This is a genomic window from Mycobacterium pinniadriaticum (genome assembly GCF_026242045.1).
Lineage (GTDB): Bacteria > Actinomycetota > Actinomycetes > Mycobacteriales > Mycobacteriaceae > Mycobacterium > Mycobacterium pinniadriaticum.
This window is the reverse complement of sequence record NZ_JAPJDO010000013.1, coordinates 57,672-147,621: the sequence shown is the minus strand read 5'-3', so window position 1 is coordinate 147,621 and position 89,950 is coordinate 57,672. Positions and strand designations below refer to the sequence as shown.

Sequence of the window (89,950 nt, the reverse complement as noted above, 5' to 3'; positions counted from 1 at the left end):
CACCTCCGCGGGTCGGCCCTTGGCTTTCGCAACCTCACCAACTACATCGCCCGATCACTACTGGAAACCGGCGGATTCAAACCCCAACTACACCGTCAATCATGAAGAGCCAGTTATCTGGCCGCCGCGGGCTGGGATGTCATCGGCGGTGTGCGCAGCGCGGCCGATGCCGAGGCGTTGTCGGCCCTGCCGAGGGTCAGTGCGGTCCTGCTCGACGTCACCGACGACGCCCAGGTCGCCGCGTTGGCCGACGCGTTGCCGGCTCGGCTCGACGCGTTGGTGAACAACGCCGGAATCGCCGTGAGCGGCCCGCTGGAAGCGTTGACCCCGAACGAGATTCGACACCAACTCGACGTCAACGTGATCGGCCCACTCACCGTCACGCAGGCGGTACTTCCGCTGCTGCGGGAATCCCGGGGGCGGATCGTGTTCATTTCGAGTGTCAACGGGAAGCTCTCGGCCCCCCTGATGGGCGCATACAGCGCGTCGAAGTTCGCACTCGAGGCGGCTGCGGACGCGCTGCGCGTCGAGCTGCGGCCGTGGCACATCGGCGTGAGTGTGGTCGAGCCCGCCCAAACCGACACCGACCTGTGGCGTGAGGCCGACCAAAGTATCGCCGACATGGAAGCCGCGATGGCGCCCCGACACCGTGCTCTCTACAGCAAACACGTTGCGGGATTGCGGAAGTCGATCCCGATGTCGCAGCGCCTGGCCGTGGATCCGGCGAAGGTCGCCAGGGTGGTGCATGAGGCGCTCACCGCGCGCCGCGCCCGTGCTCGTTATCCGGTCGGGGTGGCGACCGCGGTGCAGATGGCCTTGATGACCAAGGTGCCCACTTGCGTGCGCGACGTGGTATTGCGCCGGGTGCTCGGCCAGCCCTGACAGGGTTGGGCATGGCCCAATTCGTCAAACGAAACAGCGCCGCGCCGGCCGGCTTCTTTGCCTGCGAGGCAGCCGGTTTGGCGTGGTTGTCAAGCGCGCCGGGCGGTGTTCCGTGTGCACAGGTGGTGGACTACGACGACAGCAGCCTGACCCTGCAGCGGCTGCAGCCGACGGCGCCCAGTGCCGGCGTCGCCCGTTCGTTCGGGAGCCGGCTCGCACGCACCCACGATGCTGGTGCGCCGGGATTCGGTGCGCCACCGGACGGTTGGCTCGGGCCCGGGTTCTTCGGCCCCTGCACCATCCGCTACCGATGGCGTTGACGGCGTACCGAGGAGCTGGGGACCCCCTACGCCGATGAGCGACTGGCGCCCATGCTGGAGGGGGCGACCTGTGGAGTGGGAACGTGATGTGGACCGAAGCCGGTGCGGTGCTGATCGATCCCGCCGCACACGGCGGTCACCGCGAGACAGACCCCGCCATGCTCGCGCTGTTCGGCTGCCCGCACCTCGAAGTCGTCTGTGACGGATACCAGAGTGTTGCATCCGCTTCGTCCCCGGTGGCGCGAGCGCATCCCGCCGCATCAGGTGTACCCGTTGCTGGCCCATGTGGCGTTGTTCGGGTCGGGATACACCGCCGCGACCGTGCGCGCCGCGCGGGCGGCATTGGCGCTCAGCTGAATCCAAGCCAGGCGGGCAGGGCGCGCTCATGGGAGTCGCACAACACCTGCATCGTGTCGCACGAGCCTCTCGGCACACCGGCGCCGGCCCACATACCGCCGGTGTCGCGGCGCAGCACGATCGCCGAGGAGCCGCCGCCGTCGAGCAGGATTGCGGTGTCGCTGCCCAATCCGCGGAAGAGATCCTGGATCTGGTCCGGCGTATAGCTGCCGCCCTGGAAGATGTACATCTCGTCCTTGTCCCTGGCGTAGGCCAGCGCGGTGCGGGCGGCGCTGGGGCCGGGATCGTTCATCTGGCCGGTGTCCCCCGGTGCCAGCAGCTTGAGACCGCTGACCGCGGCAAACCGGGTGCCCTTGTCGAGCAACCCCTGGATCACCGGCGTCGCCGCGTCGTAGTCGTCGGGAGCCTTGGGGGTCACCAGGAACGGTGCGCCCGCGACGGGAAGAATCATCGTCGTCAGCGCGGTCCATACCTCGTCGCCGCCGGACAGTGCCTGCTTGCCCGCATAGGCGATGGTCCCGGTCACGGCGGCGTTGGCCCGACCCTGGCCTCTGGTGTTGTCGACGTACGCGCCCAGTGGCGAGCTGCACCCGGTCGACTTCCACGAGCCCGCCTGCTGCCCACGGACATCGAAGAAGTTGGCGTTGATGGCGATGGTCGGCTGTCCGAGCGCCTGCCAGGCCTGCAACGGGGTGTAGGTTTCCGACGCCTGCACCAGCCCTTCGCGGGTACGGGTGCCCGGCGTCCGTTCACAGCGGGCCTGGTAGCCGGTGTGGCTGTCGACCAGCAGGCGGGGTGTGAGCCGTTGAGAGGCGGCTTTGATGATCATCAGGTGGCCGCCGTTGGTCCGCTCGTACCAGTTGCCGTCGGCGCCCCGCATCGGCGCGGGGTAGCCTCCGCCGAAGTTGTAGACGAGGTAGCTGCCTCGCGTGGTCGCGATGGCCTGTGCCAGTTGCTCGCGGCCGTCAGCCGAGGCAGGCGGTATGCCGATGGTGGCCGCGAGCGTCAGGCAACTCACCGCGGCCATGGCGGCCGCAGCGAGGCTGCGCAACGTTGCGGCGACGGTTGGCACAGTTGCCCTTTCGTGACGGCGGGTGCACTACGGCACGTACCACAATATTCTCAGCAACCACACAGTCAACTTTGGTCACAATCGGGCCGCAGTTCGGCACCGGCCGCGTCACGACCTGCCCCGATGATGGGCCGAGGCGACAATTTGTCGGCTCCAGGACGGTTGTCCGCGCTGCGGGCGGGGAATCACTTCTTGGCACGGTGCCCGCCAGGGCCCGGCGGAACACGAGGAGCAGCAATGATCGGAACGATTATCGGAGCCATAGTCGTCGGACTGATCGTCGGCGCGCTGGCGCGGCTGGTGATGCCCGGCAAGCAGAACATCGGCGTCATCATGACGGTCCTGCTCGGCGCGGTGGGTTCGTTCCTGGGGGCGTGGATCACCTACCAGGTCGGATATTCCAACTCCAACGGCGGATTTGCGATCATCCCGTTCTTGGTCGGCATCGTCATCGCGGTGGTGCTGATCGCGATCTATCTGGGAATCACCGGACGGAGCAACCGAGTACACCACTAGGGGTCAGCGGCCCGGCGGCGCGACCCGGTACACCGCGCCGGCGTAATCGTCGGTGACGTAGACCGCGCCGTCCGGGCCGACCACAGCTGCCACCGGACGTCCCCAGCGCGTGCCGTCGACCTCCTGGAAGCCTCCGACCAGAGTCTGTTGCGGACCCAAAGTGCCGTCGTGCCAACCGAAGAACGAAACCTCGGGCGCCCGTGGCGGGGTACGGTTCCATGATCCGTGCACTCCCACCAGCGCACCCGACACGAATGGTTCGGGCAACTGACCGTCGATGAAACTCAAGCCCAGTGGCGCCGAATGCGCGCCGAGTGTCTGCTCCACCGGCGGCAGGCGGGCACAGTCCAGATGGCTGCCGTCAGCATTGGTCTGCACATCACGTACGAATGCCGGTGGACCATCGATGTCGGGATTGCAATAAGGCCAGCCCAATTCGCGTCCCTGCGTCAGCCGGGCGACCGACTCCGGCGGATGGTCATTGACATAGCCGGTCACCTTCCCGTAGGAGGGACCGGGTCGCGGATCGGCGATCTGATCGCGGTTGTTCACCGCGGTCCACACCGATCCGTCGGGGGCGATCGCCAGGCCGGTGCCGTTGCGTACACCGGTGGCGAAGACGGCAGGTGGACCACCGCTGGGAGGTATTCGCATGATCGTCGCGCGCGGGGGATCGGCCGTGCGGTCATCGGCGGTGATGTTCCCGGTGGAGCCGATCGAGAAGTACACCGCGCCGTCCCGGCCGATGGCCACACTCTTGAGGGCGTGGGCGTACGCCCCGCCGAGTTCCGGGCTGCGGGCATCGGGCAGGCCGCCTGCGACCACGCGCCGGGCGCCGACCCGGCCGCCGCCGTAGTCGAACGCGGCCACCTCGTCGCTTTCGGCCACGAACAGCGTTCCGTCGTCGAAGGCCAGGCCGTGGGGTTGATCCAGCCCGTCGAGCAGCACCGAGCTCTGCGCATGCGGTTGCGCGGAGGTCAGCCGGAGGATCTGGCCGGTCGCGGGTACCGAGACCAGCAGCGCGCCATCGGGTGTCCAGGTCGCCAGCCTGGCCTTGGGCACTCGGGCCCAGACCGACGCGGTCCAGCCCGGTGGCACCAGAACTCGGCGAGGTGTGTCGAATGGAGCGGCGTCCAGCCCGGTGGGGACGGTCACCACGACGGGCGCCAGCCCCGTCGGAGCACTGGCCGGCGGGGCCGGCGGAGTGGGGTGTCCGCAGGCCGCGGTCAGCAGCGCCGCGGCGACGCTAGCCCGCCAGCCCGGCATGCATCTCCCAGACGAGGATCTCCGCGGGGCTGGTGGCGGTCACCCGCTGGCCGCCCGCGGCGGTGAAGCGCACCGCATCGCCCTCGATCAGTTCTCCGGCGCCCTCCAGCCGCACCTGCCCACGTGGGACGAACAGGTGCAGGTAGGGGGCGTCCGGCAATTCGACGGTGTCACCGGGCTGCAACCGCGCACCGTGCAGGGCCGCGTAGCGGTTGCGGATCGCGATCGCCGTCTGGTCCCTGTGTTCGGGCATGCCCGAGGCGATCGTCACCAGGCCGCCGCGCAGCAACTCGTCGTCGATCTCCAATTGTTGGTAGCCCGGATCGATCCCCGACTCGTCCGGCACTACCCACATCTGAACGAAATGCACTGTTTCGCTGTGTGTTTCGTCTCCGGTGAGCGTCCAGGAGTCGTTCTTCTCCGAATGGAGGATGCCCCGGCCCGCTGACATCCGTTGGGCCAGGCCGGGATAGATCACACCCGAGTGTCCGGTGGAGTCCTGGTGCACCAGGGATCCCTGCAGTACCCAGGTGACGATCTCCATGTCGCGGTGTGGATGGGTGTCAAAACCCTTGCCGGGCTTGACGGTATCGTCGTTGTTCACCAACAGCAGACCGTGGTGTGTGTTCAGCGGATCGTAGTGGTGCCCGAACGAGAACGAGTGCTTGGAGTCCAGCCAATCGATCCTCGTCGCGGCGCGGTCGGCAGCACGTCTGACGTCGACGGTTGCGGCCATGTCATCACCCCTTTGGGTCCCTGCCAGCCTAGGTGGCGGGCTGCCTAGCGACAACATAGATGACGTGTCATGTATTCCGGTATGCTGACCCCATGGCGGGGCGCTGGCTGACCGATGACCAACAGCGGATCTGGCGCACCTATCTGGCGCTGGTCAGCCACCTGCAGACCGCGATGAATCGCCAGCTTCAAGCGCGGTGTGGGTTGTCACTGGCCGACTACGAGGTGTTGGTCGCGCTCTCGGAGCACGGGCCGACGCGGGTGCTCGAACTGGCCACGATGCTGGGTTGGGAGCAAAGCCGGCTGTCCCACCAGCTCAGTCGGATGCGGGCCCGCGACCTGATCGAACGGCGCGACAGCGCGCTCGACCGGCGGGGCGCGACCGTCGAGCTCACCGCCGCCGGCAGCGACGCGCTGAGTGCCGCCGCGCCCGACCATGCCGCGCTGGTCAGGGCGGTGTTGTTCGACGGGATGACGCCGGCGCAGATCCGCGGCTTCGATGAGGTCATCAGCACGGCGCTCGACCGGCTCGACTGATCCGTGCGCGCTAAAGCACCTCGGGCAGGCCGAATTTTGCGAACAGGCTGGTGTCGAGGAAGGCCACCACGTGCGAGATGCCGTCCGGGCCGAGGTCGAGCACGTGCAGCTGGAAGGGCACATGCCGGCCACCGGCGTCGGGCAGGCGCATGTACATCGCCGCGGCCGGCTGCCCGTTGGCGATCAGCGGCAGCAGCCGCATGTCGCCGGCGGCTTCGGCCGGGCAATTGTGGTGAATGAGGGCCCCGATGGCCGGGCCGCCCCGATACCACCCGTCGAACGGTGGCATCTCCCACACGGCTTCGGCGGTGAACATGTCCACCAGCCGCTCGATGTCGTAGTCCTCGAACGCCGAGATGTAGCGGGCCAGTTGTTCGCGGGCTTCGGCTGACTCCGGCGCGGAGAGCTGATCATCCTGGCTCGGCCCGACGGCATCGAGCTGCGCGCGGGCCCGTTGCAGCAGGCTGTTGACCGCGGCGACCGAGGTGCCGATGGCCCCGGCCACCTCGGCGGCCCGCCACTGCAGCACGTCGCGCAGCACCAGAACCGCTCGCTGCCGCGGCGAAAGATGCTGCAGTGCCGCGACGAAAGCCAACCGGACCGACTCCCGGGAGCCGACGATCACCGAGGGATCAGCCGGATCGTCGTGCAGCGTCTCGGGCAATGGCTCCAGCCACGGCACCTCCGCGCGTTCGATGAGCTCGTCGGTGGGTTGAGAACTCGGTGCGCCCAGCCCCGTCGGCAAGGGGCGACGTTGCCTGCCCTCCAGCGCGGTCAGGCAGGTGTTGGTGGCGATGCGATGCAACCAGGTGCGCACCGATGACTTGCCCTCGAAGCGGTCGTAGGATTTCCACGCCCTCAAGAAGGTCTCCTGCACCAGGTCCTCGGCGTCGTGCAACGACCCGGTCATCCGATAGCAGTGCGCGAGCAGTTCGCGCCGGTACGGCTCGGCTTGCGCCAGGAAGTCGCCCCGATCCGGGTCGGGTCCGCTATCGAGACTATGTGCGAGCACGCTCACACCGACCGAGCTTACGCACGGGCACCGACAGCCTTTCCTGATCGTCGAGATCGACACCATGGCTGTCGATCGGGGCCGGACCACGACCCTGGTGCCGGTCTCGGCGAGGGTCATGCTCTCGCTGTGCCCCGTTGCGGGGCTCCTCCTCGCGTTCCGCGCATCGTCGCCCCGCTACGCTGCCCTGATGGTCACGACGCGCACCGAGCACACGTTCGACGGGGTCGGCGGTGTCCGCATTGTCTACGACGTGTGGACACCGGACACGGATCCGCGTGGCGTCGTCGTGCTCGCCCACGGCCTCGGTGAACACGCCCGCCGCTACGACCACGTGGCGGAGCGCTTCGGCAAGGCCGGGCTCATCACCTACGCCCTCGACCATCGTGGGCACGGCCGCTCCGGCGGTAAGCGAGTCCGCGTCAAGTCCATGGACGAGTACACCGGGGATTTCGACACCCTCGTCAAGATCGCCGCCGCCGACCACCCGGGCCTGCCTCGAATCGTGCTCGGGCACAGCATGGGCGGCGGGATCGTCTTCGCTTACGGAGTCGACCAGCCCGGCGACTTCGACCTGATGGTGCTCTCCGGTCCGGCCGTCGCCGCCCAGGACGGGGTGTCCCGCGGCAAGCTGCTGCTCGGCAAGGCGGTCGGCTCGCTGCTGCCGGACCTGCCGGTCGAGGAACTCGACGCCAACGCCATCTCCCGCGACCCCGAGGTGGTGGCCGCCTACCACGCCGATCCGCTGGTGCATCACGGCAAGATCCCCGCGGGTATCGCCAAGGCCCTGGTGACGGTCGGCGAGACCATGCCGCAAAAGGCGCGCCGGCTCAGCGCGCCGCTGCTGGTGGTGCACGGCGCCGAGGACGCGTTGGTCCCGGCCGGCGGCAGTGAACTGCTCGTCGATTGTGTCGGCTCGGCCGACGTGCACCTCAAGGTCTATCCGGAGCTCTACCACGAGGTGTTCAACGAGCCCGAGCGCGACCGCGTGCTCGATGACGTCACCGCCTGGATCGAGGCCCGGCTGTGAGGTTGCGCCGTCGCGTCGCCCTGGTCGCGATGGCGTTGCTGCTCGTGGCCGGCTGCTCGTCGCACGGCGAATCGTCCAACGCCTGGGTCGAGGACGAGGTGACGTTCGTCGCCGACGGGCTGACCGTGCACGGCACCTACCGTCACCAGCACGGCGATCAGCGAGAGCCGGCGGCGCTGTTGATCTCGGAGAGCGGGCGCACCGACCGCAACGGCGACAACAACGTCGCCGGGCCGATCGGCAATATGCGTCAGCTCGCCGAGTACCTGTCCGATCACGGGGTGGCCTCACTGCGCTACGACAAGGTCGGGACCGGCCAGACCGGTCTCGGCCCGTACGCCGACCACCCGGCGGATGTGGGGAGCGCGGTCTACACCGCCGGGGCGAAGTCCGCGGTGCGGTTCCTGGCGGAGCAGCCCCGGACGGACTCCGACCATATTTCGGTCTACGCCCTCGGTGAGGGCACGATCCACGCGATGGCGCTGGCCGACGACACGTCTACCGACGCCCCCAGGATTCATTCGCTGGGTCTGTTGCAGCCGCTGGCGGGCCGCTACCTCGACCTCATCACCGATCGGGTCCGAACCGACATGGCCGCCGCGGTGAAGGGCGGGCAGAAGACCCAGCAGCAGGCCGACCAGGTGATCGGCGAGTGGAACGCCGCCGTCGAGCAGGCTCGTACCAAGGGAACGGTGCCGGCCAAGCTGCCCGAGAGCCTGAGCGCAATCCTCAACCCCGGCAACGTCAAGGCCGTCGTCGAAGCCGACGCCATCGACCCGCTCGAGCTGGCCGCCCGTATCCCCGCCGGCACACCGGTGTTGGTGACGTGCTCGGATTCCGACGGGCAAGCCAACTGCGCGAATATGAAGCCATTCACCGACGCGCTGGCCCACACCTCGTTGACATTGGTCACGCTCAAGGGGGTCAACCATGTGTTGCGCGACGACCCGACGGATAACGTCGGCAATTACGCCAAGCCCGGCCCGTTGTCGCCGCAGCTGACCGCCGCGCTCGATACGTTCGTCGGCCAATAGCGGTCGCGGTCGTGCCGGTGCACCGATGTCACCGGCCTGAGCTAGGTTGCCAATCGTGACCGACGACAAGATGCTGGCGCGGATCGCGGCGCTGCTGCGCCAGGCCGAAGGCACCGACAACGTCCACGAGGCGGAAGCATTCATGGCCGCCGCCCAGCGGCTGGCCACCACGACCTCGATCGATCTGGCCGTCGCGCGTGCTCACTCGGCGACAAGGACCGCCGCGCAGGTGCCGACCCAGCGGACCATCACCATCGGGGAGCCCGGCGCCCGCGGGCTGCGCACCTACGTGCAGCTGTTCGCGGGCATCGCCGCGGCCAACGACGTGCAGTGTGATGTCGCGTCGAACTCGACCTTCGTCTACGCCTACGGGTTCACCGAGGACATCGACGCCAGTCATGCCCTGTACGCCAGCCTTGTCGTTCAAATGGTGCGGGCCTGCGACGCGTATCTGGCCACCGGAGCGCACCGGCCCACGCCGACGATCACAGCGCGGCTCAACTTCCAGCTGGCTTTCGGCGCTCGTGTCGCCCAGCGCCTCGCCCGGGCGCGCGACGAGGCCCGGCAGGAAGCCACCCGGGATCGCAAGAAGGCCCCCGGGACCGCGGTTGCCCTGCGCAACAAGGAACTTGAACTGCGCGACCACTATCGCCAGAATTCCAAGGCACGCGGTACCTGGCAGGCCAGCCGGGCCTCGGCGGGGTATTCTTCGGCCGCCCGGCGTGCGGGGGACCGGGCCGGTCGGCAGGCGCGGCTGGGTTCCAGCCCCGAGCTGCCGGGGTCGCGGACCCGGCTGCCGAGGTGACGCAGCGCGATAGCCAACGCTCCCGCGTCTACGCTGCCGAGGAGTTCGTTCGGACGCTGTTCGACCGTGCTGCCCAACACAGTTCACGCGCCATCGAGTTCTTCGGTGCTCAGTTGACGCTGCCCCCGGAGGGCCGCTTCGGGTCGACGGAGTCGGTACAACGTTATGTCGATGAAGTCCTGGCGCTACCCGCGGTGGCCGCGCGCTGGCCGGCGCCTGGTCCGCTGACGGTGCGGCCCCGCAGAGCCGCCGGCGCCGCTCATTACGAAAACTGCGACGGCACAGGCATCATCGCCGTTCCTGACCGGGATTCAGCCGACTGGGCCATGCGGGAGCTCGTTGTGCTTCACGAGATCGCTCATCATCTGACTCCCACCGGCCCGGCCCACGGACCCGATTTCGTTGCGACCTTCTGCGACTTGACGGCAATGGCGATGGGGCCCGAGGCCGGCTATGTGCTTCGCGTCGTGTACACCAAGCAGGGTGTGCGGTAGCTGCCATTGCCGGCCGTTGCCGGGCCATCAAGCGAAAGATCGATCCCGACAACCTGTTCCGGGTCCACCACGGGGTCGGCAGTGAATAGCCTCAGCCGTAGAGGGCTGCGGCGAGTCCGACCAACCCCTCGGAAAACGCACCATCGTCGAGGATAATGAAGCGATGCGCCGTGAAGTGACGACCATTGCGGATCTCCGCACGATCGTCGGCGAACCCGACACCTACGTCACGAACAAGGTGAAGGACCGGCTCTCGCCCGTGCAATGCGATTGGTTGGCCCATTCACCGCTGGGGTTCGTCGCCACGACGGACGGACACGGTCGCGTGGACGTTTCTCCGAAAGGTGACCCACCCGGATTCGTGCACGTCATCGACGACCGGACCATCGCGATCCCGGATCGCACCGGGAACAAGCGTGTCGACGGATACCTCAACGTCCTGCAAAACCCCCAGGTCGGGACCTTGTTTCTGATCCCGGGGCGCGGTGACACCCTTCGGATCAACGGACGAGCGCGCATCCTGGCCGACGCCGAGTACTTCGACGCGATGACCGTGCAGGGTAAGCGGCCGCTGCTGGCGATGGAGATCGGTATCGAGGAGGTGTTCTTCCACTGCGCCAAGGCGTTCCTGCGGTCTGATGCCTGGAAGCCCGAGACGTGGGATCCGACCGCGTTACCCAGCGTGGCCCAGCTGGCCAAGTCGTTGCGGTGGGACTGGACCGATGCCCAGCTCGAAGAGCGCTACAACGAAGACACCATGCGAGGTTCGCTCTACTAGCCGGCCGGCGCGACCCCGACCGGCAGCGCGTTGAGCACCGCGGTGCCCGACAACGGATCCAGCAGGGTGCCGTCGTTGAGGTTGTTGACGTTCACCCCCGGCTCTCGCGCCGCGACCCGCATCCGGGTGCCCGGCTCGGTGTGACCCCACCCGTGTGGCAGTGACACCACGCCCGGGCGGATCGCGTCGGTGATCTCCACGGGCACTTCGAGTTTGCCTCCGGGTCCGGTGACCACCGCGACGTCGCCGAGTCCCAGACGTGCGGCGTCGTCGGGGTGGATCTGCAGCGTGCAGCGGTTGGTTCCGCCGGACAGCGCCGGCAGGTTGTGCATCCAGCTGTTGTTCGAGCGCAGGTGGCGGCGGCCGATCAGCAGGAATCCCGGTTCCGGGGTCAGTGACGCCAGCAGTCTCGGGATGTCGGCGAGGATCGGGTCGGGGTCCAATTCGACAGTCCCCGAGGGTGTTCGGAGAACCTCGGGAATACGGGGGACGAGTGCTCCGAGGTCCACCCCATGGGGGGCGTCCTTGACCCGCTGCAGGGTCAGGCCGTCCGGGTTGGTGCCGAAGCCGTCACCGAACGGCCCGAGCCGCAGCATCATGTCCAGCCGACGTTCGTAGCCCCGGCCGTCGGGCAGCATGGCGGTCAGCTCTTCGACCGCGCGGCCGGCGACTGGCGAGTGCTCGTCGGCGACCTCCTTGCCCAGTGTGGACCCGATCACCTGGTCGTCCACCAGTTTCGGGTCGGCGTCGGGGCCCATCCCGAGCACGATCAGAGCCAGTCGGGACAGGATCTCGCACTCGTCTGGCCGCCCGTCCGGCAGCGGCAGCACCGGCGGGGAGAACCTGGCGTTGTTGCGCACTACCGCGCCGCTGAGGGCGATGTCGAAATGTGCTGCGCGAGAGGGTGGGGGCGGGGGCAGGATCACATCGGCATGGCGGGTGGTCTCGTTGAGGTAGGGGTCCACCGAGACCATGAACGCGACACTGGCGAGGGCATCGGCCAGGCGGGCGCCGTCCGGCGCCGACAACACCGGATTACCGGCGATGGTGATCATGGCGCGGATCTGACCCTCGCCGGGGGTTTCGATCTCCTCGGCCAACGCGACCGCGGGCAGCTCGGACAACACCTCGCGGTGACCGGAGACCCGGCTGCGCCAGCGGCCCGTCGCGAAACCCCGGCCGGGTCGGGCCGGGCGGGGGGCCGCGGCGATCGGTGAACTGGCGAACATGGCCCCGCCGGCTCGGTCCAGATTGCCGGTCAGGATGTTCACCACATCCACCAGCCAGCTGGTGATGGTGCCGAACTCGACGGTCGACGTGCCGATGCGGCCGTAGACCGCCGCGCTCGGTGCGGCGGCGATTTCGCGTGCCAGGGTGCGGATTTCCTCGGCGTCCACCCCGCAGTACCGGGCGACCGCGTCCGGCGGGAAGTCCAGCGCCGCCGCCCGCACCCGATCCAGCCCCGACACGTGGTCGGACAACCGGCCCAGGTCGACCAGATCCTCGTCGAAAAGGACATGCACGATGGCGAACAACAGCGCGGCATCCGAACCCGGGCGGACGGCCAGATGGCGGTCGGCCCGTTCGGCGGTCCGGGTGCGGCTGGGGTCGATCACCACCAGCTTGCCGCCACGGCGGCGCAGCGCTTTGAGTTTGCCCGGGAAATCGGCGGCGGTCGCCAGAGAGCCGTTGGACACCAACGGATTTCCACCGATCACGACGAGGTAGTCGGTGCGGTCGAGGTCGGGGATGGTGAAGGCCAGCGGATTGCCGTACAGGTAGCCGCAGGACACGTGTTTGGGCATCTGATCCAGGGTGCTCGCGGAATACACCTGGCGGGTGCCCAGCGACTTGATGACCACCGGCCCGTAGAGCGCTCCGGCGATGGTGTGCGCGTTGGGGTTACCGAGGTATACCGCCACCGACGGGCTACCGGTGTCGGCGATGACGCGCTGCAGACCCTCGGCGGCCGCGGCGAAGGCCTCCGGCCAGGTGGCTTCGACCAGTTCGCCGTCGCGGCGTACCAGGGGGTGTTGCAGCCGGTCGGGATCGTTGTCCAGTTCGGCGAAGCTGGCGCCCTTGGGACAGATGAAGCCGTGACTGAAGACGTCGTCACGATCGCCGCGGGCCGACACCACCCGGTCGTCGTCATCGATGGTGAGGACCAGCCCGCAGGTGGCCTCGCACAGCGGACAGATACGCAAAGCGGTGCGGCTCATGTCTGCCACTGTGCTCCGCGGGCCGACCCGCTGGCAAGGTCAGCCTGACCAGACCGGCGAGTCCAACGCCGACCGCAGCGCGGTGACGATGCGGTCGGCGTGTTCACGGAAACGGTCGGTCGGTGCGGGCACCGAGATGGCGACGATGTTGCCGCCGGCGGCCCGCCCCGCGATCCCGGCTGCCGAGATGCCATCGGTGTGTTCATCCCGGTCGAACGCGACCCGATCGGTCCGGACCTGGCTGATCTCGGCACGCACCCGGTCGGCCGCGGCCGGGTCGAGGCAGGCCAGCGCCGAATCGACGCCCGCATCGTCGAACAACGCCAGCGCGGCCTTTCCGTTGGCGGTGTCGTACAGGGTGAAGCGTCCCCCGATGGCTGAGACCGCGCGCAGCCGATGCGGTGATTCGATCTGATCGATGAACAACATCTGACCGCCGCGGTACACCGAGAGGTCCGCGGTCTCGCCGGTGGCCTCGGCCACCCGTTCCAGGGTCGGCCGGAACGCCGAGGTGATCTGGGCGGCGTTGGCGTTGGCCAAGCCGAGCAGCCGCTCGCCCAAGACGATTCGACCGTCGTCGTCCACCGTGGCGAATCCCACCTCGACTAGACCGACCAGCAGCCGCCGCGTCGTCGACTTGGCCAAACCCAGCCGGCCGTGCAGGTCGACCAGCCGTAGTCGGCCGGGAGCGGTAGCGATTTCGTCGAGCGCGGCCGCCGCGCGGCGCAGGACCTGAATGCCGTCGTCACGAGCGCTCGGTGCGCGACCCTCGCCGACAACGGAAATTTTCGGATCTGCCATCTCGTCGTCCCTTCCCTCCGCGTACCCACCCAGCGTAGTGTGCCGCATTACGGACCATTGAGATCCGCAATACGAATTAGAGGAGGCTTTTGTGGGGTCACTTCCTGAGGGCCGGCATTTCTTCCGCGGCGACGACGGATATGGGGATGCGCGCCGCGCGACGGTGTGGAACCAGCGTGTGCCCGACCGCTATCCGGATGTCATCGTCCAGGCGGTCGACAGCGACGACGTCGTCGCCGCCGTGCGCTACGCCAAGACCAACAACAAGCAGGTCAGCATCAAATCCGGCGGGCACAGCTGGGCCGCGAGCCACCTGCGCGACGGCGCAGTGCTGCTCGACATGAGCCGGGTCGATCAGACCAGCATCGACGCCGAGGCGATGACGGCGGTGGCCGGGCCCGGCAAGGGCGGCAGTGTGTTGGCCGCCGAGCTCGACGCGGCGGGATTGTTCTTCCCCGCCGGACACTGCAAGGGGGTGTGCATCGGCGGCTATCTGCTGCAGGGCGGCTACGGCTGGAACAGCCGGGTCGTCGGTCCGGCCTGCGAGAGCGTGATCGGGCTGGACGTGGTGACCGCCGACGGCGAAAAGATCTACATCGACGCCGACAACCACCCCGACCTGTACTGGGCCGCCCGCGGCGCCGGACCGGGCTTCTTCGCGGTGGTCACCGGGTTCCACCTCAAGCTCTACAAGAAGCCGGCCGTGCTGGGCAGCAGCTTCTACGCATATCCGATCGAGCTCGCCGACGAGGTCTTCACCTGGGCGCGTGGAATTTCCGCGGAGGTCGACCGCCGGGTCGAGTTGCAGATCGTTGCCACCAGCAGCGTGCCGAACGCGGGCATCGACCGGCCCGCCATCGTGATGGCCTCACCGGTGTTCGCCGACACCGAGGCCGAGGCGAAGGAGGCGTTCGGCATCCTCGACCGATGCCCGGTCGTCGACAAGGCGCTGGCCGCGTTTCCGTATGCACCGATGGGCCTGCCCGATTGGTACACCGCGGTGATGAGCAACTACCTCGCCGACCACCGATACTCCGCGGACAACATGTGGACCAACGCCTCGGCCGCCGAACTGATGCCGGGCATCCACCGCATCCTGAATACCTTGCCGCCGCATCCGTCGCACTTCCTGTGGCTGAACTGGGGTCCATCGCCGCAGCGCCAGGACATGGCCTACAGCCTGGAAAGCGAGATCTACCTCGCGCTGTATGCCGGCTGGATGGATCCCGCCGACGACGACAAGTACGGCGACTGGCCGCGCTCCAACATGGCCGCGATGGCGCCGCTGGCCACCGGAATTCAACTGGCGGATGAGAATCTGGGCGCCCGGCCGGCGAAGTTCGCCACCGATGACGCCATGGCCAAACTCGACCGGGTGCGAGCCGCCTACGACCCCGACGGGCGGTTCCACAGCTGGATGGGCCGACTCTGATGGCCGACACCTATCTGGGCTACCGCCCCGGCGACGGCGATACCGCGTGGGGCAAGTACTTCAACCCGCAGATGGCCGAGTTACCCCGGCATGCCGTCGTGGCGCTCGAGCACGGGCCCCAAGCCGATCAGACCATGCTCGGATTCGATGCTGCGGCAACCCTTGTCGACGACGGGTACCAGCAGACCGAGAACGGCTACGGCACCCTTCGCGGCGGCGGGTTCCACGTCGCGATCCGCACCGACATGCCCGATGTCACACCGGCGATGTGGGACTGGTGGTTCGGCTGGCACGGCAGCGACTCGACGCGGTACAAGCTATGGCATCCGCGTGCGCATGCCTCGGCGCACTGGGGCGACGGCGAGGTGGGCTCCGGTTACGTGGGGCGGACCTCGATCATCGAGGAGTACCTGGGCTCGGCATACGCCAAGGCGGCCATCCAATTCCTCGAACCGTCCGCCCTGGGCATCGACGTGGCCGCGCTCGGCGCCGACGTCGCGGTCTGCGCCCGGCTGGGATCCAGCGAGGTGCCGGTGGACATCGGCTGGTTCATCCACCACGTCCGGGCCACCCCCGGCGGCGCCGAGATGCGGTCTCGGTTCTGGATGGGCGGGCCGTACATCGGAGTGCGCCGCGGCAACCGGCTCGCGGATTCGGTGATCCGTCCGATCGCCGCGCATCAGCTCCCGGAGCCGCGGGACCTGCTGGTGCATTGCGCGCAGGAGATGAACCACCTGGCCGCGATCCTGCCGGCAATCCATGGCGAGTTCGCTGCCTCCTGATCGACCAGGGTGCCGCGCACGGACATTGCCAATTCCCCGCCGCCGCGCAACAGAGGGGTTATGTTCCTGAGAGCAGCCTGAGAATTCGGCCGAAGGGGCGGGGAAATGGTAGCTGTGGCACTGTTGAGCAGGATCCGGCGCGGATCGAAGGTCGGGACCAGGAAGGCCGCGCTCGTCGGCGCGGCCGCGGCGACGGCGGTGGCCATGGCGATGGGTACCGCGGCGACACCGGTGGCGCCCGCGGCAAACGCGTTGACCCTGGACACGACGACCACCGGACCGTTGCTGTGGGCTGTCTCCGCGCTCGGGGTCGACAGCATCACCATCCCCAACGTGCCGGTGGTGGGATCGATCACGCTCAACCTGGGCTGGACCAATTCCGAGCCGGCCAACCTCAACGACGTGATCAATGCAGCCACCTTCGGCCCGTTCGTCCTGGGGACCGCGAGCCGGCCCAACGTCCTGGCCAGCAACGCCACCGGGCCGCTGCTGTTCGCCTCGGGAACGGCCGTCCCGAACGCGATCGCCACCTACCAGGCGCTGTTGTCGAGCGCCGGCGGTGACACCCTGCCCGGATTCAGCCCGCTGGTCGCGGCGGGCAAGGTCAGCTCGATCACCGGCCAGCCCTGCTCATCGGGCATCACCTGTGTGCAGGGCACCAATGCCACCAACCTGGCGATCGGGCTGCTGCGCAACCCGGAAACGCCCAACGGGGGTCTCTACGCGCGCTTCGCGCCGATCCTGAATCTGTTCGGCATCGACCCGGTCAGCCCGGACGCCGGTTCCGCGTCGAGCACCGGTATCAGATTCAGCGCGGCGTTCGTCAATGCCGCGCTCGGATACGACATGCTGTCGGATTTTCCGGAAACGTTGAATCCGTTCTCACTGGCCAACTCGGTGCTGGCGACGGTGCTGCCGACGTATCTGGCCGGCGGCGTCCAGATGCAGGGCACCGACCTCAACACGATCGAAAACAACCTGATCGCGCTGGCGACCCTGGGGACGGTCAGTACCACCTACAGCACGCTGGTCCCCAACGACCTGCCTCTGCTGGAGCCGCTGCGCCTGCCGTCGCGAATCCTCAACGCCGCCTTCGGTGCTCTAGGGGTTCCGATCAAGCTCGGCACCCCGCTGGCCGACGCCCTGCAGCCGGCGTTGGAGATCCTGGTCAACACCGGGTACACCGACGTCCAGACACCGAGCGAGGGCGGTACCTACAACCGGACGTATGACCAATCGGGGCAGTACGTTCCGTACCTGTCGCAGGCGACGCTCACCCCGCAGGAGTGGGCTGCGGTTCCCGGTGACGTGGTCAAGGCGCTGTTCACCGGCGTCAAAGACGTGCTGACCGGGCAGCCCACCACAGCGTCCGACTCGGAGGAATCGCCTGCCGCACAGACGGTATCGGTCGCCGCCACCCCCAGGACAACGAAGACGGCCGCCAGCGCCAATTCGGCCAAGCCTGCCAAGAAGTCCCGCTCGGCTGCGAGCAGCCACAAGTCGGGTCACAAGGCCTCGGCGCACAAGGGCGTGGGCGGATCGAAGCGGGCCGCCAGCTGAGCCCGCGCTGGCCGCTGAATGTCCGCGAGTTCGAGCGGACGGCTCTCCGGCGACCACGATGTCTGTCGGAAACGCGATATCAGTGGTGATATCACGTTTCCGGCACACCACATCATCCGGACGGAGCCGCCGAGCATGTGACCACCACTCGATATGTGACGGGCCGGCCGCCCTGGTGCACAACGATCTCACCGGCATCTTTGGACCCAAGTCGGCGGGTCAATCGAAGACTTCGAGTGTTCCAATCCTGGACGGCGGCGCGCAGTGCCTGGCCGGGGTGCCGGAGAGTCAGGTAACTCAGCACCGTCGCTCCGAATGCAGCGCCGTGACCCTGCCCGACGAGTGCGGGATCCATGCCCATGCCGACATCGAGAATTCCCGGCTCCTCGGTCATTCCTGGGACACGCGCTGCGATCCCGGTGCAGCAGAATCCGATTAGCGTCTGATCAGAGGTCACCGAGTGGTAAGACGCCAAGCGATCGAGGAGCGGCTGCGCAGAGTCGAGGTCGTATACCGCCCACGCACCGTCGTAATGCCAGGTTGCTATCAGCCCGGCCTGGGCAACCGTCATCGCACGAACGTGCAAGACCTAACCGCAGACCGCCCCGTTGGCGGCCGAGCCGACCAGCTTGCGGTACTTGGCCAGCACGCCGGTGGTGTACTTGGGTGCCGGCGGGGCGAAGCCCTTCCTGCGGGCCTCGAATTCGTCGGCGTCGACCAGTACGTCGAGGGTGCCTTGGCCGACGTCGAGGCGGATCCGGTCACCGTCGCGCAGGAAGGCGATGGGCCCGGCGTCGACGGCTTCCGGCGCGATGTGACCCACGCACAGGCCGGTGGTGCCGCCGGAGAATCGGCCGTCAGTCATCAGCAGGACATCCTTACCCAGCCCGGCGCCCTTGATCGCGCCGGTGATCGCCAGCATCTCGCGCATACCGGGACCCCCCTTGGGACCCTCGTAGCGGATGACGACGACGTCGCCGGCCACGATGGTGCCGTCCTCGAGTGCGTCCATCGCGGCGCGCTCACCGTCGAAAACTCGTGCGGTGCCTTCGAACACGTCAGAGTCGAAGCCCGCCGACTTGACCACCGCGCCTTCGGGAGCCAACGAGCCGTGCAGGATCGTGATGCCGCCGGTCGGGTGGATCGGATTGCTGAGCGCGCGCAGCACCTTGCCGTCCGGGTCCGGGGGCGCGATGTGGGCGAGGTTGGCCGCCATGGTCTGTCCGGTGACCGTCATGACGTCACCGTGCAACAGCCCGGCATCCAGGAGCGCCTTCATGATCACCGGCACGCCACCGATGCGGTCGACGTCGAACATGACGTGCTTGCCGAACGGCTTGACGTCGGCCAGGTGCGGCACCTTGGCGCCGATCCGGGTGAAGTCCGCCAGGTCCAACGTGACGCCCGCCTCGTGTGCGATCGCCATCAGGTGCAGCACCGCGTTGGTGGATCCGCCGAACGCCATCACCACCGCGATCGCGTTCTCGAACGCTTCCTTGGTCAGGATGTCGCGAGCGGTGATGCCCCGGCGCAGCAACTCCACGACGGCTTCGCCACTACGCCGGGCGTAGCCGTCCCGGCGGCGGTCGGTGGCCGGCGGAGCGGCACTGCCCGGCAGCGACATGCCCAGCGCTTCGGCGGCGCTGGCCATGGTGTTGGCGGTGAACATGCCGCCGCAGGCGCCCTCGCCCGGACAGATCGCCCGCTCGATGGTGTCGACATCATCGCGCGACATCAGCCCGCGGGCGCACGCGCCGACCGCCTCGAAGGCGTCGATGATCGTGACGTCCATCTCGGTGCCGTCGGACAACTTCGCCCGGCCCGGCAGGATCGAGCCTGCGTAGAGGAAGACCGCGGCGAGATCGAGTCGCGCGGCCGCCATCAGCATGCCCGGTAGCGATTTGTCGCAGCCGGCCAGCAGCACCGAACCGTCGAGGCGCTCGGCCATCATGACGGTCTCCACGCTGTCGGCGATGACCTCACGCGACACCAGCGAGAAGTGCATGCCCTCGTGACCCATCGAGATGCCGTCGGAGACCGAGATCGTGCCGAATTCCATCGGATAACCGCCGGCGGCGTACACGCCGTCCTTGGCGGCCTTCGCCAGCCGGTCCAGCGAGAGGTTGCACGGGGTGATCTCGTTCCACGACGACGCCACCCCGATCTGCGGTTTGGCGAAGTCCTCGTCACCCATGCCTACCGCGCGGAGCATCCCGCGGGCGGCGGCCTTCTCCAGACCGTCGGTGACGTCACGACTGCGGGGCTTGAGATCGGGCGTTTGGCTCACCGGTCAAGTATGCCGTCGTCGCGGGTGGTCACCAAATTACTTTTAATACCCCCAAGGGGTATTACGGTACGGTGTGCTGATGATGTCCACCAGCCGCCGCATCGTCGCGGCCGCCACCGCCCTGGCCGCTATCGCCGCCGGGTCCGCCTGCAGCACGCCCGAGGACCACTCTCCGCCCGCCACTTCGACCACCGCCAGCGAGACGGTGGCCGCGCACAACGCGGACGACATCATGTTCGCGCAGATGATGATCCCGCATCACCAGCAGGCGGTGGAGTTGTCGGCACTGGCACCTGCGCGCACCACCAATCGGGAGCTGCTCACCCTGGCGTCCAACATCTCGGCCCAACAGCAGCCCGAGATCAACGCGATGAAGGCGCTGCTGCTGCAATGGGACGTCGACCCCAACGCCATGCCCGACCACGGCGGACACGGCGGACACGGCGGCGCGATGCAAGGAATGATCGACGACGCGACGATGGCCAAACTCGAGTCGCTCGAGGGTCCCGCGTTCGACACACTGTGGCTTCAAGCGATGATCAGCCATCACCAAGGGGCCGTCGAGATGGCCAAGGCCGAGATCGCCAACGGGCGGAGCGCCGACATGACCGCGATGGCCAAGAGCATGGTGACCGCGCAGGAGGCCGAGATCAATCAGATGAAGCAGATGCTTGGAGGGTAAATGACCGGCGCACATGGGTATTCGGCGCGCAAGGAGAACTATGCCAAGCGCCTACGCCGGATCGAGGGTCAGGTCCGCGGTATCGCCAAGATGATCGACGAGGACAAGTACTGCATCGACATCCTCACCCAGATCAGTGCGGTCAACAGCGCGCTGCAGTCGGTGGCGCTGGGTCTGCTCGAAGAGCATCTCAACCACTGCGTCACGCACGCGGTCGCCGAGGGCGGCGAGGAGGCCGACAAGAAGCTGGCCGAGGCGTCGGCGGCGATCGCCCGGTTGGTTCGCTCCTGACGCTGACCGTCTGAAGGTCGGCCCGTGCAACACCGGGCAACGTCAAGCCGATTGTGCGCGGCAGCCGATACCGTGATGGCGTGCCCTCAGTGCCGAATCGCACCGGCCCATGGACACCGAGGGTAGCGACGGCGCTGGCCGTCCTGGCGGCCGCGGCGTTCGTCTATGTCACCGCGGAGATCATGCCGGTCGGGGCGCTGCCGGCCATCTCCCGCGACCTGCATGTCAGCGAGGCTGTGGTCGGCACTCTGCTGGCCAGCTACGCGTTGGTGGCGGCGGTGGCCACGATGCCGCTGGTGCGCTGGACGGCGACCTGGCCGCGGCGCCGTACCCTGCTGTGGACGCTGGCCTGCCTGTCGGTGTCGCAGCTGATCTCGGCGCTGGCCCCGACGTTCGAGGTGCTGGCGGTCGGCCGGATCCTGTGTGCGCTGACCCATGGGCTGATGTGGTCGGTGATCGCCCCGATCGGGGCGCGCCTGGTGCCACCCAGTCACGCCGGCCGAGCCACCATGGCCGTCTATGTCGGCACCGGGCTGGCCCTGGTGGTGGGCAGTCCGCTGACGGCGGCGTTGAGCCAATTGTGGGGCTGGCGGTTGGCGGTCGGGGCCATCACCGTCGCCTCGCTGGTGGTGCTGGTGGCCGCGCGGATCGCGCTGCCCGTGATGGCGGTGACCGGCGCGGTCGCCGGCGTGCGGCCGCGCCGGGGTGGCCACCACCGCAACCGGCCGTTGGTGGTGATGTGCGTGTTGACGCTGGTCGGAGTCACCGCGCACTTCATCTCCTACACGTTCATCGTGGTGATCATCCGCGATGTGGTCGGTGTGCGTGGCGCCAATCAGGCCTGGCTGCTTGCCGCGTATGGCGTTGCCGGCCTGACCGGGATGGCCTTGTTGGCCCGGCCGGGGGACCGTTACCCGAAGGCCGCCGTGGTGGGTTGTCTGGCGGGCTCGTCGCTGGCCTTCGCGGTGTTGGCAACGCTCGGTTTCGCCGACTGGCACGTGTTCGCCGCGGCGTTGTGCGGCACGGCGGCGATCGTGCTGTGGGGAGCGACGGCCAATGCGATGCCGCCGATGTTGCAGGCCGCAGCCATGCGGCACTCGCCGGAGGATCCTGACGGGGCCTCTGGTCTGTATGTGGCCACCTTCCAGGTCGGCATCATGGCGGGATCGCTGGGCGGCGGTTTGTTGTATCAGCATGCCGGGGTGGCGGCGATGATCACCGCCTCGGCGGTGTTGATGCTGGGCGCGCTCGTGTGCGTCGTGTTCAGCCGGGGCCTGTTCGCGATGCACCCGGCTACCAGCGAAAAGTAACGTCTGTCACCGCCCGCCCGACTATCTGCACAGGTCAGGGCGGTGACACCGGCCCCGGTCGGATTCGCTGGCGAATCAATTTCGGAAGGGTACCCAGGGTGGGTGTGCCTACACTGGGTTCGAGTCGGTATCGAGGGAGTTTTGGTTATGGCGCTGCGGGTGAAGGGGGCGATCGCCGCCACGTTGTGCCTTGTCGGGGTGGCCGCCGGAATCAGTCTCGGCAGCGGTTCTGCGCTGGCCGATCCGGAGCAATCGCCGGTGGATCCCGCGATCGTCGACGTGCCACCGGTGGAGGTGCCGCCACCTCCGCCCGACCCGTTCCTTGCGCCTGCCGACCCGGCCGCCCCTCCGCCGGGCGATCCGGCGATCGCCCCGCTTCCGCCGCCACCTGATCCGTTTGCCCCGCCGTCGGCGGATCCGCTGGCCGCTGCGCCGGCGACCACCGCCGCGGCCGGCACGGTCAAGGGACAGAACCCGCTGCCCTACACCGGTGATCCGGTATTCGCTCCGCCGTCGTTCAACCCGGTCAACGGTGCGCTGGTCGGTGTGGCCAAGCCGATCATCATCAACTTCGCCCGCCCGATCGCCAACCGGCCGCTGGCCGAATCGGCGATTCACATCTCCTCCGTCCCGCCGGTTCCCGGCGCGTTCTACTGGACGACCGATACCCAGGTGCGCTGGCGGCCTTACAGCTTCTGGCCCTCGGGGACCGTGGTGAACATCGACGCCAGCGGCGTCAAGTCCAACTTCCGCGTCGGTGACTCTCTGGTGGCCACCGTGGACGACAAGACCCATCAGATGACGATCACCCGAAACGGCAAGGTGGAGAAGACCTTCCCGGTCTCGATGGGCAAGCCCGACGGCAAGCACGAAACCAAGAACGGTACCTACTACGTGCTCGAGAAGTTCCCGGACATCATCATGGATTCATCGACCTACGGGGTGCCGGTGAATTCCGCCGAGGGTTACAAGTTGAAGGTGCAGTGGGCGGTGCGCATCGACAACAGCGGAGCCTTCGTGCACAGCGCGCCGTGGTCGGTGGCCGATCAGGGCAAGCGCAACGTCAGTCACGGGTGCATCAACCTCAGCCCGGCCAACGCCAAGTGGTTCTACGACAACTTCGGCAGTGGTGACCCGATCGTGGTGAAGAACTCGGTGGGGACGTACAACAACCCCGACGGTGCTGACGACTGGCAGTGGCAGCTCGCCTGACCAGGCGCGAATCTTCAAAGGTCAGGCACAGCAACGGCACCGCCACTCGAAACTTTTGCTCGATGGCTACAGTCTCGGCGAAGTCAGTTCCAGATCCGCACGCGCCGATCGGGTTCCAGGTACAGCTCGTCGTCGACGCTGACCTCGAACGCATCGTAGAAGGCGTCCATATTGCGGATCACGCCGTTGCAGCGGAACTCCGGCGGCGAGTGCGGGTCGGTCGCCAGCCGCCGAATGGCCTCGGCCTCGCGGGATTTGGTGCGCCATACCTGAGCCCACCCGAAGAAGACACGCTGCGGGCCGGTCAGGCCGTCGAGCACCGGAGCGGGCCTGCCGGCCAGGGACAGTTCGTAGGCCAGCAGCGCGATGGACAGCCCGCCCAGGTCGCCGATGTTCTCCCCGACGGTGAACGCGCCGTTGACGTGGTGCGACGGCTCGAGTCCGCGCGGCACAAAGGCGTCGTACTGCTCGATGAGCGCCTTGGTGCGCGCGCCGAATTCGGTGCGGTCCTCGTCGGTCCACCAGTCGACGAGGTTGCCGTCGCCGTCGTACTTGGCGCCCTGGTCGTCGAATCCGTGGCCGATCTCATGGCCGATCACCGCCCCGATACCGCCATAGTTCGCCGCATCGTCGGCCTCGGCGTCGAAGAACGGCGGCTGCAGGATCGCGGCGGGGAACACGATCTCGTTCATGCCCGGGTTGTAGTAGGCGTTCACCGTCTGCGGTGTCATGAACCACTCGTCACGGTCGACCGGCCCGCCGAGCTTGGCCAGCTCCCGGTCGTGAGACACCTCGGCGCCACGAATAATGTTGCCGTACAGATCGTTACGATCGACATTCAGCGTCGAGTAGTCTCGCCACTTGGCCGGGTAACCGATCTTCGCGGTGAACTTGTCCAGCTTGACCAGGGCGCGCTCGCGGGTGGCCGGTGTCATCCACTCCAGGTCGTTGATGCTGACCCGGTAGGCCTCGCGCAGGTTGTCGACGAGAACGTCCATGCGGGCCTTGGCGTCCGGTGGGAAGTGCCGCTCGACGTACAGCCGCCCGACCGCGTCACCCATCAGGCTTTCCACCAGCGACACCGCCCGCTTCCAGCGGTCGCGGATCTGCTCGGTGCCCGACAGGGTGCGGCCATAGAAGTCGAAATTCGCTTCGACCACTGCGTCGGTCAGGTAGGCGGCCCTGGCGTTGATCAGCCGCCAGCGTGCCCAGTCCTTCCAGTCGGCGAAGTTGTGGCTCGACCACAGCTCGGCGAAGGCTATGAGGTAATCGGGCTGGCGCACCACCAGTTCGGCCACCGAGCCCGGCGTGGTACCCAGGGCCCCGACCCAGCCGGCCCAGTCGAAGCCGGGCGCCTCGGCAGGAAGATCGGCGAACGTGCGCAGGTTGTACGTCAGGTCGGCGTCGCGGCGTTTCACGACATCCCAGTGCGCGGCGGCCAACTTGGCCTCCAGTGCCACGATCCGGGCGGCCCGCTCGGCATATTCGTCGGCGGTGCCGCCCAGGACGAGGGCGAACATCGCGCCGATGTGTGCGGGGTAAGCGGCCAGGATGGCGGCGTGCTGCTCGTCGCGATAGTACGACTCGTCGGGCAGGCCCAGACCCGACTGCGTGACGTGGACGAGATAGCGCGACGAGTTCTTGGAGTCGGTGTCGATGTAGAGCCCGACGCCGCCGCCCATGCCGGTGCGCTGCAGCGCGCCGAGGACCGTGGCCAGCGCGCCCGGGTCGGCCGCGGCGTCGATCCGGGCCAGCTCGTCGAGCAGCGGTTGAACACCGCGACGCTCGACAGCGGCCTCATCCAGGAAGCTGGCGTACAGGTCGCCGATCCGCTGCTCATCGGTATTCGGCTCGCTCCCCGACCTCGAGGCTTCGATGATCAGCTCCCGCACCTGCTCCTCGGCCCGGTCGTACAAGGTGCGAAAGGCCCCGTCGGTGGCCCGGTCACCGGGGATGGCGTATTCGGTCAGCCAGCGTCCGTTGACATGGCCGAACAGGTCGTCTTGCGGGCGGACCTCGGCCTCGACATGGGACAGGTCGATACCGGAGCGCAGTGTTTCAAGCGTCACCCAACCATCCTTACCAGAGGTCAGAGGCCGACGTCTGGCCCGCAGGGCCACCCGGTAACCTCGCCACATGCCCGAGGCCGAGCAGACACCGCAGTCTGGCCAGGACCAGGACGAGGCTCCCAACCGGGTGTTCTCCGGCTACGGTGTCGCCTCGGCCGTCCTCGGGCTGGTGTCCGTGGTCGCGATCGTGCTGGGCACGTTGATCTGGTCGGCACACCGCAACGCGACCGACGAACGTGCCTATCAGACCCGCGTGATGGCTGCGGCCGCCGAGTGGACCGGGGTGCTGATCAACATGAACGTCGACAACGTCGACGCCAGCCTGCAGAAGCTGCATGACGGCACCGTCGGGCAGCTCAACGCCGACTTCGAGGCCGCCATCACGCCCTATCGCGAAGTGGTCCGGACGCTGAAGGCCCGCACCACCGGACAGATCGAATCAGTGTCCTTCGAAGCGGTTCACCATGACCTTGATGTGCAACCGGGCCAGCGCCCGCCGGCCCCGGCAACCCTGCCGCCGGAACTGGCGCAACGCACCGACACCGTGCTGGTCATCGCCACCTCGGTCAGCGAGAACGCCGCCGACAAACCCGCGACTGTGCATTGGAACCTGCGCCTCGGCGTCTCAGATGTGGACGGCAGGCTGATGATCTCGCGGCTGGAGTCGCTGCGATGAGAAACTCAGCGCGCGTGCTGGCATTCGACATCGCCGCGCCGCTGGCCGCTGTCGGCGCACTGCTCGCGGTGGGCGTGGTGCTGAGCTGGCCGCTGTGGTGGGTGTCGGTGTGCTCGATGCTGTGCCTGCTCATCGTCGAGGGTGTCATCGTCAACTTCGTTCTCTACCGGCGGGATTCGGTGACCATGGGCACGGACGACGACGGCGCGGTGCTGCGCCTGGCGGCCGTCGCGCTGGCCACCGCGGCACTGGTGGGTGCGGTCGTCGTGGGCTACACCCGGTGGACGCTGCCTGACCAGGACTTCACCCGCGACTCCGCGGAGGTGGTTCGGATCGCCACCGATGTCGCCCAAGCCACCGCAACCTTCACCCCGGCCGATCCCATGTCGTCGATTGACCGGGCCGCCTCTTTCATGGCGCCCGATCGGGCGGGCGCATTCAAGGGTGAATTCGGCAAGGCCACAGCTGATTTGGCCAAGAAGAACATTTCCGCCTCGGCGCAGACCATCTCAGCCGGCCTCGAGGCGTTGGGGCCCGCTGCGGCCAGTGTCGCGGTGGTGATGCGGGGAACCCAGAGCCAACCCGGTCAGCAGCCGAGTACCGCGGTGCTGGCCCTGCGGGTGGGGCTGGTCAAGCAGGATGGCCGGTGGCAGGTTCTCGACATCACACCGATCAACGCCCGATGAGCCGGGCGTAGTCGACCTTCAGGCAGCGGTCCATCACCACGCGCATGCCGGCGTCCTGCGCCCGCTTGCCGATCTCCTCGTCCCACAAACCCTGTTGCAGCCAAAGGTATTTCGGGTGCGGGTTCAGTGCGAGCGTGTCGGTGAGCACTGCGTCGAGCTCGCCGTGCCGGCGGAACACGTCGACCATGTCCGGTACGACCGGGAGGTCGGCCAGCGACGGGTAGACCGGTGTACCGTCGATGTCGTCGATGTTCGGGTTCACCGGGTAGAGCTCGTAGTGACTGAACCTGGCCAGATACCGATATACGTCATTGCTGGGCCGGGCGGGGTTGTCCGAGGCGCCCACCACCGCGACAGTGCGGGTGTCCCGCAGAATCTGTTCGAGCTCAGCAGGATTCGTGGAGAGCACGCGCTGCTATTCGGCACCGGACACGCGCTGTGCGCGCATCTTGGCGAACCGGTCAGAGAGCCGGCGCATCCGGATCATCAACGAGGCCGGCGGGCTGATCGTCCCGTCGAGGTAGCCGGCCAGATCCTCCTGAGTCACGCCGATACGCGAGGCGAACTCCTGAATAGCCAGCCCGGAACGATCGAGAAGGAGTCGCACATGGCGGGCCGCCTCGGCGCGCTCGTTGGCCTCCAGGTGCCCCCGCGCGCGGATCAAGACCTCCGACAGTGCTTTGGAGATGCCGTAGGGTTGCGAGTTCTCCAGCACTTCCTCGACTTGTCTGGCGGTGCGGCCGTAGGGATCGCGTTTGATGGCCACCACGATGCTCTGCCAGATGGTGATGTCCCCGGTTTCGAGCGCGTCCCGTATCGAGGCCGTCGGCCAGAACTCGACAGGCCGCCGGTCGGCGAAAGACTGCGCGGCCGGCGTCGGCACGGCGTCGCGATCCGCAGCCACCGTCACCTCGCCTCCTCAAGGATCGCCACCGCCACCGAAAGGCAACGCTGCCTGATCCGCTCCCATTCGGCCGCTCCCTCCGGCCCCGCCCATCGGTCGTCGTCGTCGACGTCGGACGGGTTGGGATCGGCGAGCCGCCGCACCAACTGGGTTGTCACCCATTGTCGCGTAGATTGTCCAGAACAGTAATACCGGTCCATCCCTGCGAGTACCACCGCGGCGGCTCCGGTATCCATCACACCGATCAGGTCCGCGAATTCGGCGAAATCGCCCCGGCTGTTGCGACAGATGATCAAGTAGGCCTGCATCCGAAGCGTTTCGGCGCACGTCGGGATCTGGAGCCGGTCACCCGTCGGCAACTGGACGTTGGTGGTCTCCACCGGGCTCAGCCGCTCGACGCCTCCGTACCGGGTATCGGCCCCGGTTTCCAGGGCGTCGAGTGCGATGGCGAGACGACCACGCCACATCGTGACCGGGTGGACGGGCCGTGCCGTAGCCAGCCTGGCGCTGCGGTAACCCCGGATCAGTTTCACGGTCGCGGTGGTGCTGACGCCGACCTTGACGGGCCGGTCCGCGGTGGCGTCGTCGCTGCCCTTCACCTTGCCGGCCAGCTCGTGGCATCCGCTGAACGCCAGCGGGTCAGCCACGCTGACCGCGTCCGGCGCCAGGTTCTTCAGCCGGGCCGCGCCCTTGACGACCATTCGCAGATCCGCGGCCGGCGGCACCAGCGCGGAGATGTCGTCGGGGATGACGACGAGGTCGCCGAGGTCGACCTTGGGCAGGGGTTTCTCGAAGTCGACCGACGGCAGGATGCGGGCCAGCCACGAGGGTAGCCACCAGTTCCACTGGTCGAACATCGCCATCAGCGCCGGTACCAGAACAAGCCGAACCACGGTGGCGTCGACGGCGATCGCCACCGCGCAGGCCACGCCCAGCTCGGCGACCAACGGCATACCGGCGAACGCGAACCCGGTGAACACCGCGATCATGATCAGCGCGGCGCTGGTGATGGTGCGGGCGCTGGTGGACACCCCGTAGGCGACCGCATCGCGGGTGTCACCGGCCTGCAGGTAGCGCTCCCGGATCCGGGTGAGCAGGAAGATCTCGTAGTCCATCGACAGGCCGAACGTCATCGCCAGCACCAGCGGCGGAATCGTGCTGTCGATCGACGTGATGCGCTCGAAGCCGAGCCCTTCCAGCCAGCCCCACTGGAAGACCATCACCAGACTGCCGTAGGCGGCCGCGACGGACAACACCGTCATCAATACACCCTTGAACGCCAAGAACACCGATCGCACCGAGATCAGGAGCATCACGAACGCGATCAGCGCGACGAACAAGAACACCCACGGCTGAGTCTGCGACACCCGGTCGTCGAAATCCTTGATCAAGGCGGTGGGGCCACCGACGTCGATCTGCACACCAGACGCCGCCGGAAGCGCACGCAGGTGACTGCGCATCCAGTCGATGGAATTGCGGGCGGCGAGGTCTTCGGGGTCCACCGACAGCACTGCCGAGAACAGGGCGCTGTCGTTGTTGTCGGCGAACACCGGTGTCGAAACCGAGACGATATCGGGCGCCTTCGCCAGCTCGCTGCTGATCGCCTCGAGCGCGGGGGCGTTCTTGGGATCGGATGCCCCGCCGTCTGGGAAGGTGACCAGCACCCGCACCGGGCCCAGCGCGCCGGGGCCGAGTGCCTCGGCCGCCGCGGCCACCCCGCCGCGGATCTCGTGGGCGGACTTGAACTGGCGCTGCATGCTGTTGCCCAGCACCATCGAGAATGCCGGCGCGGCCATCAGCAGCAAGACCAACGTGGCGGCCAGGGCCGACAGCCACGGCCGGCGCATGACCTCGCCGACCCATCGGGTCCAGAACCGCGACTGGGTGGCTTCCCCGCGCCGGGACCACTGCAGCAGCGGCGAACGTTTGGCCACCGACCGTCCGAAGGTGGCCAGCACGGCAGGGGTCAGCGTGGTTGAGGTCAGCACCGCGATGGCCACCGCCAGGATCGCGCCGGTGGCCATCGAGCGCAGGACGGGTGTGTTGATCAGGTAGATGCCCGTCAGCGAGGCGATCACGGTCAGACCTGACAACAGCACTGCCAGGCCCGAGGTGGCCATCGCCGCGTCGGCTGCCTGCTGCGGGTCGCGGCCGGCGCGCAGTTCCTCGCGGAAGCGCATCAGGATGAACAGTGAGTAGTCGACGGCCAGTGCGATGCCGAACATCGACACCGTCGACGTGACGAACACCGACATGGTCGTGACGGTGGACAACAGATAGACGACGCCCATCGTCACCACCACCGTGCACAGTCCCAGCAGCAGGGGGACAGCGGCAGCTGCCAGCGAGCCGAACACCGCGAGCAGGACGATCAGGACGATGGGGAGGTTCCAGCGCTCGGCTTCGGCGATGTCGTGCTTGGTGGTGGTCTGGGCGGCCGCGCCGAGGGCGCCTTGCCCGATGACATACAGCCGCACCCGGCCATCCTGGGTCTGGCCAGGCTGATCACCTTCAACGCCGACCTTCTGGCGCAATTGACGCGCGATGTCGACGGCGCCGGTGTTGTTGAAGTCCAGCCGCAGCGACACCACGTAGGGCTTGTCCGGAGCGGGTGCGGGCTGGGCCGGGTTCGGCATCACGACGACGCTGGGAGTCTGTTTGGCGATTTCTTCCAACTTGGCGACGGCGGCGTTCATGTCGTCGTAGCTGGCATCGGCGCGGGGGGCGGCCACCAGGGCCAGGGGAGAGGCGCCCTGCTCGGGGAAGTGGTCCTCCAGGTGGTACTGCACGTGCAGCGATTGCGAGCCCGCCACGTCGAATCCGCCACCGGTGAGGTGGTTGGACTGGGTGAGGGCCAGATAGACGGCTGGCACCAATGCCAGCAACCAGCACGAGAAAACCAGCCAGCGGAATCTGCGCAGGTTGCTGGACAGACGCATCATGAACTGCTGGATGTCGATCTCCCCGCATTCTCCCCGGATTGCGTGGCAGTGAGCGTACCGCAGATAGCTGTGCGTTGACCTGTCGCGATCGGCGGCTTAGCTGGATTGAGACCTGCTGCTCGGGTCCTCGTTACCGACGCCGAAGTGGAGCCTCGCCGCCCCCGATGGCAGGATGTGCGTTGGTCACGTACCGGGTCGGGGAACTTAGCCGGGTCGTAGCAATGCTGCGGTGCGGCTCGTTGTCAGCGAACCCGAGGAGTCCCCCATGTCTGCGTCCACCGTCTCGATGATCGCGGTCGCGCGCCGCGGCCTGACCGCTGTGCTGGCCGCCACGGCGGCCGGGGGTGCGGCCGCCCTCCTGCTGGCGCCGTCATCGGCAACCGCCGCACCGGACCCGTGCGCGGCCAGCCAGATCGCCAAGACGGTCGGCACAGTTGCTACCAACACCGGGAACTATCTGGACACCCACCCACAGACCAACCAGGCGTTGACGACGATCTCCCAGCAGCAGGCGGGCCCGCAGACCCTGGTGGCACTGAAGAGTTATTTCGACGCCAATCCCGACGCCGCCAAGGACCTGCAGAACATCCAGCAGCCGCTGCAGGGCGTGTCCACCCGGTGCAAGCTGCCGGTGAGCCTGCCGCAGCTGCTGGGTCTGCTGCAATCGGCTCAGGCGGGCGGGCTGCCCGGGACGGGGCCCGGTGCGCTCGCCGGGGCCACACCGGCCCAGAACGTCGCCGGCAGTCAGATCCCGCTGGGCCGTGGACCGCTGCCGGGGCCGGCGACCTACAGTGCCGGTGATCAGCGCGTCACCACCACCCCGGGTGCCTGACCAGCTGCTTAGGAACATTTCCACTATTGGTTACGCTCAAGGCGCGAAAGTCGGCAGCAATTCTGCTTAGCTTTCTTGTGTCAGTAGCGGTTACTGGCACGGCTTCTCCCAACTCTTAAGGAGTCCGAGCATGTTGGTTAAGGCCCGTCTGGCCCGTCGCGCGGTCGTCGGAGTGATCGGCACGGGCGCTGTCGCCGGCGCAATCCTGGTTGGCACGGCACCGTCGGCGCTCGCCGACCCGCCGCCGAACTGCACCGCCGCCGACCTTGCCGGGGTGGCTGCAGGTGTGTCCGCCGCGACGTCGGCGTACCTGTTCACCCATCCTGATGTCAACGCCTTCTTCACCGGTCTGGAGGGTGCGCCGCGCGACACCATCCGGTCTGAGGTGAAGCAGTACCTGGACTACAACCCCTCGGTGAAGGCCGACCTGACCGGCATCCGCCAGCCGCTGGTCGACCTGAAGAACCGCTGCGGCAGCGCCCCAGATGTTCCTGATTCCTAATCCGCGGTGCGGGTAGGACAGCAGCCCGCGCAGGAAGGCGCTGGCCGCACCGTCCTGATGGTCGACGATGACCCGGACGTCCGGACTTCGGTCGCACGCGGCTTGCGGCATTCGGGGTTCGACGTCCGGGTCGCGGCGACCGGCAAGGAAGCACTGCGGCTGTTGGCGAATGAGAATCACGACGCGTTGGTGCTCGACGTCCAGATGCCCGAGCTCGACGGTGTAGCGGTGGTTACGGCCCTGCGCGCGCTGGGCAACGACATTCCCATCTGTGTGCTCTCGGCGCGGGATACCGTCAACGACCGCATCGCCGGCCTGGAGGCCGGTGCCGACGATTATCTGACCAAGCCCTTCGACCTGGGCGAGTTGGTGGCTCGGCTGCACGCGCTGCTGCGGCGGGCGGCGAACTCGCAGGAGGGCTCCGACGCGGTCACCATCGGACCGCTCACGATCGACACCGCGCGGCGGCTGGTGTTCGTCAACGGCGACCGGGTGGAGCTGACCAAGCGTGAGTTCGACCTGCTGGCCGTGCTGGCCGAGAACTCGGGCGTGGTGCTGTCCCGGCAGCGGCTGCTGGAATTGGTGTGGGGCTACGACTTTGACGTCGACACCAATGTCGCCGACGTGTTCATCAGCTATCTACGCCGAAAGCTGGAACGCGAGGGTGTGCCGCGCGTGATCCACACCGTGCGCGGAATCGGCTACGTGCTTCGGTCGGAGCCGTGAGCCGCCCGTGACGTGGTCGGGCCGTAGCCTTTCTCTGCGCGTCCGGGTTGCCCTGGCCGCAGCCGTGGCCGCCGCCATCGTCGTCGCCCTGCTGGCGGCGCTGACGTCGATCGTGCTGGCGAACAACGATGACGCGCAACTTGATCGCCGCCTGGACTCGATCGTCGACGCGAGCATGTATCCCGAACAACTACGGGATCCCAGCCGTGTGCTGACGACGGGACGATCGCGGTCCACCGGCCAGGTCGTCTTCCAGCGTGGCTTCCAACTCCCGCCGCTGCCGCCGGGGACGACGACGGTCACGGTCAACAGTCGCGATTACCGGGTGCGGACCGTGTCTGTCGACCAGTCGGGCGGCATCCTCGTCTCGATCGGTATCCGCGCCGACAGCATCCTGTTGAGCCGCGCGCGGATGCCGCTCTACGTGTTGATCGTGTGCCTTGCCGTGATGGTGGCCGCCGCCCTCGGCTGGATACTGGCCGGGCCGGCGATCCGGCCGCTGTTGCGGCTCACCGAACAGACCCGGCGTCTGGGCAAGGGCAGCGACCAGCTGGCCCCGGTGCACGGTGCCAGGGAAGCGGAGGACCTCTCCGAGGCGATGGTGGCAATGCTGAACCGGCTGGCGGATGCCCAACTGGCGACCACGAATTCGCTGCAGGCGGCCCAGGATTTCGCGGCCAACGCCGCCCACGAACTGCGCACGCCGCTGACAGCGATGCGGGCGGATCTGGACACGTTGCGTATCCACGACCTACCGCCTGAGGAGCGCGACGAGGTGGTCGGTGACCTGTCCCGGGCGCAGCGCCGGGTCGAGGCGATCATCACCGCGCTGGGGCAGCTGGCTTCCGGTCAGCTGGCCCGGGCCGAGGACCGGGAGTCGATCGACGTCGCCGAGCTGCTCGACCGGGTGGCTCGGGAGAATGTCCGCTCCGGTGCCGTCGAGATCATCGTGGAGGCCGACGAGGCCGGCACGGTATGGGGCTGGCCGGCCGGGCTGCGACTGGCGGTGGACAACCTGGTGCGCAACGCGATCACCCACGGGGAGGCCACCCGCATCGTGCTGCGGGCCCATCGCTACGAGCCGTGGCTGGCCATCACCGTCGACGACAACGGCCGTGGCCTACCGGCCGAGGAACATCGAAAGGTGTTGGGGCGCTTCGCCCGTGGCAGTACCGCCACGACCGGGGGCTCGGGGCTCGGGTTGGCGCTGGTGGCTCAGCAGGCCGCCCTGCATGGTGGTGCCATCGAGCTCTCTGACGGTCCGCTCGGTGGCCTGCGGGCGGTCCTGACGGTGTCGGTCTATCCGGTGCCCGTCGCTCCGGGCGGGCCGGCATAGTCCATTTCGCCCGCCGAGCGTGGGTGCTATCGAGGATCTTTCCCGGGGATTTTCAACGATCTCCCCACGCACGGCGGTCGGGTTCGTTGCGCATCGTCGTCGAACTGGTCGCTTAGCGGCTGCGCTTGCGGATCGCCGCGGCGATTCCTCGCCATCCCACCAGCAGCAGTGCGGTCACCACCGACGCGACGACGATGAAGCTGGCCGCGACTCCCTGAGAACTGGCTTTGCGCAGCAACATTCCGACGACGACGGTGGATAGCCACACGATGACACCGGTCGGCGCGACGGCGGTCGGTGCCCGCCAGCCACGGGAGATCAGCCAGCCGATCACGGTGCCGGACAGAAACGGCCATGCGGTCTCGGCGATTCCGGAGAGCGTCAGCCCCTCAGCGTGGCTGCGGCGGCCGAGCGCGCAGAACACCAGCACACAGAGGACATCCCCGGCGAGCGCCGCAACCGCGGGCCGGGGGTCGGTACGAACTGCCATGCTCGGATCCAAGCACAATCAGTGGCGGGTCTCGTCATCCGAGCCCGGGCACGGTGGTGGCACCGGGCCCTGCAATGCGGTGTCGCCCGGGTCGTTCACCGCCTGGTCACCGTCATCGTCGTTGGCTAAGCCCAGTTCATCGACGACAGCGCCACGGTCGAGCGCTCCCTCGGTGCGGAACATGAAGAAGAACACCACCCAGCCGATCGCCGAGATGAAGATCCAGCTCACGAGCCGGTAGATCAGCATCGCGGAGATGGCGTCGGGTAGCGCCATCCCGCTCGACACCAGGCCGGGAACCAGGACGGCCTCCACCACCAGCAGGCCACCGGGCATCAGCGGGATCGATCCGACCGCTCGGGCGGCGGCGTAAGCCACGGTGATGCCGGCCAGCGAGGGTTTGCCGCCGGCCGCGTAGGCGGCGAAGGCCAGGCACGCGACGTCGGCGACCCAGTTGAAGTACGACCAACCGAACGCCACCCCCAGTTCGCGGCGGCTAAGGCTGACCGATTCGAGTTGGCGCAGCGTCTCCCGCCATTTGTGCAAACCGGTGTCCGCGTGCTTGCCGCGCACGGAGTTGACCCATCCCAGCACCCTGACCCCGATACCGTCGATGAGTTCGGGGCGGGTGGCCACGGCCTGAGCGAGCAGGACCAAGGCGATGAACCCGCCGAGGGTGAACAGCAACGAGAAGGGATTGTTCTTGGCGCCCAACAGGAATGCGCCGCCGAGGCCCAGCAGCGCCAGCCCGACGATCTGCAGTGCCCCGGACATCACCAACTGCCAGGACGCGACCACCGGGGATGCGCCCCAGGTGCGCTGCTGGCGGTAGATGAAGGTGGCTGACAGCACCGGCCCGCCGGGCATCGTGGTGCTCAGCGCGTTGCCGGCGTAGAACGCCGCTTCGGAACGCCACTGGTGGACGATGACCCCGGCCGATCGCAGTAGCGTCCGCTGGATCTGGGCGAAGCTGTGCATCGACGCAAGTGCGACGACGATCGCCGCGAGAACCCACCAGGCATTCGCCGAGGTCAGGCTCATCCAGGCTTTGGCCAGCTGATCCCACACCAGGGTGGCCTCCACGGCCAGCACGATCAGCGCGACGACGAGTACCGCCCAGCGGACCCACCAGTACTTCCCGCGTGCCGGGGGTTCGTGTTCCTCGCGGGCGGTATTGACCGGCGCGTCATAGGACACGCAGATCAGGGTAACCGGGCGGGGCGGCATCGATGGTGTTCGGCGCGGGATATCTGCACGTGCCGGTTACGCTGGGCCGCATGCCGGCGACCCGCGCTTCGGACGACGAATCCGTCGATCCCCTCGTCCGCAAAGCCGCAGCCTGGGCATGGCGTTTGCTGGTGATCGGCGGCTTCATCGCGGCGTTGCTGTGGTCGGTCGCCAAGCTTCAGGTCATCGTTGTGCCGGTGGCGCTGGCCACCATGGTGACCGCGCTGATGCTGCCCGCCGTCGACTGGCTGGACCGACGGGGTGCGCCGCGGGGCGGTGCGGTGGCCCTGGTGCTCCTCGGCGGCTTCGGGGTATTCGGCGGGATCATGACTTTTGTTGTCAGCCAATTCGTTTCAGGTCTCCCGGGCCTGGTGGAACAGGTCACCCGCAGTATCGACGGCCTTCGCAACTGGCTCATCGAGGGCCCGCTACACCTGAGCCGCGAACAGATCGACAACGCCGGCGACACCGCGATCAAGGCCTTGCAGGACAACCAGGAGAAGTTGACCACCGGCGCGTTGTCCACCGCCGCCACGCTGACCGAGATCATCACCGGCGCGTTTCTGGTGCTGTTCACACTGATCTTCCTGTTGCACGGCGGCCGCAACATCTACGACTTCGTCACCAGGATCGTCCCGTCGGGCACCCGCGAGCGGGTACGGGAGGCGGGCCGAGCCGGATTCGGATCGTTGATCGGCTATGTGCGGGCCACGTTCCTGGTGGCGCTGGTGGACGCGGTAGGTATCGGCACCGGCCTGGCGATCATGGGGATCCCGCTGGCGCTGCCACTGGCCTCGCTGGTCTTCCTCGGCGCTTTTATCCCACTGGTGGGCGCCGTGATCAGTGGTTTCCTCGCCGTGGTGGTCGCACTGCTGGCCAAGGGCGTGGTCTACGCCCTGATCACGCTCGGGCTGATCATCGCGGTGCAGCAGTTGGAGGCCCACATTCTGCAGCCGCTGGTCATGGGCCGCGCGGTGTCCATCCACCCGCTGGCGATCGTGCTCGCGATCACGGCCGGCGGCGTGCTGGCCGGCATCGTCGGCGCGCTGCTGGCGGTTCCGTTGGTGGCCTTCCTCAACAGCGCGATCCGGGTACTGGTGGCCGAGGATCCGGCCGAAGAAGCGGCCGAACTCGAGGCGCAGGATGGCGTCGTGATCGACGCCGCACCCGATGTGGTGCCGCCTAAACGCGATCAGGAGTAGCTCACGCCCGGATTGACGAAATGTCAGGATTCACTTGAGCTTTCGCGGCGATTTGTCGGTTTGGGCGATCAGAGGATTTGTGTGCCGGCCCCGTCGACGGCGATCGCCCACACACCTCCGGTCGTCGTCAGATATGCGGTATCGCCGACGACGAAGACCACATCGCCAATATTTCGAATCGATCCCCCGGCGAACGAGTCGGCCTCCGGTACGGGGCCGTCTGGTGTCAAGGCCGTAATGTTGACCTGGCCGCCGGACTCAGAATCGCCTGAATACATCATCAGGTACGTGGTGTCGCCAATGACGATCTGCCACGGATCGCCTGGCGTCAGATCGTCATTGAGCGGTGTGACGCCCTCGGGTGTCAGCACAGTGAGATGGGCCTGGCCAGGGTAATACGTATCGCCGCCATTGCTGCGCCACTCATTTGTCAACACGTAGGTGGTTTCGCCGACGACGATGATCGCATCGAAGGTGTCGGGCGACCAACGCGCCTCACCGGGGATGGCGGCGCTGGGTGCTGTCACCCCATCTGGCGTGATTGCCGTGAAGTAGGTGTGAACGGTTTCGAGCTCGCCGGTCTGGGTCACCAAGTAAGTGGTGTCGTCCACGACGATCAGCGGGAACGCCAGATTGTTGTAAGTGTCCCGACGACCGGGAATGACGATGGTTACCGGTGCCACATCGTCGGGACCCAGCGCCATCAGATGGGTCTCATAGCCGGACTCGTCATCGCCTGTCTCTGTCACCAGATAGGTGGTATTACCCACAAGGATGACATCTGCGCGTACCCGGCCGGGAATGAGACCGCCGACCGGTGCCGGGCCGTCGGGCCCCACCTCTATCAGCTGGTTGTGCAGGCCAGAATCCGAAGTGCCCGTCGTCGTTACCAAGTAGGTGGTATCGCCGACCACGATCGGATCGTGATTGACGGAGCCGGGGAACGAGCCTGGCACCGGGGACAGGCCGCCCGCTGTCAGCGCCGCCAGATGGGTCTGATAGTGAAATTCGGAATCGGAATACGTGCTCGTCGTCGTAGCCAGGTAGATGTTATCGCCGGCGACGATAACGACCGGATTATTGCCGGGTATCCCATCGCCGATGGGCGTCAAGCCCTCGGGTCCGAGGGCCAGAAGGTGGGTCTGGTCGCCAGAGGAGGAATCCCAGGTTTGCGTCACCAGGTAGGTGGTGTCGCCGACGACGAACTGGTGGCTATTTCCCGGCAGATATCCGGGAACAGGGTCGCCGACTACTGTCACGCCGCCGAGCGTCGGTGTCAAAGTCGTCACCCACGTCCGCCAGGTTGCTTTGTCCTCACCCGTCCTTGAGAGCAGGTACGTGGTGTCGCCAACCACGATCGGATCGCCGCTCAGCACACCGGCAATGGACCCCACGGGTGTCGCACCACCGGGCGTCAATGCCAAAACATGGGTCACAATGCGTGAATACGGGGTGATGAGCACGTAGGTGGTATCGCCGATGACGACCGGATCGCTTTCTATCGACCCGGGAATCGACATCGTATCTGTCACAGCGTTGGGACCTAGCGCCGTGACGTGGGTTTCGTAACCGGTCTCATACCTGCCTGATGTCGTCAGCACATAGATGGTATCGCCGATGACGATCGGATCGTGGGACGTATATCCGGGCACGGACGTCGTGGTTAGACCGCCGGGACCCAGCGCCGTGACGTGGGTTTCGTAACCGGTCTCGTCATCGCTCGACTCCGTCAGCACGTAGGTCGTATCGCCCACGACGATCGGATCACGATGCATTGCGCCGGGAACAGACGTGGTCAGCGTGCCGCCGTCGGCGGCTATCTCCGTCAGGTGGGTCTGGGAGCCCGATACATAGTCGGTGGTCACCAGATAGGCGGTTTCGCCGGCGAGGATCGGAGCAAGGAATTCAAGCGCGTCAAAGTTGATAATGGCAAGGCCCGGAATAGGATCGCCGACCGGCGTCAGCCCGTTGGGTCCAACCTGTGATAGATGGGTCTGGATGCTGGAATCCGAACCTGCGGTAAGCGTCATCAGATAGGCGGTGTCCCCGACAACGAACGTCCCGTACGCCACGCCCTTGGCCCCGTCGCCGTCGGTGCGGATGTTGTAGCTGCCGTCGCTGTGGATGACCGCAGTTATGGACGAGAACTCTTGTTCGGTGCCAGGATTGTACGCATCCCCGGTGTAACCGAAGATGTAGACGTCACCCGTGCCGGGATCAAGAAAGGACAGCACCGGCGACATCCCAGCCGGCAACGCGAGCGCGGCACTCGGTGAGCCGGCGATGTTCTCCGCGACCACGATCGGCGTGGTACTGGCAGTACCGTCGGTGGCAGTGACCGCGAACGTAAGCGTCACCGCGGCAGGAAAATTCGGTTCGAAGTAGCCGGCGAGGACACGGGTGCGCGGATTCGGGGTGAACGTCCATTCCCCGGTCTGCTCATTCAGCTCGAATGTGCCCAACGCTGGATCCGGTGGGGTGTCGAGGCGATAGGTCACAGGCTTGTCGTGGGTGACGTTGAAGTGCCCGCTGATCTTCCCGGTCTCGGGGTCGGTTCCGTCGACCGAGTATGGATGCTGCTGGTCGACGACGGGTGGCGGAGGGACGTAGTTGACGGTGATCGTGGCAGTGCCGACTGCGGTGGCGCCCTCGTCATCGGTGACGGTGTAGCTGAAGCCATCGGCGCCGTAGAAGTTTTCAGCCGGTGTGTAGGTGAATGATCCGTCGGGGTTGAGAATGAGTGCGCCGTGGCCGGGCGCAGTGTCCACGGCGGCGGTCAGGACGTCACCGTCGGCGTCAGTGTCGTTGGTCAACACATTGCCCGTCAGCTGGGTGTTCTCGTCGGTGGCAAAGCTGTCGTTGACCGCGTTGGGAGCATGGTTCGATGGCGTGACGACCGGCGCCACGGCCCGGTGGATCGTCGCCGCCAAGGGCGCGCCGACGATCGGAATCATCCCGATGACGTCGAGGGTCATATCGCCGATCTCATCGCGCATATCGGCGAAGTCGCCTTGTAAGGCCGCGATGGTGAAGTCGAGGAAATCCGCCACCAGGCTCAACCCATTGACGAGCGTCCCCACCCCGGGCACCCAGCCGACCGACATGTTGATGTCGGTAACGGCCTGCTCTCGTTCGAGTTCTGATACCGGGTTGGCAGGAGCCATGGCGTTCGCCACCGACGTCGTCGCCGCCGGCGCGGCGATGCGGACATCACCGGCCTCGCGGCGCGTTGCGGCTGCCAGGGCTGTCGCGAGCACCTCGGCACTCGGGGTGGCCGGGGTCGGGATCCTCGGCGAAGGCCGAGCACTTCGGGCTGTCCCCGCGGAGGACGGGTTCCTGGCGGAGCCGGCCAGGGAGGCCCTCGGAGTGCTTATACGCCGTGGCTTCGTCGATACGGAGCGATCACCGGGTCGCGCTGCCGATGACCCGGTTGCTGACGAACGAGCCGACGGGCCGGCCGAACCGGCGTCTGACTTGCCCTCGGCGTGTGCGACACCCGATCCGCCGGCCAGGGCTGCGCCGATACCCAGTGCGATCGCGCCAGCGCCCAGCCACCGGTACCGCTGGAGGCGATTCGGCTTCTTGTGACGCACATCGTGTCCGCGTTGACGCGACCGATGAGCGCGTGGACTTGAGCGGCGCTGACTCGCCACGGCCCCCCCAAGGGTTCCCTGTGAATTTGCTAGAAGTTACATGTGAAGAACGGTTCGGCCTATATATAACAGACGACCGCGCATCGGGCAGCGCTTGGCACAGCAAATATTCACGGAGAGGCCAATATTCCCCGCCGGGCTCGAGTCGAAACTAGAGGCGGCCCTCGCGGCGCAGCAGATCTTGCGCGCTGACCCCGCCGCCGCGGCGGCGCTCCTCGCCCTCTTTCTTGCCACGTGAGTTCAGTTTCTCGGTCGCGACCTCGGAGTCACCCTGCTCGGGCCGGCTCACCGGAATGGCGCGGGTCTCCTCGGCGCTGACCGCGGGTGAGACCTCGTCGGTTCCGTTCTGCTCACGCTGGGCGGGAATGGCGGTGGTGGCGTCCTCGGGGGCCGGCATCGTCTGGGTCGGTTCGGCCGACGGCTGGGCAGGCGGGGAAGGTGGTTGCTTGCCGCGGAGTTCGCCCAGCCACGACTCGATTTCCCGTTCCGGTGCCGGTGGGGCCGGCGGACGACTGGACCTGGCCGCCGACGCGGCGTTGTTCACCGCGTTCTTGACCGCGTTCTTGGCCACCGAGAACCGGGTTGTGGGCGCCTCGGCGATCGCTCCGCCGACCGACTCGCCGGCATCCGGCATCCGGGCGGTGCCCGCCGCGGATGGGGCATTCTTCGGCGACGGCGGGCGGTACTCCGCGCGTCCCACTACCCGTGGCCGCGGCCGGACCTCGGCGCCGGGATGGGTCGGGTCGGGCACGGGGCGGGCCTCGGCGGCCGAAACGGGGGCGCCCGCACCGACCAGCGCGTCGGCCGGCTCGCGCACGATCGGACGCTTGCGTTCGTCGGGCAGATGGGTCTCGCCAAGCCCGATCTTGTTCTGCAGCCGCTTCATCCACCGCGGCGCCCACCAGCAGTCGTCACCGAGAAGCTTCATGATCGCCGGCACCAGGAACATCCGAACGACGGTGGCATCCAGCAGCAGCGCGATCAGCAGGCCGAACGCCAGGTACTTCATCATCACCAGGTCGGAGAACGCGAACGCACCGGCCACCACGGCCAGGACCAGCGCGGCGCCGGTGATCAGCCGGCCGGTGGTGGCGGTGCCGATTCGGATCGCCTCGGCGGTGGACATGCCTCGTTCGCGGGCTTCCACCATGCGGGACACCAGGAACACTTCGTAGTCCGTCGACAGACCCCAGATGATCGCGATGATCAGTCCGATCATCGGTGAGAACAAGGGTTGCGGGGTGTAATTCATCAGGCCCGACCCATGACCGTCGATGAACATCCAGCTGAGGATGCCCATGGTCGAACCCAGGGTCAGCGCGCTCATCAACGCCGCCTTGATCGGCAGCACGATCGACCCGAATGCCAGGAACATCAAGATCGTGGTGGTTATCACCAGGATCAGCACCATCAGCGGCAGGTTGGTGAACAGACTGTGAATGCTGTCCTGGGCCAGCGCGAGCGTTCCACCGACGAATACCTGGGTGCCGTGTGGTGGTGTCAATGCGCGTAGCTCGTCGATCTTCTTCGCCGCATTGCCGCTGTCGACCAGGCCGTTCTGCAGCACCCTGACAGACGGGTCCTTGGAGCCGTCGTCCTGAGCGGATCGTTCCTGCCACATCGAAGACGGGTCGTCGGAACCGGTGAATCCGGATATCGTCTCGGCCTTGGCGCGAATATCCGCGAGCTGCTGCTCGGTGACGGGTTTGCCATCATCGCCGCGGATCACCAGCGTGATCGGCTCGGTGCGGAAGCCGGGAAACTGCTTGTCGAACTCTTCCTGGGCTTGGCGCACCGGATTGTCCGGTGGCAGGTACTTCTCACTCATGCCGCCCAGTGCTAGCTGCCCCAGCGGTATGACCATCAGGACCATCGCGATCAGAATCGGCACCGCGAACGCGATCGGCCGCTTCATCACGACGTTGACCAGCCTGCCCCAGAATCCGCGCTCCACTTCCTCGCGGGTCTTGGTCTTCTGGGTCTTCTCCGCGAACCAGTCGATGATCCGTCGTGAGAACGTCCAGTTCGCCAGGAATGGCACCCGTAACAGGGTGCGTACGCCGAGCGCGTCGACATTGCGCCCGAGGATGCCCAGCGTCGCAGGCAGCACGGTGATGGACAGGAATGCGGCCAGCAGCACCGAGGCGATGATCGCGTAGGTGATGGACTTGAGGAATCCGAGCGGGATCAGCAGCAGCGGCAGGGACGAGGCCACGATGATCACCGCGGAGAACGCAACCGTCCGGCCGGATGTCATCACCGTTCGGCGTACCGCGGCCTCGGTGTCATAGCCCTCGGCGATCTCCTCGCGGAACCGGCTGACGATGAACAGCCCGTAGTCGATCGCGATGCCGAAGCCCATCATCGTCACGACCGGTTGGGCGAAGAAATTGACGGGACCGAACTCCGCAGTGAAGCGCAGGATTCCCAGTGCGCCCGCGATGGTGAGACCACCCACGATCGCGGGCAGGGAGGCGGCGATGACACCGCCGAACACGAAAAACAGGACGACCGCTACCAGGGGAACGATCGCGATCTCGGCTCGCTTCTGGTCCGTGCCGATGGTGCCGGTGAGTTCACTGGCCAGCGGCTCCAACCCAGCCAGCTGGATGTCACCGTCGTTGAGCTTCTTCAGTGCGGGCTCGACGGACTGATAGTTCTTCAGAATGGAGTCGTCGTCATCGCCCTTGATCGGGATGCTGACAAATGTGTGCCGCAGATCCGCGGTCTTCATCTGCTGCACAGTCTCGGACGTGCTGTCGGGGGCTTTCAGCCAGCCGACCCAACTGACAATCTGATCAGGATTGTCCTTGACCACCGCGTCCAGCTCGGCGGTTACCGTCTTTTGCCAGGCCGGGTCGGTGACCTTCTCGCCGTCGGGCGGGGTCAGGATCGCCACCACGTGGCTGGCGCGATCACGGCCGTAGGCCTCATCGCCGAGCAGTGACGCCTCGACCGACTGGCTGCCTTCGTCGTAGAAACCGCTTTGGGTGACGTGCTGGCCGAGGCTGGATCCGTAGATTCCCCCGCCGAGGCACAGCGCGACCATGACAGCGATCACGATGTACCGATAGCGGTACACCTTTCGACCCCACCAGGCGAACACCTATGCTCCTAACTAAATCTGTGGCGACCTGCGCATCGGGTTCTCCTACACGCGCGATGTCAGTAGCGAGGACAGCGGCCGGAATGGTTGTAGCCACGCCCCTTGCTCTGGTAGCGAATCTAGGCCGATTCGCGGCAGCGGCTCTCGGAAAACACCAGGAATGTCCTCCAGGTCGACGAACTCCAAGGTATCCGACGCTAGCGCCCAGCTGGCATGTTCACGAAATCCCAGCACGTAGGCGGGGGTGCCGGAACGGGCGATGTCCTCCAGGGGACTGCGGAAGGCCTGCCCGTCGGCCGAGGCGACCGACACCGCGGCCAGGCCTTCGCGGCGGCGAAGTTCGATGTGGGCGAGCATATCGCTGTCGACGTCGCTGTCCTCGTCCACCTTCGGTTTGGCGAACACCGCGAAGCCGACGTTCCGCAGCGCCTCCACCCACGGGCGGACGACGTCTGCGCTGCCAGGGGCGATGTTGGTGAACACGGTGGCCTCCGGTTCCACCGAGATCTCCGGGTGGCCGGCCGCCAGCTCGGCGGTGCGGGTCAGCAGCCAGCGTCCCAGTGCGTCGAACCGCGGCCGGTGCGCGGCCGTGGGCCGGCCGCCGAGGATCGAACCAAGCCCCATGTCCAGATTGGGTGCGTCCCAGACCAGCAGCACCCGGTGGATCGGCGGGCCCGCCCCCGGATCATCGCCGCCGGGCAGGGCCGGGGCCGCTGCGGCGTCTTCCATGACACTCATCGTCGTCTCATCCACAGAAGTTCGGTCACCGCGCTGCCTGCGTTGCGCGCCTTCGTCTCGTATTTCGTCGTCGGTCGCTGCACCGACATGGGCAACTGATCATCGGGCTGTACCCGGTGCAGGAGTGGCTCGGCGTCACCGGCCTCGGCGATCTGTTCGGCGTAACCGGCATGGTCGGTGGCGGCGTGGAGTAGTCCGCCGGGCCGCAATCGGTCGGCGATGAGCGCGATCGTGGCGGGTTGCAGCAGTCGGCGCTTGTGATGGCGGGACTTGGGCCACGGGTCGGGAAAGAACACCCGCACCCCGGTCAATTCGCCGGACGAGAACATGTGCTCGAGCACGTCGACGGCGTCGCCGCGGACCAGCCGGATGTTGGACACCCCGGCCCGGTCGATGGCGCTCAGGAGCTGTGCGAGACCCCGCCGGTAGACCTCGGCGGCCACCACGTCGATATCGGGCTCCGCCTGGGCCATTCCGAGGGTCGAGGTGCCGGTGCCGCAGCCGATCTCCAAAACGACGGGCGCCTGCCGGCCGAACCAGGCGGCCGTGTCCAGGTGCTGGGCTGGCCCCGTTTCTTCGCGGGCCACGGTCCCCAGCCGGGGCCACAGCCGGTCCCACACCTCCTGCTGGGTCTCGGTCAGCGCCGAGCGGCGCGAGCGGAAGCTCGTCACCCGGGGATAGCGATGCGCCAACCCGGCATCGGGCGTGGCTGAGCCACCCTGGCGCTGCACATGCATCCGTCCATGGTCGCTCATGAACGTAGGTGTACCCGCACCGTGGTACAGATTGATACCCAACAGTTGCCTACGCCTGGTAGTGGCTTTCGCCACAGCTCAGCTGGTGTCAGCATGTCCGGTGTGGTGGGACGGCTGGTGGACGAACTCCGAACGCCGGTGCGGGTGTGGGTTGCGGGCCGCCAGGGGTGTGGGCGGCGCACCGTGGCACGAGTTCTGCGTGAGGCGGGTGTGACGGTCTCCTGCTCTTCGGACCGCGCCGACCTGGACGTCTATGTGCTGGCCGAGTCGGTGAAGCCGGAGGACAGCGGGGCGCTAGCCGCCTCGCCTCGGCCGGTCGTCGCGGTCCTGACCAAGGCCGATCTGGCTGGATTCGGTGGGGCGGGACCCGTAGCGGCCGCCGCCGCACACTGCCGGCGGCTCACCGAGCTCACCGGTATCCCGGTGTACCCGCTGGCCGGACTGGCCGCGCTCGCCGCCGTCGATGACACCGTCGTCGACGAGGAGACCCTCGACGCGTTGCGCATATTGACCACCGATCCGGCCGATCTCGGCTCGACCGACGGATTCGCCGGCGGAACCCACCGGCTACCACATCAGGTCCGGCGCCGACTGCTCGCCCGGCTCGACCTGTTCGGTATCGCGCACGGCGTGCGGGCGCTGCGCGACGGCGCCGACCGGGCCGGCCTGCTGACCACGCTGTGGCAGGCCAGTGCGGTCGATGGGCTGCTCGCCGGGATCGAGGCGGCCGCGGCCCCGATGCGGTATCAACGCCTGATCGATGTGCCGGGCGGGGAAGGCTCCGCTTCCGACGAGATGGTCTTCGCCAGAATGGCCGCTGCCGTCGAGGTGATGCGGGCCGCCGGCCTCACCGTCGACGACGATGACGCCGCCTCCACGCACCTGCGGCGGGCCATCACCTGGCAGCGGTACTCCCGCGGCCCGGTGTCGCGGCTACATCGCTGTGCTGCCGCCGACATCACCCGTGGATCGCTGCGGTTGTGGCAACAGGCGGGCGGTATCGCGGAGCCACTGGAGCCAGGGCCATGACCGACCAGGTCGAGAGCCTGCTGGCGCAGCTCGATCCTGAGTTGTCGCCGCCGATCAGCCGCCGCGACGTTGTCCTGGTCGCCGGCCCGTGGCTGGCCGGCACCAGCAGCCTCGTTGCGGCCCTACGAGCTCGGCTGCCGGGGCAACGGGTGCTCGAACCGGGCGAACTCGGCCCCGGCGAGGCCCCCACCGCGGTGGTGTTCGTCGTTTCGGCCACCGCACCGCTGGCTGACTCCGACTGTGCGTTGCTCGATGTCGTGGCCGCCGACACCGATGCGCTGATCGGGGTGGTGTCCAAAATCGACGTCCATCGCACCTGGCGCGAGGTGCTCGACGCCGATCGGGCGCTGGTGACCCGGTGGGCTCCCCGCTACGCAGATGTCCCGTGGGTGGGGGTCGCCGCTGCCCCGGACCTGGGCCCGCCCGCCGTCGACGATCTCGTTGCAATCCTGTCCACCACTCTCGCCGACGGCGCGCTACACCAGCGAAATAGCCTGCGCGCGTGGGAAAATCGGCTCCTCGCGGCGGCGCAGCGGCTGGACCGCGACGTTGAGGATGCCGACCGGGAAGCGAAGCTGGCGGCGCTGTGTGAGCACCGTGCTCGGGTGCTGCACCGGTTCCGGGTGGACAGGGCCGAGCGCACCATCGCTCTGCGCAGCCGGATTCAGCAGGCCCGAGTCCAGCTCTCCTCGTTTGTCCGCTCCCGCTGTGCAGACGCGCGGATCGAACTGAAGGACGATGTGGCGGCGATGACCCGGCGTCGGCTCGGCGGCTTCACCGACGAGGTTCGGCGACGGGTCGCCGAGGTTAGCGACGAGGTGAACGAGGAGGTCGGCCACCAGCTGGTCGATCTCGGCGAGCAGCTGGGACTTGCGATACAGACTCCCGCAGAGCCGGCTCCGGTGATCGAGGTGGGTGCGGCGCCGCCACGGGCGGGCAGTGCGGAGACCCGGCTGACGATGCTGCTGGGTGCAGGCTTCGGCCTCGGTGTCGCATTGACGGTGAATCGGTTGTCGGCCGGACTCGCACCGCAGTGGACGGCCACCGGCGTTGTCGCAGCGGTGGTGGCCGGGCTGGCCGTGACGGCGTGGCTCGTCGGCGTCCGCGTATTGCTGCACGACCGGGTGGTCCTGGACCGCTGGGCGGGGGAGGTCGTCGCCGGGCTGCGCGCCGCTCTGGAGGAGTGGGTGGTCACCTGCGTGCTGGCCGCGGAAGCGGCGGTGGGTCGTGCGGCCGCGGAACGCGATGCCGTCGCGAGCGCCGAATTCGACGACGCGGTCGCTCGCATCGACCGGGAAATCCGTGCACACATGGCGCAGCGGACACGGGCGGCCGCGGTTCGGGATCGGCGTGGAGAAGCGATCCTGCGGGCCTTGACGGCGGTTCGGAGACGAATTCAGGCGATGAAACGCCCGATTGTGGCTTTCTGAATCGTTCCTGTGAGTCATCGGACATAATCCCGATTAACCGCGGGTATCTCACCCGCGTTAACCTGTTTTTTAGGGAGGACCGTGTCTCGATGCGGAATCCGGCCTGCGTCCGGCACAAAGAATTAGCAGGAGATTTAGCGATGACTTCAGCGACCATTCCAGGTCTGGATACCGCACCGACCAAGCATCACGGCCTGCTCGCCTGGGTCCAGGAGGTCGCCGAACTCACGCAGCCCGACCGGGTGGTCTTTGCCGACGGCTCCGAGGAGGAGTACCAGCGGCTGTGCGACCAGCTGGTGGCCGCCGGCACCTTCACCCCGCTGAGCGATTCCGAGGAACCGAGCTCGTATCTGGCCCGGTCGGCGCCGTCGGACGTGGCGCGGGTCGAGTCACGCACATTCATCTGTTCTGAGCGGGAGATCGACGCCGGTCCCACGAACAATTGGATGGCGCCCGCCGAGATGCGCGCCCTCATGACCGACCTGTACCGCGGCTGCATGCGCGGACGCACCCTGTATGTGGTCCCGTTCTGTATGGGTCCCCTCGGTGCCGAAGACCCGAAACTAGGCGTGGAGATCACCGACTCCGAATACGTCGTCGTGTCGATGCGGACGATGACCCGCATGGGCCAGGCCGCGCTGGACAAGATCGGCGAGGACGGATTCTTCGTCAAGGCGCTGCATTCACTGGGCGCGCCGCTCGAGCCGGGCCAGGACGATGTGCCGTGGCCGTGCAATGACACGAAGTACATCACCCACTTCCCCGAGACCCGTGAGATCTGGAGCTACGGATCGGGTTACGGCGGTAACGCGCTGCTCGGCAAGAAGTGCTACTCGCTGCGCATCGCCTCGGCGATGGCGCATGACGAGGGGTGGCTGGCCGAGCACATGCTGATCCTCAAGCTGATCTCGCCGGAGGACAAGGCGTACTACATCGCCGCCGCGTTCCCGTCGGCCTGCGGTAAGACGAACCTGGCGATGCTGCAGCCGACCATCCCGGGCTGGCGAGCCGAGACCGTCGGCGACGACATCGCGTGGATGCGCTTCGGCAAGGACGGCCGGCTGTATGCCACCAACCCGGAGTTCGGCTTCTTCGGCGTCGCCCCGGGAACCAACTGGAGCTCCAACCCCAACGCGATGAAGACGGTCGCGGCCGGCAACACCGTGTTCACCAACGTCGCGCTGACCGACGACGGTGGTGTCTGGTGGGAGGGTCTCGAGGGCGACCCGCAGCACCTGATCGACTGGAAGGGCAACGATTGGACGCCCGACTCGGACGAGAAGGCCGCTCACCCGAACTCGCGCTACTGCACCCCGATGTCGCAGTGCCCGACGCTGGCGCCGGAATGGGACGACCCGCAGGGCGTGCCGATCTCGGCCATCCTCTTCGGCGGTCGCCGCAAGACCACGGTGCCGCTGGTGACGCAGGCGCGCGATTGGCACCACGGTGTGTTCATCGGGGCCACGCTCGGAAGTGAGCAGACCGCCGCGGCCGAGGGCAAGGTTGGCACTGTGCGGCGCGACCCGATGGCGATGCTTCCGTTCATGGGCTACAACGTCGGCGACTACATGCAGCACTGGATCGACATCGGCAAGAACTCCGATGAGTCCCAGCTGCCGAAGGTCTTCTTCGTCAACTGGTTCCGCCGCGGTGACGACGGCCGGTTCTTGTGGCCGGGCTTCGGCGAGAACAGCCGCGTGATGAAGTGGATCATCGAACGGGTCGAGGGCAAGGCCAATGGTTCCACGACGCCGATCGGCATCGTGCCGAGCGCGGCCGATCTCGATCTCGACGGGCTGGACGCCGATCCAGACGACGTCAACGAGGCGCTGGCGGTCAACGTCGAGGAATGGCGCGACGAGTTGTCGCTGATCGAAGAGTGGTTCGAGTTCGTCGGCGAGAAGCTGCCGACCGGGGTGAAGGACGAGTTCGAGGCGCTCAAGCAGCGCTTGGCCGACAACTCCTAACTGCTGAGCACTACGACAGGGCCAGTTGACACCCGTCAACTGGCCCTGTCGTACAGTGCATTCATGCAGATCCGCGAGCATGCCGAGGCCAGTCCCGACAAGCCGGCCGTCGTCCTGTATCCGTCCGGAAAGACTGTCACCTTCGGTGAGATGGAAGCGCGGGCGAATCAGCTGGCGCACCTGTTCCGGAAGTCTGGACTGCGCGAGGGCGACGCCGTCGCCGTCCTCATCGAGAACAACGAGCATTTCCACACCGTGTTGTGGGCCGCCCGTCGCTGTGGGCTGTACTACGTGCCGATCAACACCCACCTGACGGCGGCGGAGGCCGCCTACATCATCGACAACAGCGCGGCCAAGGTCGTCATCGGCTCGGTCGCGCTGCGCGAGACACTCGCCGGGCTCAGCGCCGAACTGCCGACCATGCCGCCGCTGCTCATCATCACCGACGGAGCCGAAACGTCGGCGACCAACGCCTCCAGCGAGCTTGACGGCTGGCTGAGCTACCCGGAATGCATTGCGGACCAGCCGGATACACCCATCGACGACGAGATCGAGGGCGATCTGCTGCAGTACTCCTCGGGCACCACCGGACGCCCGAAGGGCATCAAACGCGAACTGCCCCATCTCCCTCCCGCCGAAGTGCCCGGCATCATGGCTGCGCTGGTCTCGTTCTGGATGAACCCGCAGGCGGTGTACATCAGTCCGGCGCCGCTGTACCACACCGCGCCGTCGGTCTGGTCGATGCAGACGCTGGCAGGCGGTATCACCACCGTGGTGCTGGAGAAGTTCGACGCGGAAGGCTGCCTCGACGCGATCCAGCGCTACGGCGTCACTCACGGCCAGTTCGTCCCGGTGATGTTCACCCGGATGCTGAAACTGCCTGAGGATGTGCGTAATTCGTACGACTTGTCGAGCCTGCAGCGGATCATGCATGCCGCGGCGCCGTGTCCAGTCGAGATCAAGAAGCAGATGATCGACTGGTGGGGACCGATCGTCGACGAGTACTACGCCTCCTCCGAGGCGATCGGGTCGACGCTGATCACCGCCGAGGACTGGCTGGCACACCCGGGATCGGTGGGCAAGCCGATGATGGGTGGTCTGCACATCCTCGACGAGGACGGCAACGAACTGCCACCCGGCCAGGCAGGGGAGATCTACTTCGAGGGCGGCTTCGACTTCGAATACCTCAATGACCCTGAGAAGACGGCGAAGTCGCGGGACAGCCGCGGTTGGAAATCGGTCGGCGACATCGGATACGTCGACGAGGACGGCTACCTCTACCTCACCGACCGGCGGCACCACATGATCATTTCCGGTGGGGTGAACATCTATCCGCAGGAAGCCGAGAATATGCTCGTCACCCATCCCAAGGTGATGGATGCCGCGGTGTTCGGCATCCCCGATGAGGAGATGGGCCAAAGTGTCAAGGGTGTGGTTCAGCTCGTCGACGCAGCCGATGCGACCGACGAATTCGCCGCCGAGCTGATGACGTGGCTGCGAGATCGGTTGACGCACTACAAGTGCCCGCGGTCCATCTCGTTCGAGACGACGCTGCCCCGCACCGATACCGGCAAGCTGTACAAGCAGGAGCTGATCTCCAAGTATTCGCCCGCAGCGACCGGATAGCGGAACGCTCGACTGATGTTGGTCGTGGACCTGTCCGACCCGCCCCCGATCGGGGTGACCGATCCGCCGGATGTCGTGGTGGCAGTGGGGGAGTCGTCCACACCGGACGGTGAATTCTGGCTTGACACCGCGACGGTCGCGCTTACCGACACCGAGCATGAGGATCGCCGGTTCGTCACGGTGGAGTCGGTTGACCGCACAGTGGCCGAACTGGCCGAGCGCTGTCAGCGGTGGCCGATCGCCAGCGCGGTGTGCGACGACGTGCTGCGATGTGTCGACGTGACCGGGCCCGCACTGCCGGGGATCGTCACCGAATCACTGGCCTACTCGACGCTGCAGGCCGGCCCTGAGTTCGCCGGCTGGCTAGCCGAGCGCGGTCCGGCCACACTTCCCGATATCCCCGATCCGGTCCTGGCCGAGCGCGACGGTGCAACGCTGCGGATCCGGTTCAATCGCCCGTTGCGGCACAACGCCTTCAGCACCGATGCCCGAGCACTGTTGCTGGAGGCGCTCAGCGTCGCACTGCTGGACGACACGGTCACCGAGGTGGTCCTCGGTGGCAACGGCCCGTCCTTCTGCAGCGGTGGGGATCTCGGCGAGTTCGGCACCTTCGCCGATCCGGCCGCCGCGCATCTGGCCCGCACCCGACACAGCCCCGCGCTTGCCCTCGACGAGCTCACACGCCGGCTCGGACGGTCCTGCCGCGCCGAGATCCACGGTCGTGTGCTGGGCAGCGGACTGGAGATGGCGTCGTTCTGCGGGTGGGTGGTCTGTCACCCGGACGCGGTGCTGGGTCTTCCCGAACTGACGTTGGGGCTCATTCCCGGAGCCGGCGGCACGTTGAGCATCACCCGGCGCATCGGGCGTTGGCGCACAGCCTATTTGGTGCTCTCAGGCCGGACGATCGATCCGGCAACCGCGCTGGCGTGGGGGCTGGTCGACGAGGTCAGCTCGAGCGGCGCAACGTGACCCGATAGGTGTACTGCTCGGGCAGGAAATGGCTGACCGACAGCTCGACGGGGGTACCGGCGGCGTCGGAGTACAGCCGGTCCACCCGCAGCATCGGATGCCCGGGGTCGCAGCCGAGCGCCCCGGCGACCACCTCGTCGGCCGGGGCCACGGTGATCGACTGCGCCGCCTCTGCGATGGGCTGGTCGAGGTGCGGCTCGAGAACGCCGATGACGGTGTTGGTGCCGACGGCGCCGTCGGCGAGATCCGGCGAGTCGAAGACCAGTCGGGCCATCGCGTCGGGCAGGTGCACCGTGGTCACCACGAAGGGAACTCCGTCGTTTTCCCCGGGTCGCTGCGCTCCTGCCCTCCGGTCGTGCAGGCGTCGGAACACCACGGTGTGGACGACGTCGTCATCCAGTCTGAGCCGGCTGGCCGCGCTGACGTCGACGCGGCGGGAAAGGCCCTGCAGGACTTCCATGGTGGTGTCCTCGGACAGGCTCATCAGGTCCTCGATCGAACCCAGCTGCCGCAAATATCCCCGATTGGCGTACGTGCCCCGCCCAGGCACCCGGTGGACCACGCCCTCGGCCACCAGATCCTGAAACGCCCGGCGCACCGTCTGGCGGGACAACCCGTGCTCGGCGACCAACTCGGACTCGGTCGGCAGCCGGACTCCCTCAGGGTAGGCCCCGGAAGCGATCTCATCGCGAAGCCGTTGCCGCAGAACTTGATACGCGGGTTCGGGTTTCATCGGCGGCCCTGGATGCCTCGCAAGTCTGATGTCGGCATCAAATGCCTCCGCGAGCGACGAGTTGGCCGGCGATGACATTGCGCTGGATCTCGTTGGTGCCCTCACCGACGATCATCAGCGGCGCGTCGCGGAAGTAGCGCTCGACGTCATATTCGGTGGAGTACCCGTAGCCACCGTGGATGCGCACCGCGTTCAGCGCGATCTCCATCGCGACCTCGGAGGCGAACAGCTTGGCCATGCCGGCCTCCATGTCACAACGCTGGCCGCTGTCATAGCGTTCGGCGGCGTAGCGGGTCAGCTGGCGGGCGGCGGTCAGCTTGGTGGCCATATCGGCTAGGTAGTTGCCGATCGACTGGTGCTTCCAGATCGGCTGGCCGAAGCTTTCCCGGTCCTGGGCGTAGGCCAGTGCGTCCTCCAGCGCCGCCGTCGCCACCCCCAGTGCCCGGGATGCCACCTGAATACGGCCGGTCTCAAGACCTTTCATCATCTGGCTGAAGCCGCGCCCGGGCTCTCCGCCCAGAATCGCGGTGACCGGCACCCGGCATTCGTCGAAGGCCAACTCGCACGATTCGACCCCTTTGTAGCCGAGCTTGGGCAGATCGCGCGAGATCGTCAGCCCGGCGGTCGGCGATTCGACGAGCACCACCGAGATGCCCTTGTGCCGGGGCGTGGCCTGCGGATCGGTCTTGCACAGCAGGGCGATCAGACCGGACATACGGGCATTGCTGATCCAGGTCTTCGCCCCGGTGATCACCAGCTCATCGCCGTCGCGGCGGGCGAGGGTGGCCATGTTCTGCAGATCCGACCCGCCGCCGGGTTCCGTCAGCGCCATGGTGGCCCGCAGCGCGCCGGTGGCCATCGGGGGCAGATAGGTCTGCTTCTGCTCCTCGGTGCCGAAGGTCTCCAGCAGCTTGGCGACCACGGTGTGCCCGCCCATCGCCCCGGCCAGGCTCATCCATCCGCGGGCGAGCTCCTGGGTGATCTCGACGTAGCAGGGCATCGAGACCGGGGAGCCGCCGTACTGCTCACTGATCGCCAGCCCGTAAACACCGATCCGCTTCATCTGTTCGATCCACGCCTCGGGATAGGTGTTGGCGTGCTCGACCTCGCGGATCGTGGGTTTGACGTCCCGGTCGACGAACGCCCGCACCGTTTCCACCAGCATCGTTTCTTCATCGTCGAGTGCAGTGCTCACCAAGGTCCGCTCCAAGATCGGGAAATGTACGGCCATATTGACACGAAGTCGAGGGAACTACCAGTATGAGTGACTGTGACTTTGTACGGCCATATCGGCGGCGGCGAAGCCGGTGGTCCCTATTTCGACGATCTGGTGGTCGGCCAGGTCTTCGACTGGGCACCGTCGATGACTCTGAGCTCGGGTGCCGCGGCGACCCACCAGGCCATTCTCGGGGACCGGTTGCGGCTCTCCCTGGACGCGGACCTGGCGCACGCTGTCGTCGGCAGTGACGGCCCGCTGGCCCATCCGGGGCTGGTCTGCGACGTCGCGATCGGCCAGAGCACATTGGCAACCCAGCGGGTCAAGGCGAACCTGTTCTACCGGGGGCTGACCTTCTACCGCTACCCGATCGTCGGCGACACCATGTTCACCCGCACCGAGGTGGTCGGCCTGCGCCAGAACACCGCCAAACCCGGCCGCGCGCCGACGGGTCTGGCGGCGCTACGGATGACCACGATCGACCAGGTCGGCAGGCTGGTGCTGGACTTCTACCGCTGCGCGATGCTGCCGCTGAGTCCCAATGCCGCCGACACCGGTCACGCCGACGACCTGGCCCGGGTCGGCGCCGAGCTGGCGCCCGCCCCGGATCCGACCCTCGACTGGAACGCGGCGACCTTCCGGGAACGGGTCCCCGGGCCGCACTTCTACCCCGACATGGCTGGCTCGGTGCTACACAGTACCGGTGACGTCGTCAGCTCAGCACCCGAGTTGGCCCGGCTCAGTCTGAATATCGCCGCCACTCACCATGATTCACGAATCGGTGGCCAGCGCCTGGTCTACGGCGGGCACACCATCGGATTGGCCCTGGCCCAGGCCAGCCGACTGCTGCCGAACCTGGCGACCGTGCTGGGTTGGCAGTCCTGTGATCACACCGGCCCGGTGCACGAGGGCGACACGTTGTACAGCGACCTGCACATCGAAGCAGCCCGGCCGTTGGCCGGTGACCGCGGTGGGGTGCTCGCCCTGCGCTCGCTGGTCTATGCGGCGGCCGCCGACGGCACCGACCGGCCGGTGTTGGACTGGCGGTTCAGCGCGCTTCAGTTCTAAACCGACGCCGAGATCGACGTTGTGCGGGTGTTCACTCGCAGTTTCCCGGCGGAATGTCGGTTTGGGCGTGAGGGGATACTTGTCGGGTGAACGTCTCCGGCACCGACTGGGCGGGCAGCGGCCTGGCCTGGCTGACCGGGCTCCCCGACGGCCCGCCCGACCATTCGCGGTCGGCGGTGCTGGACCGTGCGGCAACCGTCGCCGCGGACCTCACTCAGCTTCTGGGAATCGGCGTTGATGCCGCGACACTACTGACCGGCCGGGCTGCGTTGCTCGGACTGCACCGACGCGGCCGAACCTCGGCCGGCGGGGCAACCCGGCTGATGCGGTCGCGGGACGGTTGGTGGGCGCTGACCCTGTCCCGTGTCGACGACATCGCCGCCATGCCCGCCCTCGTTGAAGCCGACTCCGTGCCCGACGATCCCTGGCCGGTGATCGCCCGCTGGGCCGCCCAACGTGATGGCGGCGACATCGTGGAACGGGCCGCGCTGCTGAACCTGCCGGTGGCTCGGGTCGGCGAGGCGATCGCCGCGCCCGTCCGGGTCCGCCCGTGCGGGCGTCGGGCGGTGCCCCGCCCAGCGCAGGGCTTGCTGGTGGCCGACCTGTCGTCGATGTGGGCGGGCCCACTGTGTGGCCGGATGCTCGCCGCCGGCGGCGCCACCGTCGTCAAGGTGGAGAGCCCGGCCCGCCCGGACGGAACCCGGTCCGGCAACAAGGCCTTCTACGACTGGATCAATCACGGGAAACTCTCTTATGCATTGGATTTCGACCGCGACCGCGAACGCCTGCGGGCGTTGCTGGCAGCCGCCGACATCGTGATCGAGGGGTCGCGGCCCGGCGCGCTGGCCCGGCGAGGCCTGAGTCCGGAGACGCTGCCCGGGCCCAACGGCAGAGTGTGGCTGCGGGTCAGTGGGTATGGCCAGGATTCGCACCGTGCTGCCTTCGGTGACGACGCCGCGGTGGCGGGCGGCTTGCTCGGAACCAGCATCGACGGTCCGGTGTTCTGCGGCGACGCCATCGCCGATCCGCTCACCGGGATGGAATCAGCTCTGGCCGTGGCGAATTCACTGAGTCGCGGCGGGGGAGAAACCCTCGAGGTGGCGATGTCGGCTGTCGCGGCGAGTTACGCGACGCTTCCTACCCGGCCGTCGACATCCCCGATAGCCGCCGCACCGCCGCAACCTCCACCGCCCACCGCGCGTGCAGCGGAGCTCGGTGCCGACAACGCAGCGGTCGAAGCCATAGTCATCCAGCGGAATTCGGTCCCATGCTGATCCAGCGAACACACCTGCTCGACGGTCGGGTCGCCGACGTCCGGGTGAGCTCCCACATTGAACAGGTGGCCGATGCGCTGACTCCGAGGCCGGCCGAGACGGTGCTCGATGCGGCCGGCGGCACGGTGATACCGGGTCTGCATGATCACCATGTGCATCTCCGGGCCGCGGCCGCCGCACTCGATTCCGTCCAGATCGGGCCCGCCAAGGTGCGCACCCACGCCGATCTCGCCGACGTACTGAGCACCGCGCCGGTCGGAGTCGACGGCTGGGTCCGAGCCGTGGGCTATCACGAGTCCGCGGCGGGCCCGCTGGATCGATCGGTGCTCGACGAGCTCAGAGCAGATGTGCCGGTGCGTATTCAGCATCGCAGCGGCGTGCTGTGGTTCCTGAACTCGGCAGGCCTGGCCGCTGTCGGCCTACCCGACCACCCCGATGGCAGGCTGCGAAGCTACGACAGCTGGTCGGACGCGGTCGCGCGCCGCGACACCAATTTGGCCGCGATCAGCCGCCGCCTGCTGGGCTACGGCGTCACCGGAGTCACCGATGCCACCCCGGGCCTGGGCGCCGACGACATCGTCACGCTGACCGAGGAGCACCGGCACGGCGGGCTCTGTCAGCGGGTGCACTGGCTGGCCCCGGGAAAGCGGATCCTGCACGACGATTCGCTGGACCTCGACGAGCTGACCGACTGGATCGGCGGACGGCATCGCGCCGGGGGGCCGGTCGCCCTGCATTGTGTGACCGCTGGCCAATTGGTCGTCAGCCTGGCTGCCCTGCAGACGGCCGGCGTGCACCCTGGCGACCGGATCGAACACGCCGCGGTGGTGCCGGCCGACACCCTGGCCGAGCTCGCCGGGTTGGGTGTCCTGGTGGTGACCCAACCCAACTTCGTCGCCGAACGGGGTGACCAATACCTCGCCGACGTCGATCCTGCCGATCAGCCCGGGCTGTGGCGGCTGGCGTCGCTGCGGCGGGCCGGCGTGCGGGTCGCCCTCTCGACGGACCTGCCGTTCGGCGGTGCCGACCCGTGGGCGGCGATGCGTGCCGCCGTGCGCCGCACTGCGGGCAGTGGTTCGGTGCTCAACGCCAGCGAATGCGTTTCAGCTGCGACGGCTCTCGCGATGTTCACCGGGTATGCCGAGCGTCCCGATGTCGCCCGGACCGTCGAACCGGGGCAGCCCGGGGACCTGTGTGTGCTGAGCGCACCGCCGGCCGAGGTCCTCGATGCGCTCGACGCCGACCTGGTGACCGCCACCGTCATCGGCGGCCACCTCCCCTAGCGATTTCGGCGCGTTTTCGTTCGCTCACCGGCGGTTAGCGCGCCGAAATCGCTGGAGGTAGGGAGCTCGCGAAATGGGGTATTCCGATAGGGCTCCGGCTCTTTGGGCAGGCCCAAGATCCGCTCGCCGATGATGTTGCGCTGGATCTGGTCGGTGCCACCGCCGATAGAGGTGAAATACGCATTGAGAGTTCGAAACGTCACCGCGTCACCCAACGGGTTGTCCGGACCGCTCAGCATTGCCTCGGGGCCGGCGATCGCGGTCTGAACCTTGGCCGTTTCGTGCAGGATCCGCGACATCGCGATCTTGCCCAGCGCCAGCAATGTGGCGGCCTCGGCCCGATCGGTGGTGGCCTTGGCCCGTTGGGTGTTCCACCGGTTCACCGCGGCGTACGCCTCGACCCGGGCGATCTCCTGCCGGATGAAGGAGTCGCCGAGCTTGCCGGAGCGGCGGGCCATCTCGACCAGGCTGTCGGAGTCGGCCTGCGGCTTGCGGGCCGAACGCGATGTGCGAGCCAGGTCACCCATCAACCGGCGCTCATAGGACAACGCCACCTGCAGCACCGCCCAGCCGCCGCCCGGTTCACCGACCAGGTTCGCATCGGGCACGTGCGCGCCGGAGATGAAGACCTCGTTGAATTCCGATTCGCCGGTGATCTGGTGGATCGGGCGGACCTCGACGCCGGCCTGGCGCATCGGGAACATGAAGAAGCTGATTCCGTTGTGCTTGGGCGCATCCCAATCCGTGCGCGCCACCAGCAGACCGTAGTCGGCTGACGTGGCGAACGATGTCCACACCTTCTGGCCGTCGATCACCCAGTCGTCGCCGTCCTGCTCGGCCCTGGTCCGCAACCCGGCCAGGTCCGAACCCGCACCCGGCTCCGAGTACAGCAGGCACCACTTCGTCTCGCCGCGGATCGACGGCGGAATGAGGCGGTGCTTCTGCTCGTCGGTCCCCAGATCGTGCAGCGTGCACGCGAACAGGTTCGCTCGATCGTGACCGGTGCCCGGGGCGCCCACCGCGGCGAATTCGGCTGCCACGATGCGGGATTGCGGGTCGCTCAACCCGCGGCCCCACCACTGCGGTTCCCAGCTCGGCACGGCCCAGCCGGCGTCGAACACCAACTGGGCCCAGCGGCCGCGGTCCAGGGTGGCATCCCAGTTGGCGGTCAGCCATCGGCGGACCTCGTCACGCACATCGTCGTCGGTCACTGCTGAGCCTCCCGCAGTCGCACATAACGCTCCCGGTGCCATGCCGGGTCACCGAACAACTCGGCGTCGGTCCTGGCCCGTCGCAGGTACAGGTGTGCGGGGTGCTCCCAGGTGAAGCCGATACCGCCGTGCACCTGGATGGTGTTCGCTGCGACCGTCACGAATGCTTCCGAGCAATACGCTTGCGCCGCAGCCAGATCCAGAAGACAATCGGGATCGTCCGCGTCGAAGGCGGCGGCGACGTGCCGGGCCGCGGATAACGCCGATTCCGCTTCCAGCAGCATGTCGGCGCACATGTGCTTGACCGCCTGGAAGCTGCCGATCGCCCGCCCGAACTGGAACCGGGTTTTGGCGTAGTCGGCAGCCATCCGCATGGCGTGCATCGCGCCGCCGGCCTGCTCGCCCGATAGTGCCACTGACGCGGCATCCAGCGCCCGATCGAGTGCGACGGACCCGGCCTCCAGGGCGCCCACCAGCCGGGCCGGCGTGTCGCGCAATACCAGCCGGCCCTGCTTGCGGGTCTGATCGACCGTCGACAGTGCGCTGATCTCCAGACCGGGAGAGTCGGGCGCCACCGCGAAGATCGAGTTCCCGGCCAGGACGTAGATGCGCTGGGCGATCGTCGCGTCGAGTACGTAGGTCTTGGTGCCCGACAACAACCAGTCGAACCCGGCCGCACGCGCGGTGGTATCCGGCGAGGCAGGCGGTCGGGCCGAACCCGGCTCGGCGAACGCCACCGTCGCAAGGAACTCGCCCGCGGCGATGCGCGGGAGGACATCGGCCTGTTCCCGGGTGTCGCCGAGGGCCAGCAACAGGTTGGTGGTCAGCACCGCGGTCGACAGGTAGGGCCCGCACAACAGCGCCCGGCCCATGGCCTCCATCACCAGTCCCACCTCGACCGCGCCGGCGCCGGAGCCGCCGAGCGCCTCGGGTATCGCCAGGCCCAGTAGACCCATCGCGGCGAGCTCGGCCCAGACCGCCGGGTCGTATCCGGTGTCGGTGGCCATCAGCCGGCGCACCTCGGTCTCCGGTGAGCGCTTGGCCATCACATCTGCCACCGCGTCGGCCAGGTCCCGCTGCTCGGTGGTCAGCGCCGCCGGCATTGGACTCAGTCCCCGAAACTTTGGCGCAGGCTCTCACACTGGCTGTAGAAGAACGCGTTGGAGATATCGGCTTTCGGTGCGATGCCGTCGAAACCGTGGAACGCCCCCGGCACCACGTGGACGTCGCACGGCACGCCCGCGGCCCGCAACCGGTCCGCATAATCAAGGTCTTCGTCGTGGAACAGGTCCAGTGTTCCGACCCCAAGCCAGGCCGGTGGCAGGCCGGCGAGATCGGTCCGCCGCGCGGGCACCGCCACCTCCGGATCGGCACCACCGAGATAGGACTGCCAGCCGAACCGGTTGCTGGTGGCGTTCCACAGCCGCTGACCCGGATCCTCGAGGTGCAGACCCACGCTCCGGTCGTCGATCATCGGGTAGACCAGCAGCTGGAAGACCGGTTTCACCCCGGCGCGGTCCCGGGCCAACAGTGCCAGGGCCGCGGTGAGTCCACCGCCGGCGCTGGCCCCGCCGATCGCGATCCGGTTCTCGTCGACGGCGGGCAGCCCGGCCAGCCATTCGAGCGCGGTGTAGCAGTCCTCCAGCGGCGCGGGATACGGGTGCTCCGGGGCCAGGCGGTAGTCGACGGCGGCCACCGTGATTCCCAGATCCTTCACGAACCGCCGGCACATCACGTCGTCCTGGGCGGCGGTGCCCAGCACGTAGCCGCCGCCGTGGATCCACAGCAGCGCCGGGGTGGTCGCGGAGGCCCCGGCGGGCCGGTAGAGACGGATGCCGACGCCGGACTCCAGCGTCAGCACCTCGACACCTTCGTTCTTGGGTCTCTGCAGGGCGGTCAGCCGGCGCAGGATCGGCAGCGTCCGGGGATAGATGAGCTTGCGGGGGGTGAACCGCGCGGCGCTGCGCAGCTCGGGATGGATGTCGGTGTTGGCCACGCCGCCCAGTATGGCAACCCGGGTCCGGCTAGGGACAGGACCTTGATCCATGACCGCAGGAGACAGTATCGTGGTGGCGGCAATTACGGAACGATGCGTAGCGTAATTGCAGATCGCCGAGAGGAAACCGTCAATGACGACCAATCCGTATGCGGGCCAACCGTTCACGTCCTCGGACGCCGAGATCGCCGCCGCGTTGGAGCAGGTCAGCATCCCCACGCTGCTGCTGTCATTGGTGCACATCACCGGCGACCCCCGCTTCATCCGCGAGTTCAAGCAGGCCGGCGTCTTCCTCAACGAGGTGCAGGGTTTCATGTCCGAGGAGGACAAGGCCCGGGCCCGTGCGGTCGCGTTGCCCGTCATCGCCGAGTACCGCGACCGCGGCTGCCCGGGGCCGGTGCCGCTGAGCCCCGAGCTGATCGGCGAGATGCTCGACTGGGCCGCCTGCGAGCATGTCGACGATGAGTACCGCCCGATGGTCCTGGAGGAGATGGACCTCGAGGACGTCGACCCCCGCCGTCCCGCGGCGCTGGATCCCGTGGCGGCCGCCGACTTCCCGGTCGTCGTGATCGGGTGTGGCGAATCGGGCCTACTCGCCGGAATCCGCCTCAAACAGGCCAATATCCCGTTCACCATCGTGGAGAAGAACGCCGGGCCGGGCGGAACATGGTGGGAGAACAGCTATCCCGGTGCCCGTGTCGATGTCGCCAATCACTTCTACTGCTACAGCTTCGAACCGAGCAACGACTGGTCGCACTATTTCGCCGAGCAGCCCGAACTGCGGGCCTACTTCGAATCGGTCCTTGCCCGCCACCGGCTGGACGAGAACGTCCGTTGGCAGACCGAAGTGGTGTCGGCGGACTGGAACGACGACGACGGCACCTGGCTGGTGGTCGTGCGCGGCAGGGACGGAACCGAGTCCAGCATCCGCGCCAGGGCGGTCATCACCGCGGTCGGGCAGTTGAACCGGCCCCAATTTCCCGATATCGAGGGCGCCGACACCTTCGAGGGGCCGGCCTTCCACTCGGCGGCCTGGGATCACTCCGTCGACCTGACCGGCAAGCGGGTGGCACTCATCGGGGCGGGAGCCAGCGGTTTCCAGATCGCCCCGGCGATCGCCGACCAGGTTGAGCATCTGACCGTGTTCCAGCGCACCGCCCAGTGGATGTTCCCCAACCCGATGTACCACGACAGCGTCGGGGACGGGGTGCGCTGGGCGATGAATCACCTTCCGTACTACAACCGTTGGTACCGCTTTCTGGTGATGTGGCCCGGAGCGGACAAAGGGCTGGAGGCCGCCCGTTCGGATCCCGCCTACACCCACCCCGACGACCCGAACTACGCGGTCAGCGAGATCAACGCCGTGGCGCGCCTGATGTTCACCGACTGGATCACCACCGGAGTCGGTGATGACGCCGACCTGCTGGCCAAGGTGCTGCCGGACTATCCCGCGACGGGCAAACGCACGTTGCAGGACAACGGAACCTGGCTGTCCACACTGCGCCGCGACGACGTCGAGCTGGTACGCACCCCGATCGAACGCATCACACCGCACGCCGTGGTCACCGCCGACGGAGTGGCCCACGACGTCGACGTCATCATCTACGCCACCGGATTCCGCGCCACCGAGGTGTTGTATCCGATGACGATCACCGGCCGCGACGGGACGGATCTGCGCGCCGCCTGGGGAGAGCGGCCCGCAGGGTACCTGGGCATCACCGTGCCGGGGTTCCCGAACTTCTTCATGATCTACGGCCCGGGCAACCATCTGGCGCACGGCGGCAGCCTGATCTTCAATTCCGAGCTGCAGATGCGCTACATCAACGACTGCCTGGCCGAGGTGATCGCCAACGGTTGGAAGGCAATCGAGCCGACGGTTGAGGCCACCGAGGAGTGGCATCGGCGTCATCAAGCCGAGATCAACACCATGGTCTGGGCGCACCCGTCGATCAAGCATTCGTACTTCAAGAACGCCGCCGGCGAGATCCACACGGTGAGCCCGTGGCGTCTGCCGGTGTACTGGAACGCGGTTCGTACCCCTGATTGGTCGAACTTCGTTGTGACAAAGGGGAAGTGAGGAGCAGCTATGCGTGCGGTTCTCATCGATACACCGGGATCTGTGCGGGTCGACAGCTGGCCGGACCCGGTACTGCCCGGCCCGGCCGGCGCCGTCGTCCAGGTGACGGCGACCGCCATCTGCGGTTCGGACCTGCACTTCTACGAGGGCGACTATCCGCTCTTCGCGCCCGTCTCACTGGGCCACGAGGCCATCGGCACCGTCGTCGAGGCCGGGCCGGAGGTGCACACGGTCAAGGTGGGCGATCAGGTCCTGGTGTCATCGGTGGCCGGCTGTGGAGCCTGCGCCGGCTGCGCGACCAAGGATCCGATCCTGTGCGCATCGGGCCCGCAGATCTTCGGTTCCGGGGTCCTCGGCGGGGCTCAGGCCGAGCTGCTGGCTGTCCCGGCCGCGGACTTCCAGCTGCTGAAGATGCCGGAGAACATCAACACCGAGCAGGCTCTGCTACTCACCGACAATCTGGCCACCGGCTGGGCTGCCGCCAAACGCGCTGACATTCCCGTCGGCGGCACCGCCGTGGTCATCGGTTTGGGCGCGGTCGGTCTGTGCGCGCTGCGCAGTGCGTTGTTCCTCGGTGCGGCAAGAGTTTTCGCGGTGGATCCGGTCGCCGCCCGGCGTGACCGGGCGGAGCGGATGGGCGGGACACCGCTTCCGGCGCCCGCGCTGCAGGCGGTCATGGACGCCACCGGCGGTATCGGTGCCGACTCGGTCATCGACGCCGTCGGCAACGACACGTCGCTGGACGATTCACTGGCCACGGTCCGAGCCGGCGGCACGGTCTCGGTGGTCGGGGTGCACAACCTCAACCCGTATCCGTTCCCCGCGCTGACCGCCCTGCTGCGCAGCCTCACCCTGCGGATGACCACCGCGCCCGTGCAGAGCACCTGGCCGGAACTGATCCCGCTGTTGCAGAACGGCCGCCTCGACGTCGAGGGCATCTTCACCACGACGCTGCCGCTCGAGGCGGCTGCCGAGGGTTACGCCGCGGTCGCGTCGCGCTCCGGGGAGCATGTCAAGGTGCTGCTCACACCCTGATCGCGGGCTACCCGCGGTAGACGGTTTCCCCCTCTTTGATGGTCTCGACCACGCGGATGTCCTTGATCGCGTCGGGGTCGACCGTCAGCGGATTGCCGTCGAGGACGACGAGGTCGGCGAGCTTGCCCGCCTCCAGCGAGCCCTTGGTGTCCGCCTCGCGGTACTGGCGCGCCGCGTTGATGGTGATGGCCTTGAGCGCCTCGAGGGGAGTGACCCGCTGGTCGGCGCCGATGGTTGCGCCGCCGCGCGAGATTCGGTTCACCGCCGTCCACACCACGAACATCTGATCCAGCGGGGTGACGACGAAGTCCGTGTGATTGGTCGGGCGCAGCCCGAGGTCGATCGCCGCGCGCATCGGGGACAGGAAGTCCGCCTGGGTCTTACCGCGCAGTCGCACATGGGCGTCGCCGAAGTAGAAGGTGTGTGGGGTGAAGAACGACGGGATGATCTTGTAGTCGACGTACCGCTGCAGCTGGTCGCGCCGGACGAACTGCGAATGCACCATGACGGTCAGGCGGTCTCGGCCCAAGTCACCGGCGGCAGCGAACTCGTGAGCCGACAACGCGACGTCGATGGCGGCGTCCCCGTTGGCGTGGATATCGAGCGGCAGGCCCAGGTCGTAGACCTGCTTGAACCAGCCGTTGACGGTTTCCTGACTGAAGCCGAGCTCGCCGCACCAATTGTGCTGACCGTCGGGGCCGTCCACCAGATACGGCGTGGTGAAGTAGGCGGTGCGCCCCTGCGGCGAGCCGTCCAGGGTGACCTTGACCCCGCCGAGCTTGACCCGATTGTGGTAACTGCCGAATGTCGCGGGCGGATGACGGTGCAGCACCTCGTCGAGTTCGAGGATGAACGGGTAGGCGACGACATCGATCAACCTCGCGCCACCCTCGGCTGCCCGGTAGATCAACTCGACGTCGGCGGCGTGGGTGGCGCCTTCGTGCGCGGTGGTGATACCCGCCGCCGCATACAGCATCTGACCGGCCTTGCTCCAGGTGATCTCTTGCGACGGTGTCGGTTTGGGCATCGCGGCGAAGATCGGGAGAAACGCTGTCTCCATCACCAATCCGTCGGGCTCGGTGGTGCCCTCCTTGCGGACGATCACCCCGCCCGGCGGTGTCTCGGTGTCGGCGGTGATATCGAACATCCGCATCGCCGCGGAGTTCAGCACCGCGCCGTGCATCGAGACATGACCGACCAGAACGGGGTTGGCACCGAAGTCGACGTCGAGGTCGTCCTTGTGCAGCAGCCGGCCCCCGGGCATCAGGGTGTCGTCGTAGCCGTAGGCGACGATCATCTCGCCCGGTGGTATGCGATGGGAGTCTCGGAACGTCCGCAACGCCGCGACGATGGCGTCGACGTCGGATCCCGGTCCGGCCGGCGGGGCGAAGACGTTCACCTGGTTGGCGACGGTCAGCGAGTTGATGTAGTGGCTGTGCGGATCGAGGAAGCCCGGCAATAAGGTCGCCCCGTCGAGGTCCACCATCCGTGTCGCCGGACCCCGGTGAGCGGGCACCAGATCATCACTTTCGCCCACCGCGGTGATGCGTCCGGCGCGCACGGCCAGCGCGGTCGCGGAGGGATTGTGCTCATCGATCGTGACGATGTCGCCGCCGGTATAGATGACATCGGCATACTCGGTCATCCCGGCCTCCTTGTTGGGTGACCCGAGTCTAGGGGAGTTACGCGGTCCAGACCTCGACGGCGGGTTGACGGTTGGCGTTTATTGACCCCCGGCACTAGTTTTTCTCCGGTGATGTTCTCAGCTGCTGGCGCGGTCGCGCGGTGGATCGCTCCGTTTCTGACGGCCGCGGTCGTCGTCGGCATGGTTCTGTCCGCCGAGCCCGTCGGAGCCGGCCCCGCGATCCGGTTGGCCGACGATGCCAGCCCGGCGGGCGGATCGCCCTTCTACGTCGACCCGAACTCGGCGGCCATGCGCGCCGCGCACGCCAACCCGGACAGCCCGGAATTGGCATACATCGCCAACACGCCACAGGCGTACTGGATCGACAACCGCGTGCCGGCCGCCGCGGTGACCAAATACCTGACCGGAGCCTGGGCCGCGGGCGCCATGCCGATGCTGGCCATCTACTCCCTTCCGCATCGCGACTGCGGCAGCTTCGCATCGGGTGGGTTCGGCTCGGGCGACGCCTACCGCCAGTGGATCGACGGCGTGTCGGCCCAGCTGGGTGGCGGGCCGGCGATGATCGTCCTCGAGCCCGATGCACTCGATATGGCCGACTGCCTATCGGGTGAGGCGCGCCAGGAACGTTTCGACCTGATCCGCTACGCCGTCGATGCGCTGACCCGCGACCCGGCCGCCGCCGTGTACATCGACGCCGGGCATTCGCGCTGGCTGCCCGCCGAGGAAATCGCCAACCGGCTCAATCAGGTCGGCATCGACCGTGCCCGGGGCTTCAGCCTCAACACCTCGAACTTCTTCACCACCGACGAGGAAATCGGTTACGGCGAAGCCGTTTCGGGAATGACCGGCGGCAAGCCCTACGTGATCGACACCTCGCGAAACGGCAATGGTCCGGCCGACGGCGAATTGTATTGGTGCAATCCCAGCGGCCGTGCGCTCGGCGTCCAACCCACCACAGCCACCGGCAACGGCCACATCGACGCGTTCCTGTGGGTCAAACGTCCGGGTGACTCCGACGGATCATGCGGACGCGGCAATCCCGGGCCGGGCCATTTTGTGAATCAGTTCGCTATCGACCTGGCCCGTAACGCTGGTCACTAGAACGCGCGATCGACGCGTGCGGGCAAACGTCGGCGGTGTCGGCTTACGTTGGAGCACCGTGGATCTTCCCCCCACTCAGCAAAGCAGTGAACATTTCAAGGAATTTGTCGTGTACCACCCGTGAAGCGGGGTACGCTCGCGCAATGACGGTACGACCGTGGACGACAGCTCGCTGGCTGATGAAGGCCGGCCCGGCCGACTATCTACTGGCAATGAGCGTGGCGTCGGCTCAGCTGCCGATTATCGGCAAGCATCTTGAGCCGCTGGGCGCTGCGACCGCGATGAGTGTCTGGGGTGCCCGGCAGATGCCCGAGCTCGTCAGTGCGGCCGCGCGTTCGTGGCTGAGCCCCGGTGCGGGCGACGTGCGCAAGACTCAGCGGGAGAGCACGCGCGCGGTGTCGGAGGCCGGGCTGCGCGGCGTCGTCGCTCCTGAAGACCTGCAGATCGAGTGGCCGGCACCGGAGCGGACGCCACCGGTCTTGAACGCCCTGGAACACCGCAAGCACCTGTACCGTTCGTCGGTCCGCTACGGCGACGATCCTTCGCAGCTGCTCGATGTCTGGCGCCGCGAGGATCTGCCCGCCGAGCCCGCCCCCGTGATGGTGTTCCTTCCCGGCGGTGCCTGGGTGCACGGCAGCCGGATTCTGCAGGGGTACGCGCTGATGTCGCATCTGGCCGCCAAGGGCTGGGTGTGCCTGTCGATCGACTACCGGGTCGCACCGCATCACCGGTGGCCGCGGCACATCCACGACGTCAAGGCGGCGATCGCATGGGCTCGCGCCAACGTCGACCGATTCGGGGGCGACCGTAATTTCGTTGCGGTGGCCGGGTGTTCGGCGGGCGGTCACCTCGCCGCTTTGGCGGGGCTGACCATCGACGACGACGAATACCAGGCGCACCTGCCGCACGGCTCGGACACCGCCGTCGACGCGGTCATCGGAATCTACGGCCGCTACGACTGGGAGGATCGTTCCACGCCCGAGCGCACCCGGTTCGTCGATTTCCTTGAGCGGGTGGTCGTCAACAAACGGCAGAGCCGCCACGGCGAGCTGTTCCGCAAGGCTTCGCCGATCGCGCGGATACATCCCGAGGCGCCACCGTTCCTGGTGGTGCACGGCTCCGGTGACAGTGTGATCCCCGTGGAGCAGGCGCGCAGCTTCGTCGAACGGCTGCGTTCGGTGTCCCGTTCGGCGGTCAGCTACGTCGAATTACCCGGTGCCGGACACGGTTTCGACATGACCGACGGCGCGCGCACCGGCTCGGTCGCGACGGCAATCGGGCTGTTCCTCAATCAGATTCACCGCAACCGGAGCGTCATGTCGACCAAAGAGGTGATCTGAGCCCCCACCGGTTGTAGGGTCCCGGCAGGGAGGTGCACCGGGTGAAGAGGGTTCAGCGATGAAACGACTGCGCGGCTGGGATGCGGTGCTGCTGTACAGCGAGGCGCCCAATGTGCACATGCACACCCTCAAGGTGGCGATCATCGAATTGGGGGATCTCGGCGGCCGCAGCTTCGGTGTCGAGGAGTTCAGACAGGTCATCCGGGGCCGGCTCTACAAGCTCGACCCGTTCCGCTATCAATTGGTCAACATTCCGTTCAAGTTCCATCACCCGATGTGGCGGGAGAACTGCGACGTCGACCTCGACTACCACATCCGCCCGTGGCGGGTGCGGGAGCCGGGCGGACGCCGCGAACTCGACGAGGCGATCGGTGAGATCGCCAGCACCCCGTTGGACCGCGACCGTCCGCTGTGGGAGATGTATTTCGTCGAGGGGCTGGCGAACGGCCGCATCGCGGTCGTCGGCAAGATCCATCACGCCCTGGCCGACGGCGTCGCATCCGGCAACCTGATGGCACGCGGGATGGATCTGCAAAGCGGCCCCGACCCGGACCAGGACTTTCCGACCGACCCCGCGCCCACCCGCGGCGAGCTGGTTCGTTCGGCGTTCACCGACCACCTGCGCCAGCTTTCCCGGTTGCCCGGCGTCATGAAGTACACCGCCGACGGAATACGTCGGGTGCGGCGAAGCTCCCGCAAGCTGTCCCCCGAGCTGACCATGCCGTTCACGCCGCCGCCGTCGTTCATCAACCACATGCTCGACCCTCAACGGCGGTTCGCCACCGCAACATTGGCGCTAGCCGAGTTCAAGGAAACCAGCAAGCTGCTGGGTGTGACCATCAACGATCTCGTGCTTGCCACCGCTGCCGGAGCACTGCGCACGCTGCTGTTGCGCTACGACGGCAATGCCGATCATCCGCTGTTGGCTTCGGTGCCGGTGAGCTTCAACTTCGATCCCGACCGGGTGTCGGGCAACTACTTCACCGGCATGATGGTTGCCGTGCCCGTGGAGGTGGCCGATCCGCTGGAGCGGGTGCGTCAGACTCACGACGCCGCGGTGTTGGCCAAGGAGAGTCATCAACTCGTCGGTCCGGAGTTGGTCAGCCGGTGGTCCACATACCTGCCACCCGCGCCGGCTCAAGCCCTGTTCAAGTGGCTGTCCACCAGGGACGGCCAGAACAAGGTCTTGAATCTGCCGATCTCCAATGTGCCCGGCCCCCGGGAACACGGCCGAGTGGGCGGTGCGCTGGTCACCGAGATTTACTCCGTCGGCCCGCTGACCACGGGCAGCGGATTGAACATCACCGTGTGGAGTTACGTGGATCAGCTCAACATCTCGGTGCTCACCGACGGCGACACCGTCGGCGATCCGCACGAAGTCACCGATGCGATGCTCCAGGCCTTCTCGGAAATACGGATCGCGGCAGGGCTTCCCGGTGACCTGGCGGTCGTGGAGGCCGCCATGGCACAGGCCTAGTCTCGTTTCGAATTCCGGCTGCCCACCACCTCCGGCGCGTTGTGGGCACGCTCGATACTTCACGGCTTCGGCGATGAAGAACGACCCGAAGTCGATGACTGATCCGACCGCGGCGGTCGTCAGCGAGGTGTCCTGAGCGAAGTCACCGCCCGAGTCGCCGGATATGTCTACGCACGCACCCCATTGTTCATCCGGCTGGCGTACACCCACGACAGAAACTCCCCGACGGCCTCTGCCGAGTTGTGCGCCCGCGGCGAGGAGAAGATGTCGAACGCGTGCTGGGCTCCGGGCAACTCGGCATAGAGCACCGGCGATTGCGACACCTCCCGCAATTGGCCGACGAATTCGCGTGCTTCGCCGACCGGGATCAGCGAGTCGTGTTCGCCGTGCAGGATGAAGAACGGTGGTGCGTCGGCCCGCAGCCGCCGGATTGGTGAGGCGGCGGTGTAGATCTCCCGGAACCGGCTGAATTGGCGCTTGATCACAAGCCGCTCGAGGTAGCCGATGAACTCTCGGCGGCCTTCGCCGTGGGTGGTGTACCAGTCGTAGCGACCGTACACCGGGACCGCGGCCACCACCGAGGTGTCGGCCTCGGGGAAGCCGGGTTGGTACTCCGGGTCGCCAGCGGTCAGCGCGGCCAGCGCGGCCAGGTGGCCGCCGGCCGAACCCCCGGTGATGGCGACGAAGTCCGGGTCACCGCCGTAGTCGGCGATGTTGTCCTTGACCCACGCCAGCGCGCGCTTGACATCGATGATGTGGTCCGGCCAGGTATGTGTCGGGCTGACACGGTAATTCATCGCCACACAGATCCAGCCGCGGTCGGCGAGGTGACTCATCAACGGGTAGGCCTGCGGGCGGCGCCAGCCGATCGCCCATGCACCGCCGGGCACCTCGAGCAGCACCGGCGCCTTGCCGTCACGCGGCAGGTCGCGGCGACGCCACACATCGGCGAGGTTGGCCCGGCCATGCGGTCCGTAGGTGACGATGTTGCTCTTCTCCACATAGCGCCGTCGCGACCAGGTGGTCCGCCACGCCGTGGGCCGCCCGGACGGGGACGGCGCGCTGGGCAGAGTATCGAGGACGTCGGCGAAATCCTCGCCGAGGCCCTCGACCAGGGCGGCACGCAGCACGGGTCGCGGGGTGGTCACGTTGCGGCGCTGGATCGCCACCAGAATCGGCCAGGACAGAGCCGTCAGGGTCAGAGCCGCGATCCCGCGTCGGCCGCGGAAGTCGCCACGCAGGCCGCGGCGGGCGGCGTCGAGCATCGAGGCGACCAGGTAGAACAGCGGCAGCTCCGAGGTCGGCCAGCCGAACCAGAACACCGCTATGGTGGCGTACCCCCGACGGCCCAGTGGGCGAAACCCGTTGGCGGCATTGGCGAATTCGACCACGGCACGGGCCAGGGGCCGCGGCCGCCGCAGCTTAGCCGCCTGATGTACGAGCGATGAGTTCATTACGCAGGATCTTGCCAGTGCTGCCGCGTGGAAGCTCGGTCAGGATGGTGATATCCCGCGGGACCTTGTAGTTGGCCAGGTTCTCCCGGACGTGGGTCTTGAGGGCATCGGAGTCCGCCGCAGAACCCTCGGCGAGCACCACGAATGCAACCAACCGCTGACCGTACTGTTCGTCGTCGACACCCAGTACGGTGGCCTCGGCCACCTCCGGATGCCCGGTCAGCGTCTTCTCCACCTCGATCGGGTAGACGTTCTCCCCACCGGAGACGATCATCTCGTCGTCGCGGCCCACGACGAACAACCGGCCGGCCTCATCGAGCCGGCCGATGTCTCCCGAGGACATGAAACCCTCGTGGAAGTCCTTGGTGCTGCCGGTGGTGTAGCCGTCGAACTGGGTGGAGTTCTTCACGAAGATGCGGCCGACCTCACCGGTGGGGACCGGGTGGAATTCGTCGTCGTAGATCCGGATCTCGGTGCCGACGGCCGGCTTACCCGCGGTGTCGGGTGCGGCCCGCAGGTCAGCCGGGGTCGCGGTGGCGATCATGCCCGCCTCGGTGGCGTTGTAGTTGTTGTAGATGACGTCGCCGAACTCGTCCATGAACCTGGTGACCACATCGGGCCGCATCCGCGAGCCCGAGCACGCCGCGAACCGTAGTGAGCGACCGCTGTAGCGCTTCCGGACGTCGTCCGGGAGGTCCATGATCCGGTCGAACATCACCGGCACCACACACAATCCGGTGGCCCGGTACTTGTCGACCAGGGCCAGCGTGGCCTCCGGGTCGAACTTGCGGCGGGTCACTACCGTGCAGGCCATCGCCGAGGAGAACACCAGCTGCGAGAAACCCCAGGCGTGGAACATCGGTGCTACCACCACAGTCGTCTCGCCCAGGCGCCACGGTGTGCGGCTCAGGATCGCGACGAGGTTGCTGGCCCCGCCGCCGGGGTGCTTGGCCCCCTTGGGAGTTCCGGTGGTGCCCGAGGTCAGCAGGATGAGCTTGCTCTTGCGGCCGCTCTTGGCGGCCTTCTGCCCCTGATGCGCGGTGATCAGCTTCTCGACGGTGGGTGCATCGGACCCGGGTTCGTCGGTCCAGGCCAGGATGCGGCCGGCCTGCGGACGATCGGCCAGCGCCCGGTCCACCGAGGCGGTGAACTCCTCGTCGTAGATGACGACGTCGGCCTGTTCGCGGTTGACCACCTCGGCCAACGCCGGTCCGGCGAAGGACGTGTTCAGCAGCAGGACATCAGCGCCGATGCGGGTGGCAGCGATCAGCGACTCGACAAAACCGCGGTGGTTGCGGCACATGATGCCGACAACCGCCGGAGCCGCTGGGCCGGCGACATCAGATCGAGCGGTGCCGCTCGGTAAATGCTGCAGCGCGGCGGCCAGCGCATGGGCCCGCTCGTCGAGCTCACGCCAGGTCAGCGTGCCGAGTTCGTCGATCAGGCCGGGGCTGTCGGGGCGGCGGGCGGCCGCGGTGGCGAACCCGGTCGCGATCGTCAGCCCCTCGTCGCGCGCGGCCGCCACCATCCGAACGGTCCGGTCCGGGCGCATCGGGGTCAGGAAGCCGGCCTTGGCCAGCGTGGCGACCGCGTCGCCGATCGATGTCAACCGCGACAGCAGATCCATCAGCCGATCACCGGGAGTCGGCGCTGCGAGGCCAGTTCGTCCAGGGCCTCCTGCATGACGCCGCGTACGTGGGCGTCGACGGCGTCGATGTCGGGATCTTCGCCGAACTGCTCGGTGACGTGGATCGGTTCGAGCACCTGCGTGACGATCTTGGTGGGCAGCGGGACGTTCAGGGGGACGACGGCGCTCAACCCGAACGGGAACCCGACCGAGATGGGCAGGATCTTCGCGCGCAGCAGTTTGTCCAACCGCAGCGCCTTGGCCACGCCGGTGCCGCGGGTGAGAAAGATCTGGCTCTCCTGACCGCCGATGGACACCATGGGCACAATCGGCACCCCGGCGTTGATGGCGGCCTTGACGTAGCCGGTGCGGCCGTCGAAGTCGATCTTGTTCTGCGTCAGGGTCGGCCGGTAGACGTCGTAGTCCCCGCCGGGGAACACCACCACCACGCCACCGGAGCGCAGCGCCTCGTCGGCGTTCTCGTGATTGGCCCGGATGAAGCCGTTGCGCTTGAAGAAGCCGGCCGTCGGCCCGGTCAGCACGAGGTCATGACTCAGCGTGTAGACCGGGCGGTCGTAGCCGAAGTGATCGTAGAAGCCCAGCGCGAACACCGGCACGTCCATCGCGAACAGGCCACCGGAATGGTTGGACACCACCAGGGCACCGCCGGGCGGGAACGACTCCAGCCCGCGGACCTCACTGCGGTGGTAGAGCCGCAGGAATGGGCGCAGCACCCCCATGGTCTTCTCCACCAGGCCCGGGTCCCATTTCGCCGTCTCGGTAGGCGTCGCGTCGCTGGTGCTCACACATCCTCCTAGGAATTGGAACGTGTTCTAGTTTTCGATCGTACCGGGCTCGCGCTGCTCGTCGTACCTCGATAGTTACCATTCCGAACGTGACTGAAAACGCCGTTACCGAAGAGCCCGTCGTTCTCACCGAGCGTCGCGGCCGCATTCTGATCGTCACCATCAACCGGCCGAAGGCCAAGAACGCCGTCAACGCCGCGGTCAGCCAGGGTTTGGCCGCGGCGATGGATGAGCTCGACGATGACGCCGGCCTGTCGGTGGGCATCGTCACCGGGGCCGGCGGCTCATTCTGCGCCGGCATGGACCTCAAGGCCTTCGCCCGCGGCGAGAACGTCATCGTGGAGGGGCGCGGACTGGGCTTCACCGAGCGTCCGCCGCTCAAGCCGCTGATCGCCGCGGTGGAGGGGTATGCCCTGGCGGGCGGGACCGAGGTGGCGTTGGCCACCGACCTGATCGTCGCGGCCAACGACTCCGCCTTCGGCATCCCGGAGGTCAAGCGTGGCCTGGTGGCCGGCGGCGGCGGGCTGCTGCGGCTGCCGCAGCGCATCCCGTACCAGATCGCGATGGAGCTCGCGCTGACCGGTGAGAACCTGTCCGCCGTGCGCGCCCACGAGCTGGGTTTGGTCAACGTACTGGCCGAACCCGGCCACGCGCTGGAAGCCGCTGTCGAACTGGCCGAGCGGATCACCGCCAACGGCCCGCTGGCGGTCGCGGCCACCAAGCGGATCATCACCGAGTCGCGCGCCTGGTCCCCCGAGGAGCAGTGGAAAGAGCAGCTGAAGATCCTGATGCCGGTCTTCGCATCCAAGGACGCCCAGGAGGGCGCGATCGCGTTCGCCGAGAAGCGCGCGCCGAACTGGACGGGCAGCTGAGCTAAACGACGCCCACGATCACATCCCACGGGTCGCCGTCGCGGGCCGCGGCCAACGCAAGCCGGCCCAGCCGGCGGGCGTGCGACGCGGTGTCGCCGAACTCGTCGATCCAGCTGCGGGCCCGCATGGTGACCAGCCACAACCGGTGCTCGGCCGTCACGCCGATCGCACCGTGGAGTTGGTGGGCGGCGGTGACGACCGACGGCACGGCCCGGCCGAGCACGACCTTGGCCACGGTGACGGCGTAGGCGGCCTGGGGGCTGTCGAAGCCATGATCGGCGACGGCGGCGACGGCCAGTTCGGTCGCGGCGCGCGTCCGCTCGACCTCACCGGCCATCGAGGCCAGCGTGTGTTGCACGGACTGGAAGACGCTCAGCGGCCTCCCGAACTGTTCTCGTTCGCGGCAGTGAGTCACCGAGAACTCGACCGCCGCGTCGAGCGCGCCGAGCACCTGGATGCAGCGCGCCCAGGCACCGCGCCGCATCAGCTCCTCGGCCGCGCCGTCGACGGTGACGAACCCTTCGGCAGGTACCCCGATGGCGAACGTGTCGCGCGGTTCACCGCCCAGATTGTGCCCGCCGGTGATCGCCGCGGGGCGGGTGACGGCCACCTGCAGCGCGGGTCCGTCACGCAGGGCCAGCACCACCGCGTCGGCGGCACCGACGTACGGCACACCGGTAACGGTCCCCATCCCGGCCAGGCCGGTCGCGATCGTGAGCGGCTCGTCGTCGGCGACCTCGATCCCGGCCCTGGCCGCCAGCCAGCCGCCCAGCACGTCGGTCTCGGCGAGCGGGACGCTGACCGCATGACGGGCCAGGGCGCGCAGGATCAATGCCAATTCTCGTGGTCCACCACCGGAGTCGGGGTCACTCGTCAACCGGGTCAGCCCGGCGTCCGTCAGGTGCCGCCAGGCGGTGGCGTCGAACCTGTCGGGCAGGCCGCGGTGCCCGATCCGCTCATCGAACGAACGCGCGCCGATGTCCTCGGCCAGCCGCCGCAGGGCAGTGAAATCGTCGGTGCCGCTCATCGGTCCGAAGACCCCGCCGGTCAATGCCCGCGTCATCTCAGCCCCATCCCGCGCGCCACCACGCCGCGCAGCACCTCATTGGTGCCGCCGCGCAGGGTGAACAGCGGCGAATGCAGCCGGGCGATGTCCAGCAGCGCAGCGACTCTCTCGCGGCCCGGAGCCCCGGACGCGACGTAAGTGAACAGATCGGCGGCCAACTCGACCGACTCCTGTTCGAAGCGGGTGCCCAGATCCTTGACCAGAGCCGCCTCGTTCACCGGTGACTGTCCGGCAGCCAACGCCCTGGCCACCGACACCGACAGCTGTCGCAGCGAGATGATCCGGGCCAGCAGGTCGCCGACGGCCGCGGCGGCATGGTCGTCGAGATCGTCCTGGGTGGCCAGTAGCCGCACCAGCGCGGTCAGCAACGGCGCGGTGCTCAAGATGCGTTCAGGACCGCTGCGCTCGAAAGACAACTCGGCGGTGACCTGATGCCAGCCGGCGCCGATCTCGCCCAGCACGTTGGCGTCGCTGACGAACACCTCGTCGAAGGTCACCTCGTTGAAGTGGTGCTCGCCCGACATCATCACGATGGGGCTGATGGTCAGGCCGTCCGGCGGGCAGGAGCGCAGCGACCCGCGATTTGGCTCAGCGTCGGTCGGCACGATGAACTGGCTGAAGCCGGCATGACGTCGCTGCGGGTCCACCGGGCTGGTGCGGGCCAACACCACGATCTGATGAGCCAGATGCGCACCGCTGGTCCATACCTTGGTGCCGGATAACAGCCAGCCGCCGTCGGTCCGGGTGGCCTTGGCGACGGAAGCGGCGAGGTCGGAACCGGCCTGCGGTTCGCTCATACCGATCGCCGAGAAGTACCGCCCCGCAGCGATTCTGGGAAGCAACCGTTGCCGTTGCTCCTCGGTACCGTACGCCAGCAGCCCTGGCGCGACCTGGCGGTCGGCGATCCAGTGCGCGGCCACCGGGGCACCTGCGGCCAGCAGCTCCTCGGTCACCACGTAGCGGTGCAGATGGCTGAGCCCGTGCCCGCCGTATTCCCGCGGAATGGTCAGACCGAGGAAACCGGCATCGCCCAGCCGGGCGCTGAACTCCTCGTCCCAGCTCGACAACCACGCGTCGACGGTCGGCTGCCAACCGAATTCGTCTCGATCGGCAGCCAGGAACGTCCGCACCGAAGCCCGCAGGCCCGCCAGCTCCGGCTCGTTGGCGCACAGCGCCGCGAAATCGTCGCTCACCGGTAGCCCGTGGTCCGCGCGATGATTGCGGTCTTACCGTCGTCGCCGACGGCCTGCGCGTCCCCGACCGCCGAGTTCCGGCCGACCCGCAATGCCGTCCCCTCGTAACGGGATTGAGCGCCGGCGAAGAAGGGTCGCAGAAAATTGACCCGGATCGACGCGGTGCGCAGCGGTTCGGCCTGTTCGTGGTTGATCGCCGCGGAGGCGACGAGTTCCAGTCCGGCACTGCTGACCCCGCCATGCACGATTCCGATCAGGTTGTTGATCATCGGATCCGGGCGCTGCGCCAGCCGGTAGGCGCCGGATTCGACTCTCAGGGGCTCGGTCGCCATCAGGTCGGCCAGCGAGGTCTGCGGCGTGCGAATCAACAAGTCCGGCCCGCGTTGGATGGGGCCGTCGGGCCCGCCGGTGATCGCGACGGTCCGCACCGTGCCACCGCCGATAGTGCTGCCGCGGTGGCTGAGCGTGCAGATGGCCAGCAACGTCGCACCGTGCGGGCCGAGCGGTCGGCTGCTGGCCACCACCGGTTCGTGGGGGGCGGACTGCAAGCTGCCGATCCCGTCGGGGCTGAGCTCGACGGTCAACTCGCTGGATACCGTCCATTGCCCCGATCCGCGGCGGTGGAAGTTCGCCCGGCCGGCGACGTCGTCGACCAGGATGGCCAGCGGTCCGATCGTCGGCATCCCGGTGAACGGGTTGACCAGGTGGCCCACCGGCATCGAGGCCACCACCGTGAACTCGGTGAAGTTCTCATCGAGCGTGGTGATGCCGAACCTGGTCAGGACACTTTCCGGGGTTTCCGGGTCTAGTCCTGCGGCCGATGGGTCGGGCGTCGTCACACCTTGTATTCCAGCATCAGCACAGCGATCCCTGTCGGACGGGCTGACCATACTCAGTTCCCATGGCCACCGTGTACTTCACCGCATCGAGTCTGGACGGGTTCATCGTCGACGATGCGGGCAGCCTGGACTGGCTGACCTCCCGCGCGATCGACGTGAACGAGCCCTTCGGCTACGAGGCGTTCAACACCGGCGTCGGCGCGCTGGTGATGGGGTCGGGGACCTACGAATGGCTGCTGGCCAATCAGCCCGGGGAGTGGATGTACAGCCAGCCGAGTTGGGTGCTCACCCACCGTCCGCAGATCATCGCCGAGGACCATCCGGTGACGGTGTTCAACGGCTCCGTCGCCGACCTGCATCCGCTCTTGGTCGACGCCGCCGGTGAACGTGACGTGTGGGTGGTGGGCGGTGGTGACGTGGCCGCCCAGTTCGTCGCCGCGGGACTGGTCGACGAGGTGATCGTGTCCTATGCGCCGTGCAGCCTGGGCTCAGGCGCGCCGGTGCTGCCGATCCGGTCTGAGTGGGTGTTGGCAGAAACCGGTGTCAACGGCGATTTCGTCTGTGCTCGTTGGCGGTTCAGGGGTTGAGTGACGGCACACCGAACTTCGTCACGAATTCTTTGGCCTTGATCAGGAATTCCAGCTGTGCGGCGACGTCGTGTAGTGGTTGCAGGCTGCGTACCGACCGGCACAGCACGACCGCACCCTCCATCGCAGCCAGAGTGGTGTCGGCGAGTGCGCTGGCGTCGCCAGCCTCGAAGCCGTCCCGCAGGTACGACTCTTTGGCGGCCTCACGCCAGCGGCTGAAGATCTCTGCGGCGACCGAGGTCAGCTGATGCTCGTCCTCGCCGGATCCCACCGCAGCGGCCAGCACGGGGCATCCGGCGGTGTAATCGCTTGTGAGCAAGGCATTTTCCCAGAGCTGGACGAAGCGACGAAGCAACACCGTGGTGCTCTCCTTGGCTGCTTCGTCGAGGCTGGCGCTCATCTCGTAACCGGCGAAGTCCAAGGCCTCACGCAGGATCTGGCTTCGCCCTTCGGGGAAATGGTGATAGACCGAGCCGCGTGGCGCTCCGCTGCGGGCGAGCACCTCGTCGATGGTCACTCCGGCGGCGCCGCGTTCGCGCAGCACCTCGGCGGCGGCCACCAGCATCTTGGTGCGGGTGGACCCGCGAGCTCGGCGGGTGGTACCGGTCGGCGACTGGGTCATTCAGGCGGCGGGGGATTGACGGACATGGCTACCCCGCCATGCCAGCGCACGAGCACCCCGACCGAACAGCTGCCGGCGCTTGTCAGGCACGTGGCGCGTGAACCGGTGGCCGGCGATATTCAGCTCGATCAGCCACATCTTTCTCTCCTTGCAGGGCAGATCTCGAGACCAACTCCATAACTATGCTTACGACCATAAGATTAGAACGCTCTTAGCGCAAGCGATGAGTTGTCGTGAAGGTGAACAGCTGGAGAAGGTGAGTGTTGAGCTGGGCATTCTTCAGGCGCGACAGCAGGAATATGATCTAGGTCATATTCCTGGACGCCGTTCGATCCCCCTGATCAGGCCAGCTAGACGGGCTAGGCTCGGCTCAGTCGGCGATGAGAAGGACGCAAGCGATGAGCCATTACAAGAGCAACGTCCGCGACCTCGAGTTCAATCTGTTCGAGTCGCTCGATCTGGAGAAGGCCCTCGACGACTATCCCGATCTCGACGGGGACTCGGTACGCGAGATGCTGGCCGAGGCCGCCCGCCTGGCCGAGGGCCCGGTCGCGGAATCGTTCGCCGAAACCGACCGGCATCCACCGACGTTCGACCCCGACACGCACGCCGTGTCGTTGCCCGAGCCGTTCAAGAAATCGATGCGGGCCTGGCAGCAGGGGGAGTGGTTCCGCATCGGGCTGGCCGAGGAGGTCGGCGGCGTCCCGGCCCCGGCGATGGTCACCTGGGCGATCGACGAGCTGGTGCTGGGTGCCAACCCGGCGGTGTTCATGTACATGGCCGGCCCGATCATGGCCAACATCCTGTTCCACATCGGCAACGCCCAGCAGCAGCACTGGGCGACCCTGGCCGCTGAACGCAACTGGTGCGCCACGATGGTGTTGACCGAGCCGGATGCCGGTTCCGACGTCGGCGCCGGGCGCACCAAGGCCGTCGACGCCGGTGACGGGACCTGGCACATCGAAGGCGTCAAGCGCTTCATCACCAACGGCGACGCCGACGACTACTTCGAGAACATCCTGCATCTCGTGCTGGCCCGGCCCGAGGGGGCGGGGCCCGGTACGAAGGGGCTGAGTCTGTTCGTGGTCCCCAAGTTCCTGCTCGATCCAGAGACGGGCGCGCCCGGCGACCGCAACGGCGTGTTCGTCACCAATCTCGAGCACAAGATGGGCCTGAAGGCGTCGGCGACCACCGAGCTCAGCCTGGGACTGCACGGAAAGCCCGCGGTGGGCTGGTTGGTGGGTGACGTCCACAACGGCATCGCACAGATGTTCAAGGTCATCGAGTACGCACGGATGTTCGTGGGCACCAAAGCGATTGCCACCCTGTCGACGGGTTATCTCAACGCGCTGGAGTACGCCAAGACCAGGGTGCAGGGTGCCGACATGACGCAGATGACCGACAAGACGGCCCCCCGGGTGACGATCATCCACCACCCCGATGTGCGACGTGCTCTGATGACGCAGAAGGCCTACGCCGAGGGGTTGCGCGCACTCTATCTCTATACCGCCGCGCACCAGGATCCCACCGTGGCGCAGGTGGTTTCGGGCGCCGATGCCTCGATGGCCGAACGCGTCAACGACCTGTTGCTGCCGATCGTGAAAGGGGTCGGTTCGGAGCGGGCATACCAGTGTCTGACCGAGTCGTTGCAGACGTTCGGCGGGTCGGGGTTCCTGCAGGACTATCCGATCGAGCAGTACATCCGCGACGCGAAGATCGACTCGCTCTACGAGGGCACCACCGCGATCCAGGCCCAGGACTTCTTCTTCCGCAAGATCGCCAGGGACCGGGGCGGAGCGCTGGCACACCTCGTCACCCAGATCGAGAAGTTCATCGACAGCCCCGATGCTCGGCCCGAGCTCGCCGCCGGCCGAACATCGCTGGCCGACGCGCTGGACAATGTTCGCGCCGTGGCGGCCACGATGACCGGTTATCTACTCGGGGCCCAGGACGACGCGCGCGAGCTGTACCGGGTGGGCTTGGAGTCGGTGGGGTTCCTGCTCTCGGTCGGCGATCTGCTGATCGGCTGGTTCCTGTTGCGCCAGGCCGAGATTGCGCTGCGGGCACTCGACGGTGATCCCGATCCGCGGGACGAGGCTTTCTACCGCGGCAAGGTCGCGGTGGCGGCCTTCTTCGCCGCCAATGTGCTGCCTCGGCTGGCCGCCGAGCGGCAGATCGCGGAGTCGATGGAACTGACCATCATGGACCTGAGCGAAGAGGCGTTCTAGGCGTCGGTCAAGATGGCGGGGACAACCGGCAGAGACTGAAGAGGAAGTGCCCCCATGAAGGTGATCACGTCCATCGACGATGCGGCCTCCGCGGTCGGCCAGGAACTCGGCGTCAGCGAGTGGCTGCAGATCGACCAGAAGCGCATCAACGACTTCGCCGACGCCACCGGTGACCACCAGTGGATCCACGTCGATGTCGAGCGGGCCAAGGCCGAAAGCCCTTATGGCGCACCGATTGCCCACGGTTTCCTGACGTTGTCGTTGGTCCCCGCGCTGAGCAAGGACAACTTCCGCGTCGAGAACGCGAAAATGGCCATCAACTACGGGCTCAACAAGGTGCGGTTCGTCGCGGCGGTCCCGGTGGACAGCAGCATCCGGGTGCGCTCGGAGCTCGTCGGTGCCGACAAGGTCGACGACAACACCGTCAACCTCACCGTGAAGCACACCATCGAGATCGACGGCGTCGACAAGCCCGCCGCCGTGGCCGAGATGATCGTCCGGGCGATTTTCTAGCGAAGTCTCACGCCTGCGGCGTGTAGCCGAAGGGCAGCAGCACGCTCTTGGCCTGCGTGTACTGCTCGATGCCCTCGGGCCCGTTCTCCCGGCCGATGCCGGAGTTCTTGTAACCGCCGAAGGGCGAACCCGGATCGAAGGCGTACATGTTCACCGCGTACGTGCCGGTGCGGATCTGGGCGGCGATCTTCATGGCCTTGTCGTTGTCGGTGGTGTAGACCGACCCGGCCAGGCCGTAGACCGAATCGTTGGCGATCCGCACGGCGTCTTCCTCGGTGTCGTACGGGATCACCGCCAGCACCGGCCCGAAGATCTCCTCCTGGGCGATGGTCATCGAGTTGTCGACATCGGCGAACACCGTCGGCTGGACAAACCAGCCGTCGTCGAGTCCGTCCGGACGCGCACCGCCGGTGACCAGTCGCGCGCCCTCCTCGACACCCTTCTTGATGTAGCCCTCGACCCGCTCGCGCTGCTTCTCACTGATCAGTGGGCCGATCATGGCGCCGGGGTTGTCGGGCAGCCCGATGGGCATGGCCGCGACCGCGGCCGAGAGCTTCTCGACAACCTCGTCGTAGCGCGACCGGGGCGCCAGGATGCGGGTCTGCCCGACGCAGGCCTGGCCGCAGTTCATCAGGCCGGAGAACACCAGCATCGGCAGGGTGGAATCCAGGTCGGCGTCCTCGAGGATGATGGCCGCCGACTTGCCGCCGAGTTCGAGGGTGCACGGCTTGAGCTTCTCAGCGGCGATCTTGGCGATCTCCTTGCCGACCGCGCTGGACCCGGTGAACGTGAACTTGTCGATCTCGGGGTTGGCGGTGAGCGCGCGACCGGTTTCCGGGCCGCCGGGGACGACCGAGAGCACACCCTCCGGCAGCCCGGCCTCGGCGAAGATCTCGGCCATCGCGAACAGTGACAGCGGGGTCTCGGCGGCGGGCTTGACCACGATCGTGCAACCGGCCAACAGCGCGGGGCCGAGCTTGTTGGCCGCCAGGAAGAACGGCACGTTCCAGGCGGTGACGGCCGCGACGACGCCGATCGGTTCGCGCAGCACCATGGTCGTGCCGTAGACCCCGTCGCGGAACTCGCGCCAGGTGAACTTGTCGGCAGCGCCCGCGAAGTACTGGAACGCCGACATCGCCGCGCCGTATTGCATCATGTCGACGATCGTCGGCGGCTGACCCGTCTCGGCGGCCAGCAGGAACTTGAGCTCGTCGGCCCGCTCCTCGAGGATCTTGACTGCGCGGCCCAGAATCTCGCCGCGCTCCGCGGGAGACATGTGCGGCCACGGACCCTCGTCGAAGGCCTTGCGCGCGGCCGCGCAGGCGGCGTCGACATCAGCCTTGGCGGCCAGCGGCACCTTGCCGACCAGTTCACCGGTGGCCGGTGAATGCACTTCGATGACCTCAGAGGTGGACGGCTCGACCCACTTGCCGCCGATGAACAGCTTGTCCCACTCGGTCTTGAACGCGGTGCTCTGTGTCATGACCGTCACACTACCGACTAAAGACAAAAACTAGAACCTGTTCATTTCGCCGGGATCGGGGGCTGCAGCACCAGCACCAGATTGCTCACCAGGAACTCCCGTAAACCCGGCACCGATGTCAGCCACCAGGCCCATCGCGGGTGGTAGCGCGGGAAAGCCGCGACCAGTGCACCGGTGCCCGCCGCCCAGGCCAGGCCGTCGGCCGCCGAGACGGCGTAAAGCGACGACCCGTAGTTGTTCTTGGGCGGCCGGCCGTGCTTGCGGGTGTAGCGGGCGGCCGCCCTGGCGCCACCGAGATAGTGCGTCAGACCCATCTCGTGTCCGCCGAACGGGCCGAGCCAGACGGTGTAGGACAGGATCGCCAGCCCGCCGGGGCGGGTGATGCGCAGCATCTCCGAACCGAGCTGCCACGGCCGGGGCACATGCTCGGCGACGTTGGAGGACAAGCAGACATCGACGCTGCCGTCGGCGAACGGCAGGGCCATCCCGGATGCCCGCACGAATGAGCCCGGTCCCGCCTGGCGCAGGTGTTCGGCGGCGTGCATCTCGCTCGGATCGGGTTCCACGCCCACATAGGTCCAGCCCGCGCGGGTGAACGCGGTGGCGAAGTAGCCGGGACCACCGCCGACGTCGACGACAGTGTGCCCCGCGGGGTCTTCAGGGTGGGTGGCCCGCCAGAGATCGTCGACCATGTCGGCGGTGTCGGCGGCCAGGGCGCCGTAGAAGCGGGCCGGGTCGCGTTGTTCGTGACGGAATTCGGACAGCAGCCGTACCGAACGGCCTAGCCTTGCGCGCTGGGCGAACAGGTCGGTGACGGCCATCGGCTCACCCTATCCACGCGTCGAATTGCACGTTTCGCAGGAAAAGTTCGAGTACGACTCTGCAGAAAGTGAAACTCGATCCGGGGCTAGGCTGAACCCCGATGTCCACCACCGTTCGCTCCGTCCTGCTGTTGTGCTGGCGGGACACTGGCCACCCACAGGGCGGCGGCAGCGAAACCTACGTCCAGCGCATTGGCACGCTGCTGGCCTCCTCGGGCATCGCCGTAACCCTGCGCACTGCCCGGTACCGGGGCGCCCCCCGCCGCGAGGTCGTCGACGGCGTCACCATCAGCCGCGGCGGCGGGCCCTACAGCGTCTACATCTGGGCGGGACTGGCAATGGTCGCCGCGCGGCTGGGGCTCGGCCCGCTGCGGCGGGTGCGTCCCGACGTCGTCATCGACACCCAGAACGGGGTGCCGTTCCTGGCTCGGCTCGCGTTCGGACGACGGGTGGCGGTGCTGGTCCATCACTGCCACCGCGAACAGTGGCCGGTCGCCGGTCGTTTCGTCGGTCGGTTGGGCTGGCTGGTCGAGTCCTGGCTCTCCCCGCGCCTGCACCGGCGCAACCAGTACGTCACGGTCTCCCTGCCGTCGGCGCGGGATTTGTCCGACCTCGGTGTCGACGCCGCGCGGATCGCCGTGGTCCGCAACGGCCTCGACGAGGCGCCACCGGAGACTCTCACCGGCCAGCGGTCGCCGACCCCCCGGGTCGTCGTGCTGTCGAGGCTGGTGCCGCACAAGCAGATCGAGGACGTGCTGGATGCGGTGGCCGCACTCCGGCCTCGCATCGCCGGTCTTCACCTGGACATCGTCGGCGGGGGGTGGTGGCACGACCGGCTGGTCGAGCGGGCCGAGCGCCTCGGCATCTCCGATGCGGTGACCTTCCACGGTCACGTCGACGACGAGGTCAAACACGATGTCGTACAACGATCCTGGGTGCATGTGTTGCCGTCCCGCAAAGAAGGCTGGGGTTTGGCCGTCATCGAGGCCGCCCAGCACGGTGTGCCGACCATCGGCTACCGATCCTCGGGGGGCCTCACCGATTCAGTCATCGACGGCGTGACTGGTGTGCTGGTTGACGACCATGACGGCTTGGTCGATCGCCTGGAATACCTGCTGGCCGAACATGTCCTGCGGGACGAGCTCGGCGCCAAGGCCAAAGTCCGCAGCCGGGACTTCTCCTGGCGGCAGAGCGCCGACGCCATGCGGAATGTCCTGGAAGCGGTGCACGTTGGAACCCGTGTCAGCGGTGTGATCTAGGAGTACGAAGGCTATGAGCGACAGCACCCGTCCCAACCCTGCGCAGTACATCGCCTACTGCTACGGCAAGGTCCTGCCGCCGTCGATGCATGACTGGGTGCGAAACGACGTGACCGGAAAGGGCGCGCAGCGCCGTACGTTCATCCGGGTGATCCTCCCCGGGTTGCTGATGACGGCTCCGTTATGGCTGATTCCCACCACCGTGCCGATGCACTTGGCGATGACGGCCCTGCTGATCCTGCCGTTCCTGTACTTCACCCACGCGCTGGACAAGATCTGGCGCACCTACCGGCTCCGTCAGCATGGTCTGGATCCGGCGCTGGTGGACGAACGCGCCCGCAAGCGCGACGCCGAGATCCACGAGGAGTACCGCCAGCGCTATGGCAACCACACCGACTGAGCGCGTCAGGGGTTGATTCCACCGCGCCGAGATCGACGTTTTGGCGCGATCTACTCGAACTTGCGCGGCGGTTCGTCGGTTTGGGCGAAACGAGCGCGCGTGCGTCGTCGGCCGACCAGAACAGTGGCCCCGGCCCCGATCAGCAGCGCTAGCCATACCAGGTGAGTGGCGATGACCACGGCCCGTTTCCCGTGCGGCGCAGCCCGACTCACCCCGCCGACGCGGTACAGCGCGAGATCGGCATCGCGATAGACCACCGGCAGGAGCTGGAGCGTGCGCTGGGCGTCCCCTGTCGTGCCCGCGCTACCGGATTCGACGACCAACCAGCCGACCCCGGCCTCGGCCAGGGCCGCGGGGTGGCCCCCGACCAGCAGCATCCGCTGAATCACGCGGGCGTGGCCGCCCTCGCCGGGAACGGACTGGCCCGAGATGGTCAGATCGCCGGTCGCCAGCACCTCGGCGCGAACCCAGCGCGGCAACGGGTCGAGCACGGGAGCCGAGCCGGCCCAGCTGAACTGGCGCATGCTGTCGGCGGGCAGCACGGCCACATCCGCCGGCGCGGCATTGATGATGCCGGCCACGGTCGACCACCCCGGCGGATAGCGCACCGACCCGACCTTGCCCCAGGCGCCGAAGGCCAGGTCGGGCAGCACCGCGACCAACGCGACAACGCACACCAGCGCGGTGACGGCCGGGCGCAGCCAACGTCGTAGCGTCACCACCGCGGCCGCGCCGGCAACGGCATAACCCGGCATCGCCAGGGCGACCCACTTCTGGCCGTCCCGCAGCACCCCCACCCCGGGGGCCGCCTCGACCAGCGCGCGCAGCACCGACAACCCCGGCCCGGTGGCCAGGACCGCGGGCATCAGCACTCCGGCCACGGCCAGTACCGATAGCGGGATCGCGCCGCGGCGGCGCAGCACCGTCGGCAACCCGGCCGCGACGACACCCAGCAGGACCCCCGTCGCCAGCAACGCCACCAGGGTGGTCCGCGAGGACGGAACGGCCTCGGCGTTCCAGATCCCGCCCAGGCCGGCCAGGCTGCCGAGGGTGCCCAGGCCCGGTTCGGCGCGAGCGGCGAACGCGACCACCCCGGAGGCCGGTGACGAGCCCAGTCCGTTGCCCAACACCGCGGCCGCCAGCCATGGCAGCGCGGTGAGCAGCGCGGTGATCAGCACCCCGGTCACACACCGCGGCCGCGACACCCCGCCGCCGGGCACCGCGGTGCAGGCCAGCCCCATCAGGGTGGCCAGTAACAGACCCGTCGGCGTCAGGCCGGCCAGCGCGATCCAGAACACCGGTACCGCCCACCGCGCCCATCCCGGGCCCGGTTCGGTGTCGCGCAGCCGGAGTATGGCGGCCGCGACCCAGGGCAGGCAGCCGTAGCCCACTAGGAGGCTCCAGTGCCCCTGCAGCAGCCGCTCGGCGACATACGGATTCCACACCGCAACGGTGGCGGCCACCACCTGGCCGGCGATCCCGGCGTCGGGGACTAGGACGGCGGACAACCGTGCCGCGCCCCAGCCGGCCAGAAACAGTCCGGCGATCAGCAGCACCTTGACGACGACGCCGCCGTCGAGGACCGGGGACACCGCAGCGATCAGAAAATCCTGCGGCACCGCGCGCGGCGCCGACTCACCCAGCCCCAGGGCGGTGTCGGTGAGGTACGAACGCGGGGTGGACACCGCGTCGCGTAGCAGCAGATAGCCGGGGGCCAGCAGCGGCGCGGTCACCGCGAGTGCGAGCAGGAGGGCATATCCCGGCACCACCCACTCCAGCGCCCGGCGTGCCTGGGTCATCCCGAGCTCACCGCTGGGGCGGCGGGGGCTCCAGATCCGGTCTCGCCGCGGGCAGCTTTTCGGTCGCAGCCTCGGCGGCGGGCATCGGCCCGGTTTCGTCCTTGCCGAAGAAGCCATGGTCGGTGGTGTCCAGGCCGGGATCGATCAGCGCGGACTCGGCACGAATGCTGAACGTCCCCAGCAGTACCCCGCCGACCAGCGCCACCAGGCCGGCCGCCGTGAAGCTGATCGGCAGCACCCGCGACCACAGCCCCACCCGGTCGCGTTCATCGCGCGCCGAGGCCACCCGCGACTCGACGGTCTGCTCGGTCGAGGTGACCTTGTAGTCGGCCAGCTCCATCTCCGGGCGCAGCGCGTCGCGGGCGTAGTAATGGTTGGCGTGCTCGGATTCCTTGACGATCACCCCGGTGACCGGATCCACCCAGAATGTGCGCTGTGCGGCGTAGTAGCGGGTCATGGTGATCGGCTCGTCCGGCGGTCCGGGCAGGCCCCACTGCGAGGCGCGCGCGGTCACCTCGCCGTCGATATCGTTGTCGTAGAGGGACGCGTACTTGATCGGGTCGACCAACTTGCCATCGGCGTCGTACCCGACGTTCTGGGTGAACCGGTAGGTCGTCAGCCCGTTGACGTCCTCCTGGCCGTCGTAGTTGGCGTCGAAGGCCTTCTGGGCGATCGGGTCGAAGTACGGATACGTCTTCTTCTCGGTGTTGAACGGGAACCGGTAGGCCAGGCCCTCGTGCGGCAACGCGATGTTGGTCGGCGGCTTGTCGTCCTCCACGGTCCGCGGCTTCTGCACCGATCCGCCGGGGTGGGTGTCATCGGACACCGCCATCGCGGTGCTGCGGTTCACCGTCACGGTATCGACCATGGCCAGCAGCAACCCGTTGTCCTGTTGCTTGTCGGTGCGCCGAACGCTGGTACCGACCTGCAAGGTCACGACATCGGCGTTGGCCGGCGATTCGACGGTGATCTGCTGTTGCGACACCAGGGGGACGTTCTTGTCGATCACGAACTGCTCGCCCGAGAGCGACGACGGATCCAGTGCGCTGCCGGTTCCGTCGCTGACCAACGTCTCGTCGATGTCGAGCGGAATCTTCTCGATCTTGCCGGAGGTGTAGGTCGACAACAGCAGCGCGGCGATCAGCAGGGCGGCCCCGAGCCCGATGATGCCGTATGCCGTGATACGCAACATGCCCGCGCGATTCACGCTGCCGTGGCCTCCCTCGCTCCCGATCGTGCTCTGCGTCGCCTGACGGCGAAGCAAACGTGTCTGACCCTAACAGCAGCGGCCGGGGCACCGGCTCGTTAGGAGGTCATCACCGCAGCCCAGGTGTACCCACTTTCGCAGGCAACGCCTGGCCCGGCAGACTGGCTCCATGACAGTGCAGGCGGAGCAGGTCGGGGGCACCCGCGGTTTCCTGCCCGCCGTGGAAGGGATGCGAGCCTGCGCGGCCATGGGCGTCGTCCTCACCCATGTCGCCTTCCAGACCGGGACCACCGGCCCGGTGATCGGACGGCTGCTGCACCGCTTCGACCTGGCCGTCGCGGTGTTCTTCGCGCTGTCGGGTTTCCTGCTCTGGCGCGGTCACGCGGCGGCGGCCCGGGGACGGCGCCACCGGCCGCCGACGGGTCACTATCTGCGCTCACGCCTGGTGCGCATCATGCCCGGATATGTCGTGGCGGTCGTCGTCATCCTGACCCTGTTGCCGGAAGCAAACCACGCCAACTTCACGGTGTGGTGGGCCAACCTCACGTTGACGCAGGTCTACGTCCCGCTCACCCTGACCGCCGGTCTGACCCAGATGTGGAGCCTGTCGGTGGAGGTCAGCTTCTATCTCGCACTCCCGATCCTGGCCCTTCTGGCGCGCCGGTTGCCGGTGCGGGCCCGGGTGCCGGTGATCGCGGCGGTGGCGCTGGCCAGCCTGGGCTGGGGCCTGCTCCCCATCCACACCGCACAGGGCGTGAACTTCCTGAACTGGCCGCCGGCCTACGCATCGTGGTTCGCCGCGGGAATGCTGCTGGCCGAGTGGACTGTCAGCCCGCCGGGGTGGGCGCACAAGCTGGCCCGGAACCGCTGGGCGATCACGGGTATCGCGCTGGTGGCGTATCTGATCTCGGCTTCACCGCTGGCCGGGCCCAAGGACCTGGTTCCGGCGACGTTGGGGCAGTTCGTGGTTCGCACGTCGATGGGGGCGATTGTCGCCTGGGCGCTGCTGGCGCCGCTGGTGCTCGACCGTCCCGACACCGCCCACCCGATCCTGGGCGGCCGCGTCATGGTCACCCTGGGCCGGTGGTCCTACGGGCTGTTCGTGTGGCACCTCGCGGCGTTGGTGATGGTCTTCCCGATGGTCGGCAAGTTCATGTTCAACGGCAATCTGATCGTCGTGTTGGTGATGACACTGGTGCTGGGTTTCGCGATGGCGGCCGTCAGCTATGCGCTTGTCGAGTCACCGTGCCGGAACGCGCTGCGGCGCTGGGAGTACCGACGGGCGCCGGTGCCGCCGCTGGACAGTTCGGTCAGCGATGCGCCCGAGCCGGTGATCGCGCGATGATCGTTGTTCTGGCGCAGCGATTTCGGCGCGTTTTTCGCCGCTGACGGGCGAACGAAAGCGCGCCGAAATCACCGGACTAGCGGCCCAGCCGGGC

General features: G+C 67.5%; 80 protein-coding genes and 1 pseudogene (1 of these 81 running past the window's edge). 44 read left to right on the top strand and 37 right to left on the bottom strand.

What is annotated here, in order from left to right; all coding sequences use genetic code 11:
- The first annotated feature begins 117 nt into the window (after nt 1–117).
- Nucleotides 118–882, top strand: coding sequence for an SDR family NAD(P)-dependent oxidoreductase (locus ORI27_RS16785; RefSeq protein WP_265998092.1), 765 nt, complete (start codon nt 118–120; stop codon nt 880–882).
- An 11-nt stretch (nt 883–893) separates the two neighbouring features.
- Nucleotides 894–1,559: pseudogene (locus ORI27_RS16780) on the top strand (fructosamine kinase family protein).
- Here the strand turns inward: ORI27_RS16780 and ORI27_RS16775 are convergent.
- Nucleotides 1,552–2,631, bottom strand: a complete 1,080-nt coding sequence (locus ORI27_RS16775) for a phosphodiester glycosidase family protein (RefSeq protein WP_407666327.1) — start codon at nt 2,629–2,631, stop codon at nt 1,552–1,554. The pseudogene ORI27_RS16780 and the gene ORI27_RS16775 overlap by 8 nt on opposite strands.
- Nucleotides 2,632–2,868: 237 nt before the next feature.
- Between ORI27_RS16775 and ORI27_RS16770 the strand changes: the two genes are divergently transcribed.
- Complete coding sequence (locus tag ORI27_RS16770) at nt 2,869–3,147, top strand: GlsB/YeaQ/YmgE family stress response membrane protein (RefSeq protein WP_265997977.1); 279 nt, start codon at nt 2,869–2,871, stop codon at nt 3,145–3,147.
- A 3-nt stretch (nt 3,148–3,150) separates the two neighbouring features.
- On the opposite strand, the gene ORI27_RS16765 is transcribed toward ORI27_RS16770, so the two are convergent.
- On the bottom strand, nt 3,151–4,413 hold the full coding sequence (locus ORI27_RS16765) for a PQQ-dependent sugar dehydrogenase (RefSeq protein ID WP_265997978.1): 1,263 nt from the start codon (nt 4,411–4,413) through the stop codon (nt 3,151–3,153).
- On the bottom strand, nt 4,394–5,149 hold the full coding sequence (locus ORI27_RS16760; RefSeq protein ID WP_265997979.1) for a pirin family protein: 756 nt from the start codon (nt 5,147–5,149) through the stop codon (nt 4,394–4,396). Before ORI27_RS16760 ends, ORI27_RS16765 begins: the two co-directional genes overlap by 20 nt.
- 92 nt (nt 5,150–5,241) lie before the next feature.
- Between ORI27_RS16760 and ORI27_RS16755 the strand changes: the two genes are divergently transcribed.
- Nucleotides 5,242–5,685: a MarR family winged helix-turn-helix transcriptional regulator gene (locus ORI27_RS16755; protein ID WP_265997980.1), complete on the top strand. Its 444-nt coding sequence runs from the start codon at nt 5,242–5,244 to the stop codon at nt 5,683–5,685.
- Between the two features lie 10 nt (nt 5,686–5,695).
- On the opposite strand, the gene ORI27_RS16750 is transcribed toward ORI27_RS16755, so the two are convergent.
- Entirely contained in the window at nt 5,696–6,763 is a 1,068-nt protein-coding gene (locus ORI27_RS16750; protein ID WP_265998094.1) for a sigma-70 family RNA polymerase sigma factor, read from the bottom strand.
- A gap of 124 nt (nt 6,764–6,887) precedes the next feature.
- Here ORI27_RS16750 and ORI27_RS16745 point away from each other — a divergent pair, with 124 nt between their 5' ends.
- The 6 genes from ORI27_RS16745 (at nt 6,888) to ORI27_RS16725 (ending at nt 10,838) form a co-directional block, all read left to right on the top strand.
- Nucleotides 6,888–7,727 carry an alpha/beta hydrolase gene (locus ORI27_RS16745; protein WP_265997981.1) on the top strand — a complete coding sequence of 280 codons (840 nt, stop codon included), beginning with the start codon at nt 6,888–6,890 and terminating at the stop codon, nt 7,725–7,727.
- 29 nt (nt 7,728–7,756) lie between these two features.
- Complete coding sequence (locus ORI27_RS16740) at nt 7,757–8,761, top strand: alpha/beta hydrolase family protein (protein ID WP_265998096.1); 1,005 nt, start codon at nt 7,757–7,759, stop codon at nt 8,759–8,761.
- 55 nt (nt 8,762–8,816) lie between these two features.
- A complete protein-coding gene (locus tag ORI27_RS16735; RefSeq protein WP_265997982.1) occupies nt 8,817–9,566 on the top strand; it encodes a DUF2786 domain-containing protein in 750 nt (249 codons plus the stop codon).
- Nucleotides 9,563–10,060: a TIGR04338 family metallohydrolase gene (locus ORI27_RS16730; RefSeq protein WP_265997983.1), complete on the top strand. Its 498-nt coding sequence runs from the start codon at nt 9,563–9,565 to the stop codon at nt 10,058–10,060. Before ORI27_RS16735 ends, ORI27_RS16730 begins: the two co-directional genes overlap by 4 nt.
- The gene (locus tag ORI27_RS33165; protein ID WP_410174322.1) at nt 9,979–10,149 is read left to right on the top strand and encodes a BBE domain-containing protein; all 171 of its coding nucleotides are present in this window, start codon (nt 9,979–9,981) and stop codon (nt 10,147–10,149) included. Before ORI27_RS16730 ends, ORI27_RS33165 begins: the two co-directional genes overlap by 82 nt.
- A gap of 74 nt (nt 10,150–10,223) precedes the next feature.
- Nucleotides 10,224–10,838: a pyridoxamine 5'-phosphate oxidase family protein gene (locus tag ORI27_RS16725; RefSeq protein ID WP_265997984.1), complete on the top strand. Its 615-nt coding sequence runs from the start codon at nt 10,224–10,226 to the stop codon at nt 10,836–10,838.
- Here the strand turns inward: ORI27_RS16725 and ORI27_RS16720 are convergent.
- Both ORI27_RS16720 and ORI27_RS16715 read right to left on the bottom strand, forming a co-directional pair.
- Nucleotides 10,835–13,057, bottom strand: a complete 2,223-nt coding sequence (locus tag ORI27_RS16720; protein ID WP_265997985.1) for a molybdopterin oxidoreductase family protein — start codon at nt 13,055–13,057, stop codon at nt 10,835–10,837. The two genes, ORI27_RS16725 and ORI27_RS16720, sit on opposite strands and share 4 nt — an antisense overlap.
- 39 nt (nt 13,058–13,096) lie before the next feature.
- Nucleotides 13,097–13,858: an IclR family transcriptional regulator gene (locus ORI27_RS16715; RefSeq protein ID WP_265997986.1), complete on the bottom strand. Its 762-nt coding sequence runs from the start codon at nt 13,856–13,858 to the stop codon at nt 13,097–13,099.
- Between the two features lie 91 nt (nt 13,859–13,949).
- On the opposite strand from ORI27_RS16715, the gene ORI27_RS16710 reads away from it, so the two are divergent.
- The 3 genes from ORI27_RS16710 (at nt 13,950) to ORI27_RS16700 (ending at nt 17,632) form a co-directional block, all read left to right on the top strand.
- Nucleotides 13,950–15,290, top strand: coding sequence for an FAD-binding oxidoreductase (locus ORI27_RS16710; RefSeq protein ID WP_265997987.1), 1,341 nt, complete (start codon nt 13,950–13,952; stop codon nt 15,288–15,290).
- Entirely contained in the window at nt 15,287–16,072 is a 786-nt protein-coding gene (locus ORI27_RS16705; RefSeq protein WP_265998097.1) for a DAPG hydrolase family protein, read from the top strand. The genes ORI27_RS16710 and ORI27_RS16705 overlap by 4 nt, the downstream gene beginning before the upstream one ends.
- A 105-nt stretch (nt 16,073–16,177) precedes the next feature.
- Entirely contained in the window at nt 16,178–17,632 is a 1,455-nt protein-coding gene (locus tag ORI27_RS16700) for a PE-PPE domain-containing protein (protein WP_265997988.1), read from the top strand.
- A gap of 112 nt (nt 17,633–17,744) precedes the next feature.
- Here the strand turns inward: ORI27_RS16700 and ORI27_RS16695 are convergent, their stop codons facing one another.
- Together ORI27_RS16695 and ilvD are read right to left on the bottom strand one after the other, a co-directional pair.
- A complete protein-coding gene (locus tag ORI27_RS16695; RefSeq protein ID WP_265997989.1) occupies nt 17,745–18,203 on the bottom strand; it encodes a GNAT family N-acetyltransferase in 459 nt (152 codons plus the stop codon).
- Nucleotides 18,204–18,221: 18 nt separating this feature from the next.
- Nucleotides 18,222–19,919, bottom strand: coding sequence for a dihydroxy-acid dehydratase (gene ilvD, locus ORI27_RS16690; protein WP_265997990.1), 1,698 nt, complete (start codon nt 19,917–19,919; stop codon nt 18,222–18,224).
- 79 nt (nt 19,920–19,998) lie between these two features.
- On the opposite strand from ilvD, the gene ORI27_RS16685 reads away from it, so the two are divergent.
- The 4 genes from ORI27_RS16685 (at nt 19,999) to ORI27_RS16670 (ending at nt 23,414) form a co-directional block, all read left to right on the top strand.
- Complete coding sequence (locus tag ORI27_RS16685; RefSeq protein ID WP_265997991.1) at nt 19,999–20,601, top strand: DUF305 domain-containing protein; 603 nt, start codon at nt 19,999–20,001, stop codon at nt 20,599–20,601.
- Nucleotides 20,602–20,892, top strand: coding sequence for a copper-sensing transcriptional repressor RicR (gene ricR, locus ORI27_RS16680; RefSeq protein WP_265997993.1), 291 nt, complete (start codon nt 20,602–20,604; stop codon nt 20,890–20,892).
- An 89-nt stretch (nt 20,893–20,981) separates the two neighbouring features.
- Nucleotides 20,982–22,202 (top strand): MFS transporter, encoded by a 1,221-nt coding sequence (locus ORI27_RS16675; protein ID WP_323055617.1) that lies wholly within the window; start codon nt 20,982–20,984, stop codon nt 22,200–22,202.
- Nucleotides 22,203–22,349: 147 nt separating this feature from the next.
- On the top strand, nt 22,350–23,414 hold the full coding sequence (locus ORI27_RS16670; RefSeq protein ID WP_265997995.1) for a L,D-transpeptidase: 1,065 nt from the start codon (nt 22,350–22,352) through the stop codon (nt 23,412–23,414).
- Nucleotides 23,415–23,497: 83 nt separating this feature from the next.
- Here ORI27_RS16670 and ORI27_RS16665 read toward each other — a convergent pair whose 3' ends face one another.
- Entirely contained in the window at nt 23,498–25,483 is a 1,986-nt protein-coding gene (locus tag ORI27_RS16665) for a M13 family metallopeptidase (protein WP_265997996.1), read from the bottom strand.
- Between the two features lie 67 nt (nt 25,484–25,550).
- Here ORI27_RS16665 and ORI27_RS16660 point away from each other — a divergent pair, with 67 nt between their 5' ends.
- Together ORI27_RS16660 and ORI27_RS16655 are read left to right on the top strand one after the other, a co-directional pair.
- Nucleotides 25,551–26,159 carry a hypothetical protein gene (locus tag ORI27_RS16660; RefSeq protein WP_265997998.1) on the top strand — a complete coding sequence of 203 codons (609 nt, stop codon included), beginning with the start codon at nt 25,551–25,553 and terminating at the stop codon, nt 26,157–26,159.
- Nucleotides 26,156–26,845: a hypothetical protein gene (locus ORI27_RS16655; protein ID WP_265997999.1), complete on the top strand. Its 690-nt coding sequence runs from the start codon at nt 26,156–26,158 to the stop codon at nt 26,843–26,845. The genes ORI27_RS16660 and ORI27_RS16655 overlap by 4 nt, the downstream gene beginning before the upstream one ends.
- Here ORI27_RS16655 and ORI27_RS16650 read toward each other — a convergent pair.
- From ORI27_RS16650 to ORI27_RS16640, 3 genes are read right to left on the bottom strand one after another with little or no spacing between them, the layout of a single operon-like run.
- Entirely contained in the window at nt 26,832–27,254 is a 423-nt protein-coding gene (locus ORI27_RS16650) for a CoA-binding protein (RefSeq protein ID WP_265998000.1), read from the bottom strand. The two genes, ORI27_RS16655 and ORI27_RS16650, sit on opposite strands and share 14 nt — an antisense overlap.
- A 6-nt stretch (nt 27,255–27,260) precedes the next feature.
- Nucleotides 27,261–27,755: an XRE family transcriptional regulator gene (locus ORI27_RS16645; RefSeq protein WP_407666328.1), complete on the bottom strand. Its 495-nt coding sequence runs from the start codon at nt 27,753–27,755 to the stop codon at nt 27,261–27,263.
- Entirely contained in the window at nt 27,752–30,691 is a 2,940-nt protein-coding gene (locus tag ORI27_RS16640; RefSeq protein ID WP_265998001.1) for an MMPL family transporter, read from the bottom strand. The genes ORI27_RS16645 and ORI27_RS16640 overlap by 4 nt, the downstream gene beginning before the upstream one ends.
- 265 nt (nt 30,692–30,956) lie before the next feature.
- Between ORI27_RS16640 and ORI27_RS16635 the strand changes: the two genes are divergently transcribed.
- From ORI27_RS16635 to ORI27_RS16620, 4 genes are all read left to right on the top strand, one after another.
- Nucleotides 30,957–31,523 carry a hemophore gene (locus ORI27_RS16635; protein ID WP_265998002.1) on the top strand — a complete coding sequence of 189 codons (567 nt, stop codon included), beginning with the start codon at nt 30,957–30,959 and terminating at the stop codon, nt 31,521–31,523.
- Nucleotides 31,524–31,653: 130 nt separating this feature from the next.
- Nucleotides 31,654–32,025 (top strand): heme-binding protein, encoded by a 372-nt coding sequence (locus tag ORI27_RS16630; protein WP_265998003.1) that lies wholly within the window; start codon nt 31,654–31,656, stop codon nt 32,023–32,025.
- A gap of 57 nt (nt 32,026–32,082) precedes the next feature.
- Nucleotides 32,083–32,751: a response regulator transcription factor gene (locus ORI27_RS16625; RefSeq protein WP_265998099.1), complete on the top strand. Its 669-nt coding sequence runs from the start codon at nt 32,083–32,085 to the stop codon at nt 32,749–32,751.
- A 7-nt stretch (nt 32,752–32,758) separates the two neighbouring features.
- Nucleotides 32,759–34,087 carry a sensor histidine kinase gene (locus ORI27_RS16620; RefSeq protein WP_265998004.1) on the top strand — a complete coding sequence of 443 codons (1,329 nt, stop codon included), beginning with the start codon at nt 32,759–32,761 and terminating at the stop codon, nt 34,085–34,087.
- A gap of 112 nt (nt 34,088–34,199) precedes the next feature.
- Here ORI27_RS16620 and ORI27_RS16615 read toward each other — a convergent pair whose 3' ends face one another.
- Both ORI27_RS16615 and ORI27_RS16610 read right to left on the bottom strand, forming a co-directional pair.
- The gene (locus ORI27_RS16615; RefSeq protein WP_265998006.1) at nt 34,200–34,577 is read right to left on the bottom strand and encodes a DUF3054 domain-containing protein; all 378 of its coding nucleotides are present in this window, start codon (nt 34,575–34,577) and stop codon (nt 34,200–34,202) included.
- Nucleotides 34,578–34,595: 18 nt separating this feature from the next.
- Entirely contained in the window at nt 34,596–35,774 is a 1,179-nt protein-coding gene (locus ORI27_RS16610; RefSeq protein ID WP_265998007.1) for a lysylphosphatidylglycerol synthase transmembrane domain-containing protein, read from the bottom strand.
- An 80-nt stretch (nt 35,775–35,854) separates the two neighbouring features.
- Here ORI27_RS16610 and ORI27_RS16605 point away from each other — a divergent pair, with 80 nt between their 5' ends.
- Complete coding sequence (locus tag ORI27_RS16605) at nt 35,855–37,006, top strand: AI-2E family transporter (RefSeq protein ID WP_265998008.1); 1,152 nt, start codon at nt 35,855–35,857, stop codon at nt 37,004–37,006.
- Between the two features lie 68 nt (nt 37,007–37,074).
- Here the strand turns inward: ORI27_RS16605 and ORI27_RS16600 are convergent, their stop codons facing one another.
- The 4 genes from ORI27_RS16600 to trmB form a co-directional block, all read right to left on the bottom strand.
- Entirely contained in the window at nt 37,075–40,599 is a 3,525-nt protein-coding gene (locus tag ORI27_RS16600) for an Ig-like domain-containing protein (protein ID WP_265998009.1), read from the bottom strand.
- A gap of 211 nt (nt 40,600–40,810) precedes the next feature.
- Nucleotides 40,811–43,765 carry an MMPL family transporter gene (locus ORI27_RS16595; RefSeq protein WP_265998010.1) on the bottom strand — a complete coding sequence of 985 codons (2,955 nt, stop codon included), beginning with the start codon at nt 43,763–43,765 and terminating at the stop codon, nt 40,811–40,813.
- Between the two features lie 45 nt (nt 43,766–43,810).
- Nucleotides 43,811–44,494 (bottom strand): NYN domain-containing protein, encoded by a 684-nt coding sequence (locus ORI27_RS16590; protein ID WP_407666334.1) that lies wholly within the window; start codon nt 44,492–44,494, stop codon nt 43,811–43,813.
- 5 nt (nt 44,495–44,499) lie between these two features.
- Nucleotides 44,500–45,258: a tRNA (guanosine(46)-N7)-methyltransferase TrmB gene (gene trmB, locus ORI27_RS16585; protein WP_407666329.1), complete on the bottom strand. Its 759-nt coding sequence runs from the start codon at nt 45,256–45,258 to the stop codon at nt 44,500–44,502.
- A 93-nt stretch (nt 45,259–45,351) separates the two neighbouring features.
- Between trmB and ORI27_RS16580 the strand changes: the two genes are divergently transcribed.
- The 5 genes from ORI27_RS16580 to ORI27_RS16560 all read left to right on the top strand — a co-directional run bounded on the left by ORI27_RS16580 (nt 45,352) and on the right by ORI27_RS16560 (nt 52,279).
- A complete protein-coding gene (locus ORI27_RS16580) occupies nt 45,352–46,287 on the top strand; it encodes a hypothetical protein (RefSeq protein ID WP_265998012.1) in 936 nt (311 codons plus the stop codon).
- Entirely contained in the window at nt 46,284–47,717 is a 1,434-nt protein-coding gene (locus ORI27_RS16575) for a hypothetical protein (RefSeq protein ID WP_265998013.1), read from the top strand. Before ORI27_RS16580 ends, ORI27_RS16575 begins: the two co-directional genes overlap by 4 nt.
- A 140-nt stretch (nt 47,718–47,857) precedes the next feature.
- The gene (locus ORI27_RS16570; RefSeq protein ID WP_265998014.1) at nt 47,858–49,684 is read left to right on the top strand and encodes a phosphoenolpyruvate carboxykinase (GTP); all 1,827 of its coding nucleotides are present in this window, start codon (nt 47,858–47,860) and stop codon (nt 49,682–49,684) included.
- A 63-nt stretch (nt 49,685–49,747) separates the two neighbouring features.
- On the top strand, nt 49,748–51,310 hold the full coding sequence (fadD4, locus tag ORI27_RS16565; RefSeq protein WP_265998015.1) for a fatty-acid--CoA ligase FadD4: 1,563 nt from the start codon (nt 49,748–49,750) through the stop codon (nt 51,308–51,310).
- 12 nt (nt 51,311–51,322) lie between these two features.
- Nucleotides 51,323–52,279, top strand: coding sequence for an enoyl-CoA hydratase/isomerase family protein (locus tag ORI27_RS16560; RefSeq protein WP_265998101.1), 957 nt, complete (start codon nt 51,323–51,325; stop codon nt 52,277–52,279).
- On the opposite strand, the gene ORI27_RS16555 is transcribed toward ORI27_RS16560, so the two are convergent.
- Both ORI27_RS16555 and ORI27_RS16550 read right to left on the bottom strand, forming a co-directional pair.
- Nucleotides 52,257–53,012, bottom strand: coding sequence for a GntR family transcriptional regulator (locus tag ORI27_RS16555; protein ID WP_265998016.1), 756 nt, complete (start codon nt 53,010–53,012; stop codon nt 52,257–52,259). The two genes, ORI27_RS16560 and ORI27_RS16555, sit on opposite strands and share 23 nt — an antisense overlap.
- Nucleotides 53,013–53,049: 37 nt before the next feature.
- Nucleotides 53,050–54,207 (bottom strand): acyl-CoA dehydrogenase family protein, encoded by a 1,158-nt coding sequence (locus ORI27_RS16550; RefSeq protein ID WP_265998017.1) that lies wholly within the window; start codon nt 54,205–54,207, stop codon nt 53,050–53,052.
- A gap of 168 nt (nt 54,208–54,375) precedes the next feature.
- Between ORI27_RS16550 and ORI27_RS16545 the strand changes: the two genes are divergently transcribed.
- The 3 genes from ORI27_RS16545 (at nt 54,376) to ORI27_RS16535 (ending at nt 57,853) form a co-directional block, all read left to right on the top strand.
- On the top strand, nt 54,376–55,296 hold the full coding sequence (locus tag ORI27_RS16545) for a hotdog family protein (protein WP_265998102.1): 921 nt from the start codon (nt 54,376–54,378) through the stop codon (nt 55,294–55,296).
- A gap of 86 nt (nt 55,297–55,382) precedes the next feature.
- Entirely contained in the window at nt 55,383–56,570 is a 1,188-nt protein-coding gene (locus ORI27_RS16540) for a CoA transferase (RefSeq protein WP_265998018.1), read from the top strand.
- A complete protein-coding gene (locus tag ORI27_RS16535) occupies nt 56,564–57,853 on the top strand; it encodes an amidohydrolase family protein (RefSeq protein ID WP_265998020.1) in 1,290 nt (429 codons plus the stop codon). Before ORI27_RS16540 ends, ORI27_RS16535 begins: the two co-directional genes overlap by 7 nt.
- Here ORI27_RS16535 and ORI27_RS16530 read toward each other — a convergent pair.
- Genes ORI27_RS16530 through ORI27_RS16520 form a run of 3 tightly spaced genes read right to left on the bottom strand, consistent with a single transcriptional unit; the run spans nt 57,850 to nt 61,060 of the window.
- On the bottom strand, nt 57,850–59,106 hold the full coding sequence (locus ORI27_RS16530) for an acyl-CoA dehydrogenase family protein (protein ID WP_265998021.1): 1,257 nt from the start codon (nt 59,104–59,106) through the stop codon (nt 57,850–57,852). The two genes, ORI27_RS16535 and ORI27_RS16530, sit on opposite strands and share 4 nt — an antisense overlap.
- Entirely contained in the window at nt 59,061–60,167 is a 1,107-nt protein-coding gene (locus tag ORI27_RS16525) for an acyl-CoA dehydrogenase family protein (protein WP_265998022.1), read from the bottom strand. The genes ORI27_RS16530 and ORI27_RS16525 overlap by 46 nt, the downstream gene beginning before the upstream one ends.
- Before the next feature lie 5 nt (nt 60,168–60,172).
- Nucleotides 60,173–61,060: an alpha/beta hydrolase gene (locus ORI27_RS16520; protein ID WP_265998023.1), complete on the bottom strand. Its 888-nt coding sequence runs from the start codon at nt 61,058–61,060 to the stop codon at nt 60,173–60,175.
- A gap of 133 nt (nt 61,061–61,193) precedes the next feature.
- Here ORI27_RS16520 and ORI27_RS16515 point away from each other — a divergent pair, with 133 nt between their 5' ends.
- Both ORI27_RS16515 and ORI27_RS16510 read left to right on the top strand, forming a co-directional pair.
- A complete protein-coding gene (locus ORI27_RS16515; protein WP_265998025.1) occupies nt 61,194–63,137 on the top strand; it encodes a flavin-containing monooxygenase in 1,944 nt (647 codons plus the stop codon).
- Nucleotides 63,138–63,146: 9 nt separating this feature from the next.
- Nucleotides 63,147–64,172 carry an alcohol dehydrogenase catalytic domain-containing protein gene (locus tag ORI27_RS16510; protein ID WP_265998026.1) on the top strand — a complete coding sequence of 342 codons (1,026 nt, stop codon included), beginning with the start codon at nt 63,147–63,149 and terminating at the stop codon, nt 64,170–64,172.
- A 7-nt stretch (nt 64,173–64,179) separates the two neighbouring features.
- On the opposite strand, the gene ORI27_RS16505 is transcribed toward ORI27_RS16510, so the two are convergent.
- Nucleotides 64,180–65,817: an amidohydrolase gene (locus tag ORI27_RS16505; RefSeq protein WP_265998027.1), complete on the bottom strand. Its 1,638-nt coding sequence runs from the start codon at nt 65,815–65,817 to the stop codon at nt 64,180–64,182.
- Nucleotides 65,818–65,928: 111 nt separating this feature from the next.
- Between ORI27_RS16505 and ORI27_RS16500 the strand changes: the two genes are divergently transcribed.
- The 3 genes from ORI27_RS16500 to ORI27_RS16490 all read left to right on the top strand — a co-directional run bounded on the left by ORI27_RS16500 (nt 65,929) and on the right by ORI27_RS16490 (nt 69,735).
- Nucleotides 65,929–66,918: a glycoside hydrolase family 6 protein gene (locus tag ORI27_RS16500; RefSeq protein ID WP_265998103.1), complete on the top strand. Its 990-nt coding sequence runs from the start codon at nt 65,929–65,931 to the stop codon at nt 66,916–66,918.
- A gap of 143 nt (nt 66,919–67,061) precedes the next feature.
- Nucleotides 67,062–68,258, top strand: coding sequence for an alpha/beta hydrolase (locus ORI27_RS16495; protein WP_265998028.1), 1,197 nt, complete (start codon nt 67,062–67,064; stop codon nt 68,256–68,258).
- A 58-nt stretch (nt 68,259–68,316) separates the two neighbouring features.
- Complete coding sequence (locus ORI27_RS16490) at nt 68,317–69,735, top strand: WS/DGAT/MGAT family O-acyltransferase (protein ID WP_265998029.1); 1,419 nt, start codon at nt 68,317–68,319, stop codon at nt 69,733–69,735.
- Nucleotides 69,736–69,902: 167 nt separating this feature from the next.
- Here ORI27_RS16490 and ORI27_RS16485 read toward each other — a convergent pair whose 3' ends face one another.
- The 3 genes from ORI27_RS16485 to ORI27_RS16475 are packed head-to-tail and all read right to left on the bottom strand — an operon-like array spanning nt 69,903 to nt 73,556.
- Entirely contained in the window at nt 69,903–71,189 is a 1,287-nt protein-coding gene (locus tag ORI27_RS16485; protein ID WP_265998030.1) for an alpha/beta hydrolase, read from the bottom strand.
- Entirely contained in the window at nt 71,158–72,816 is a 1,659-nt protein-coding gene (fadD12, locus tag ORI27_RS16480; RefSeq protein ID WP_265998031.1) for an acyl-CoA ligase FadD12, read from the bottom strand. Before fadD12 ends, ORI27_RS16485 begins: the two co-directional genes overlap by 32 nt.
- Entirely contained in the window at nt 72,816–73,556 is a 741-nt protein-coding gene (locus ORI27_RS16475) for a 1-acyl-sn-glycerol-3-phosphate acyltransferase (protein ID WP_407666335.1), read from the bottom strand. Before ORI27_RS16475 ends, fadD12 begins: the two co-directional genes overlap by 1 nt.
- Before the next feature lie 155 nt (nt 73,557–73,711).
- On the opposite strand from ORI27_RS16475, the gene ORI27_RS16470 reads away from it, so the two are divergent.
- Nucleotides 73,712–74,494, top strand: a complete 783-nt coding sequence (locus tag ORI27_RS16470) for a crotonase/enoyl-CoA hydratase family protein (RefSeq protein ID WP_265998033.1) — start codon at nt 73,712–73,714, stop codon at nt 74,492–74,494.
- Nucleotide 74,495: 1 nt separating this feature from the next.
- Here the strand turns inward: ORI27_RS16470 and ORI27_RS16465 are convergent, their stop codons facing one another.
- The 3 genes from ORI27_RS16465 to ORI27_RS16455 are packed head-to-tail and all read right to left on the bottom strand — an operon-like array spanning nt 74,496 to nt 77,592.
- On the bottom strand, nt 74,496–75,557 hold the full coding sequence (locus ORI27_RS16465) for an acyl-CoA dehydrogenase (RefSeq protein WP_265998034.1): 1,062 nt from the start codon (nt 75,555–75,557) through the stop codon (nt 74,496–74,498).
- Nucleotides 75,554–76,753: an acyl-CoA dehydrogenase family protein gene (locus tag ORI27_RS16460; RefSeq protein WP_265998035.1), complete on the bottom strand. Its 1,200-nt coding sequence runs from the start codon at nt 76,751–76,753 to the stop codon at nt 75,554–75,556. The genes ORI27_RS16465 and ORI27_RS16460 overlap by 4 nt, the downstream gene beginning before the upstream one ends.
- A complete protein-coding gene (locus ORI27_RS16455; RefSeq protein ID WP_265998036.1) occupies nt 76,750–77,592 on the bottom strand; it encodes a PaaI family thioesterase in 843 nt (280 codons plus the stop codon). Before ORI27_RS16455 ends, ORI27_RS16460 begins: the two co-directional genes overlap by 4 nt.
- 62 nt (nt 77,593–77,654) lie before the next feature.
- Between ORI27_RS16455 and ORI27_RS16450 the strand changes: the two genes are divergently transcribed.
- Entirely contained in the window at nt 77,655–78,179 is a 525-nt protein-coding gene (locus tag ORI27_RS16450; RefSeq protein ID WP_265998037.1) for a dihydrofolate reductase family protein, read from the top strand.
- Here the strand turns inward: ORI27_RS16450 and ORI27_RS16445 are convergent.
- Nucleotides 78,169–78,801: a TetR/AcrR family transcriptional regulator gene (locus tag ORI27_RS16445; RefSeq protein ID WP_265998039.1), complete on the bottom strand. Its 633-nt coding sequence runs from the start codon at nt 78,799–78,801 to the stop codon at nt 78,169–78,171. The two genes, ORI27_RS16450 and ORI27_RS16445, sit on opposite strands and share 11 nt — an antisense overlap.
- Nucleotides 78,802–78,939, bottom strand: coding sequence for a hypothetical protein (locus tag ORI27_RS16440; protein ID WP_265998040.1), 138 nt, complete (start codon nt 78,937–78,939; stop codon nt 78,802–78,804).
- Nucleotides 78,940–79,199: 260 nt separating this feature from the next.
- Here ORI27_RS16440 and ORI27_RS16435 point away from each other — a divergent pair, with 260 nt between their 5' ends.
- Both ORI27_RS16435 and ORI27_RS16430 read left to right on the top strand, forming a co-directional pair.
- Nucleotides 79,200–81,029, top strand: a complete 1,830-nt coding sequence (locus tag ORI27_RS16435; protein ID WP_265998041.1) for an acyl-CoA dehydrogenase — start codon at nt 79,200–79,202, stop codon at nt 81,027–81,029.
- 54 nt (nt 81,030–81,083) lie between these two features.
- Nucleotides 81,084–81,542, top strand: coding sequence for a MaoC family dehydratase (locus tag ORI27_RS16430; protein ID WP_265998042.1), 459 nt, complete (start codon nt 81,084–81,086; stop codon nt 81,540–81,542).
- Nucleotides 81,543–81,549: 7 nt separating this feature from the next.
- Here the strand turns inward: ORI27_RS16430 and ORI27_RS16425 are convergent, their stop codons facing one another.
- Both ORI27_RS16425 and ORI27_RS16420 read right to left on the bottom strand, forming a co-directional pair.
- Entirely contained in the window at nt 81,550–83,025 is a 1,476-nt protein-coding gene (locus tag ORI27_RS16425) for an aldehyde dehydrogenase (protein ID WP_265998043.1), read from the bottom strand.
- 41 nt (nt 83,026–83,066) lie between these two features.
- A complete protein-coding gene (locus ORI27_RS16420; RefSeq protein WP_265998044.1) occupies nt 83,067–83,846 on the bottom strand; it encodes a class I SAM-dependent methyltransferase in 780 nt (259 codons plus the stop codon).
- Between the two features lie 101 nt (nt 83,847–83,947).
- On the opposite strand from ORI27_RS16420, the gene ORI27_RS16415 reads away from it, so the two are divergent.
- Both ORI27_RS16415 and ORI27_RS16410 read left to right on the top strand, forming a co-directional pair.
- A complete protein-coding gene (locus ORI27_RS16415) occupies nt 83,948–85,105 on the top strand; it encodes a glycosyltransferase family 4 protein (protein WP_265998045.1) in 1,158 nt (385 codons plus the stop codon).
- Nucleotides 85,106–85,118: 13 nt separating this feature from the next.
- The gene (locus tag ORI27_RS16410) at nt 85,119–85,505 is read left to right on the top strand and encodes a DUF5313 domain-containing protein (protein ID WP_265998046.1); all 387 of its coding nucleotides are present in this window, start codon (nt 85,119–85,121) and stop codon (nt 85,503–85,505) included.
- Between the two features lie 50 nt (nt 85,506–85,555).
- On the opposite strand, the gene ORI27_RS16405 is transcribed toward ORI27_RS16410, so the two are convergent.
- Nucleotides 85,556–87,304, bottom strand: a complete 1,749-nt coding sequence (locus ORI27_RS16405) for a hypothetical protein (protein ID WP_265998047.1) — start codon at nt 87,302–87,304, stop codon at nt 85,556–85,558.
- 7 nt (nt 87,305–87,311) lie between these two features.
- Complete coding sequence (locus ORI27_RS16400) at nt 87,312–88,511, bottom strand: DUF3068 domain-containing protein (RefSeq protein WP_265998048.1); 1,200 nt, start codon at nt 88,509–88,511, stop codon at nt 87,312–87,314.
- 169 nt (nt 88,512–88,680) lie between these two features.
- Between ORI27_RS16400 and ORI27_RS16395 the strand changes: the two genes are divergently transcribed.
- A complete protein-coding gene (locus tag ORI27_RS16395; protein ID WP_265998049.1) occupies nt 88,681–89,856 on the top strand; it encodes an acyltransferase family protein in 1,176 nt (391 codons plus the stop codon).
- Between the two features lie 76 nt (nt 89,857–89,932).
- On the opposite strand, the gene ORI27_RS16390 is transcribed toward ORI27_RS16395, so the two are convergent.
- Nucleotides 89,933–89,950, bottom strand: the 3' end of a protein-coding gene (locus ORI27_RS16390) for an AMP-binding protein (protein ID WP_265998050.1). Its footprint extends 1,449 nt past the window's final position; the window shows 18 of its 1,467 coding nt (coding positions 1,450–1,467); the start codon falls outside the window, past its right edge — the gene reads right to left on this strand; the stop codon is at nt 89,933–89,935.

Bases quoted from the DNA above. Each gene is read 5' to 3' on its own strand.
- ORI27_RS16760 (WP_265997979.1), bottom strand. From the start codon at position 5,149: ATGGCCGCAACCGTCGACGTCAGACGTGCTGCCGACCGCGCCGCGACG.
- ORI27_RS16590 (WP_407666334.1), bottom strand. From the start codon at position 44,494: ATGGAAGACGCCGCAGCGGCCCCGGCCCTGCCCGGCGGCGATGATCCG.
- ORI27_RS16475 (WP_407666335.1), bottom strand. From the start codon at position 73,556: ATGGGGGTGCTGCGCCCATTCCTGCGGCTCTACCACCGCAGTGAGGTC.
- ORI27_RS16745 (WP_265997981.1), top strand. From the start codon at position 6,888: ATGGTCACGACGCGCACCGAGCACACGTTCGACGGGGTCGGCGGTGTC.
- ORI27_RS16770 (WP_265997977.1), top strand. From the start codon at position 2,869: ATGATCGGAACGATTATCGGAGCCATAGTCGTCGGACTGATCGTCGGC.
- ORI27_RS16510 (WP_265998026.1), top strand. From the start codon at position 63,147: ATGCGTGCGGTTCTCATCGATACACCGGGATCTGTGCGGGTCGACAGC.
- ORI27_RS16535 (WP_265998020.1), top strand. From the start codon at position 56,564: ATGCTGATCCAGCGAACACACCTGCTCGACGGTCGGGTCGCCGACGTC.
- ORI27_RS16695 (WP_265997989.1), bottom strand. From the start codon at position 18,203: ATGACGGTTGCCCAGGCCGGGCTGATAGCAACCTGGCATTACGACGGT.
- ORI27_RS16435 (WP_265998041.1), top strand. From the start codon at position 79,200: ATGAGCCATTACAAGAGCAACGTCCGCGACCTCGAGTTCAATCTGTTC.
- ORI27_RS16485 (WP_265998030.1), bottom strand. From the start codon at position 71,189: ATGAACTCATCGCTCGTACATCAGGCGGCTAAGCTGCGGCGGCCGCGG.
- ORI27_RS16525 (WP_265998022.1), bottom strand. From the start codon at position 60,167: ATGCCGGCGGCGCTGACCACCGAGCAGCGGGACCTGGCCGACGCGGTG.
- ORI27_RS16630 (WP_265998003.1), top strand. From the start codon at position 31,654: ATGTTGGTTAAGGCCCGTCTGGCCCGTCGCGCGGTCGTCGGAGTGATC.
- ORI27_RS16445 (WP_265998039.1), bottom strand. From the start codon at position 78,801: ATGACCCAGTCGCCGACCGGTACCACCCGCCGAGCTCGCGGGTCCACC.
- ORI27_RS16750 (WP_265998094.1), bottom strand. From the start codon at position 6,763: ATGGTGTCGATCTCGACGATCAGGAAAGGCTGTCGGTGCCCGTGCGTA.
- ORI27_RS16660 (WP_265997998.1), top strand. From the start codon at position 25,551: ATGCCCGAGGCCGAGCAGACACCGCAGTCTGGCCAGGACCAGGACGAG.
- ORI27_RS16450 (WP_265998037.1), top strand. From the start codon at position 77,655: ATGGCCACCGTGTACTTCACCGCATCGAGTCTGGACGGGTTCATCGTC.
- ORI27_RS16670 (WP_265997995.1), top strand. From the start codon at position 22,350: ATGGCGCTGCGGGTGAAGGGGGCGATCGCCGCCACGTTGTGCCTTGTC.
- ORI27_RS16555 (WP_265998016.1), bottom strand. From the start codon at position 53,012: ATGAAACCCGAACCCGCGTATCAAGTTCTGCGGCAACGGCTTCGCGAT.
- ORI27_RS16490 (WP_265998029.1), top strand. From the start codon at position 68,317: ATGAAACGACTGCGCGGCTGGGATGCGGTGCTGCTGTACAGCGAGGCG.
- ORI27_RS16440 (WP_265998040.1), bottom strand. From the start codon at position 78,939: ATGTGGCTGATCGAGCTGAATATCGCCGGCCACCGGTTCACGCGCCAC.
- ORI27_RS16425 (WP_265998043.1), bottom strand. From the start codon at position 83,025: ATGACACAGAGCACCGCGTTCAAGACCGAGTGGGACAAGCTGTTCATC.
- ORI27_RS16420 (WP_265998044.1), bottom strand. From the start codon at position 83,846: ATGGCCGTCACCGACCTGTTCGCCCAGCGCGCAAGGCTAGGCCGTTCG.
- ORI27_RS16715 (WP_265997986.1), bottom strand. From the start codon at position 13,858: ATGGCAGATCCGAAAATTTCCGTTGTCGGCGAGGGTCGCGCACCGAGC.
- ORI27_RS16635 (WP_265998002.1), top strand. From the start codon at position 30,957: ATGTCTGCGTCCACCGTCTCGATGATCGCGGTCGCGCGCCGCGGCCTG.
- ORI27_RS16410 (WP_265998046.1), top strand. From the start codon at position 85,119: ATGAGCGACAGCACCCGTCCCAACCCTGCGCAGTACATCGCCTACTGC.
- ORI27_RS16515 (WP_265998025.1), top strand. From the start codon at position 61,194: ATGACGACCAATCCGTATGCGGGCCAACCGTTCACGTCCTCGGACGCC.
- ORI27_RS16605 (WP_265998008.1), top strand. From the start codon at position 35,855: ATGCCGGCGACCCGCGCTTCGGACGACGAATCCGTCGATCCCCTCGTC.
- ORI27_RS16765 (WP_265997978.1), bottom strand. From the start codon at position 4,413: ATGCCGGGCTGGCGGGCTAGCGTCGCCGCGGCGCTGCTGACCGCGGCC.
- ORI27_RS16545 (WP_265998102.1), top strand. From the start codon at position 54,376: ATGACTCTGAGCTCGGGTGCCGCGGCGACCCACCAGGCCATTCTCGGG.
- ORI27_RS16725 (WP_265997984.1), top strand. From the start codon at position 10,224: ATGCGCCGTGAAGTGACGACCATTGCGGATCTCCGCACGATCGTCGGC.
- ORI27_RS16640 (WP_265998001.1), bottom strand. From the start codon at position 30,691: ATGATGCGTCTGTCCAGCAACCTGCGCAGATTCCGCTGGCTGGTTTTC.
- ORI27_RS16570 (WP_265998014.1), top strand. From the start codon at position 47,858: ATGACTTCAGCGACCATTCCAGGTCTGGATACCGCACCGACCAAGCAT.
- ORI27_RS16465 (WP_265998034.1), bottom strand. From the start codon at position 75,557: ATGACGCGGGCATTGACCGGCGGGGTCTTCGGACCGATGAGCGGCACC.
- fadD4 (WP_265998015.1), top strand. From the start codon at position 49,748: ATGCAGATCCGCGAGCATGCCGAGGCCAGTCCCGACAAGCCGGCCGTC.
- ORI27_RS16655 (WP_265997999.1), top strand. From the start codon at position 26,156: ATGAGAAACTCAGCGCGCGTGCTGGCATTCGACATCGCCGCGCCGCTG.
- ricR (WP_265997993.1), top strand. From the start codon at position 20,602: ATGACCGGCGCACATGGGTATTCGGCGCGCAAGGAGAACTATGCCAAG.
- ORI27_RS16430 (WP_265998042.1), top strand. From the start codon at position 81,084: ATGAAGGTGATCACGTCCATCGACGATGCGGCCTCCGCGGTCGGCCAG.
- ORI27_RS16720 (WP_265997985.1), bottom strand. From the start codon at position 13,057: ATGAGCCGCACCGCTTTGCGTATCTGTCCGCTGTGCGAGGCCACCTGC.
- ORI27_RS16580 (WP_265998012.1), top strand. From the start codon at position 45,352: ATGTCCGGTGTGGTGGGACGGCTGGTGGACGAACTCCGAACGCCGGTG.
- ORI27_RS16575 (WP_265998013.1), top strand. From the start codon at position 46,284: ATGACCGACCAGGTCGAGAGCCTGCTGGCGCAGCTCGATCCTGAGTTG.
- ORI27_RS16615 (WP_265998006.1), bottom strand. From the start codon at position 34,577: ATGGCAGTTCGTACCGACCCCCGGCCCGCGGTTGCGGCGCTCGCCGGG.
- ORI27_RS16700 (WP_265997988.1), top strand. From the start codon at position 16,178: ATGGTAGCTGTGGCACTGTTGAGCAGGATCCGGCGCGGATCGAAGGTC.
- fadD12 (WP_265998031.1), bottom strand. From the start codon at position 72,816: ATGGATCTGCTGTCGCGGTTGACATCGATCGGCGACGCGGTCGCCACG.
- ORI27_RS16755 (WP_265997980.1), top strand. From the start codon at position 5,242: ATGGCGGGGCGCTGGCTGACCGATGACCAACAGCGGATCTGGCGCACC.
- ORI27_RS16500 (WP_265998103.1), top strand. From the start codon at position 65,929: ATGTTCTCAGCTGCTGGCGCGGTCGCGCGGTGGATCGCTCCGTTTCTG.
- ORI27_RS16625 (WP_265998099.1), top strand. From the start codon at position 32,083: ATGGTCGACGATGACCCGGACGTCCGGACTTCGGTCGCACGCGGCTTG.
- ORI27_RS16685 (WP_265997991.1), top strand. From the start codon at position 19,999: ATGATGTCCACCAGCCGCCGCATCGTCGCGGCCGCCACCGCCCTGGCC.
- trmB (WP_407666329.1), bottom strand. From the start codon at position 45,258: ATGAGCGACCATGGACGGATGCATGTGCAGCGCCAGGGTGGCTCAGCC.
- ORI27_RS16395 (WP_265998049.1), top strand. From the start codon at position 88,681: ATGACAGTGCAGGCGGAGCAGGTCGGGGGCACCCGCGGTTTCCTGCCC.
- ORI27_RS16415 (WP_265998045.1), top strand. From the start codon at position 83,948: ATGTCCACCACCGTTCGCTCCGTCCTGCTGTTGTGCTGGCGGGACACT.
- ORI27_RS16740 (WP_265998096.1), top strand. From the start codon at position 7,757: ATGGCGTTGCTGCTCGTGGCCGGCTGCTCGTCGCACGGCGAATCGTCC.
- ORI27_RS16405 (WP_265998047.1), bottom strand. From the start codon at position 87,304: ATGACCCAGGCACGCCGGGCGCTGGAGTGGGTGGTGCCGGGATATGCC.
- ORI27_RS16495 (WP_265998028.1), top strand. From the start codon at position 67,062: ATGACGGTACGACCGTGGACGACAGCTCGCTGGCTGATGAAGGCCGGC.
- ORI27_RS16505 (WP_265998027.1), bottom strand. From the start codon at position 65,817: ATGACCGAGTATGCCGATGTCATCTATACCGGCGGCGACATCGTCACG.
- ORI27_RS16530 (WP_265998021.1), bottom strand. From the start codon at position 59,106: ATGGCACCGGGAGCGTTATGTGCGACTGCGGGAGGCTCAGCAGTGACC.